Source organism: Arthrobacter sp. 131MFCol6.1 (assembly GCF_000374925.1).
Classification (GTDB): Bacteria; Actinomycetota; Actinomycetes; order Actinomycetales; family Micrococcaceae; genus Arthrobacter.
Map to the genome: position 1 here is coordinate 1 of NZ_KB895555.1, position 87,777 is coordinate 87,777.

Genomic DNA, 87,777 nt, shown 5'->3' on the forward strand with positions numbered 1-87,777 from the left:
GACAGCGGCCCGGACGGCCGCGGCGGGCCGTGCGGCTCGGGCGGCCGTGCGGCTCGCGTGACAGCGGCCCGGACGGCCGCGGCGGGCCATGCGGCGCGCACATCCACGCCAGAGTAATGGCCCCGCGGGGCAACCCCGGGCCCTTAGTCCTACGATCCTCAGCCCTACGAGCCCTCGGGCTTAAGAGTTCTCCCGGGATGTGATCCCGAAGCTCGGAGACTGCAGCTCGGTGAAGTTCCCGACGCTGGCGCGCACGGTGCACTGGGGCGTGATCTGCAGGGCCGTCACGGTGAGCCCCGCGCTGTCCACTGCGAGCGCCCCGCCGCAGCCGTCGGAGAACCGTACCCCCTTCTCACCGCCGCTCACCGCGGCGAGCATCTGCGAGGGCTTGCCCGATGCTGGACTGACATAGAGCGGATTCAGCTCGTCTGCGCCGCCGGCCCACACTGGCACCAGGGTGATCTTCAGCGGGCTGGGGGTCACGACGCGCGCTGGAGTACGCACCTCCACGCCCTTCAGGCGCTGGACGGGATAGGCCGTGCCCTTGACGGCAGGGTCCTGCGTCGCGGCCGTCGTCGCCTCGGACCCGGCCCGCAGCCAGGCATCGAGGGCCTGCTGGTCCGCGGGCGACACTGACACCTTGGCGGTGACCTGGACTGCCCCTCCCGCCGGGACCTCCAACCCCGAGACCTTCCAGCCACACTCGACGTCAAGGCCGGTGATCGAGGCCTGATTCCTGCTCACCGAAGCCCCGTCCCACGTGACCGCCGGGCACGCTTCCCCGTCGGCCAGGCCCGGGATCACCTCAAGGAATTCACCGGATAGCGGCGCCTTCTGCGCCGCGTACGACACAGTAAAGCGGATCTGACCGGAGGACGGCTCGTAGGAGGCCTCCCGCGAGATTGTCAGGCCGGTCGGAAGCGCCGCGTCCTGCAGTTGCTTGGACATCTGGCCGCCTTCCGCGGTGGGCCCCATTTGCGGACCTGCGGGGGCGAGGACAACGAACCCCAGGACCATCGCGACGACGAGCAGGGCCGCGGCACCGGCGAGCAGCAGCGCTTTGCGGGTGCGCCAGAACGGGGTGGCGACCTGTTCCTCCAGCCGGGCCTCGGCCCGGGGCCGCACTTCGCGACGCGGGATTGGACGGGCGATGGTGGCGCTGTCCGCCTCCCCGAGCTCGGGAGCCTTCCCGGCGTGGTCAACTGGCGAGCCTGACGCGAAGGCCGTGAGGTCCTCGTCCGTGAAGGCGCCCCGGACGACGGTGGCCGAGCGTTCGACGGCGTCGAAGTCCTCCGGGGCTTCGGTACGCGTGATGGGGCCGCTGCCGGCAAGGCGGGGTGCGAGACGCCGGAGCGTCGCCGCGGCCTCACTCGCCGTCGGGCGTTGCGCGGGGTCTTTGGACAGCAGCCCGTCGAGTACGTTCCAGACCACGTCATCCACGGGGATCCGTGGCGGACGCGAGGAAACATGGCGGTACGCGACGCTGAAGTCCGTCCCCGGCCCGGCGAAAGGAGTGCGTCCGGCGAGGAGCTCGTAGAGCAGGACGCCCGTTGAGTACACATCCCCCGGCGGGCCGGACCGGCCCTGGCTGATGAGCTCGGGAGGCATGTAGTGCGGGGTGCCGATGAGACCGGTCGTCTGGCGAATCTTCTCGCCCACGACGTCGGAGATGCCGAAGTCGGAGACCCGTACGTCGCCCGCGCCACACTCGGGCCAGGGGCGGGCGAGGAGCACATTGTCCGGCTTAATGTCGCGATGCGTCACGCCTCGCGAGTGCGCGAAAGCCAGTGCGTCGAACACTTCGGCGACGACATTGAACGCGTCCAGGGGACGCAGCGGGCCGGCCTCCTTCACCGCGTCACGCAGCGAACCGCCCTTGACGTAGTCCATGACGATGGCCAACCGCGCGCCCTCCACCACCATGTCGCGCACGGTGACGATGTGCGAGTCCTGCAGGCCAAGCAGGACGGATCGCTCGCGGACGAACCGCTCCACAAGCGAGGGATCGTCGGCGTGCTCCGGGCGCAGGACTTTGGCAGCAAACGTCCGGCCGTCGACCGAGGTGACGGTCCAGACCTCGCCGACGGCACCGGAGCCCACCCGTTCGCCGAAGCGGTAGGACGCTCCCAGAGCCTGACCCGTCTGTGCGAATTGCATACCGTACTCTCCAACGCTATCGATCTGATTCCTCAAGGCGCCCCGCCGTCCACTCGTTCCTCGTAAGCGCTCGTAGCCGGGCTCAGCCCTCAGCGCTCATCGACTGGATCAGTGCCAATTGCCCGCCGACGCCGATGTATCCACGCCCGGCGGTCAGCGCCACGGGCGCCCTGCGCGGGAGTGCGGCGCCCAGCAGTTCGCCGTCGTAATCCACATCCGGTTGCAGCAGCACGCCCAGGCGGGATTTGCGGAGCGTCTTGGTCCAGTGACTGTACAGCCCGCGGAGATCCGCGGACCGCCCGGCCGCGATGACGCACAGCCCCGGCTGCCCGGAGGTCACGGCCCCCGCGATGGATTGATCGGCGTCCTCGAAGCGCTCAGCGTCGTCGATCAGCAGGAACACCGGGCCGCGCTCGAGGCGCAGGGAGGCGAGCAGGGCCGGTACATCATCCGTGCCGACGGCCATGCGATCCAGATCGGCGAGGGCCAGGGGCGAGCGGCGATCGCAGATGCCCCACACCTGAGCCGGCCCGCGGGAGGTGGCCGCGCCGCGCAGGGCTGCGGCCAGGGCCAGCAGCAGCGTGGACTTGCCCGAACGGGCGGGCCCGGCGACGAGCGCGTGCTCGCCCTCGTAGATCTCCAGGAACGCCGGTGAGAGGTCCGCTTCCTGTATTCCCACCGGGATGAGCCAAGGTTCGGCCCCCAGCCGGGGTTCCACGCCTAGCTCCTGCATCGTGACGCTGGAGGGCAGACGCCTGATCGCGGGGGTCTTCGCGGCCGCCTGCGCCCAGCTTTGCCGCACGCGATCCACCGCAGCCTCGATACCGATGCCGGGGGTGGCCACATGCATCTGGAGCGAGGTGCGGGGATCCACGCAGCGCCCAGGAAGCGCCGCAGGGATTTCCTTGCCCCGGACACCGAGCGAGGAGTAGTCGTAGGCGTCCGCCAGCCGGAAGAGCCACTTCTGCAGCGTCACCTCGTTCATGGCCGAGGGCACAGCCTTGGCGCGTGTGGTGGAGACCGCGAAGGACAGTCCCAGCGCCGGGCCGTCCGCGTACGCCCGATACAGCAGAGCCAGCAGCTGCTGCCCTTCGAAGTCCTGGAACTCGTCCCGCAGCGAGGCCAGGCCGTCCAGCAGCACGACGGCGCGGCGGTGCCTGCCAGGGGCGGCGCGGCGTCTCTCGAGCTCGGTGTGCAGGTGCCGCAGGAAGCGGGCCTGCTGCTCCTTGGCGCCGGCCCCGGTTCCCACATACGCCACGGTGTGCGGCAGGCGTTCCAGGGCTTCGAGCTCACGGGAGCCCATGTCGAGAATCATCAGGTCCAGCTCGGCCGGATCGGCGTCCTTCGCCAGTGTCAGCGCGATGGAGGCCAGTGTGGTGCTCGTGCCGGAGCCGGCCACGCCCATGAGCATCAGGTTGCCCACGGACATGTCCCATCCCGCCGCGGACTGGCGCTGTAGCTCCGGCTCGTCCACGATGGCCACCTGGACGGTGGAACCTCGGACGGCGCCCACCATCGGCAGCAGCCGGGGTGCGGTGGGAGTGTCTGACGGTGCGGCGGGACGGCCGCCGTCCGGCTGGGGAAGATAACCCTCCAGCTCCACACGCTCGCCCAGGGCCTCCGGCCAGACCTGCCGCGGCTGGGCGTACCCTGCCTCGGCGTTGGCTTCGACAATGGCATCGATGAGGAGTTCGAGGTCGTTCTCGTCCACGGCCGCAGACCGTGGCGGCGCCGCCGCGGGCACAGGGACGCCGAACTGGCGGATCTCCCGCACGTCCACGGCGGGGCCGCCGCCAAGCTGCGCCCGTCCGGTCACGAGGGCTGTCTGCACGGGCGTGATGTCGTCCTGACCCAGTTTCACAAATGCGCGGCCCATCTGGGCCCGGCCGATCGCCGAGGCGGCGGGCACCCCGATGACGTTGTTGGAGTCGTCGCGGCTCTGCACCCGCAGGGCCACCCGGAGGTTGGTGTTCGCGAGGATGTCGTCGCTGACGACGCCCGCGGGGCGCTGCGTCGCGAGGATCATGTGCACACCCAGGGTGCGGCCCACTGCACCCACGCTGACGAGCGCCTTGAGCACGTCCGGGAAGTCCTTGGCCAGCATGGCGAACTCGTCGATCACGAGCAGCAGCCGGGGCATGGGCTCGGCCGGGTTCGTGGCCAGATAGGCGTTCAGGTTGTCGATGCCCTCGCCGGCCTCGGCGAAGACCCGCTGGCGGCGTTCCATCTCCGCCTCCAGGGCGCGGAGAGCCCGGTCGGCGAGCTGCTCGTCCAGATTGGAGATTGTGCCGATGGTGTGCGGAAGGCGTTCGCATGCCTTGAAGGCGGCTCCGCCTTTGAAGTCGACGAGGATAAAGTTCAGGCGGGTCGGATCGTTGCGTGCCGCGAGCCCGGCCACGAGCGAGCGGAGGAACTCGGATTTGCCGGAGCCGGTGGTGCCGCCCACCAGGCCGTGCGGGCCGTCCTTGACCAGGTCCAGGGTCAGGGTGCCGTTCTCCCCTGTGCCGATCGGCGTGGACACGCCGGTGGGAGCCTGCCACAGGCGACGGATCGTGGTCGAGTCCGGGCGGTCGTAGCCGAGGAGCCCGGGCAGCCGCACGAGCGGGGGCAGCGAGGCCCCGGGCACGCTCAGCTCCGGATCGTCGAAGTGCGCCACGCGCATCGCGCAGCGCAAGGCCTCCTCCTGGTCCAGGCCCGCCAGGATGACGTCCTCCACGCGGGTCAGGTCCTCCGGCTGGTCCACAGTGGCCGCGGCGTCTGCCCCGACCCTGATGATGGTGGTGCAGGTGGCCGGCAACTGCTCCTCCGAGGTCGCGATGACGATGCCCGCCACCCGTGAAGGGCGCTGCTGCGGGTTCACATGGACCCCTGGTACGGAGCGGCCCGTGCCGAGCAGCGCGCGTGCCGGCGCGTCCCTGCCCTCCGTGAGCACCTCGGAGTCCAGGACCACCAGCATCGCTGGTGTAGGCAGCTCCTGCACCGTGTCCTTGAGCGTGCGCAGCATGGCCAGGCTCGTCTCGCGGTGCGCGGACATCCACCGCTCGCCCGTGCTGCTGCCGGCCTGGCGCGTGTGCGGCAGCCACGAGGCCCACTCCCACTCGTCAGCTCGCCCGGCGTCGCAGAAGACGCCGATGGTCAGGTCGGCTGGACCGACGTGCACCGCGGCCTGGGCCAGGAGGGATCGCGCGAGCGCCAGGGTCCCCTCCCGCGGTCCGACGATACCCACGACGCCGGCGTCGGTCAGGTCCACGAGCACGGGCGCGGCCTGCAGGCGCGCAGCCGCGAGGGAGTCCTTCACCTTCTCATCCAGCCGCGATCCGGCTGTGCGGTCCACCTCGGGCTTCCAGGGGACGTCACCTGTGCCGGCGTGCAGGGCCAGGAAGTCGTCGGCGTCTGCGCGGCGCTGCCACAAGGACGTGGCGGGGAGTGCGGGGCGCCGGACCACGGTCGCGGGATCGGGGATCATCCGATGGCGTCGTGCGGTCTCCGTCGCTGCGGCTGCGCGGACCTGCTGCTCGAATCCCTGGAGCGCGCCGGCGAAACGCTCGTCCTCTTCCTTGAGGCCCCGGGCGTGACGGCGCTTTTGTTCGAACCACATGCCCACGGCCATGACCGGGCTGAGCATGGCGAACATCGCGAAGCGCATATCCCGCAGGATCAAGACCATCGCCGCCGCCATCACGAGGGGCGCGAGCACCGTGATGTAGCTGAACTTGCTGGCTGGCGGCACGTCCTTGCGGCTCGGCGGGACCAGGGGCTCGCCCGCCGGGGCCTGCCCGGGGCGGGGAGGCCGGTTGAAGGGCGCTGTCGCCGCCGGTGTGAGGTTGTGCAGGCTGCCGGGTGCCGGGGCGGGAGTCTCGTCCAGGGACCGGCGCAGGAGGAGCACCGTGCCGCCCGCCGTGATCGTGGCGGTTCCGGTGACCAGGACCCCGTCCTCTCCCACCGGCTCGCCATTGACGAGGGTGCCGTTCGTGGATCCGCCATCGAACACCCGCAGCCCGTCCTCCTCCCGGCGCAGGCGGCAGTGGTCCCACGAGGCGCTTTCGGTGGGAAGGCTCAGATCGGCGTGAGGGGACCGGCCGATGAGCATCTCTCGCCCTTGCGGAACGTCAACCACGCCGCCGGTGCGCTGGCCGCCGGCGAGCGTCACGCTCCAGCCGCGCACGCGCTGCGGAATCTGCCACGGCGCCCGCGAGATGCGGCTGCCCTCCAGGAAGATCAGTTCTGAGACGGGGGTGGAACCACGCACCTCGGCCTCGTTCACGAACACGGCCTCATCGGGTGCCAGGCGCGGGCCGCCAGCGGCCTCCACGAGGTCTGTCAGCGTCGTGGCGGGCGCGGCGTGAGCCACGTCGCACTCAAAGCGACGCTCGTCCAGGTCGATCAGCACACGCACCGGGCGCTCCTTCAGTGGTGGATGGTTCCCGCCCGCTCAGGGGCGAGCCGGGGGCGGGTGGTCAGGGGTTTGCCGGCGCCGGCACCCAGACGAGCCGCGGAGCGGCCTCGTCCGGCGGGCGCAGGCCAAGGTCCTGAGGGGAAGCGTAGACCGGGATTGCCTCCGCGGTCAGCGCCGCGGAGCGCGAGAAATCCAGCTCCGGCCCGGCGAGGCCGTCACCAGGGCCAAACGACATGGCGCGCAACGCCGCGCCGACTTTGGACGGCTCGCCGCTTCCAGCCGACGCGGCCGCCCGTACGAGGGCGACGACGGCGTCGTGGCTGCGTGCGTCCGCCGCCCATGCATCGGCGGAGAACGGGGCATCGCCCGTCAGGTTCTGGACCTTCGGGTCGCCGGACGCCAGGCGCACGGCGGACAGGAATGCGGACATCCCGCGCCCCTGGGCGTCCTGCTGGAGCGCCGTGGCATCGCCGCCGGCCGGGGCAACGCTGACCAGCTGCCCGGAGGCGGCGCCGTCGAGTTCGGCGAGCGTGGAGGCGAAGGCCGGGGCGGTGGCGCCGTCCGGTATGACGACGGGGACTGACACGTCGCGGGACTGTAGAGCCTGAACCAACCGGGCCAGCCGCTGCGGGGTGGCGGCCGAGACGACCACGGCGTCCGCGGGCTCGGCGACCCTCGTGGACCCGGCGCCTGCGGGGGCGTCTTCGGCAGGCGGGCGCAGCTGGGCGCCTGTTTGGATGGCGGCCTCCTGCGCCAGGCCCGTCACGTCGTCGAAGCCGTCGAGGTTCAGCGTCTGGGAGATCCCGACCGAGGCAGGGACCTCGCCGCCGTCCCCGACGAGCAGCACCCTGTTCTTGCCGTCCAGCGCGGTGCGAAGCCCGGCCGCAACGGATGCGCCCGATGGCCCCGTGGTCCAGGTAGCCTGCGCCGGGTCCGACGGTTCGGCATAAGGCAGAATCACCGGGAGGCCGAGCTCCTCGGCGGTCTTGGCCGCGGCCCGGGCCTGCGCCCCCGCGGTCGCCACGATGACACCCGACGCCCCCTGCTCGGCGAGCGCGCGGACGGCGGCGCGCGCGCCGTCCTCCGTGCCGCGGTCGTTTTGGGCCGAGAGGGCGACGGCGGCGCCGCCCTGGGCGAAGCGCTGTGCGGCGACGATTGCGCCCTGTGCTGCGCGGTTGTACTCGGAGCCGGGCTCGCCGGACTGGCCCAGCGTGAGGACGACGCCGATGGAGAAGTCCTTCGGCAGGCCCTCGGCTTTCAGCGCAACGGGAACCGTCGCGGCTACCGGATCGGGCCGTGAAGCCTCCTTGGGACGGCTCAGGGCCAGGGTCGTCAGGGCGATAGCAGCCGCGAGGACGACAGTGATGCCGGCGACGATCAGGGTCGTGAGCCTGGTGTGGGAGCTCATGCGGCGCCGCCGATCTTCAGTGTGTACAGGGTCTGCGACGTGGCGCCGGCCGGCACTTCGAGGTGGAACGGTGGCAGTTCGTCCACCGCGGTGAGTGAGGCCTTGAACTGTGCCTGGCGCAGCAGCAGCCCCGCCACGTCCCTGGAGCGGATGTTGGCATAGCCCTCAGCGTTCTGTGATGCCAGTGCCAGCTGATAGTCGGCGGTGTCGGCCTTGGCGGCGCTTGTGGCCATGGAGCCGAGCAGGCCGGATCCGTTCACCGAGCGGTCGCCCAGGTCGAGCATCACCTTGGTCAGGCTTGAGGACAGGAGGGCGCTGGCGCCCTCGACGTCGCGGGTTGAGCCGGACGTGCTGGAGGCGATGTTCGCGAGCGAGGACTGGGTGCTCTTGTCCAGGGACGCGGCCAGTGCGTCGCTCTGATCCAGCAGTTCATCCCGCTGCTTGTTCACCGTGCCCTCGGCGTCGTTCACCACCTCGTCCGACGTGGACTTCAAGCCGGAGATGGAGCGGTTGAACGCCGTGGTTACAGCTTCGGAGCCCGCGTCGCCGATCTCGGCAACCTGGCGCACTTGCTCGTCCACGGTCTTGTAGACCTCGGCGGCGGTCTCGGCCGAGACATCGCGGAGGGACTGCTTGATCTTGTCGCCGAGCCCGTCCTGTTGCTCCTTCAGCTTCGCGAGCGTCGAGCCGACCCGGCCGGAGGAGTCGATCGCCTCGCCGAGCGCGGCATCCAGGGCAAGAAGTTCGCGCTTGTTGCTGTTGATGTCTCCCGTGGCGGCGCCGTCGAGGGCCTTCGTGGCTTTGTTGATCGCGTCCAGCTTGGCGTCGATGTCGGCGATCGTCGTCCCCAAAGTGGTGAACGCCTGGCCGATCTCCTCGTCCGGGGCGGTGGTCTCGGTGGCCGCCAGGACCGCGTCCCAGGCGGCCGCCTGGGCCTCCAGCCGATCGTCCAGCGGGTCCTTGAACCCCAGCGGCGGGCGCAGGTCCTGCGCCGGGTTTCCGTTTTCATCCGTGGGCTCGCACGGTGCGGACGTCAAGTAGGAACGCAGCCGCTCCGCTTGCTCGGCGGACAATCGGCCCTCGCGGGGCAAGCCGCCGTCGGCCATCTTGCACAGCTCGTCGGCGAGCCGCTGGGTTTGCTGCGTCATTGATCCTTTCAGCAGCGAGCGGTCACCCACCTCGCCCCGGGCGTCCTGGGCAGTCTTCTTGATGTCGCCCAGCTTCTGCCGCAGCCCGTCGATGCTGCCGCGGACCGCAGCGGTCGCGTCCCGGGTCGCGGCGACGGAGGCCCGGGCGGACTTGATCGCCTCATCCACGTTTGCGAGGGCAGTCTTGTAGTCTTCGGTGGTCTCGGCGCCGTCGAGGACCGCAGCGAAATCGGCGCGCACCTTCTCCAGCGTGACGGCGGCGGCCTCCTGATCCTTGATCGCGCCCTCGACCATCTGCGGCTGCAGGTCCGCCACGAGCTCGTCGCCCTTCTTCACCAGGCCCAGCAAGGCACCGGTGACGGTCACGGCAGAGCCGTAGAGGGAGCATGTCATCGAGCCCTGCTCCGCACATTCCTCCGCGGTAGGGTCCTCGGGGCCCATGGTGGCCTTGATGGCGCCCGCCACGATATCCCGGCAGCCAGCGCTCACCTTCGCGTAGGCGTCGAGCTGCGAGGCCATGGTCTGGATGCTGGAGTAGACCGTGGCCGCCTTCCCCGATTTGGGCACCTCCGCGGTGCAGCCGTCGCCGTTGATGGGAGCCGTCGCGGGCACTGCCGAGGTGTCGCCCAGCATCGCGTCCACGGCGGCGACGGTCACCTTCAGCTGGGACGCAGTCGTCGACTGCGTTGACTTCGTCGCGGTCTCCAGGTCGGCGCCGAGAGTTTTCAGCTGTTCCTTCAGGTCCACCATGGTCGCGGCCAGGGCCTGGGAGTTATCGCGCAGCTCGCCCGCGGTCTTCGCACCCAGGGTCTGCGAGGTCACCTGCAGGTTCCGCCGAACCTCGGTGATGGTGGATCCGGCCTTGGTCAACACGGTGTTGACGTCCGAGACCAGCGAGATGGTGCGGCGTTGCAGCCCCATCTCGGAGCCCGTGCCGGAGGAGAACGCGCCGGCGAGCACGCCGTCCGAGCTGAGGTCGGTGTTGAGGCCCGGCTGGACCGCCACGTCGAAGGCAGGGACCTGAAAGTCCCTGACATCGGCAACGAGGCGCAGCGTGGTGCTCGCCCCGGAACGCGGCGGGGCCAGCACGGTGGCCCACTGCACCACGGTGGCACCGTCCTCGGTGCTGCTCAGGACGCCGTTGGTGCCGGTTCCGCCGTCCGCAGAGCCGGCCGTGACGTCGTCGGCCCGTACCCCGGTGAGCTTCGTTGAGGCGGCGATAGTCAGAGGGGCGCCCACCAGGGCGGTGTCGGAGCGGGTTTGGCCCGCGGCATCGTACTCGATGACCCGCGGCTTGACCGTGAGGTTCTCCAGTGTCAGGTCGATCTCGACCGGCCCGGTGTGGCCTTGAAGCTCGGTGAGGTCCGAGCCGGACTTCTCGCCGGCCCGGTACTGCAGGCTCACTCGCACCGGCAGTTCGCCCACCGCCTGCGCGGCGTCGTACTTCGTGTCCGCTGCGGAGGAGTCGCCGGCCGCGGACACGGAGATGGTGGTGCCTTCGATCGTCTCGACCCCGGCGGCCGGGGACATGCCCACGCGCACGCTCTGCAGGAGCTTGACCGGGTTGGACACCGACTCCGGCTCGGGGGCCGGGCCGCACGACGTCGTCGCGATCAGCCCCAGGGCCGCAAGGAAGGCGCCCAGCGCCCGGCCGGGCGCGATGCGGCGCCCGGGCCTGTGCTGGTGCGTGTTAGTCCGTCTGGGCATGATCGTCCCCTCTTCCGTTCATGGTGCCTTCAGCATGATACGGGGTTTGGCTCACGAATGGACTAATCGCGGGTTGCACGTGTCATGCGTGTGACCTGGGTTGTCATGTCCGGTCCCCCTAGTTTTTCTTTTTGTTGGATTTATTGGCTGGTGTTGGTAGCGTCGGCACCGTCCGGTCGCCGGCGGTGCTGTGTCCGGCGGAGAAGCGGTTGTCTCTTGGGAGGAATTTCTATGTCGCGTGTGTTGTCTACTGAGCAAGCCAAGGCTGCCATTGGGCAGGTGCAGTCGATCATTAACGGTGGTTTCACGGATCAGATCTCGGCGCTGGATGCGCAGGGAAGGGTTTTGTCGGATCCGAACGTTTGGGATGGTCCTTTGGCTGCGCAGTTCCGTGGTTCGACCTGGCCGGAGACGAAGGCTGCTCTGGATAAGGCCCGGGAGGAGCTGGAGCAGTTGCGGGGGCAGTTGCAGAAGATCTCGCAGGACATCTTCTCCGCCGGCGGCGGCGCCTGAGTCTGTATTTGCTTGCGTGAAGGCCGGGTGACCGCGCCGCTCTGGTGAGTGGTGCGGTCACCCGGCCGATGCACGGTTTGGTGGTTTGTCTTCTGTTCCGGTTCTTGTTCTGTGGGGGGCTTTGGTTGTGACCGAGTTCGTTGAGATGCCGCTGTTGCCGGCTTCGGATGCTTCTGATGGTGGGCGGTTCAGTTACGCCGTGGCCGGGTCGGTGAGGTCGGCGTTCGAGTCGGCGGCGTCAAGGCTTGAGGAGCAGTCGGGCTCGCGGGCATCGCACGTCGCCTCGGCGAAGGAAGACTTCAAGGGGCACTTCTCGGAGGTTTTCGAGGCCAACGCTGCCACGGCGAGGAATGACGCGAACGCGCTGGTGTCGGCGTTGCGGACGGTGGCCGGCTACGTAGGGCAAATGATCGACGCCGGGCATGAGGAGGACGCCCGGCGCGCGAGGAACAACGAGTGGGTCCGGCGGCATAATGACCGGAATCTGCTCGAGCAGGCCGGTGATTTTTTGTTCGGTGAGGAAGAACGGCCGGGCGGGGAACCGGGGACCGCTCCGACATTCGCCCCGGCCGATGCCAGGACGGGATCGCGGAATACCCCGGCGCCCGGCGGCGGGTACGGGGGCGGGACGTCCTCGGCGCGTCCGGCTCTTCTGCGGTCCTTCGCGGCGAACTCCCGCGGCCTGGATGACGGATTGTCGTCGGCTCCCGGCACCCTGGAAGATCACATTGCCTCGTTCGGGTCCAGTTGCTACTGGGGATCGCTTGATGCTTCAGGGGTGCTCGCTGCTTACCGGGAGTATTTGAGGGCAAACGAGAACGACGCGAAGTGGGCGGTAACGGTCGCGGACGCGTTTGCGGCCGCCGGGGGCGAGGGAAGCATCTCGACTCTCTCGGACGCGGCCGTGAATGAGGCGTTGGCAGCGGCAGGCGTGAGCGCGAACCGGTCCGGGCTGGTGATCGATCCGCCGACGGCGGCGGGCGCGATGCCTACCAGCGGGTATGCGAATGATCCCGTGAACACCGCGACGGGAAACTTCATCGAGCCAGAGTCGGATCTGGGGTTCGCCGGGGTTTCCTCGAATTTGTTCTTATCCCGGATGTACAACTCGCTGGCGTCGGGTTTGGAGATGCCCGGGGTGTTCGGTCCGGGGTGGGCCTCGGTTCTGGATCAGTACCTCGCGGTCTCGGATGAGGGCTGCCGGTGGGTGATGGCCGACGGCCGGGCGGTCGATTTCCCCCGCGAGGGGGCCGGCTGGGGTCGCGGCGTGGGCGAGAATTACTGGCTCACCCGCGAGCCCGCAACAGCAGCTGACTTGGCGGAGCTGGGCACCCTTCCGGAGGGCACGTCCGAGGCCCTGGTGGTCCGGGACAACCAGGGCGGTTGGTGGGCTTACAGCCTCGCCGGTGTGTGGCTCGGCGCCGGGTCCGGTCCCGGCCGGACGGTGTCCGCCGTCCGGGAAAGGCCGGTCGACGGCGCAGACGCCGGCAGTGCCGGACCGGTGACCCGGCTGGCGCATGTGCGGGGCCGGTTCCTCGACGTCGACTACGTGGACGGGCTCGTGGCCGTAGTGAGGGCCTCGGACGGGCGCCGGGTCGAGTACGCGTACGACGCCGCTGGCAGGCTGACGCGTGTCGCTACCGAACTGGGGGCGCGCACGTACCGGTGGAATGAGCAGGGCCTGATCGATGCCGTGGTCTCGGCCGCGGGTGTTCTCGAGGCGGAGAACACCTACGACGAACACGGCAGGGTGGTCCTGCAGGTCACGCAGCATGGGCGCCGGACCAGGTTTGCGTATCTGCCGGGCCGGGTCACGGTCGTTTCGGATGAGGACGGTACCCGGTCGAACTCGTGGATCGCCGATGCGAAGGGCCGCCTTGTCGGCGTGCTCGATTCCCACGACCAGCGGCAGTCCATGGCCTACGACGGCCACGGAAACCTGGTCTCCTTCACGGAGCGCGACGGGACCGTCACCGTGCACGCCTACGACGGGCGGGGCCGGAAGATCCGGACCGTTACCCCGGAAGGCGCGGACCTCACCTACGGCTGGGATGAGCAGGACCGCATCACCACCCTGGTGACGGAGTCCGGGTCTGTCGTCTCGTATGAGTATGCCGACGAGGTGTCGCGGGACCCCTCGGTGATCCTGGACCCGCTGGGCGGGCGCACCGAGCTGGAGTGGCGGAACGGGCAGCTGGCCCGGGTGGTGGACCCGGCCGGGGTGGCGGTCGACTTTGAGTACGACGAGTTCGGGGACCTGGTCGCGACCCGGAATGCTGTAGGGGACGTCGCTCGGATCGTCCGTGACCATGCAGGCCGCCCGGTTGCGGCGCTCAGCCCGTCCGGGGCGGAGACCCAGTTCAGCTATGACGCTGCGGGCGTTCTGGTGCGGCGTGAAGACCCGGACGGCGCGGTCTGGACCTTCGAGCACGACCACGCGGGGCGGACGACGGCGTTCGTCGCCCCGGACGGCGGGCGGACCGAACTCGAATACGCCGCCAACGGTGAACTGGTCCGGACAATCGATCCATTGGGCCGGGCCATTGAGCGGGTGTTCGATGAGCTGGGCAACGTCACCGGCGCGGTACTGCCCGACGGCGCCCGCTGGGGCTTTGTCCATGACACGCTTTCCCGGCTGGTCGGGATCACGGACCCCGCTGGTCACGATTGGGTGCGGGAGTACGACAAGATCGGCGCCCTGACCGCCGTCGTCGACCCCACCGGAGTCCGCACAGACGCGACCGCGGACCGCAAGGCCGGGACGGCGACCCTGACGGATGCGTTCGCGTCCTCAACGTTCAGCTTCGATGAGTACGGGCGCCCCACCCGGGTTGAGGCTGGGGACGGCTCCGCGGAGCTGGTCTCCTATGACGCCGCGGGCAATCCGGTGGAGCTCGTCGACGGCGAAGGCGGCCTGACGGTCCTGGGCCGGGACGTGGCCGGCAAGATCACCTCGATCACCTCCCCTACCGGCGCGGTCACCCGGTATGAATACGACGTGTGCGGGCGGCCCTGGAAAACCACGGACCCGCTTGGTGCAGTCACGGAACTGGCCTACGACGCGGACCAGCGGGTCACCGCCCGGACGCTGCCCACGGGTGAGGTGGAGACGTTCGGGTACGACCGTTGCGGGCGGCTCCTGTCCCGCCGCTCCCCCGGCCAGGGCGTGTCCCGGTACGGCTACGATAAGGCCGGGCGGCTGACCTTCTCCCAGGACCCCTGGTATGGCACCCGCCGGTTCAAATACAACACCGCCGGGGAGCTGACCGAGACCGTCAACGGCGTCGGCGGACGGACCCTGTTCGAGTACGATGTCCGCGGGCGCCTGGTCCGGATCACCGATCCCCTGGGCGGGGTGACCACCCGGACCTACACGGCCACGGACCAGGTTGATTCCGTTACCGACGCGCTTGGGCGAGTGACCACTGCCTCCTACGATCCCGCCGGGCGGCAACTGTCCCAGACCGATCCGGACGGGCACACCACCACCTGGACCTACGATTCGGCCGGCCGGGAATCCTCCACCTCGGTCGACGGAAAGCTGCTGGCCGCCGTCGAGCATGACTTGATCCGCCGCCGCGTGATCCTTACCGACTACACGGGCGCGGACGGCCTGGCGGTGGAGCACGAGCTGGCGTTTGACCGGCGCGGGCAGCTGACCTCCCGCACCCGTGGCAGCCGGGGAATGTCCTGGGAGTACGACGCCGACGGGAACCGCACCGGATTCACCGACGTGCACGGAACCACCACCACGTACGTCCGGGACGCCGCGGGCCGGGTGACCGCCGTCAGCAACCCCCGGCTCGGGGAAGCCGTGTTCACCCACGACGCCTCGGGCCGTATCACCTCCGCCACCGCCGGGGAACTGGTCCAGGAATGGGCCTACCGCTACGGGAACCTGTCCGAGCACAGCCGCACGGACCGCGCCGATCCTCTCTCGGCCGATGCCACACTGATCGGCCGGGACGGGGACGGCCGGATCACGGCCCTGACCCGCGCCGGTGCCGTGACCCGGTACGGCTACGACGGGGCCGGGCAGATGGTCTCTGCCGCCACTACCCGCTATGGAGACCCGGAGGCTTCCGCTCCGGCTGCGGTGCCGGCTTTGGTTTCGGAGTGGGTGTACGACGCCGGCGGGCGCCTCATCCGGGAATCCGCACCGGGCGGGTCCCGGACCTATGAGTACGACGCCGCGGGGCAGCTCCTTGCCGTCACGGACTCGGACGGGTCCCGGACGGAGTACGTCCATGACGGCCTGGGCCGCCGCACCCGGCTGATCCGCCCGGACGGGTCCTGGACCGAGTACGCGTGGGGTCAGAGCGGCCAGCTGAAGAGCGTTGCCGACCGCACTTCCGACGGCTTGGAAACCTCCCGGCATGAGCTGTGGGTGGATGCCCTGGGCGAGCTGGCTGCCATCGATGGGTCGGAGCTGTGGTGGGACACCGCCAACCCGATCCCCACCCTCGCCGGCATCGGCGGTGACCAGGTCCTTTCGTTGCCAGGTGGTGTCACCGGTATCGCGGACGCCTGGATAACGCCGGGCTGGCGCGCCGCCCGGCCCACCGACCAGACCGATCCCTGGGCCGTCATCGGCGCGCCGGCAGTCCCTGGCCCGGGTCCGGGTGGCACTGCCGGTGGTGGTGCCGCTGGTTTGGGTTCGGTGTCCGGGCTGGCCGGTGTGCTGCCCGCCGGGATCACTCTGACCGGCAACGGCGGCCTGGACATCGCTGGCCTGGAGTGGCTCGGGGCACGTGCGTACGACCCCGCTACACGTGGTTTCCTCTCCACCGATCCTCTCGCCCCCGTCCTCGGCGCAGGCTGGGACGGCAACCCCTATGCCTACGCCGGCAATAACCCCCTCAACACCACCGACCCCACCGGGCTGCGTCCGCTGACCGATGACGAGCTAAAGGCCTACGACAAATCGGCCGGGAGCCACTGGGAGTACATCGTTGCGGGACTCGCCGTGGCCGCTGGTGTTGCTGCATTATTCGTGCCGGGGCTCAACATCATCGCGGCAGGAGCTATCGCCGGGGCATTGAGCTCGGGTGGCCTCTCGGTCATTTCCCAGAAATCGCAGAAGGGTTCGGTCGACTGGTGGTCAGTCCTCGGCAACACCGCGATAGGCGCGGCTACCGGTGCTGCAGGTGGCGGCGCGGCCATGTGGACTAGGGGCGTCCTGGCGGGTGCGCCGGCCGGACAGGCTGCAGCAGCGCTCGGAGTAAGTGCTGGCGCCAATGGGGTCGTCGGTGCGGGTGCAAGCGCCGCGAGCTACCTTTATCAGAAAGGCGGGCGCATCAATAACGGCTGGGACTTTGCGGGCAAGATCGCTGGTGGTGGCTTCGCCGGTGCCGTAGGCGGCCTCGCGGGGCCGGCCGGTGGCAGCCTCGCCAGAGGGATGTCATTGTCGTCGACCGGCGTCGTTGCCAAGGCGGGAACGATGGCCCTCAGTGGCGTTGGTGCGGGAACAGGTTCGATGCTGGAGAACGTCGTCGCCGGGGATCCGATTGACCCAGCGAAGGCCGGGGCAACAGGCCTGTTTGGAGCGGGTGCTGCCGCGATACCTGTGGGGCGCATACCGGCGTTCAACCAGACAGGCATTAGCACACTAAGGCAGGTGCCGTACTTTGCGCCTCGGACTGTGAACGGCATGTTTAACTACAACCAGACGAATACCGTGGGACTGTGGGGAGGCGCCTTTGGAGGTGGCACTGTCGGCTTCGGTGGCGACCAACTCCAGAGCGCACTCGGATGGTGAGCAAAACAGGCCTAGAAAGGGTTGGTTGTTGTGGGAAGAAAAGCTGAGCATCCGGTAAGGAATGCTCTGATCCTTAGTGGCGTGTTATTGAGCGCAACGATCGCGGTGATCCTGGTAGGACCTCAGGACCACGTGTCACAGGAGGTCGTGGCACTACTCGCCGGCCTGGCCGTGGGTGTGTGGCTGCTGCGTTTCTCGCCGCCCTGGCGCTGGCTAGCCATGTTGGTTTTGGTGCTTTCCCTCGTTCTCTGTTTGGTGTTGGGCCCAGCCGGAATCGCGTGGTTCGGTGGGTTTATTTCGGGCACCCAGGCCGGACTGGCCTGGCAGCATGCCAGTAAGCGCGGTAAGTCAGCTAAGCAGGCCCGGGAAACCGCAAAAAAGGCGGAGTGGCTGGTTGATGGCCGGGGTCTTAGCACCGTCGCGGAGGCTCAGGAGGCGGCCGGTGTTGCGCTGCATTCCTTGGACGGAAAGTCACGTGGACGGCTGGTTGTTGAGTATCGGTCGGCGCGTTTTGAAGTCGCCGGTGGCGTTGGGCTGGGGATGGTCTGTCATCGGAACGCTGACGCCACCAACGAGGGTTCGTGGGCGGTGTTGGTGCGGTCTGCAGGTGTTGCGGATGAGTCAGTGGAGGTACCGATGGGTAATGCGACGGGTTTCATTCCTTCTCGGTTCATTCATGATCTGGATTCAATTGAAGCGGCATTGGCTGATTTCTTCAGAAACCCAAAGGCGTCGTCGTTCCGTCCGGAATGGGTGACTGGAAGCGAGGCTGAGGCAACACGCCTGACGACCCATTAGCTAACGAGCGGATATCTCCATCATGGAGATATCATCGAGCTGTGAAGGAAGCCCAACCGGTTGGTCCCGAGAACCCCACGGGAGCCTCGCGTCCTGGCGCCCCAGCCCCCACAAGCCCCAGCCCCAGCCCCAATTCTTGGAAAGCCTCGATCCTGGACTGGAGCGGCGCCCTCGCGGCGGCCGCACTGATAGTGGTTCCGCTCTGGATGCTGCTCAGCAACCCAGCCGTTCCCGGCGGCCACCCCGCCCTACCAACTCTCGTGGTGGCCGCCGCCGCGGGCGGACAACAAGGGGTGCCCTCGGTGCACTTACCAACGGCGTCGTCAGCGGGGCCTTGGGGTCCCAAGGCGGTCATCTCACCGGTTCTCTGACCAGTTCAGCGTCCAGCCGGAACTCCAGCTCTATCTTACGGAAGGGACTTCGTGTTCATTAGGGGAAATTCATATCTGCGTCTGGTCGGAGTTCCTGTTCGCAAGGGGCTGTTCGTTCGGGGAGACCACATGTACGAAGTGATGACAACTCCGGGTGCATCCCGCGTCGTACCAGCGCAGCAATTGGCAGAGGCTATCGGCTTGAACCCCCACGGCCCCTGGAACGACTTGCAGGAGTGTCAGCGGACTGCGGATCGCCTCTTCAGGGAGGGCAGGAACGAGGATTGGGTTGAGTACTCAACGGCAGTCGTCGTGCCGGGTGAGTCGCTGGGGAAGGCTGAGTGATGCTCCGAGGACAAAACGCCGGCCGCCGCACTCAACGCTGGTGATTTGCACGTAGCAAAATCTCCAGATCGACCTTGGCGACCAATTCTGAAGTAGGAAAAGCATATGACCAAGACTTTGCCGATTCACGTCAGGGCAACGAGACTAACCAGGAAGCGCCGATCCCTGATATTTGGCAAGACATCTTTTACCTACGACGTTCGGTTCCGTGATGGCGAAATTCAAATCAACGTGAATCCCAATGATGTACTGATCGGCACCCGTTTTCCAGCTGATTATCATTCGGTCGTGCGTGGCGCGGAGGCAGTGGCCGGTGATGGGGTCCCTGGCGAGTGGGTGGATTATCCGTATGGGCGGCCGCTTCGTGACTGAATATCGGTCGAGGATCGGTGACGCCTCGGACCGAAGGGTGCATACGCCTGGAGTCAACTCGCTGCGGCAGGTGGTTCGTGAAGGGCCGTGGCTACGTCACGGGAATTCGCCGTGGTGAGCGATGGTGCGAGCTCTGGCGCGGGGAAATGAAGATCCGCTAGGAGCGCTTACCGAGCAGGACCTGTTGTTGGGCAAGAGAGCCGTGGGTAGCGCACGTCGGGTTCCTGTGAATTCCGATTCCGGAGTGGTGGCGGACTCTGGTGCGACTTTTGCGGGACCTGGAACGGCATGGCCAGTTTCAACCAGACAAAGACCGCGGGCCTGTGCGGTGGCGCCTTTGGAGGTGGCACGGTCGGCTTCGGTGGCGACCTTCCGCAGAGCAGACTCGGATGGTGAGCAAAAAAAGCCCAGAAAGTGTGGTTGTTGTGGGAAGAAACGCTGAGCATCCGGTGAGGAATGCTCTGATCCCTAGCGGCGTGCTGTTGAGCGCCACGGTCGCGGTGATTCTGATAGGACCTCAAGACCACGTGCCACAGGAGGTCGTTGCATTACTCGCAGGTCTGGCCGTGGGTGTGTGGCTGCTGCGTTTCTCGCCGCCCTGGCGATGGCTTGCCATGCTGGTTTTAGTGCTGTCCCTCGTCCTCTGTTTGGTGTTGGGCCCAGCCGGAATCGCCTGGTTCGGTGGGTTTATTTCGGGCACTCAGGCAGGACTGGCCTGGCAGCATGCGAGGAAAGCACATGGAAAAGACGCTGCCGGTTCACGTTAGGGCAACTGGGGTCACCAGATACGTCATTCCCTGATATTTGCTGCAAGGGGCCTGTTTTAGGCCCGTGCGCGGATCGCCGTCCCTCTTGGTTTCGCAAATTTACGTGTGTATCGTTGACTATCGTTGTATATCGTTCACGGTCGTCCAGAGGAGAGCATGATGCGCAGTTCTTACCCGGCAGGCGGATTTCGCGGCAGCAATGTAGACAGCATGTGGCAGGCCGTAGAGGAGCTGCGTTCGAGGTTCGAGAAGCGCTCGGGTTCCCGGGCCGGGCGTGGCGAGGTGCGCTCGGCTGTGCTGGCACTGCTCGCTGAGCGGCCGATGCACGGCTATCAGATTATTCGTGAAATCGAGGAGCGCAGCGGCGGCACTTGGAAGCCCAGCGCTGGCTCCGTCTATCCAACCCTCCAGCTGCTGGCCGACGAGGGCCTTATCCGTGCTGAGGAATCCAACGGCCGCAAGATTTATTCCCTGACGGAAGCGGGCCGCGAGGAGATGGCGGGTGCCGGCATGTCAGCGCCCTGGGAATCGGCTGGTCCGGCGTCGGGCTCGGGGTTCGCGGCGCTGCCCAAGGCAGGCGTCGAGCTCGCGCAGGCCGCCGCCCAGGTGGGACGCACCGGAACGCCGGAGCAGGTACAGGAAGCCGTGGCGGTGCTCGATGACGCGCGCCGCCGGCTGTACGCGATTCTCGCCAAGGGCTGACGGGGGTGAGGTCGGTTCGCCGGGACCGGGCAGCTCCGGTACCCGGCGCCCGGGACTACCGGGCCCGTTACCGCCGCATCCTGCGCTTCGCCGCATGGCATCTCGCGGTTACCTGGTGGTTTGAGCTGCTCCTCCCCCGCGTCGGGCTGGTGAAGATTGCCGAGCGCACTAGGGCGAAGAGGATGCGGCGCTTCGCGCAGCGCTTCCATGCGCTGGCGGTGGACCTCGGCGGGCTCATGATCAAAGTCGGACAGTTCCTGTCCTCCAGGCTCGACGTCCTGCCGCCCGAGATCACCAAGGAACTCGAGGGGCTGCAGGACGAGGTGCCTCCGGTTTCGTTCTCCGCGATCCGCGCCCTGGCCGAAGCTGAGCTGGGCGCGCCGCTGGAGCAGTTGTTCGCCTCGGTCGAGGAGACACCGATCGCGGCAGCGTCCCTCGGGCAGGCGCACCGCGCGAGGCTTGGCCCGGGCGACGCCGCCGACACCGGGCTCGACCGCGTGGTGGTGAAGGTGCAGCGGCCGGGCATCGACGCCATTGTCGACGTCGATCTGGCGGCACTGCGCAAAGTGGGCGGATGGCTCAGCCGCGTGCGCCTGGTGTCCCATCGTGCCGACATGCCCGCCCTGGTCGAGGAGTTTGCGCAGACCAGTTTTGAGGAGATCGACTACCTGAATGAGGCCGCGAATTCTGGGCGGTTCGCTGCTGATTTCGCCGACGACAGCCGTGTGGAGGTGCCCGACGTCGTCTGGGAACGGAGCACCCGCCGCGTTCTCACCCTGGAAGACGTCACGGCGATCAAGATCACGGACTCGGAGGCACTGCTGGCGGCGGGCATCGATCCGGCCCAGGTTGCCCCTGTATTTGCCTCGGTCATGTTCGACCAGATTTTTGCGAACGGCTTTTTTCATGCCGATCCGCACCCGGGGAACATCTTTGTCACGCCGGTTACCGATTCATCCACGGGGCGCCCCTGGAAGCTGACCTTCATCGACTTCGGCATGATGGGCGAGGTTCCGGCGAGCACACGCAGCGGTCTGCGGAAGCTGCTCATCGCGGCCGCTTCGCGTGACGGCAAGGGATTGATGTCCGCGATCAGCGACGTGGGGGTATTGGTGCCCTCGGCCGACACGGTCGAGCTTGAGCGGGCGATGACACACCTCTTTGCCCGCTTTGGCGGGATGGGCTTCGCCGAGCTTCGCGAGGTTGACCCCCGGGAGTTCCGTGATTTTGCCGTGGAGTTCGGTGACGTGGTCCGTTCATTGCCGTTCCAGATGCCTGAGAACTTCCTGCTCATTATCCGGGCGATGTCACTGACGTCGGGGGTGTGCAGCTCGCTGGACGCCCGGTTCAATCTGTGGGACTCAGTCGAGCCCTACGCGGCGCAGCTGCTGCGCGACGAGCGCGGCAACATCGTGCAGGACGTTGCCCAGCAGGCGCTCGATGCCGCCGGGATGGCGCTGGGTCTGCCGAAACGCCTGGACGGGCTGCTAACCCGGCTTGAGGACGGTTCACTGTCGGTGGCAAATCCGCGCCTTGAGCGGCAGCTGGGACGGCTTGACCGCACGGCGCAGCGATCGGCATCGGCGCTGATCTTCGGCGCCTTGCTGGTTTCCGGCTCCGTGGTCCGCGCGGATGACATGGTGCTCAGCAATGTCCTGATGATCGCGTCGGCGCTTCCGCTGCTGCATGGGCTGTGGGTGGGGCGCAGCGGCCTCTAATTGAGCCGGCGACGGGGTTTTACCGCGCCCGGACACCACAGGGTTCCGCTGCCGGGGGGATATCATCAAGCCGTGAAGGAAGGCCCGCCTTTTCGTCCCGCGACCCCCACCGAACCCCCCGGCCCCGTCCCCACAGGGCCCAACCCCACTTCCTGGAAGTCCTCGATCCTGAACTGGGGCGGCGCTCTCGCGGCGGCCGCCCTGACAGTGGTCCCCCTCTGGATACTGCTCAGCAACCCGGCCGTCCTCGGCGGCCACCCTGCCCTGCCGGCTCTCCTGGCGGCCGCCGTCGCATTGGGGATCCTTTGGGCGCTGCTTCTGGTCAGACGCAGGTTGTTCGGCGGCAAACAGCAGCGTAGCGGTGATATTTCCACCTGGCAGTTGGTCCGCGGCATCGTAGCCAGGCTCACGGTCCTCGGTTTGGTGGCCGCGCTGATGTGGCTCAGCCCGTTCCCCCACCAACCCGACCGCGAGAAGACGGTCCCGGCCAATGGATCCACCGCGACGGCGCCAGCCGGGTCAAGGGCTGCAGAAGACGCCACTTCGATCACCCTTGCCCCGGCGGGTACAGCAACCACGGGTCTCGTCTTCTACCCCGGCGCCAGGGTAGACGCGCATGCCTATCAGGACCTGTTGCAGCCGCTCGCGGCCGCGGGTCACCTGGTCGTCATCCTGAAAGTACCCCTCGGCATCTCCCTGTTGGACACCAACCAGGCCCGCGCAGCCATGGACCGGCATCCCGAAGTCGCTTCCTGGGCCGTCGGTGGTCATTCGTTGGGCGGCGTGAGTGCATCATCCTTCGCGGCGTCGAATCATGACGTCGACGGGCTGCTGCTCTTTGCTTCGTACCCCGCAGAGACCATGACGGACGCGCAGGGCCTCTCGGTGCTCTCCATCTCCGGCTCAAACGACGGCCTGAGCACCCCGAACAAGATCGCGGCGTCGAGGTCCCTGCTCCCACCAACCACCACCTACGCAACGGTTGTGGGCGGCGTGCACGCGTTCTTCGGTGACTACGGTGAGCAGCCCGGGGACGGCGACGCGGGCATCAGCCGCAATGAGGCGCAGCAGCAGATCGTCGCCGAGTCGCTCCTCTTCATGGACCGGCTCAGGGCTTCGGGCTGACAGAAGAAGCAAAACCACGGCCCGTCCGAAGCCGCACGCAGTCACCCCACCCGCCAGGTGAGCGCCGCAACTGCTACCGGCCCGCGGCGTACCCCTGCGCGCCGCGCGGATTCGCGGCAGCTTGCAGGATCCCGGTCTCGGGATCCCGCACGACGGCGGACAGCCGCCCCAGCGCCCAGTCACCGGCCCGGGTGACCACATGCCCGCGCCGCTCCAGACCTTCGATGACGTCCGCCCCCAGCCGGTCCTCGACGACGGCGCCGCCGGGTTCCCAGGTGCGCGGCCAGAACGAGCCGGGCATCGACGTCGTATGGAACGTCGGGGCATCGATGGCCTGCTGCGGCGAGTACCCGCCCACGATGGTCCGCAGCAGGTACGGCAGCTGCCACTGGTCCTGCTGGTCGCCGCCGGGCGAACCCAGCGCGGCCACCGCGTAGCCGTCACGCAGCACGAGAGTGGGCGTCAGCGTGGTGCGCGGGCGTTTGCCGGGCGTCAGCGTGGACGGCGTGCCGGGCTCCAGCCAGGTCATCTGCAGCCGCGTCCCCAGGCAGAAACCCAGCTCCGGGATCGCCGGGGAGGATTGCAGCCAGCCGCCGGACGGAGTCGCGGAGACCATGTTGCCCCAGCGGTCCACGACGTCGATATGGCAGGTATCGCCGCGGGTCTCCCCCGACGGCGCCACGGTGGGCTCGCCGACGCCCAGTCCGACCGCCGAGGCCGCGGACGCATCCCCTGCGAGCGCCGGCGGCGTGTAATCGGTGCGCAGTGGTGGCCTGTACGGTTCCCGCCCGGGCACGGTGCCGGGCCGGAAATCGTGGGAGGCCCGTTCCGTGATCAGGGCCCGGCGGCCGGCGCAATAGTCCTCCGACAGCAGGTCATCGAGCGGCACGTCCGTGTCGCCGTAGTACGCCTCCCGGTCCGCGAGCGCGAGCTTCTGCGCCTCCAGGATGGTGTGCGCCCCCAGCTCGGTGGACGGATCAAGGAACCGGTCCTCGAAGCCGGACAGGATGGCCAGGGTCTGCAGCAGCGCCGGCCCCTGGCCCCAGGGCCCGGTCTTGGCGATCGTGTGGCCCCGGAACTCGACGGTGGCGGCGGCCTCATACCCGGCTTCGAATCCGGCCAGATCGTCCAGGGCGAGCACTCCGCGGTGATCCGTGCCCGAGGAATGCCGGTGCGGGGACTGAACCGAATCCACCATCGCGCGGGCCACGAACCCCTCCCGCCACTCGCGGCGGGCCGCATCAATTCCCGCCTCGCGGGTGGATGCCTTAACTCCGGCCTGCACGAGCCGTTCCAGGGTGCGGGCATAGGCCGGGTTCCACACCAGCTCACCCTCAACCGGGATTCGGCCGCCCGGCATCCACAGCTCAGCCGACGTGGGCCAATGCGCCTGGAACAGCGCGGACACGGCCGCGATGGTGGTTCCGACCCGGCCGAGCATCGGGTGCCCGTCCCGGGCGTAGCCAATCGCGAAGTCCAGCACCGCGTCCAGCTCCCACGTCCCGTGGTCACGGAGCAGCAGGAGCCAGGCGTCGACGGCGGCAGGCACCGCGGCGGCCAGGGCACCGGAGCCTGGAACGAGGTCCAGGCCTTCGGCCAGGTAGTGCTCGGCGGTGGCCCCGGCCGGCGCCGGGCCCTGCCCCATCAGGACTATGGGCTGCTCCGGCCGGTCCGCGGTGACGAAGATCCCGGTCATGTCTCCGCCGGGCCCGTTGAGGTGCGGTTCCACCACATGGAGCACGAACGCTCCCGCCACCGCGGCGTCGAAGGCGTTCCCGCCGCGCTCCAACACGGACTGGGCCGCCGCCGTCGCAAGCCAATGCGTGGACGCGCTCATCCCGAAGGTGCCCTGCAGCGTGGGGCGGGTGGTGAACGCTTCCGGGCGTGTGAACGGCACACCCACCGCGCTGGGACGACCACCGAACATTTCTCTCACCACGGTGTCAGCCAAACAGGGCCGCCACGCGGGTGAGGGTCTCATAGACGCCATAGGCGAGCGGCACGCCGACAAGCGCCCAGGCGATGACCAGCTTCCCGGTGGACGGTGTCACCGGTGTCTGTGCACTACTCATTTCAGCCCTCCAAGGCAGGTTCTTCGGACCGGACGCGGCCAGGACGTGGTTCGTGGAATCGTGCGTCCACCGGCGAGACCAGCAGGTTCGCCACGAAGCCGATCACCAGCAGCCCCACCATGGTCAGCAAGGCGGGCTGGTAGGACGCGGCGTTGAGCGCGCCGGGCCTGCCCTTCGCGTCCAGGAAAGCATTGACGATCAGCGGCCCGGCGACGCCCGCCGCGGACCAGGCCGTCAGGAGCCGGCCGTGGATGGCGCCGACCTGGAAGGTGCCGAAGAGGTCGCGCAGGTAGGCGGGGGCCGTCGCGAACCCGCCGCCGTAGAAGGAGATGATGACGAACGCGAGGGCCACGTAGAGGACGGTGGACGTCGAGCCGGCCAGCGCCAGCACGGTGTAGAGCAGCGCGCCGACGCCGAGGTAGACCATGTAGATGCGCTTGCGGCCGGTGACATCGGAGGTGGCGGACCAGGCAAAGCGGCCGGACATGTTGCCGATCGAGAGCAACCCCACGAAGCCGGCGGCCACCGCGGCGCTGGCCAGGGAGGTGCCGTCGGGCTGGCGGAAGAAGTCCTGGATCATGGGGGCGGCCTGTTCAAGGATGCCGATTCCCGCCGTGACATTGCAGAACAGGGCGATCCAGACGAGCCAGAACTGCCTGGTCTTGACCGCGTTCCGGGCCGAGACGTTCTCCGTGGTGACCAGCGAGGCGGCCTTGACCTTTGCGGGGTCGAAGCCCGCCGGTTGCCATCCCTCGGCCGGGACTTTGATCGTGAACGCGCCGAACATCATGTAGGCCAGATAGACCACGGCGAGGGTCAGGAAGAGCTTGCCCACCGACTCACCACTGGCCACCCAGCCCTTGGCCCCGGAGTTGGGATCGTACATCTTCAGCAGGGCCGTGGAGACCGGGCTGGCGATCAGGGCGCCACCGCCGAACCCCATGATCGCCATGCCGGTGGCCAGTCCGGGCCGGTCCGGGAACCATTTGATCAGGGTGGAGACCGGGGAGATGTAACCGATCCCCAGGCCAATGCCGCCGACGACGCCGTAGCCGAGGTAGACGAGCCAAAGCTGGTGGCTGAAGATGCCCAGGGAGCCGATCAGGAAGCCGCTCGCCCAGAACGCGGCGGAGGTGAACATCGCCTTGCGGGGCCCGTTCCTGTCCACCCAGGTGCCCATGATCGCGGCCGAGAGGCCCAGCATCACGATCGCGATGGAGAAGATCACGCCGATCTCGGTCAGGCTCGCGCCGAAGTGCTTCACCAACGCGGTCTTGTAGACGCTCGTCGCGTAGGCCTGGCCGATGCACAGGTGGACCGCGAGGGCTGCCGGGGGTACGAGCCACCGGTTAAATCCGGGTGGGGCGATGGTTCGTTCGCGGTCCAGCCAACCCATAAGTACTCCCCTGCTCGTCAACGACATCGGTGTCCAGCACATTGCGGAAACGGCCCCCTGCCAGGGCCTCTGACCGAGCTTCCGGCAGAGGGCCGTTGCCTCCGGCAATCATGGTGCAAATCGTCAGCAAACGTACTAGTTATGCGCCAAGCGGTAGGGAATCCGCGACCAACGGTAGGAGTGGTGCGGCAGCCGCGCCCCTGGGAGCGCTACTTGGCCAGGCCGGCCTTCCGGAGCGCCTCCGCCATCGCCGTGTTGACCGGCGACGGCGCGGGAGCCGGCTTCTGCGGTTGCCTGCCCGGCGTCCGCCGGTCGGGTGCCGGTTTCCCGGATGACTGCTTTCCGGCCGGCTGATTCGCCGGCTGTTTCGACGGCGCCTGCGACGCCGGCTGCCGCGGACGTTCCGGCCGCGAGTCCGCACGATCGCCCGCCGCACGATCGCCGGAGGCTGCCGGTTCGTCGCCGAGCCTGAGGGTGAGCGAGATGCGCTTCCGCTCCGGATCCGCCTCGAGCACCTTGACCCGGACCACCTGCCCGGATTTCACCACCTCGCGGGGGTCGGAGACGAAACGGTTCGCCAGGGCCGACACGTGCACGAGCCCGTCCTGGTGCACCCCGACGTCGACGAACGCGCCGAACGCCGCCACGTTGGTAACCGTTCCCTCCAGCACCATGCCGGGCCTGAGGTCGGAGATCTTCTCGATGCCTTCCGAGAACGCGGCCGCCGCGAAGGCCGGGCGCGGGTCACGGCCCGGCTTCTCGAGTTCGGCGATGATGTCCTGCACGGTGGGCAGGCCGAAGGAGCCGTCCACGAAGTCCTGCGGGTTCAGCGCCGCATAGCTTCCCGCGGCCGGCGCTTTGCCCGCGGCCGCCTTGATTTTCCGGGCCACCGGGTAGGCCTCCGGGTGCACGCTGGAGGCATCCAGCGGCTCCGCTCCCCCCGTGATCCGCAGGAAGCCGGCGCACTGCTCAAACGCCTTGGCGCCCAGCCGCGGGACCTTCTTCAGCTCGCTGCGCTTGGCGAAGGGCCCGTGCTCGTTCCGGTACGCCACAATGTTCTCGCTCAGCAGCGGCCCGACCCCGGCCACCCGGCTCAGCAGTGCGGGCGAGGCGGTGTTGACGTCCACGCCCACCGCGTTCACGCAGTCCTCCACCACCGCGTCCAGGCTGCGGTCCAGCTTCGCGGCCGTGACGTCGTGCTGGTACTGCCCGACGCCGATCGATTTCGGCTCGATTTTCACCAGCTCCGCGAGCGGATCCTGCAGCCGCCGGGCGATCGAGACGGCACCGCGCAGGGATACATCCATGCCGGGCAGCTCCGCCGCGGCGAGCGCCGACGCCGAATACACCGACGCCCCGGCCTCGGACACCACAATTTTCTGCGGCTTGTTTTCTGACCCGGAGGAGAGCTGCTTGAGCAGTTCGGCGGCGAGCTTGTCCGTCTCCCTCGAGGCGGTGCCGTTGCCGATCGCGACGAGTTCCACGCCGTGCTTCGTGGCGAGGCCCACGAGGGTCCGCAGCGCCTCGTCCCATTTTCGGGCCGGGGCGTGCGGGTAGACGGTGTCCGTCGCGACCACCTTGCCGGTGCCGTCCACCACGGCGACCTTGACGCCGGTGCGCAGTCCCGGGTCCAGGCCCAGGGTGGCGCGGTTCCCGGCCGGCGCGGCGAGCAGCACATCGCGCAGGTTCGCGGCGAACACGCGCACGGCCTCGTCCTCAGCGGCGGCGAACATCCGGCTGCGCAGATCTGCCGTCAGCCGCGCCAGGACCCGCGAGCGCCACGCCAGCTGAGCGGTCTGCAACAGCCAGGCATCGGCGGGCCGGCCGCGGTCGGCAACCCCAAGGAACCTGGCCACGGCGGCTTCGTAGCGGCCGCGCGCGGCGGTGAGGGCGGCGTCGTCGTTCGGATCAGCCTCGGCGAGATCCAGCTCCAGGGCTCCGTCCTTTTCTCCTCGCAGCAGCGCCAGGACACGGTGCGAAGGCATTCCGGCCGGCTGCTGGGAGAACTCGAAGTAGTCCTTGAATTTCTGGCCCTCGGCTTCTTTGCCTTTCTTCACCCGGGACACCATCCGGCCCTGGGTCCACAGCCGCTCCCGGAGCGTGGCGGCCAGGTCGGCATCCTGGGCGACGCGTTCCACCAGGATGGAGCGGGCGCCGGCGAGCGCTGCGGCCGGGTCACCGATCGAGTGTTCGGCGTTGAGGAATTTGGCGGCTTCGCGGTCCGGGTCCAGTTCCGGGCGCTTGAGCAGGGCGTCGGCGAGCGGTTCCAGGCCGGCTTCACGGGCGATCTGCGCCTTGGTGCGCCGCTTGGTTTTGAACGGGAGGTAGATGTCCTCCAGCCGCGATTTCGTGTCGGCGCCGACGACGGCGGCCTGCAGTTCCGGGGTCAGCGCACCCTGGGCGGCGATCGCCTCGAGGATAGTCCGGCGGCGGTCCTCGAGCTCGCGCAAATAGCGCAGCCGCTCCTCCAGCTCGCGGAGCTGGGTATCGTCCAGCGTCCCGGTGGCTTCCTTGCGGTAGCGGGCGATGAACGGCACAGTGGACCCGGCGTCGAGCAGCTCCACGGCGGCCCTGACCTGCCAGGGCTGCACGCCGAGCTCGCCGGCGATCTGGGCGGCGATGCCGGACTCCTGGGTCTCTGAGGTGCCTGCCTGCGGCATGCCGGTCTGTGGGGAGCCGGTCTTTGGGGACGGTCCGGAGGCGGGCGAGAGGGGTGAGGCGGGGCGCTGCGGGTGTTGGGTCACCCTGCCATTTTGCCTTACCTAGGTCAGCGGCCGGGCTCGCCCGGAGGAGGAAGGGGCTCCTGCACGTCCTGAACAACCTCGTTGCGGCGCAGGAACCACGGCTTGAACGGCGGATCAAAGCGGGCGAACCGTGGCCGCCCTACGGCCTTCAGCCCGGCTAGCTTCAGGGCCTCCTGGAGGCCGTCGTTTCGCCGTCGAAAGGCCGCCTCCGACCCGCTGCCCGAGAACCGAAGGGCGGCCGCCAGGGATCCTGGCAGGTCCCGGACTCTGACGTCGGGGTTCGCCGGGACCGGCGCCGTCTCCGCCGTCACCCCAGCGGGGAGCACAAAGGCAACGACGAAATCAGCGGGCTCTGCGCTTCCCGGCAGCGGGCCGCTTTGCAGTACCGGGGCGGTCATCGCCAGCTTTTGCGACGGCCCGGGTTCCTGGATCACCGGGGCCGTCATCGCCAGCTTCCGTTGCGCCGTGTTGCTGCCGCTGATGTAGTTGAAGAGGTGCCGGAAGGCGGCATTTCCGGCGCGGTCGAACGTCGCGTTGACCTCTATTTCCGCCACAGCGTACGGAGGATAGCGGCGCAGCTCGAAGTGCGCGTAGCGCTGGACCAGCTCATAGGGTTGCTGTTCGGTCATAGTCCTCAGACCCTACGCCGGTCCTACGACAGGAACCAGCGGTACCTAGCCTCTTTACAGGTGCCTGGTACCCGCCTCCTGGCTGGTGCTTGATTGTCAGGGGGCTTTGATAGCTTGAATAGCGGAGGTCAACAACAACGGGGGCACCAACAACGGGGGCACAGTGTTTTTTCTTGAACCTGAGGTACCGGGGTCATCACGGGACCTGGTCTACTCCGCGAGCGACCTCGTGGCGGCCGCGAGTTGCGAGTATCAGCTGCTGCGGAAACTCGACGAGAAGCTGGGCCGCTGCCCCAGGGCTACGTTCGAAGACGACGAGATGCTCAAGCATGCAGCGGTGTTGGGTGACCTCCACGAGCGCAAGGTCCTTAACGGTTTCGTTGCGGAGTTCGGTCCCTGGGATCCGGCCACCGGGCACGGCGTGTACGACGTCGCCACTGCCCCCACGATGGACCGCGCCACGCTGGCGGCCAAGCACGCCGAGTCCATCGGAGCGCTGCGCGCGGGGGCCGACGTCGTCTTCCAGGCCGCCTTCTTCGACGGCCAGTTCCACGGCCGCTCCGACTTCCTCGTGCGGCAGACCGACGGCAGCTATGCGGTGTTCGACACCAAACTGGCCCGCCACGCGAAGGTGACCGCCTTACTGCAACTGGCCGCCTACGGCGAGCAGCTGCTGAAGGCCGGAATCCCGGTGGATCCGGCGGTGACACTCGTTCTTGGCTCGACGGTGCAGCTGGCCGATGGCGGATTCGACTACGTGCGAAGCCACCACAAACTCTCCGAGATCCTGCCGGTTTTCCGTGAGCGGCGCGATCGTTTCCTCGCGCTGACCGCCGCGCACATCGCACAGCCGGGAACAGTGGGCTGGGGCGCGCCCGGGCTCACCGCCTGCGGACGCTGCGATTACTGCCAGGAGCAAGTCAAAGCCACCGACGATCTCCTCCTCGTGGCCCGGATGAACTCCGTGCAGCGCAAGAACCTCCACGAACGTGGGATTTGGACAGTCACTGACCTGGCGCAAGCGACCCTCGCCAAGCCTACCCCTGCGCTCGTGCGCCTGCAGGAACAGGCGCGGATGCAGAGCGGCGTTGGCCCTGCCGACGGAGCAGTGCGCTATCGCAAGGACGGCGAAGAGCACACCATCCGGTACGGCGTCCTGCCCGGGAACACCTTGGCCGAGCTGCCCCCACCGAGCCCAGGCGATATCTTCTTCGACTTCGAGGGCGATCCGCTGTGGCAGGATCGCGCCACGGGAGTGTGGGGGCTTGAGTACCTGTTCGGCGTGATCGAGGCGCCCACCGAGCCGGGCGGCGAAGGCGTGTTCAAACCGTTCTGGGCCCACAACCGGAAGGCGGAGAAGCAGGCGTTCCTCGATTTCCTTGACTATGTCGAGAAACGCCGTCGGGAGCACCCGGACATGCACGTCTACCACTACGCACCGTATGAAAAAACGGCGCTTCGAAAACTCTCGGTGATGCATGTTGCCGGGGAGGACATCGTGGACGAGTGGCTCCGCGAGGGACTTCTGGTGGACCTGTACCAAACGGTCCGGAACAGCATCAGGATCTCCGAGAACTCGTACAGCATCAAGAAGCTTGAGCCGCTCTACATGGGGACGAACCTTCGAACCGGCGACGTGAAGGACGCCGGAGCCTCCGTGATTGCCTACGCAAGGTACTGCGACGCGAGGGACAATGAGCGGCCCGACGAAGCGGCCACAATCCTCGCCGGGATCTCCGACTACAACCAATACGACTGCCTCTCCACCCTGGAGCTCCGGAACTGGCTGCTCGGGCTGGCCAAGGAACGCCGGCTGGAGCCAAACGCCGCCGAGGCGGGCCCCGCCGGGTCCGGGCCCGTCCGGACTGGCGCCGCGTCCGGCGCTGAGGGGGTCGCGGAGGACGGCCCCGACGGCGGCGGCTCGGCAGGAGCCGATGCCGTGTTTGACCCGGCTGAGCTGGCACTTCTGCAATTCGCTGAGCCGGGCAGCGGCTTGTCCGAGGACGACCGTAAGGCCGTCGCCATGCTGGCCGCGGCCGTGAGCTACCACCGCCGGGAGCGCAAGTCGTTCTGGTGGGCGCACTTCGACCGGTGCGAGCACGGTCCGGACACACACGAACGGGACCGGAACGTTTTCCTCGTCGAATCCGCGGAAATCCTCGACGACTGGCAACAGACGGGGACCAAGCTTCCGGAGCGGCGGGTCAAGCTGTCCGGCTCCGTGAGTCCCGGATCGGACCTCCGCGAGGGCAGCAAGTGGTTCCGCATGTATGAGCTTCCACTTCCCGCCGGGCTGGAGGGTACCGGCAAGAACGGAACCGGACGGAGCGGATGGTTCGGCACGGAGGTCCTGGAACTGGGGCATGAGGACGGCAAGGACACCGTCATCATCCGGGACCGGCTGCACCGGAAGATCCCGCCCCACAATGACGTCCCCATTGCGCTGACGGAAGACCAACCCCTCGCCACCAAGAGCCTCGAGCAAGCACTGGCAGCCCTCGCTGACACGGTGGTCGCCGGCATGGGGTCCGGATCCCTCCCCCGCCATCCTGCGCTTGACCTCGTCCGGCGTCAGCCGCCGAGGCTGGCCGCCGGAGCTTCGCTGCCGCAGCCTGGCGTCGGACCAGACCGCTTCATTGAAGCCATCACGGCGGCGGTGCTGGCCCTTGACCACTCCTACCTGGCAGTGCAGGGTCCGCCCGGGACGGGCAAGACCCATGTGGGGTCCCACGTCATCGCCCGGCTCGTGGCCCGCGGCTGGAAGGTCGGTGTCGTCGGCCAGTCCCACGCGGTGGTGGAGAACCTGCTGAAAACCGCTGTCACCAAGGCCGGGGTCGACCCGGCGCTGGTGGCCAAAGACGTGAAGCACGACGACGCCCTGCCGTGGGGCCGGCGCACCGGCAAGGACGTTGCGGAGCTGCTGGGTGCATCTGGAGGCGTCCTCGTCGGCGGCACGGCGTGGACGATGACCGGCGCCACCGTCCCGGCCGGCTCCCTGGATCTCCTGGTGATCGACGAGGCCGGCCAGTTCTCGCTGGCCAACACGCTCGCCGTGGCGCAGGCGAGCAGCCGGCTGCTTTTGCTCGGCGACCCGCAGCAGCTGCCGCAGGTCAGCCAGGGCAGGCACCCCGAGCCGGTCGACGAGTCGGCGCTGGGCTGGATTTCCGCAGGCCACGCCACGCTGCCGCCCGAGCTTGGCTACTTTTTGGCCGACTCATGGCGGATGAACTCCAAGCTGTGCCTGGCCGTCTCGGAATTGTCCTACGAAGGCCGGTTGCGTTCCGCCCCGTCCGCGGATCTGCGCCGTCTGGAGGGTGTGCCCGCGGGGATCGAGACGGTGATGGTGCCGCACAGCGGGAACACGACGTCGTCGGCCGAGGAGGCTGCCGAGGTCGTCGGGCAGGTGCGTCGCCATTTGGGCCTTTCCTGGCACACCGCAGACGGAGCCCGGCCATTGGAGGCATCCGACATTCTGGTGGTGGCCGCCTACAACGCCCAGGTCAACGTCATCCGCGATGCCCTGGACGCCGCGAATCTCTCCGGCGTGCGGGTGGGGACCGTGGATAAGTTCCAGGGTCAGGAAGCCGCGGTCGTGATTGTGTCCATGGCGTGTTCTGCGGTGGCCGAGGCCCCGCGGGGCATGGAGTTCCTGCTGTCGCGGAACCGGATCAATGTGGCGGTGTCCCGCGGCCAATGGCGTGCCGTGATCGTCCGCGCACCCGAACTGACCAACTACCTGCCCGCCCACCCGGAGGGCCTGGAGCAGCTCGGCGGCTTCATCGGCCTGTGCCAAAGGTCGGTGGTTTCCTGAGCTTCGCCCGCCACGCCAAGAGACATGCCCCTTCTTTGATTCCTTGCCGCGGACAGGAACGGTGATTCGATCGAAGATACCGTCAACTGACCAGTTGCCTGACCTGAGTGCACACCGTCCATGGGCGACCGCGAAGGGAATCGGACTAATGACAGGAAGCACCCCTTACGGTGATGATGGTCGTGGCTTGGCCTCACTGGCTGGAGTTCAATGGGGCTGGCACTTCGCTAGCCTGGGGGGAGATTTGCATGTTTAGGGTCGAAAAAACCGGGGACAATCTGGTGCCTCGAGTCGCAGATGCCGACGCCGGTGTATATCTCGAATGGTTAGTAACAGGAAGCCGCTACACCACCGAAGTTTTCGAGCTGCTAAGTGCGAGCGGCGGAATTCCTTTTACCACGTCGCGAGAATACGTCGTTGACCCTGAAACTGGATTCAAGTCCACACTGTTCAAATTTATCGCCTTTGGCAGTGCCCCTCGAGCTCAAAGTAGAGCCAAGCACTTGGTCAATCGCACATTCAGGGACGACAACGAACAGCAATATTGGATGAAGATTGCAGTGGAGGCGCTGCTGGTCTTTGGAACTGCTTTCAATGGCTTAGAAGCACCCTATAAGCGGTACACGCAGGTCGAATTGAATGGTCGAATCTACACGCTTGAGGATTTTGGATATGCGCTAGGCCAGAAATAAAGCGGTATAAGTCAAAAACAGGGTTGAGTCATGATTGCGAACTCTGCGGACACCTCAAGGAAGAGCTCCAACTTTGGAGGACCCGTTCATTCCCTCTTTGGGGATCATGTCCATTCTTGAATGCCATGAGTGGACACAATAGCTTTTTGCCCACCCTTCGTGGCCCCAGGGGGATATGTCCAGTGGTGACGGTCAGCGGCCATGGGACATGCCCATTCTTGGATTCCTGTAGTGGGCACCATGATCTCCTGCCCATCGCCCGCGGTCAGGACTGGACATGTCCCGCGGTGGCGGGGTCCGTCGCGGGGAGGCCTTCGGCCAGCAGGAGCGCTTCATCGAGCACGCGGCCGAAATTCACCGGATCGTGCGCGAACCGGCCCAGGAACAGGCCGGAGACGCCCTCAAGGGTTGGCAGCAGTCCGGGTTTGGCCGATCCGCCGTAGATGACCGGCAGCCCTGGCACGCCGGCGGTGGTGAGCTGGTCCCGGAGCCGCTGGACGACGCCGGACACGTATGCCGCGGCGGCGGGCTGGGCCGCGCCGATGGCCCAGACCGGTTCATACGCCACAACCAAATGCCCGGCGAGGTCCCAGTCGCCGTCGACGGCCGACTCGATCTGGCGGTACACAAAATCCGCCGCGGCCGCCGGCTGCCCGCCGTCGCGCTCCCCCACGCACAGCAGCGGGGTGAGCCCGGCCTCGGCCGCGGCCCGGACCTTGCGGGCCACCATGGCATCGTCCTCGTTGAAGTGCCGCCGGCGTTCGGCATGGCCGATCTCCACGAGCCGGACGCCGAGTTCCGCGAGCATGGACGGGGCCACCTCCCCGGTCCAGGGCCCGTCCGCCCAGCCGCAGTTCTGCGCGCCGAGCAGCAGCGGCGAACCCGCCAGGAGCCGGGCCGCCGCGGGCAGGACCGGGAAGGACGGAATGACAAACGGGACAACCCGCCCGGCCGCGAGGGCCGGGCGGGTGTCCACTTCGTGCTGCAGCCGCTCCAGCCAGTCCAGGCTGTCCCGGTAGCCGAGGTACATCTTGGTGCTGACCCCCACCAGGATGCGGGTGCTGGAGGTCTGGCTGCCGGGGCTCTGCTGCATGTGTTGGTGCTTTCTGCTGGATCCAGTGGATGGGCGCCGGACGTCGCGCTGGAAGAGAGGCCGGGGCCCTTACTGTTCCAGCAGCTCGTCGGCCTTGTTCTTGAAGCGGCGGGTCGCGAACATCATGGCCGCGGCCAGGAAAGGGAGCACGCCGAGGGCGTAGACGCCCATGGTCCCGGTCTCCGAGGCGGTGATCTGGTTGACCGAGGTGCGCAGGATCGGCGCGACGAAGCCGCCGAGGTTGCCGAGCGAGTTGATCAGGCCGATCCCCGCGGCCGCGGCGGTCCCGGTGAGGAACGCCGTCGGGTAGGACCACGCGATGGGGCCGATGGAGAGGAACGAGCACACGGCGAGGGTGATGAAGATGATGCCGAGCGCCGGAATGTGGTTGGCGCCGGCCCAGGCAGAGCCGAAGATGCAGAGTCCGGTGGAGATGAACAGCCCGGTGCCCCAGACCCGGCGGCGGATCACGGTGTTCGCGGCCTTGCCGATGAAGTAGCAGGCGAAGATGCCGAAGAACCACGGGATGGCTGCCATCAGGCCGACGGCGATGCCCACCTTCTGGCCGGTCAGCTGGGCCACCTGCTGCGGCAGGTAGAAGGTGACGCCGTAGACGGCGATCTGCAGGCAGAAGTAGATGATGGTGAAGTACCAGACCTTGCCGTTCTTCATGGCGGCCAGGACGCCGTGCGGGCCGGACTCTTCCTTGACGGTGTCTTCCAGGGCCATGACTTCCAGGAGCGCGTTCTTCTCGTCCTTGTTCAGGAACTTGGCGTCCTGCGGGCTGTTGATCAGGAAGAAGTAGGCGGCGATGCCGGCGATGACCGCCAGCATGCCTTCGACGAAGAACATGACCTGCCAGCCCTGGACGCCGGGGACCTGGTCCCCGATGTTGATCAGCCAGCCGGACAGCGGGGCGCCCAGCATCTGGGAGAACGGCTGGGCCAGGTAGAAGATGGCGAACATCTTGACGCGGACCTTGTTGGGGAACCACGCGGCCAGGAACATGATGACGCCGGGGAACAGCCCGGCCTCGGTGACACCCAGCAGGAACCGCAGGATGATGAAGGACGTCTCGCCCTGGACGAATGCGAAGCAGGCCGAGACGATGCCCCACGTGATGGCGATGCGGGCCAGCCACACCTTGGCCCCGAACTTGGTCAGGAGCAGGTTGCTCGGGATTTCGAACAGGGCGTAGCCGATGAAGAAGATCCCGGCGCCCAGCGCGTAGGCGCCGGCGGTGATGCCTTTGTCCACGCCCAGGGCAGCCTCGGCGAAGCCCACGTTGGTGCGGTCCAGGAAGGCGACCACATAGAGGATCACCAGCATGGGCATGAGCCGGCGGGAGGCCTTGGAGATGGCCGATTTAAGGACCGGCGTCTCCAGGAGGTCCCGGGTGGACGTTGTTGTTACGGACATAAAAACTCCTCGTCGAGCAATCAGCGGTGTAACTCAGTGGGGTGAATCAGTGGCGTGGAGAGCGGCCGGATCAGGCCAAAGCCAGCCAGAGCCAGCCACGCCGGATCCGGCCGGCCAAAGCAGGGCAGGCCGGATCCGGTCGGAGAAAGCTAGCGCGAAAAAACCATCATCAGGACGCCGGCCACGCAGGCCAGGATCCCGACGGCCAGGTAGATCTTCCGTCCCTTGCTCCAGGCTGCGAATCCGGAGGCGGGGGTTTGGCTGTGTTGTGCCACGAGGCTTCTTCCTTAGTGCATGTAGAGTCCGCCATCGACATTCAGCGTCTGGCCGGAGATGTAGCCGGCGTCCTCGCTGATGAGGAAGGCGATGGCTGCTGCGATGTCCCGGGTGGAGCCAACGCGGTTGACCACGAGGTCTTTGGTGAGTTCGTCCTTGCGTTCCTCGCTGAGGGTGCCGCCCATGATGTCGGTGTCGATGGGGCCGGGTGAGATGGCGTTGACCGTGATGTCGTATTCGCCCAGTTCACGGGCCGTGGCCCGGGTCAGGCCGATCACGCCGGCCTTCGCCACGGAGTAGGGCGTCTTGGAGAACGTGCCGCCGCCACGCTGCGCGGAGACCGAGGAGATGTTCACGATGCGCCCGATCCTGTTCTTCACCATGGATTCTGCGACGCGGCGGGTGGTGTAGTGGACGCCGTTGAGGTTGATGTTCAGCACCCGGTCCCATTCCGCGGCGTCGAGTTCCAGGTACGGCACCGGAGAGCTGACGCCGGCCACGTTGGCGAGCGCGACGATCTGCGGCAGTTCCGCCTCGATGGCGTCGATTGCCGCGCGGACCGAACCTTCGTCGGAAACATTGGCGCCGGCGCCGAAGGCCTTGACGCCGTGCTCGGCTGCCAGTTCCTTGGCCGCCGCCTTGCAGAGTGCGTCATCGAGGTCGATGATGCCGATGTTCCAGCCTTGGGCCGCGAGGTAGCTGGCGGTGGCGCGGCCGATGCCGCGCTCGGACACGGCGCCGGTGATGATGGCGGTGCGTTCTGTGGGGAAAGTGCTCATGGGTACTCCTTGATGACGACGGGACCGGGAATTAGCTGATGGGGGCGGGGCCGAGCTCGTCGATGAGCTTCTGCATGGCCACGTACGCCTTGTTCCGGTAGGCGATCAGTTCCGGCGTGCGCTCCGCCGGGACGTTCAGGAAGCCCGCACCGGTCTTGGTGCCCAGCTTTCCGGCCTCCACCAGGTCGGTGAGGATTTTCGGGGTGGCGAACCGTTCCGGGAAATCGGTCTGGAGCGACTTGTAGCAGAAGTTGTAGACGTCCAGTCCGGCCATGTCCGCGATCGCGAACGGCCCAAAGAACGGCAGCCGGAAGCCGAAGGTGGTGCGGACCAGGGTGTCGACGTCCTCCGCCGTCGCGATCTCCTGTTCCACCAGCTGGGCGGCCTCGTGGAACAGGGCGTACTGGAGCCGGTTGAGCACGAATCCGGTGACGTCCTTGACGACGGCGGTCTGCTTGTTGGCCGCGTGCACGAGGTCGCGGACGGCGCCGACTGTGGCGGCCGAGGTGCCGGCGTGGGGGATGATTTCCACACCGGGGATGAACGGGGACGGGTTGGAGAAGTGCACGCCCAGGAAGCGTTCCGGGTTGGTGACCGGCTCGGACAGGTCGGCGATGGAGATCGTGGACGTGTTGGACCCGATGATCGCGTCCGGGCGGGCGGCCGCGCTAATGCGGGCGAGGGTCTGGTGCTTGATCTCGATGACCTCGGGGACGGCTTCTTCGATGAAGTCGGCATCCGCCACGGCCTCCTCGATGTCCTTGGCGGCCCAGAGGTTTTCCTTCAGGATGGCGGTGGCGCCTTCCGGGAAGAGCCCGGCAGCCACGAATTCGTCAGATTCTGCGAGGAGCCGCTCGTAGTTCTTCTGGGCCACTTCCGCGGACACATCCGCGAGCGCCACCCGGGCGCCACCGAGCGCCAGGACCTGCGCGATTCCGCCGCCCATGTAGCCGGAGCCGACGACGGCGATCTTGCGGGCGGCGTTGATGGCGGCTGCGGTTGCTATTGATTCGGTCATGTTCAGACTGCCTTCGTGTATTCGGGTTCGTACGAGCAGATGGCGTCCACCTTGGCGGCGGAGGAGGAGTTTTCGTCGAAGCGGTGGCTCAGCCATTCGCCCACGAGCTTCTTGGCCAGTTCCAGCCCGATGACGCGCTGCCCCAGGGTGAGCACCTGGGCGTTGTTGCTCAGGACGGACCGTTCCACCGAGTAGCTGTCGTGGGCGGTGACGGCGCGGATGCCGGGGACCTTGTTGGCCGCGATCGCCACGCCCAGGCCGGTGCCGCAGATCAGCAGCGCCCGGTCGGCGTCGCCGTCGGCGATCTTGCGGGCCGCGTCGACGGCGACGTGCGGATAGGCGGTGGAGTCGTTGGCGCCGACTCCCACGTCCTGGACGGACGCCACGCGGGGGTCGGCTTCGAGGAGCGCCTTCAGCGCGTTCTTGTATTCGACGCCGGCCTCATCGTTGCCGATGACCACGCGCCAGCCTGTTGCTGTGCTCATGCTTGTGCTCCTTGTTCCGCCGGCTCGGGGTTGCCGGGCCGGGATGCTGTGTCTGCGGTGTCGGTGTGGGCGGATATCCGGGTCGCGATGAGCGCGAAGGACACCGCGCCGGGGTCTGGGTGGCCGAGGCTCTTCTCGGCGAGCGGGCGGGCCCGGCCTTTGAGCGGACGCAGCCCGGCGGTCCGCTCTGCGGCCGCTGTGGCGGCGGACGCCGCCGCGGCGAGGGAACCGGCCACCGGTGTGCCGGCGTCGAACGCGGTCAGGAACGCGTCCTGGAACGGCAGGAGGGCGTCCACCATGGTCTTGTCCCCCGGTTCGGCCTTGCCGAGTGCGGTGATGGCGTCCACGAAGGCCGTGACCGCCGCGGCCGCGTCCTCGCCGCTGTAGCTGTCCTGGTTGCCCAGGGCGTGTCCGGCGGCGATGATCGCCGAGCCCCAGAGCGCGCCTGAGGTGCCGCCGGCGCGTTCGCTCCAGGCCTCCCCCGCAGCGGTCAGGACCCGCGAGGGCGAGGCGCCGCCGTCGTCCGCGGCAGCCTGTTCGGCCGCGGTGACTGCCGCGTCCACGCCACGGCGCATGCCGATCCCGTGGTCGCCGTCGCCGGCGATGGCATCGAGCCGGCCCAGTTCTTCCTCATGCTCGACCACCACGTCCCGCACCCGGCCGAGCAAGTCGGCGGCCAGTTGGCCGAGGGCTGCCGCCGCAGCGGTGGGCCGTTCGACGTCGGCGGTCTCCTCGGCGTCCGGACCGGCGAGTTCGCGGCGGGCGCGGGGCGCCAGGTTTCCCTTGCGGAACGCCGGGGTGTCGGCCGGGGCGGCCCAGTACTGCTCGAGTTCCTCGTCCAGCCACAGCAGGGTCAGGGACAGTCCGGACATGTCCAGGCTGGTCACGAGCTCGCCGCATTCGGGTTCGACGACGGTGAGCCCGGCGGCGGTGAGGAGCTTTTCGATCTTGCCGAACAGCAGGAAGAGTTCGTCGTACTTGACCGTGCCGAGGCCGTTCACGATTGCGACCACGCGGGTGCCGGCGTCGTCCGGTTTATCGGCCAGAAGCCGGGTGACCAGGAGTTCGGCCAGTTCGGAGGCGGTGGGCATGGGGTGGTCGGAGATCCCCGGTTCGCCGTGGATGCCCAGGCCCAGGGACATGTGCCCCGCGGGGACCGAGAACAGCGGGGCCTCCGCGCCGGGCAGGGTGCAGCCGTCGAAGGCCACGCCGAGGGAGCGGGTGCGGTAGTTGGTCCGGATGGCCAGCCTTTCGACGTCGTCCAGGCTCAATCCCGCCTCTGCGGCGGCGCCGGCGATCTTGAAGACTGTCAGGTCCCCGGCGATGCCGCGGCGCTTCTCGATCTGGTCCAGCGGGGCGCTGGCGATGTCGTCGGTGACCAGGACGGTGCGGGTTTCGATGCCTTCGGCGTTGAGGCGCAGCTGGGCCTGGCCGAAGTGCAGGACGTCGCCGGCGTAGTTGCCGTAGCTCAGCAGCACGCCGCCGCCGGCGTTGGCCGCCTTGGCCACGCGGTAGACCTGGCCGGCCGCGGGCGAGGCGAACATGTTGCCGCAGGCCGAGGCGGTGGCCAGGCCGGGCCCGACGAGCCCGGCGAAGGCCGGGTAGTGCCCGGAGCCGCCGCCGACCACCAGGGCCACCTGCCCGGAGGGGACTTCGGTGGAGCGGACGACTCCGCCGTCGACTCGGGCCACGTAGCCGCGGTTGGCCGCAACGAAGCCGTCCAGTGCCTCATCCGCGAAATCAGCGGGATTGTCGAAGATCTGGGTCATGGTTCCTCATTGAATCCGTGTTGGAGAACTAATGCTGTGGGTAAAGAGCTGGGGTGAAACTGGGGTGGTGCGGCCGCCCCCAAATGGTTTGACGGCCGCACCACGCGCCGGTGCCGGCGCTCGTTCAGCGCCCGTTCAGACGCTGAGTTCAGATGCTGGCTTTTCAGATGCCCGGTCAGACGCTGGCGAGTGCCGTGGCTGCCGGCAGCTGCCGGCCCTGGGCCACCTGGCTGGTGCCGAGGGCATAACCGTCGGTCTTCGGCAGGACCTGGCGGCGGAGGTAGTCCTGGTTGCTGGCCGTGACGCTGAGGCCGTCGCCGCCGTAGTGCTCGGTGCAGAGGATGCCCTGAAAGCCGACGGAGAGTGCGGTCTTGAACGCCTCGCGGTAGTTGATGAGGCCGCTTTCCATCGGGGCCGGCATCGCGACGTAGGTGTCCCGGGCGACGTCCTCGTCGCGGATGTAGTTCTTCATGTGCCAGTAGTTGGAGTACGGGAGGGTCTTGGCGACCATTTCGCGCCAGTCCTCGATCGGGCGGTGCAGCCGGATGAGGTTGCCGATGTCCGGGTTGATGCCGACGTTGGCCAGGCCGATGTCCTGGACCAGCTGGACCGAGGAATCCGCGGTGCCCAGGTAGGTGTCCTCGTACATTTCGAGCGAGAGCAGGACGCCGACCTCGGCCGCGTGCTGGCCAAGTTCGCGCAGGCGGCTTACGGCCTTGCCCCAGGTTTCCTTATCCCCCACCGGGTCCTTGTACCCTTCGACGGTCCAGAACCAGAGCTGCTTCTGCTGCTCGGCGGTGATGGCCTGGTGCAGTCCGAACGAGACGACCTCGCAGCCCAGCTCGGCGGCGGCGTCGATGGTGCGGTGGCTGTACGCCAGGTTGGCTTCCCAGTTTCCTTCCTCGATGACACTGCGGCGGATGGCAGAGATGACGGGGATACCGATGCCGACGTTGTCCGCGGTCTGTTTGAACTCGGCAAGCCGGGCGGAGCTCAGGTCGCCGGGGCGGACCCAGCTGTCCGTGAGGTCGGCATTGGCGAAGCCGGCGTCCTTGACCTCGGTGAGGACCTCGGCCCAGGCGGAGGCGTCGGCGTCGTTGATGTGGTTGCCCTGCGCATCGGTTCCCGGGAACTGCAGGAGCGCTGCTGTGATGGGCCAGTTTTCGGCTGTATAGGCCATGGGGTTCACTCCTTCGTGGAATCCTGTTTCCTATAGGATTTACTATCTAAGGGGATGTTGTCAAGGTCACACCCCGGGTTACGCCCCTTTCGCGGCGAAGGCCGCGGTTGCGAAGACCTCCGGATTCAGGACGTTGTCTGGGCGCTCCCCCGCCGCGACCGCCAGGATCGAGGCAATGGCGCTGGCCGCGACGTCGCGTGTGAAGTCCTCGGTCCAGCACAGGGAATGAGGGGAAAGCACGACGTTGTCCAAGGTCAGGAGCTCGTCGTCGGGAAACAGGGGTTCCGGCTCAAAGACGTCGAGGCCGGCGCCGGCGATCCGGCCGTCCCGCAGGGCGTCCCGGAGGGCATCCGTGTCCACGAGTTTTCCGCGGCCGATATTGATCAGGTAGGCGCTTGGCTTCATTCGGGCCAACGCGGCGGCGCCGATCAGTTTTTCGGTCGCCGGTGTCAGCGCGGCGCAGAGCACAACGTAATCCGAGCGCTCCAGGAGCTCATTCAGGCCCAGCAGCTCGACGCCGAGTCCGGCGGCTTCCGCGTGGCGGCCGCTGCGGTTGTTGCCCACGACTTTCATCCCGAGCGGGGCCAGGAGGCGGGCGAGCTCAGCGCCCACGCTGCCGAAGCCCACGATGCCGACCGTCTGGCCCACGAGCGGCGCGCCGCGGTAGTGCTCGCGTTGCGCCCAGTCAGAGGTCCGGGTCAGCCTGTCCTTGGCCAGGAGCTTGTGCGAGAGCGCCAGGAGCAGCGTCAGTCCCGCCACTGCCAACGGCCGCCGGATGGCATCCGGGGTGTTGGTGACGACGATGCCGGCGCGGGTGCAGGCGTCCAAGTCGATGGTTTCGTAGCCTGCCCCGAACCGTGCAATCAGTCTCAGGTCCGGGGCGTGGTCCACGGTGCGTGAATCGAAGGCGATGTGTCCCAGTGACAGCACGGCATGGACCCCGGCGAGGTCGGCCAGCGGAACCGGATCCGTGTAACTGGGCAGGACGCTCCAGCTGATGCCGTGCTCGCTGAGCCGCTGCAGCCCCAAGTCCCCGTGAATGGAGTTTCCGTCCGGCCGCGCGGCGTCGGCCGTGACGGCCACCCTGAACGGCGAGCGGGCGGTTCCCGCAGTGGTGGTTCCCGCAGTGGCGGTTCGCGCAGTGGTGGTTCCCGCCGCCGGGGCGGCCGCCGTGGTGGCGGCCGCCGTCGTCGTCAATGCGTTTGTTGCTGTGCTCATGCGTCGGTTCGGCTTTCTGTCTGCGTTGCTGCGGTCTTGTCCTTGATGGGTTCGCGGACCAGCACTGTGTAGGCCACTGCGGCCAGGGCCGCGATGATGCCGCCGATCACGAACGACGGCGCGTAGGAACCGGTGGCATCGGCGATCACACCGGTCAGCAGCGGGGCAAAGGCGCCGCCGAAGTAGCCGCCGAAGTTCTGAATGGCACCGACGGAGGCAACCTGTGAGTTGTCCACGATGTCGCCGGGCATGGCCCAGGCGGCCGCCTGCATGGTGGCGACGAAGCCCAGCGCCACGGTCATGACGGCGATGGCGAGCGGGAGGGAATCCACGAACGGGATGAGGCAGATCAGGATGCCGGCGGCAATCGCTGCTACGGACATCACGTGGCGCTTGGCCAGCAGCGGATCACGGCCTGCCTTCTTCGAGTAGCGCGTCATGACCCAGCCGCCGGTGATGCCGAGGATGGCTGCGCCGAGGTACGGGACAGCCGCGAGCCAGCCGGAGCTGGCGATGCTGGCACCGCGTTCTTCCTGCAAGTAGAGCGGCAGGAAGACGATGAAGATGTTCCAGATCCAGATGACGCAGAAGAATCCGGCCATCATGCCCCAGATTTGGCGGTGCTTGAAGAGTCCGAGCCACGAAACCTTCTTGGCAGTCAGGAGCTGGGTGGTGCGCTGGCTTTCGATGTAGTCCAGTTCCTTCGCGCTGATGCGCTTGTGCTCTTCGGGAGCGCGGTAGTAGAGGAAAAAGGCCAGTGCCAGCACGAGGCCTGCGACGCCGAGGAAGAGGAAGATGGCCTGCCAGCCGAACGCGAGCATGATGGCGGTCAGGACGGGCGGCGCGATGGCGGGTCCCCACTTGGAACCGCTGTCCCAGATGGCGGTGGCCTGCCCGCGCTCGGCCCGCGGGAACCAGTCAGCGGTGAGCTTTGCCGACGCCGGCCCGTTGGGGGCTTCGGTGATGCCGAGCAGGAAGCGGAAGGTGATGAACTGCCACATCTTGGTGCCGACGGCCATCAGCGCGGTCGCGATGCTCCAGCCTGCGATCGCGAGGAAGTACATCCGTCGGGCGCCCAGCTTGTCCACGAGCCAGCCCGCGGGCAGCTGGGCAAAAGCGTAGGTCCAGGAGAACACGGTGCCCAGGAGGCCAATGTCCGTCCGGGTCATGCCGAACTCTTTGATCAGCTGCGGCGCGGCGATGGAGATCGCGCTGCGGTCCATGTAGTTGATGATGCCGGCGGCCAGCGCCCAGCCGAGGATCCACCACCGCAGATTCTTGATGGTGCGGCGTGTTGCGGATTCCTTGGGCCCTGCGGCCAAAGTTTCTGTTTGCACTCTTCACTCCCTTGTGACTCCCAATGCCGGCACCATAGCCGTCACAATCGAAGATCCTATGGGGTCTTCGATCAGCTGTGAAGAGGGTCACAAAAGATGGCACAGGAGCCGGTTGCGCTGTTCCGCGGTGTTGTTACGCGGTGTTGGGCCCGCGTGCGTCAGCCTGGGAGGAGACCTATTCCGCGGGAGCGTCGGCGATGGCGCGGCCGCGCACCTTTTGCACGTGCTCGGCCATAGCGGCTGCCGCCTTCTCAGGGTCGCCCGTCGCGAGGGCATCCAGGACCGCCTGATGCTCGGCGATCGCGTGGTCGGCGTCGGTGATGCCCACTCCCCCGAACAGGCGGAAGCGCTGAATCTGTCCGCCGAGGGCGGCGTAGGCGGCCACCATGAACTGGTTGCCCGTCTGCTCCGCGATCAGCCGGTGGAACCGTTCATCGGCCTCGAGGTAGCCGCGGAATTCGGCAAAGGACGGCCCGCGCGGGGCGTCCTTGAGATCGGCGACTGCCCGTTCCAGTTCGGCCAGGTGGCCGGGCGTCAGCCGGGCACACGCCAGTCGGGCGTTGACGGGCTCGATCGCGAGGCGGGCTTCCATGAGCTCGGCGAAGTCTTCCCGGGTGAACACCGGAGCAACCCGGTAGCCCTTGAGGGCCACGCGGCGCACCATCCCGGTATGTTCCAGCCTGGCGAGCGCCTCGCGCACGGGGGTGGGCGAGACGTCGAGTTCCCGGGCGGTCCCGTCGATGCTGACCGCGGTTCCGGGTTCCAGCCGGCCATCCATCAGCGACGCCAGGAGTTCTTCATAGACGTGGTCCGCGAGGACCTGCCGACTGACGGCGCGGCCGGCGGGGCGCCCCTCAGAGTGGCTGCCGGTGGAAGCGAATTGCATCTTCAAATCCTATAGGACCGGGCGTGGCGACATCCCCTCCGGGACATGCCCATTTGCCGCCCCCACCAATGGGCATGCCCCTCGCTGCGCGTCATGGGCCCACGGGGACATGCCCAATCCCGGCGCCAGCCGCGGGACATGTCCAGTGGCCAATTCGTCCAGGGAACCTGTCCGGTGGCCCCGCTATGCAGGACGGGACATGCCCACCCCCACACTCCGGCGCGGGACATGTCCAGCCTTAGGCCAAACCAGCGAGCGACATGCTCATTGTTAAGCGCGATCAGTGGGCAGAATGGCATTCTGCCCACTGATCATGGCTGCGGCCGAGCATGTCCAGTGGTCATGATGCGCTGCGAGGAACATGCTCTTTCGTGCACCTCATCGCGGCACATGTCCGGACCCGGGTGCGGCTGGACATGTCCCGTGGCCATGATGCGCTGCGAGGAACATGCTCTTTCGTGCACCTCATCGCGGCACATGTCCGGACCCGGGTGCGGCTGGACATGTCCCGTGGCCATGATGCGCTGCGAGGAACATGCTCTTTCGTGCACCTCATCGCGGCACATGTCCGGACCCGGGTGCGGCTGGACATGTCCAGTGGTCATGATGCGCTGCGAGGAACATGCTCTTTCGTGCACCTCACCGTTGAGCATGTTCCGTCTCGGACCTGCCCTGCGAGGGACATGCTCATTGTTAAATGCGATCAGTGGGCAGAATGGCATTCTGCCCACTGACCGTGACTGCGGCTGAGCATGTCCAGCCGAGCGGGCGCCGCGAAAGTCACCGCGCCCGCAGTTGGCCCTAGTTCTGGTAGGCCGGGTAGTCGGTGTAGCCCGTGGCGCCGTCGGCATAGAACGTGGACGCGTCGGGCTCGTTGACCGGCAGGCCTTCGCGCCAGCGGCGGGCGAGGTCCGGGTTCGCGATGGCCGGGCGTCCGACAACGACGGCGTCTGCGTGGCCGTCGGCAACCAGCGAGATGGCCTCATCCCGGGTGGTGATGACGCCGAATCCGGTATTGACGAGGAAGGCTCCGTTGAAGCGTGAACGCAGGTCCTGGACCAGTTCGCCGGTGGGGTCCTTGTGCAGGATGCTCAGGTAGGCCAGGTTCAGCGGCGCAATAGCATCCACCAGCAGGCGGTACGTCTCGCGGACGTCTGCGGCGTCCAGTTCGGTGACCCCCTGGACGTTGTGCTCCGGTGAGATCCGGATGCCGACGCGATCGGCGCCCACGGCCTCAACCACGGCCTTCACAACCTCGATCACGAAGCGCGCCCGGTTCTCCGGGGAGCCGCCGTAGAGGTCGTCACGCTGGTTCGATGACGGCGCCAGGAATTCGTGCAGCAGGTAACCGTTGGCGGAGTGCAGCTCCACGCCGTCGAACCCTGCCTCGATCGCGTTTAGCGATCCCTGGACAAATTCCTGGAGGATGCCGGGCAGTTCGTCGGTGGTCAGGGCGTGCGGCACGGGGTGCGCCTGCTTGCCCTTGGACGTGCGGGTCTCTGCCTCGACGGCGATGGCGCTCGGCGCAACCACTTGGTGGCCGCCGGTGATGTCCTCGTGCGAAACCCGGCCACCGTGCATGATCTGCGCGAAGATCCGGCCACCTTCGGCGTGAACGGCTTCCGTGACCTTCTTCCAGCCGGCAATCTGGTCCGGGGTGACGATGCCGGGCTGGCCCGGGTACGAGCGCCCGGCCGGGCTCGGGTAGGTGCCCTCGCTGACGATCAGGCCGAGCGAGGCGCGCTGGCGGTAGTGCTCGGCAACCAAGGGTCCCGGGATTCCTTCCTGGCCGGAACGGAGACGGGTCAGCGGCGCCATGACGAGCCGGTTGGGCAGTTCCAGCTCGCCGAGGGTCATCGGGGAAAACAGCATGCGCAGTTCCTTTCGCAGTGAATGGGTTCACTGGCGGCAACTGCGAGGCGTCTGCAACTATTCCCTGGTGAGACTCGGATCACTACGGGTGGACGATGATCTTCACCGCGGTGTCGTTGTGGTTGATCAGCGTGTCGAACCCCTTGTCCACCAAGTCGTCCAAGGCGATCCGCCCCGTGATGAAGGGTTTCAGGTCGACTTTTCCTTCCTGGACGAGCTTGATGGCGGCTTCGTGGTCGCCGCAGTAGGCGATGGTGCCGCGCAGGTCGATTTCCTTCAGCACGACTTTCTGCATGTCGACCGTGGCCGGGTGCCCCCAGATCGAGACGTTGACGACGACGCCGGCGGGCCTCACGACGTCGAGCATGGTGTCCAGCACCGCATTCACACCGGCACATTCAAACGCCGCATCGGCCCCCGCACCGTTGGTCAGTTCCAGCACGCGCGCCTTGACGTCGTCGGCACTCGGGTCGAGCACGTGATCCGCGACCCCGGAGGAAGCCGCCTTGTCTTTGCGGGCGGCCGACAGCTCGGTAACGATCGTGGTGACGCCGATGCCCTTGAGGACCGCGGCGGTGAGCAAGCCGATGGGTCCGGCACCCCCGACGACGGCGACGTCCCCGGCTTTGACGCCGCTCCGGCCGACGGCGTGATACGCCACCGCAAGGGGTTCGATCAGTGCGGCCTCGTCCAGGGGGATGTCGCCAACGGGGTGCACCCACCGGGTGTCGACGACGATCTTCTCGCTCAAGCCGCCACCGCCGCCCGCCAGGCCGATGAAGCCCAACTTGGTGCACAGGTTGTAGTGGCCGCTGAGGCAGGGACCGCATTCATTGCAGACGTAGTACGGCTCCACGACGACGTTATCTCCGACGGCCAGACCGCTGACGCCTTCCCCCAGTTCTTCGACGGTGCCGGAGAACTCGTGGCCGAGCGTGACCGGGGCGGCCTCGTGGGTGAGCCCGTGGGGGTGGCCCGGCGGCGGGGTGAAGATGGGTCCTTCCAGGAATTCATGGAGGTCGGTGCCGCAGATGCCGCACCAGGCCACGGCGATCTTCACCGTTCCCGGACGCAGCTCCGGCTCTTGAATGTCTTCGATCCGGAGATCCTCGCGGGCATGAAATCGTGCTGCTTTCATGGTGTTTCACCTTCGCAGTCCAGGGCCGTGGATGCGCCCGGTCAGGCGCATCCACGGAATAAAAGTTGGATTTTCACAGGGGGCCGTAGCCCCAGTCTGGTGGCCGTGCCTGAGATTGTCACGACCCGCGCAAGTCAGCGCGTGCGGTTAGCGTGCGTGGTGCGTGGGCTGCAGCTCGAAGACCGGCGTCGGCAGTCCTTCCATCCTTGCCTTGAGCTGCAGGGCAAGATAGTTCGAATAGTGCCGGCTCTGGTGCAGGTTGCCGCCATGGATCCACAGGTTCTCCACGTTGGTGGGCTTCCACATGTTGCGCAGTTCCCCCTCCCACGGCCCCGGATCCTTGGGCGTATCCGATCCGAACCCCCAGCACTTGCCGACGGCGTCCGCCACCTCGGGCGAGACCAGATCAGCCAGCCAGCCGTTCATCGACCCATAGCCGGTGGCGTAAATAATGACGTCGGCATCCAGCTCCGTTCCGTTGGCCATCACGACGGAGTTGCCGGTGATCTTGCTGACCTGGCCATTGGCCAGCTTGACCCGGCCGTCGATGATCAGCTGCGAAGCGCCGACGTCGATGTAGTAGCCGGAGCCGCGCCTCAGGTATTTCAGGAACAGGCCGGAGCCGTCAACGCCGAAGTCCAGGTCAAAGCCGGCAGCCTCGAGCTGGGAGTAGAAGTCCGCGTCCCGGCGGGCCATCTCCGCATAAACCGGGATCTGGGCTTCGGGCAGAATCCGGTACGGCAGCGAGGCGAACAGCAGGTCGGCTTTCTCCGTGGTGACGCCGTTGGCCAGGGCCTCTTCGGAGTACAGGCCGCCGAGGGCCAGGTCCATGAGGGATTCACTGCGGGCAATATGCGTCGAGGACCGCTGGACCATGGTGACATCGGCGCCGTGTTCCCAGAGGTCGGCGCAGATATCGTGGGCCGAGTTGTTGGAGCCGATGACCACGGCCTTCTTGCCGGTCCAGTCGCCGCCGCCCGGGTGCTTGGACGAGTGGTACTGCTCCCCCAGGAAGGACTCGGCGCCGTCGAACGTGGGGACGCTCGGGTACCCCGACACACCCAAGGCGAAGACGAGCTGCTTCGGGCGCAGGGTGACCGGTTCGCCGTCGCGCATCACCTCCACCACCCACTCCCGGGACGTTTCGTCGAAGCGGGCGCTGGTGCACTCGGTCTTGGACCAGTAGTTCAGTTCCATGATCCGGGTGTAGTTTTCCAGCCAGTCGCCGATCTTGTCCTTGGCAGCGAAAACGGGCCAGTCGTCGGGGAACTTCATGTAGGGCAGGTGGTCGTACCAGACCGGATCGTGCAGGTGGAGGGACTTGTAGCGGTTGCGCCAGGAGTCACCCGCGCGTTCGTTCTTTTCGATGATGATGGTGGGTACACCGAGCCGGCGCAGCCGCGCGCCCAGACCGATCCCGCCCTGGCCGCCGCCGATGATGACGGTGTAGGGCTGGTCTTCGTAGCCGAGCCGCGCCTCCTGCTCCTCCTTCAGTTCCAGCCAGGATTTGCGGCCCTTGGTGATCTCGTGGGCGACACCCTTGTCCCGGTTGGGACCCTTCCTTTCCTCAAAGCCCTTCAGTTCCTGCATGGTGGTGAGCAGGGTCCAGCATTTGCCATTCCGGAGGCGCAGATGGGCGTAGCCCCGGGCTTGGGCGGTCTCGAAGTTCACCCAGGCCTCGGCCTTGGCGGCGTCCCCGGTGGCGTCCTCGGCGAGGGTCCAGTTGCTGGGCTGCACCTCGTCCAGGGTCGCCTCGAGCATGCGCCGGATGTCCTCTTTGCCCTCCAGGGTCTTGAGGTTCCAGGTGAAGGAGACGAAGTCGCGCCAGTACGAATCGTCGTCGAAAAGTTCCAGTGCGGCGTCCGTGTTGTGGCTGCGCAGTGCCTCATCGAACTGCGCCAACCACGCCCCGACGACGCCGTTTGGTGTCTCAGGCATGATTCCTCTTTCCATTGCTGACAGTGGGTCGCTCCCGTTGCGTGCCGCGTAGACCACGCAGTGACCCGCATCACAAGTAAAAGTCGCAGGGGGTTACAATCGGGTTACACGGAGCTCTCAAGCTGTCGGCAGGCGCGCAGGTTGGCCGGCGGCGGCAGGGACCCAGCCGGGTGCGACGATTCGAGGGCGAGTTGAGAGAATGAGCATGCGGCAGGGCAACGGCTCCATCACGCATCCCTCGGACCTTAGGTTTTCCGCGCCGGCGGAGTATGCCCGAATCCTCCGGGCGGCGCACGAGACCACGATTTCGGGCACTCCGGATCCGCACCTCTCGCCATCGCTTATCAAGTCCTGGCAGCGTTCCCTGGCGCTAGGCATCAATCCGGACCAGCATCGGCCGCTGCACCGGCATGAGGTCTCCGAGGCCCGATCCCTCAGCGCCGGCCATCGGCTGGCTGCGGTGATGCCTGCGCTGTCACAGCTTCTGGCCGATGAGACCGTGACCGGGCGCCATCTGCTGATCGTGACCGACCACGAGGGCGAAGTGCTGTGGCGCGTCGGCAGCAAGCAGGCCTTGCGGCTCGCGGACTCGCTGGAGTTCGTGGAGGGCGCCGACTGGTCCGAGTCCGGGGTCGGCACCAACGCCATCAGCGAGGCCTTGGTGACCGGTGCGCCGGCGCAGCTCTTCTCGGCTGAGCACCTCGTGCGGACCCACCATGACTGGGCTTGCACCGCGTCCCCCATTCGAGACCCTCTGACCGGCGACGTCGTCGGCGTCCTGGACGTCTCCGGCCCGTTCGAATCGGTGACACCGGACAGCCTGCGGCTGGTGCGTTGCGGAGTGCGGCTCGCAGAGGAACTTCTGAAATCGGCCCCGTTTCCCGACGGCGGCGCCGGGCGCTCCGGGCAGCGGGCACCGGGCGGCGAGCGGACAGTGCGCGACGGCGGCGCCCGGTCGCAGCTCATGCTGCGGCTCTTGGGGGACGCGCCATCCGCGGCGGTCGACGGCGGCATCAGCCGCCCGCTGACACTGCGCCGCGCCGAGATCCTGGCCCTGCTGGCTTCGCGTGACCAGGGCTGGAGTGCCGAAGAATTGGCGTACGAGCTCCATGGCGATGCGGGCACCGGTGCGGCGATCCGGACCGAGATGCACCGGATCCGCGCCATTCTGGGCGATGTCCTGGAAGCGAACCCCTACCGGTTCTCGTCTACCGTCCACGTCGTGACGGACGCTTCCGTCGTGGCCGGTCATCTGCGGGACGGTCGGGTTGCCGAGGCGTTCGCGGCGTACCCGGCAAAACTGCTCACCCGTTCGGTCAATCTGGCGATCGGGTTCATGCGCGACGAGCTCAACACAGCCGTGGGAGCGTCCGTACGGTCAAGCGGTGATGCCCGGCTGATGCTGCAGTGGTGCACGAGCGACATGGGGTCCTTCGATACGGCGACTGCGGCTGCCGTGGCTGCGCTGATGGGGCCGGACGACCCGCGTTGCCAGCTCGTGAATGCCCGGATGGAACGGGTGGACCGGGAGCTGCGAGCCTAGCTACGGGCCAGGAGGCGGCGGGGCGACGCCGGGGCAGCCTTGGCCTTGGGGATTCTGCAGGCACGTGTCTGCGTAGTTTCTTGTGATCGTCCGCCAGACACTGACTGTCTGTGGCGGCGAGCTGAATTGTCCTTGGCCGGGGATGGGCAGCGGCGGGCCGCCATTCACGGAGTAGGTTCCCTGGAAGTGGGTGGTCAGAACCACCGGAAAGTCGCCGGTCTGGGTGTACACGTGACTCGTCAGGGTCTTCTCGCCCCAGCGGTCCTGCGGAAGCGGTCCACCGGCCGCCGTTTGCGGGCCGAGCGAGGTGCCGTCGCCATAGCTCCACGCGTACTGCACCGGCTTGGCGGTGACATGGACGGCCTGGGCCAGGATTGTGATGTCGAACTCCTGATCCGCGGCGCTGGCGAAGAAGTTGGTCTCGGCTCCCCGGAGTGTGTTGGGGCTGGGCTGGGCCGTGGACGTGCCCGCAGATATCGGAAGCCGCTGGAACTCCCGCTGGATCATTGCGGCAATTCTGGGCAGCAAGTCCGCCGGCCTGGGATCGAAGAGGCACGTTGGGCCGGAGTGAAATGACCATGTCGGGTTGGGCACGCCAGCCGGCGCTTTCAGCCAGACAACGGGAATGCCAGCCTTTCCGTCTGGGCCGTTCGAACAGTCCACAGCTGCGGCGAGACAGTCGGCGTCAAAGTCGCCGCCACCCAGGTGGCACTGGAGTTCGTATTTGTATTGGAAGGGGTCGGCAGATACAGATCCGGGCTTATTCCGGACAAACGTCTTCAAAGCACTGTCCCATGCCCATCCGTTGACGTTGAGACTGTCTGGATGCCAATCTCCGAAGATGTCTGGATCATCCGCACGCGCGGCGTTCACCCCAAAGACTGCGACCAAACCCGTCACGACCAATAGCATTTGCGCGATTCGCGACATCTTGGACAGTCGCATCCTTCACGCCACGATTCTGCCGACATCAACAAGGCTCCATGCGCCGTTTTTGAAGGCTACAAACAGCAGATTTCCGGTGTCATCAGGTTGCGGATCACGGCGAGCTATTGAGCCGTCCGCCCGCACATACGTCAATGGCGTCTGGTGGGCCTGAACCACAACTTGGTACGTGGCCTCAGCGCTCTTGGTGAATTCTGTACTTATGGAGGGCGTCGATATTTTTCCTCCCACGAGCCACCGCCCCTCCGAATGCCATGCTTGGATTACACTTTTGGCCTTTTCGCATGGTTCACATGCCGACGAGGTAACAGTCTCTAGAATCTTCAGCTCGCCTGATTCATACCCGTAGCTGAGAAGGCTGAACCAATAGCTGGCGAAGGCCATCGCACCTTCCTTCGTCTCCGCCTTCGCAGCTTCCGGCAACTCCGGCACTGGCACGTTCTGCGCCTTGCCGGTCGCGTCGGCGGGCTTGTAGCTGGCGGTAGGTGTGGGAGTTGCGCTCGGGGTGGGCGACCCGGCCGGGTTTTGCGAAGCAGCAGGTGGAGATCCAGGAGGCGGCGTTCCATCCCCGCTGCACGCTGTGACAGACATCAGGGAGATCGACAGCAAGGCGACCGCACAGGCTCGCCAGGGACCGGAAAGCCAAGTGCGCGATGTCATGGTCAGCTACTCCCCCGATAGAAAATCAAGACGATTGAAGCCAATTTGTGGCTTAAGGGTAACCGAGATCACATTTTGCTGGTCAAGATTATCCACAGGCATCATGTGGCCGCCCCGCATACCGGCAGACCCCGGCAGACCACCCCGGCAGTCCTTTGCCAGTCCTTTAGCCCCTAGCCATTTCGCTCGGGAGGAAAGAACAATGAACCCATGATGTTCGAACACGAAGACGGCAATCCGATTCTCAAACTGGACGACGATCAAGCCTGGGCATTGATTGAGGGCACCAAGCACGGCAGGCTCGTGGTCACGGTGGCCGGCGAACCCGACATCTTCCCCGTGAACTACGCGGTCGGCGGCCGGAAGTTGTTTCTCCGCACCGCACCGGGAAACAAGCTGGCCGAGCTCACCATCAATTCGAAGGTGCTCTTCGAAACGGACGGCATCCTGTCCGAGGAAGCATGGTCAGTAGTCCTGCGCGGCACTGCGCGCGTCCTCGACCAATCAGCCGATATCGCCGAGGCCGAGGCTCTCGGGCTGAAACCGTGGGTTCCAACGTTGAAGGACTTCTACGTGGAAATTACGCCGACGTCGGTCAGCGGCCGCCACTTCCAGTTCGGCGAACACCCGGAGCGCGAGATCTAGCGCCCGACGGCGACTACCCGCCCGCCGACGCCGGTCCACCCCAGACCCCCAGACGCCCGGCCCCGCCGGCCCGGCTAAGTGCCGGCCGGCGCCAGGACCTTGCACCCGCCTAGACTTAAATGATGGCGGACAAGCTGACTCCGGAGCGGCGCAGCTGGAACATGTCCCGGATCCGGGGCAAGAACACCAAGCCGGAAATGCTGGTCCGCAGGCTGCTGCACGCGAAGGGATACCGCTACCGCCTGCACGGCACCGCGGCCGGCGGCAAACTTCCGGGCAACCCCGATCTCGTCTTCGCCGGCCGCCACAAAGTCATCTTCGTCAACGGTTGCTTCTGGCATTTCCACGACTGCCGGGTGGGCCAGCACGCACCCCAGGCAAACGCCGAGTTCTGGGAAACCAAGCGCACGCGCACCCGGAACCGCGACGCCGCCCAGCGGCTTCAGCTCGAACGCGATGGCTGGGAAGTCCTCACCGTGTGGGAGTGCGAGCTGAAGGATCGATCGGCGTTGGAGCTCCGCCTCGATGCTTTCCTTCAAGGCCGTCTCCTGCAGGGCCCCTTCCGCCAAGGCCCGGCCCGGGACGGGACGAGCCCTCCTGAGGACCTTTGCTGAGCAGCAACGTCCCGCGTGTCGCGCGGCCCACCTCCGGCGCAGGTTGAACAGCCTCCGCTAATATTCGACTCCGGGGGCGATAGGCATTATTCGGTCAGTACCAACGCGTACTGCAAACACGGGAGAGCGCACGATGCCGCACTTGCTGATGTCCAACGACCAGCCCGAAACGACTGTTGCGCCAACAGATTCCAGTCGCACAGATTCCAGCCCCGCAGTTTCAGATCCCACGGTTCTGCCGTTCCGTCGCGTCGGCCACACGAGACTCCGCGGCTTCCGGCCCCGCCAGTTCCGCGGAGCGAACCCGGATCTGGAGCCGCTGCGCCGGCAGGCGGCCTCAATCATTGATGAGGTTCTGGCTGGTACCAACCCGGAAGAAGCTGAAGTGCGGGAGAAACTCCAGTGGCACGTCGCTAACAATCCCGGCCAGCCGGAAAAGGCGCTCCTGGAGCATTTGCGGACAGTGGCCGACCAGGAGGAATCCGCCTAGCCGGCGGACCTGTCGATACTGGCCTGCCGGAGCACTTCGCCCCAGGACTGCTGGGCAAGATCTGCCACGGCGGCCAGGATTTCCGACGGCGGCAGCGACAGATCCAGCGGGAACTCGACAATGTCGATGTCGGTATTGAGAATCCGGCGCAGCTTGATTTCCCCGGCTCCCGGATAAACGATCCACGCCGTCGGCACCCGCAAGGATGTGCAGTAGGCCAGCATCCGGTAGTGGTCGCCCGAGAGGGACGCGCCGACGTCGGCCGCGGCCTTGTACTTGGCGTCGTACACCATCACGGGCCGGCCGCCGAGGAAGTGGACGGCACCGGGCTGCACCACAATGCGGTCCGAGTCGCGGACGGCCTCGTTCAGCAGTGCGTTGTAACGCAACCGCATTTCTCCGGGGTAGGCGGCCATGGCTTCGCGCAGGGCCGTCCCCACGAAGTCCTCGAACACCTTTGCCATGTCCACCACGAACGACGCCGACTGCTGCTTGCCGTCGCCGGCCTCCGCCGAGGCGTTCCGCAGGATCAGTTCGGCGAGCCTGAGAGCGGCGTGGTAGCGGGTGTTCATCCGGCTGGGCCGCCACTGCGGCAGCGGCGCGCCGGACTGAAGGCGCGTCACGGCGTCGAGCTTTCCCTTGAGCTGGCGCAGGCGGCTCAGGACCTCCGGCCGCACCCGCGGCACCTGGGACATCCGTTCCAGCGCGGCGCGCAGAATCCGGTTCTCCGCGATGTCCTCGGTGAACTCGTCATAGGAGACTTCCAGCGGGACCAGCATGCCGGGACGGCGGGAAATCTGGTCCGACATCCGGATCCGGCCCTTGACGGTCCGGAGGGATTCTTCCACCATGAGGTACCCCTGCAGCACGCCGCGGCTCAGCGCCCGGTCCGCGAGCTGCGCCAGGGATTCGGCCAGGGCGCTCCAAAGGTCCGTATGCTCCACAGCGGCGACGGACTCGTCCCGGAACCCTTGGTCCCCCGCGTAGCCGAGCAGGAACAGCAAACGGCTCAGCCCGAGCCGACCCTTCGGCCGCACCTCCAGCTGCACAGCGGGGGTGCGCACCGACCCGACGGTGCCCACCGGTTCGATCCGGTACAGTCCCATGCCCATCGGCGAGGCCTTCGCCAGGCCGCTGGCGTTGACGTAGGCGGCAGTGTCCGGATCAAGCCGCTCCACGACGCCGACGGAGAGTTCGTCGAGGACAATGTGCCGGCAGTTCTCCGCGGCGCCGCCGCGCCCGGATGAACCGGGTCCGGATGAACCGCGCCCAACCGTCCCGCGGTCCGAGGCCTTGCGGTCCTGCGCATCGCGGTCAGCACTGCGGTCCGAGGCATTGCGGTCCTGCGCTACGGCGTCCCCGGCCAGCCTAGGCATGCGCCAGGCGGCCCAGGAGTTGTTCCAGTCCGAACCGTTCCTCCAGCTGGGCGCGGTTGAGCTGGCCGTGGTAGTGCTCCTCCAGCAGCGGCATGAGCTCGTACTTCCAGATTCTGCGCAGGCCCTTGGGCGTCTGCGCGGACTTCTTCATGAAGTAGGAGGGCCCGATCATGAGGTCGCGGTCCCACTCATCAATCGCGTCGTTCAAAGCGTCAAGCAGCAGGGCGGGCGTCGTGTCCAGGTCGCGGGCCTGGAGGAATCGCAGCAGCGAGCCCTTCACGGGTTCCGTCTTCGGGTGCAGCTCGATGAAGGAGAAGCGCCGCCGGATGGCCGCGTCCATCATCGCGATGGAACGGTCCGCGGTGTTCATGGTGCCGATGATGTACAGGTTGTCCGGCAGGGTGAAGGGCTCGTTGGGGCTGTACTGCAGGTAGATGCGGTCGTCGCGGTATTCGAGCAGGAAGTACAGCTCGCCGAACACCTTGGCGAGGTTGGCCCGGTTCATCTCGTCGATGATCAGGAAGTACGGTTTGCTCTCGTTTCCGGGCTTGGCCGCTTCCTCGGCGAGCCGGCGCAGCGGGCCCGCCACGAGCTTGAAGGACACCTGGCCCTCATCCGTCTTGTCCGGGCGGAAGCCTTCGAAAAAATCCTCATAGGCGTACGACGGGTGGAATTGGACCAGCTTGACCCGCTCGTCCGTGGTGTCGCCCGCGAGCTCGGCGGCGAGGTGTTTGGCGAGGTATGTCTTGCCCGTTCCCGGCGGACCGTAGAGCACCAGCTGCCGGTTCTCCTCGAGGAGTTCGGCGATTTCCTGCAACGGCTCCAGGTCCATGTGCAGGGACGCGGCGAACTCCGGCGTCAGCGACCGGAACCCGTCACAGACCGGTTCGACGGCGGCATCCGGCGCGGCGCCGTCGCCGTCCTCGGCTTCCGCTTCGGCCGGCAGCAGAGCCTCAAGCGCCTGGATCACGCGGGTGATGTCCACGATGTTGCCGGAAGTGGTCAGCTGGCGCTGCACGTGGCGGGGCAGCCCCGTAGCGTCATGTTCCTCATCGAACCAGCGGACCTTGCGGCGGAGCTGGCGGTTGTCTTTGGCATGCTCAGGTTCGCCGAGGACCACGCCGATCCGGACCTTGCCCGAGCTCTGGTAGAGCGCGAGGTCGCCCGGTTTCATGACGGTCAGGAAGGCGAAGACTGCGGTTTTGGTGTCCTCACGCTCCACATAGCCGAGGTGCTTGTAGTCCTCGTCAACCGCGTTCTGGACCAGCCCCGCGGTAACGCCGGGGTCCAGCAGGCGGAGATGTTCGACGTCGAGCGTCACCGCTTCCTCGTCCCGCCACTCCCCCAGCAGCTCGGCGTTGTCGTGGTGGGTGCGCAGGAGCCAGGCGCGACGGCCGGGGTCGCCGACCTTCCGCCACTGGCTCACCAGCTGGCGCGAGTACCAGTCGATCCGCTGCCCGGCCTGCTGGTCCAGGTGCAGGCGGATCCGGTGGATGTCCGCCGAAATGTCCTCGTCGCTGTCCCCCTTGGCCCCGCCCACCAAGGAAGCGAAAGCGTCGCGGATCTCCTGCCGTTCGACATCGGCCACCACGGGTTCGAAGTAGCTGGGCCAGACCAGGAACTCAATGCTGCGGCGGATGGCCGGCTGGTCATCCGGGGTCCCGGCGACCAGCCGGTGGAAGGCCAGCGGATCCTTGACCGCGGCCTGGACGACGTGGGCCGGCCGCTGTGCGACGTGCTGCACGAAGCGGCAAAGCCATTTCAGGTGGTCCCAGATGGTCCAGTTGAATTCCGCGGTGCGGTCCCGGATCACGCCGTGGTCCGTCATGCCCGCATAGAGCTCGTCGGGGAGCTCCAGCGCAGGCTCCAGCCACGACGCCGCCTCGGCGACGCGCGCCCGCTTGACCTTCAGCGACTTGACCTCGTGGGCCAGCGGCAAGGACTGGAGGAAGAGCAGCTCCACGGCCAGTTGCTTCGCCCCGCGGCTGGCGTCTTCCAGGTTCTGGCGCAGGTTGGTCATCATCGGCGCCTTGGGATCTGGAACGCCCCGTTCGAGGCGTTCCAGCAGCTCTGCGGCAGCCTGGACGGACCAAGTTTTGGTTCGGCCGTCCAGGGGGGACGCCTTGCCGAGCAACCCCGGGCCCAGCACAAACCACGCCGCGTCTTCAATCTCCTTGGAGATACCGAGGGCGCGGTGCAGGGCAGGCTTCTTGGTTGGGGTCATACGTTCAATTTACAGGCTTAAACTGAACGCGCCCATTTAACGCCGGCCCCTAAACTACCGGCCAGTAGATTATGGTCGGGCGGGCAGCAGACCCGATTTCGCGCCGGGCCCGCGCTTCACGCCGAAGGTGAAATACGTGGCCGGACCGATGAAATTCACTAGGGTGGCAAGCCGCCACATGGCCTTGCTGCCGCGAATCTGCGCAGCCGGGCGTCGGCTGATGTCCGTCTGGGCCGCGACCAGCAGCGAGAGTTGGACGATGGCAGCGGAGATGGTTCCGAACCGTGCCATCGGCGAGAGTTCGTTCCACTTCTTCTTGCGTGTGTGCTTCTTGTGCATGTTCTGGCCCATGTTCACAACGACCACGCCTCCTTATGCGTCGGGATTGTTCATTCTAGGAGCCGGGCCGAGCACCGGGGTAGAGGCTATTGGACCGGGTGGGCGCGGGTGTAGGGGGCCATCCGGTCCTTCTGCTCCGGCGTCAGCCGCAGCACCCGGCCGGTTGCCTCGTCCACGAAGGCAAGATGGCTCGTGGCCCGGACGCAGTCCTCCCGCGTGACGGGATCCTGCACCAGGTAGTGGATGTCGAAGCTGGCGCCCTTGACCGCCCCGATCCACAGTTGGACCACGGCGGGCACGTTCCGGTATTCAAGGGTCCTGACGTACCTGATCTTGTGCTCGACCACGAGTGCCAGCGTCCCTTCCGGAATTTCATTGAAGAGCGGCACCAAGGGTTCGGTTCCCGGCAGCCCGGGACCCCTGGGCGGGCCGAAGGCCGCGATCCGTGCTTCTTCGAGGATCCGGACAATCTGCACGTTGTTGATATGCCCGTAGGCATCCATGTCGCTCCAGCGCATCGGCACCTCCACCTCGAGGCGCCGAGGCTCCGTGGCTGTGATCTCCCCAGCGGGGCCGTCCCCAGCGGGGCCGTTCCCCGCGCGGCCATTCCCGGCGGCTGCGCCCTCCCCGGCGGGGCCTGCGGCGCTCAGCTGTGCACCGCCGTCGCGTCCTCCGCGGAATCCGCCAAGGAGGCGTCCGCGTCCTCGCCGGCGAACTGGGACATGTACAGCCGGTAGTACGCGCCCTGCAGGGCCAGCAGTTGGGCGTGCCGGCCCTGCTCGACGATCTGCCCGTCCTCCATGACAAGGATGGTGTCCGCGTCACGGATGGTGGAGAGGCGGTGGGCGATGACGAAGCTGGTGCGTTCCGTCCGCAGTGCCGCCATGGCCTTCTGGACCAGGGCTTCGGTACGGGTATCCACGGAACTCGTGGCCTCGTCCAGGATCAGCAACGACGGGTTCGCCACAAAGGCCCGGGCGATGGTGATCAGCTGCTTTTCGCCGGCACTGACGTTGTTGCCCTCTTCGTCGATCACCGTGTTGTAGCCGTCCGGCAGCGCCCGGACGAAGCGGTCCACGAACGTGGCCTTGGCCGCCGCCATGATCTGCTCTTCGGTGGCGTCCAGCTTGCCGTAGCGGATGTTCTCGTAGATGGTTCCGCCGAACAGCCAGGCGTCCTGCAGCACCATACCGACCTTGGCACGCAGCTCTGAACGGCTCAGCCGGGTGATGTCCACACCGTCCAGGGTGATGCTGCCGGCGTTGAGTTCGTAGAAGCGCATCACGAGGTTGACGAGGGTGGTCTTGCCCGCCCCGGTCGGTCCCACGATCGCGACCGTGTGACCGGGCTCGGCCGTGAAGGACAGGTCCTCGATCAGCGGCTTGTCCGGCGTGTAGCTGAAGGTGACGTGCTTGAACTCGACGTGTCCGTCGGTCTTGGCCGGGAGGTGCTCGGTGGCGGTCTCGGCGTCCTGTTCGTCGGCGTCGAGGAATTCAAAGACCCGCTCGGCGGAGGCGACACCGGACTGCAGCATGTTGGCCATGCCGGCCATCTGGCCCAGCGGCTGGGTGAATTCGCGCGAGTACTGGATGAACGCCGTGGCGTCGCCCAGGCTCATGCTGCCCGAGGCCACCCGCAGCCCACCGACGACGGCGATCCCCACATAGCTGAGGTAGGAGACAAACTGCATGACCGGCATGATCATGCCGGAAACGAACTGGGCCCCGAAGCTGGCCTTGTAGAGTTCCTCGTTGCGCTCGTCGAAGCGGGCCAGCATGTCCGCGTCGCGGCCGAACACGCGGACGAGGTCGTGGCCGGAGAACGATTCCTCGATCTGGCCGTTGAGCTCGCCGGTGTTCTTCCACTGAGCGGCGAAGAGCTTCTGGCTGCGGGCGCCAATGATGCCGGCGGCCACCCCGGAGAGCGGCAGGGCGACGAGCGCGATCAGGGCCAGCTGCCAGGACACGATGAACATCATGATCACGATCCCGATGACCGTCAGGGCCGAGTTCACGAGCTGGGCGAAGGCCTGCTGGAGCGCCTGCTGGATGTTGTCGACGTCGTTCGTGACGCGGGAGAGGATGTCGCCGCGCTGGCGGGTATCGAAGTAGTTCAGCGGCAGCTTGTTGAGTTTCTTCTCGGTGTCATCGCGCAGCGTGCGGACCACGCGCATGACCAGCACGTTCAGGACATAGCCCTGGAGCCACAGGAAGATGTTGGCGACGAAGTACATCACCAGCACCACGCTGATGAGGAACGCGAGCTTCTGGAAATCGATGCCCGCGCCCGGCACGACATCCATCTTCGAGAGCATGTCGGCGAAGTTGTCCTGGCCCTGGGAGCGCAGTCCTTCGATGAACTGCTCCTTGGTGGCCCCTGCCGGGAGCTGCTTGCCGACCACTCCGGCGAAGATCACGTCCATCGCCTGGCCCAGGATCCTCGGGGCAATGACGTTGAGGACGACGGCGACCGTCACCATGGCGAGCACGGCGATGATGCCGGCGCGCTCGGGCTTCAGCAGCCCCATGAGCCGTTTGGCCGAAGGCCAAAAGTGCTGGGCTTTCTTGGCCGGCACGGCGCCGAACATGCCGCCGTCGGCCTCGCCGGGAGTGTACTCCTCCTCGAGGAAGTCATCCTCGATCAGGTCGGTTGCGTCCGTCCCTGCTGCGGCCTGGTCGGCTCCGTTGGCCGAAGTGGTGGAGACTTTCTCGTTGGTGCTCATGCCACTGCCTCCGCGCTCAGCTGGGATTCGACGATTTCCTGGTAGGTGCTGGAGCTTTCCAACAGTTCCTCATGTGTTCCGCGGTCCACGATCCTGCCGTTGTCCAGCACGAGGATCTGGTCCGCATCGGCGATGGTGGAGACGCGCTGGCCGACGATGATCACCGTGGCATCGGCCGTCTTGGCCTTGAGCGCCCGGCGGAGCCTGGCATCGGTGGCGACGTCGAGGGCCGAGAACGAGTCGTCGAACAGGAAGACCTTGGGTTCGGTGACGAGGGCGCGGGCGATGCACAGCCGCTGCCGCTGGCCGCCGGAGACGTTGGTGCCGCCCTGGGCGATCCGCGCTGCGAGGCCGCCCTTCTTTTCGCGCACGAAGTCCGCGGCCTGGGCGACCGTCAGGGCCTCCCACAGGTCCGAGTCCGTGGCCTCGGGCTTGCCGAAGCGCAGGTTGTGCTCAATGGTTCCGGAGAACAGGTAGGGCCGTTGCGGCACCATGGCCACGCGCTGCGTGATCTCGGCCCGGTCCAACTGGGTGACGGGGACGCCGTCGAGCAGGACCTCGCCCGACTCGGCGTCGTAGAGCCGCGGGAGCAGGGCCAGCAGGCTGGATTTGCCGGCTCCCGTGGAGCCGATGATCGCCACCGTCTGTCCGGGCTCGGCCGTAAAGCTGATGTTACTGAGCACGGGCGCCTCGGCCCCGGGGTAAGCGAACGTCACGTTGCGGAATTCAACGCGGCCGGCCTTGGCCGCCGGCGTCACCGGCGTGAGCGCTTCATGGATGGAGGGTTCGACGTCGAGCACTTCACCGATCCGGTCGGCGCAGACCGAGGCGCGGGGAATCATCATGGCCATGAAGGTGCCCATCATGACGGCCATGAGGATCTGCAAGAGGTACTGGAGGAAGGCCGTCAGCGAACCGACCTGCATCTCGCCGGCGTCGACGCGCTGGCCACCGAACCAGAGCACGGCCGCCGTGGAGATGTGCAGGATCATGCCGATGGCGGGGAACATCAGCACAAACAGGGAACCGATTTTCAGCGAGACGTCGGTGAGGTCCTTGTTGGCCGCGCCGAAGCGCTCGGCCTCGTGGGGTTCGCGCACGAACGCCCGGACCACCCGGATGCCGATGATCTGCTCGCGGAGGACACCGTTGAGCCGGTCGATCTTCTCCTGCATGGAACGGAAGAGCGGCATCAGGCGGACCACAAGGTAGCCCACCACGACCACGAGCAGGGGCACGGACACCCAGACGAGCCAGGACAGGTTGAGGTCCTCGCGCAGGGCCATGAAGATCCCGCCGATGCACATGATGGGCGTGGCCACCATGAAGTTCAGCGCCATGAGCATGAGCATCTGGACCTGCTGCACATCGTTGGTGCCCCGGGTGATCAGGGTGGGGGCGCCGAAGACGTTGACGTCCCGCGCCGAGAAGCTGCTCACCTTGCGGAACACGCCGCGGCGCAGGTCCCGGCCGAACGCCATCGCAGCCTTCGAGCCGAAGTAGACGCCGGCGATCGCGGTGGCCACCTGGATCAGGGCGACGCCGAGCATGACGCCGCCGGTCCGCCAAATGTAGTCCGTGTCGCCGCGGGAGACGCCCTCGTCGATGATCTGGGCATTGAGGCTGGGCAGGTACAGAGCCGCGATGGTCGAGGCCAGCTGGAAGATGACCACAGCCGCGATGTATGGCAGATACGGCTTGGAATAGCGCCGCATGAGGGTAACGAGCATGCCCACGAGTCCTTTGGGAAGGCCGGACGATACGAAGACCGGAAATGAAGTGAGTTGAAAAGCTGATTGAAGACTATCCGTTGGGGCCGACAGCCTTAGCCACCCAACTCTACGAAATCCCCTGCCCGGGTGGAACACGGGACACTGAAGATCATCCAAACGGTGTAGTTTAGCGGCTGCCGCTGCCTCGCACGCAACCGTCTTGCCGCGCGAAGGGCCCCACTGCCGCCCCTGGGGGGCGGCCGCGGGGCCTCTGCGGTCCGGTGCCGCGAGCCGGCGCTACTGGGTGCGGTGCCGGCCGTGGGTGGCGATGTAGTCGGCAGCCGCGCGCTGCATCTTGCGCTGCTTGGCGAGCTGCCGGCGCAGTGCCGTGAGCTCCTCGGCAGCCCGGGCCTGTTCGGCGGCGATGGCACGCTGCTCGGCGGCCTGCTCGTGCACGGCGCGCAGCGCGTCCGCCAGCAGCAGCTGCTGCTCCGCGAGCAGCTGCTGGGTCTGGAGCATCACAGGTACGACGTCGGCGGCCTCGGGCCGGTCCTCGGCCACCAAGGTCCGGGTCCGCTGGCGGGCGCCGTCGGGGAAGCGGGATTCGGCGCGCTCCCGGCTGAGCACCTCGATGAATTCCCGGTCCAGGTCCACGATGCCGGTTCCGCCGGCGGACGGAGCTGCCACGGCGGCGTCGGTCCCGGTTTTGCCGGTGTTACGGGATTTCCCGGTGTTTCCGGTGTTACGGGTATTCCCGGTGTTTCCGGTGTTGCCGGTGTTGCCCGGCGTCGTGGCCGCGGCACCGGCCATAGCGAGATCCGGGGCGTCCCCTGCAAGTTCGGCGGGTTCCGGCCGAACGTCGACGGTGCGGCGCAGCGGGCGTTCCTTGATGAACAGGATGGCCACCAGCGCCACGAGGCCGACAACTGCAGAGATCAGGAAGACCTCGGCGATCGCGTCACCGTAGGCGGCCCGCATGATGTCGCGGATCGGTGCCGGCATGTCCTTGAGGTCCATGCTGGCCCCCGCGGATCCGGCCGGAACCTGGATCCCGGCGGACGCGAGCCCCTCCACGACGAGCTCCTTGACCCGGTTGCCCAGCACGGCGCCGAGGACCGAGACGCCGATCGCCCCGCCGACGGACCGGAAGAAGGCAACAGAGGCACTGGCCGTGCCGATGTCCTTGGCCTGGACGGTGTTCTGGACGGCGAGGACGAGGTTCTGCATCAGCAGGCCCAGGCCGACGCCGAGGATGGCGGTGTAGATACCGGTCAGCCACAGGTCAGTGGTGTGGTCCATGCTGCCGGCCAGGCCCAGGCCGCCGATCAGCAAGATGGCGCCGGCCACGAGGTACCGCTTCCACTTGCCGGTGCGGCTGATCAGCATGCCGGAGGCAACCGACCCGATCAGGTTGCCGGCGATCATGGGCAGCGTGAGCAGCCCGGCCTCGGTGGGGGTGGCGCCGCGTGCCACCTGGAAGTACTGGCCAAGGAAGGTCGAGGAGCCGAACATGCCCACGCCGACGGCCACCGAGGCGAGGATCGCGAGGGCGGTGGTCCGCTCCGAGATGATCTTGAGCGGGATGATCGGCTGGGCGACCCGGGATTCCACCAGCACCAGCAGGCCCAGGAGCAAGACGCCGCCGCCCACCATGGCCACCGTCTGCCACGACCACCAGTCGTAGTAGTCGGGGTTACCGGCGAAGGAGACCCAGATGAGCAGCAGGCTGACGCCGGAGGTCAACAGGATGGAGCCGAGCCAGTCGATCTTGGCGGGGCGCTTGACGTGCTGGATCTTCAGGGTGACCTGCAGCAGGATCAGCGCGACCACCGCGAGCGGGACGCAGACGAAGAAGGTCCAGCGCCACCCCAGCGGGCTGTCGACAATGAAGCCGCCGAGCAGCGGGCCGCCTGCCGTGCCCACGGCCATGACGCCGCCCATGTAACCGGAGTACTTTCCACGGTCACGCGGCGGGATCATGGAGCCGATGATGGCCTGGGCAAGGGCGGTGAGCCCGCCCATGGCGATGCCCTGGATGACACGGGCGGTCAGCAGCAGCGGGATGGTCTCGGACAGGCCGGCCATGACGGAGCCGGCCACGAAGATCACGATGCTCAGCTGGACGAGGACCTTCTTGTTGAAGAGGTCCGCGAGCTTGCCCCAGATCGGGGTGGTTGCCGCGTTGGCCAGGAGCGCGGCGGTGATCACCCAGGCGAAGTCCGTCTGGGTGCCCTTGAGCTCGGACATGATGGTGGGCAGCGCGTTGGCGACGATCGTGCTGCTCAGGATGGCGGTGAAGAACGCCGCCAGCAGCCCGGTGAGCGCCTCCATGATCTGGCGGTGGGTCATCGCCACAGGTTCTGCGGCGGTCTGGGATGCGCGGGATGCCCCCTGCGCAAGGTCGGACGGGGCCGGGGACGGCCCTGTGGCGGCGGCGTGGCTAGCCATATATCTACTCCTCAACAATTTCGGTCGTCTTCGTGGGTCCGGCCGTCGTTGCCCGGGCTGAGGTCCTGAGGGACTCAGCAAGTTTTTCGAGGGTGCGCGCCGTCAATTCGACGTCGTCCTGGCTCCAGTCCCGCAACAGGTCCTGGATGGTGGCCGTCCGCTGGTCCTCGATGACACGCAACTTTTCCGTGCCGGCGGCGGACAGGGCGATCAGCTGCGCGCGGCCGTCTTCCGGGTCCGGCCGGCGGACCACATAGCCGTGCTCTTCGAGGTCGGCGATGTGCCGACTGAGGACCGGGGCGCTGACGCCGAGCCGCTCCGCAAGATGCGTGGCCCGGGATTCGCCCTCCCCCACAAAGCGCAGAACGCCCTGCAGCGCCACTCCGGTGTCCTGCCCGCGCAGGCTGGCGGCGGCAACGCAGCGGACCGCGCGCTGGAGGTCGAAGATCTGGTACACGAGTTTGGCTGCAGCGTTGGATTCAACTGACATGATGGACACCCCTCTTTTGTTTGCCCAAGGCAACTATATACGAAATTGGTTACTTCGGGAAACTAACTCTCTCGTGGGAGGTGCCGCGCGGCTCCTAAAGGGCGCTTAAATGCCGAACGCGGACCGGCCGGGCCTGCCCCTCGCGTGAGGGGCAGACCCGGCCGGGTCCGCGCTGTGCAGTGCTGTTACTGAAGTGCTGTTACTGAAGTGCTGCCGTGTTGTTGAGGTCCCGGCTACGTGGCCAGGTGGGTGGGGCCGAACATGTGGAGCAGGGTTTCGACGACGACGACGTTGGGGCCGTCCGCGGCGAAGCCCGCCCTCAGGGCGTCCCCGACGCCCTCCGGGGCCACCCGGACGGCCGGGACGCCGAAGGACTCTGCCAGTTTGACGAAGTCGGGCCGGGCGAGCTCGGTGGCCGTGGCCTTGCCGAAGGCGCCCACCATGTATTCGCGCAGGATGCCGTAGCCGCCGTCGTCCACAATGAGCCAGGTGACCGGGACGTTGTGCTGCTTGGCGGTGGCGAGCTCGGAGATGGAGTACATCGCCGAGCCGTCGCCGGAGACGGCCAGCACTCTGGCGTGTCCGGCAGCTGCGCCGGCGGAAGTGCCGGTGGTTTCGAGCCCGACGGCGCCGCCGATCGCCGCGGGGAAGCCGAAGCCCAGCCCGCCGGCGCCCTGCGCGGAGTGGAACTGGCCCTCGCGCGCATCCCAGCAGCTCCAGCCCCAGTAGGCCGAGATGGTCATGTCCCAGAACGTCTGCATGGCCGCGGGAACGGCCTCACGGATGTCGGCCATGAACTTCAGTTCCTTGCCGAGGTCCTGGGACTCGAGGCGGGCCTTGACCTTGGCCAGGGTGTCCTTGACGAGCACCTCGGGAGCCGTGCCGTGCCAGTCGGCGCGTTCGCCGTGCGGTTCGGTCAGGGCGGCGTCGAGCGCGGCTAGGGCCTGGCCGGCGTCCGCCCGGATGCCCAGACCCGGACGGTTGGACTCCAGGACGCGGGGTTCGGCGTCGATCTGGATGATCCTGCCGCGCGGTTCAAAGGTGAAGTAGTTGGAGGTGACCTCGCCCAGGGAGGAGCCAATGACGATCAGCACGTCGGCGTCCTCGAGCACCTCCGTCATGTACTGGTCCTCGATCCAGGACTGCAGCGAGAGCTCATGGTTCCAGGGGAACGCGCCGTTGCCGCCCGGGGTGCAGATCACCGGCGCCCGCAGCTTCTCCGCAATCGAGAGCAGCGACATTTCGGCCCGGCCGCGGCGGGTGCCGCCGCCGGCGATGATGGCGGGACGTTCCGCCGTCGAGAGCCATTTCACGGCTTCGCGGACCAGTTCCACGCGGGGCGGGTTGTCGGCCGCTTCGGCGAGGGCGTCCTCCACGGGAGGCACCATGATGGGATCCAGCAGGACGTTCTGCGGGATTTCGAGCCACACGGGGCCCTGCGGCGAGGAGATCGCCTCGGTCCAGGCATCCTGGATGGCCGAGGGGATGCCGGAGGCGTGCTGGATCAGCCGCTGGGATTTGGTGACGTTCGCGGCCGAGGCCTTCTGGTCATCGAGCTGGTGCAGCATGCCCTTGCGCCGGGCGCCGAGGCCCTCGAGCGGGATCTGGCTGGCCACGACCACCATGGGAACGCCGGTGGCGTAGGCCTCCTGCAGCCCGGCCAGGGACGTCAGTGCGCCCGGACCGGTGGACAGGAACAGCACGCCGACCTCGCCTGTGGCGCGGGAGTAGCCGTCCGCGGCGAACGCCGAGTTGTTCTCGACCCGGGAGGAGACGAAGTGCAGGTTCCCGCGGCCCATCGCATCGAACAGGCCCAGGGCGTGCTGGCCCGGGATGCCGAAGACCGTCTTGGCGCCGAGCGCCTCAAGGGTCTCGACGACGAGGTCCCCGCCGTTGCGCACGCCGGTCATCGTGATGCCACCGGCGAAGCCACCGGGGAGCCGAAGCCGGCGGTGCGGCGGGATTCCTGGCCGAGGGCTTGGGCCGCGTAGCCGTTCGGGGCGCCGAAGCGGTCCCCTTCGACGGCGCGGTCCGCCATCAGCGTCACGAGTTCGTAGGCGACGTGGCTTGCCGCCACGCCGGTGATCTCGGCATGGTCGTACGCCGGGGCAACCTCGACGACGTCGGCACCGACGAGGTTCATGCCGCGGAACCCGCGGATGATTTCCAGCAGCTCGCGGCTCGTGATGCCGCCGGCTTCCGGCGTGCCGGTGCCCGGGGCGTGCGCGGGGTCAAGGACGTCGATGTCCACCGAAATATAGAGCGGGCGGTTGCCGATCCGGTCCCGGACCTTGGCGACCGTCTCCAGGACGCCCTGGTAGTAGACGTCGGCGGAGGTGACGATGCCGAAGCCGAAGCGGTGGTCGTCGTCGAGGTCCTTCTTGCCGTAGAGCGGGCCGCGGGTGCCGATGTGGCTGATGGCCTCGGTGTCCAGGATGCCTTCCTCGACGGCGCGGCGGAAGGGTGTGCCGTGGGTGTACTCGGCGCCGAAGTAGGTGTCCCAGGTGTCCAGGTGCGCGTCGAAGTGCAGCATGGCAATGGGCCCGCCGGCGCGCTCTGCGGCGGCGCGCAGCAGCGGCAGGGCGATGGTGTGGTCGCCGCCGAGGGTCACCAGCTTGCTGCCGGTCGCCGTCAGGTCCAGGGCATTCTGCTGGATGGTTTCGATGGCGTCGTTGATGTTGAAGGGGTTGACCGCCATGTCGCCGGCGTCGGCAACCTGGATGTTCTCGAAGGGGCTGACGTCCCACGCCGGGTTGTACGGGCGCAGCAGGCGGCTGGCCTCGCGGATGTGGTTGGCCCCGAAGCGGGCGCCGGGGCGGTAGGAGACGCCGGTGTCGAACGGCACGCCGACCACCGTGACGTCTGCCTTGGCCACCTGGTCCAGGCGCGGCAGGCGGGCATAGGTGGCAGCCCCGGCGTAGCGTGGGACGCGGGATGAATCGATGGGGCCAAGGTTGCCATTGGCCTCGATGCGCAGCTCTTCCAAAAGAAGCCTCTCCTTCGAGGATTGACCGACGGTTGTGACACCCATCATACACTCGAAGTTTCGTATTGCGCATCATTTGTTTACCAACGCTTTCACGCGATGGCCGAGGCGCCCCGCTCCCCTGTCCGGACGCGGACGGCGTCGCGTACCTCGATAATCCAGATCTTGCCGTCGCCGAAGCGGCCCGTGCGCCCGCCCTCTTCAACGGCCGCCATGACGGCGCCGAGGGCGTCCTCTTCGACCAGGACCTCCAGCCGCACTTTGGGCAGCAGGTCCGAGCTGTATTCGGCGCCCCGGTACACCTCGGTATGGCCCCGCTGCCGGCCGTAGCCGCTGGCCTGGCTCACGGTCAGGCCGTTGACCCCGGCCCGTTCCAGGGCCGCGCTGACGGCGGCGACCCGCTCCGGCCGAACAATGGCCGTGACGAGCTTCATGACGACACCCTGCCGCGGACGGCCTCCCCTTCGGCCCCGGCCTGGGTCCCGGACTGGGCTTCGGCCTGGGTCCCGGCGTGGGCGTGGGCCGCGGCACCATCAGTCCGGGCATGCGGGTCACCGGGGTGGAAGCTGCCGCCGACCATGAGGAGTTCGTACGCTGTTTCGGCGTGCTCCGTCACGTCAATGCCGGAGAGCTCGTCGGCCTCGGAAACGCGCATGCCGATGCTCTTGTGGATCGCGAAACCAATCAGCGTGGTCATGGCGGCGCTCCATGCCGTGACAATCAGGGCGGTAAGAATCTGTGGCCAGAACTGCGCCAGGCCACCGCCGTAGAAAAGTCCGCCGGCCGTCTTGGCGGACGGCAGTGCGAAGAATCCGAGGGCCAGGGTCCCCCACAGGCCGCCCACGAAGTGCACAGCCACGACGTCCAGGGAGTCGTCGAGCCCGATCTTGAACTTCAGCCCGACGGCGAGCGCGCAGACGGCTCCGGCGATTGTGCCGATCAGGATTGCCCCGACAGGGTCGACGAACCCACAGGCCGGGGTCACTGCCACGAGTCCCGCGACGGCACCCGAGGCCGCTCCGAGCGAGGTGGCATGCCCGTCGCGCAGCCGCTCCACGAGCAGCCAGCCCAGCAGGGCGGCGCAGGTGGCAAGCAGCGTGTTCATCCAGGCCAGGGCGGCCGTGGCGTCGGCAGCGAGTTCCGAGCCCGCATTGAACCCGAACCAGCCGAACCAGAGCAGCCCTGCGCCGAGCATGACGAAAGGCAGGTTGTGCGGGCGGATGTTGGGGTCTTTCATGAAGCCGAGCCGCTTGCCCAGAACCACCGCCAGCATGAGCCCGGCTATGCCGGCGTTCATGTGGACCACCGTGCCGCCGGCGAAGTCGAGGGCTGAGATCTTGCTGCCAATGATGCCGGTGGGCCCGAACAGGCCGCCGCCCCAGACCCAGTGCGCGATCGGCGCGTAGACGAGCGTGACCCAGAGGGCGGCAAAGAGCAGCCAGGGTCCAAACCTGACGCGCTCGGCCACCGCCCCACTGATCAGCGCGACAGTGATGATGGCGAACGTGGCCTGGAAGCCGACGAATATCATGTCCGGCAGTCCTGGCGCTTTGGTGCCGATGCTGGTGGTCAGCCCGCTCAGGCCGAAATTAGTGAAGGGATCCCCAACGAATCCGCCCAGCGCATCCGGGCCGAAGGCCAGTCCGTAGCCCCACAGGGCCCAGACGACGCCCACCACGCCCATGGCGCCGAAGCTCATCATCATGATGTTGAGGACGGACTTCATCCTGACGAGCCCGCCGTAGAAGAACGCAAGTCCGGGGGTCATCAGGAGGACCAGGGCGGAGGCCGTGAGCATCCACGCGGTCGATCCGGGGTCAAGGACCTGCGGATCTACTGCCATTCCTACTGCAAGCACAGAGAACTTCATAGCGGGAGCCTTCCTCGAGTGCCGGCGCTCCGAGGGCGCCGATTCGGCGAGACCATGTCACCTTGGGACTGTTGTACGTCCCCCCGCGGATGACGCTACCCACGGCGTGTTTCGGGAAGGCTTTCCGATTCTTGCCGGCACGTTACGCGGCGACTCTGGGCATTAATTTGCCGTTTCCGGCAGATTGCCGGAATGTGACGTACATCTCACCAAGGCCCTGGGGGTCAGTTGTACTTGAGAGTGAGCAGCAGGCGCTTGAGCTGGATGTACTGCTCCGTGGTCATCCAGGCCTTGGCGGCGTCGACGGAGGCAAACGCCGGGCTGCCGAAGAGCACCTTGGCTTCCGCCCCGCCGTTGGCGAAGCTGACATAGGCGGAGCCGGAGTCAGCGACCCCGGGCGCGAAGTCGCGTTCCTTGCGGACGCTCATGTGGAAATCGGACTGGTCAGCAATGGAATCGAACGCGAAGCCGAAGGCCAGCTGTTCACCGTCCACATCCTTTAGCCCCGGCACCGGAGCGGTGTCCAGCACGGTACGGGCCACCGGGCCGGAGGCGTTGCTGGCGCTGGTGCTGCTGATGATGGAAGCCAGTTCGTTGCCGGTGGCGTCGGCGATGACCGCCTGCACGCCCCGCAGCTTGGCGGCGTCCTCGGGCGAGCCCACCAACCGGATGGACCAGCCGCTCGGGTAGGAGAAGGAAAGGTGCCCGTCGGGGAAAGTGAAGGTTTTCACGCCGGCCACGGCACTGGCCGTCGGCGTGGCCGGGGCGGGGGTGCCGGAGGCGCTGGAGGTCGGCGCGGGCGTGGCCGAAGCGGCGGTGGACGCGGTTGTGGCGGCCGGGCCGGATTCCTGCTGCGCCGGGGCCGCAGTTTCACTGGCGGGGCCGCTTGCCGTTTCGCCGGCACGCTGGCCCGCTGCGGCGCAGGAGCTAAGGCCAAGGGCAACCGCGAGCGCGGCGGCCAGGGCCAGGGACAGAAAGACGTTGTTGCGGTTCATGGATCCCCCAGTTGATGACGCGAGCGGCTTGCGCCCGTCCTGTGGTGCCGGATTGCGCCGTGTGGATACGTTCATGGTGGTTATTGTTGCGGTCCTGACCTCAGCGGCTGGCGGCGGGTACCAGCACCCACAGCACCTCGACGGCGTCGTCGGTGGGATTGACCCAGGTGTGGGGTTCCCGGCCGGGGAACGTTACAGTGTCTCCGGTGCTGAGCTCGAATTCCTCATTCGTGAGGATCAGGCGGATGCTCCCCTTGACCACATGCAGGACATCGACATCGCAGTCCACAGCATAGAGTTCGGACTCGCCGCGCCCGCGCGGCTCGATCACGGCCTGGATGATCTGGACGCGGCGCTCGGACCGGGCGGTCAGCAGCCGCTCGACGATCCCCTCGCCGCCGAGGGAGATCCGAGGACCCTCATTCTGCTTCGTGAGGTGCGTTTCGGGGGCGGCAAAGAGGTCGCCAATGGAGATGGACAGAACCTGGCACAGCGTTACCAGGGAGGCAACCGAGGGCGAGGTCAGGTCCCGCTCGACCCGGCTGAGGAATCCCTTGGTGAGTCCGGTGGCGTCTGCGACCTGTTCAATGGTGAGCCGCTGGGACTGCCGGGCGGCGCGGATCCGCGAACCGATGGCAACGGGAACATTGCTCGGTTCAACTGGTAGTGCCTTCATTTAGGAACCTTTCACGGCCGGCCGCTTGGCCCCATTATTGGAGCAATCCTAGCGGGAGCGGGCCTTCGTGACGCGGAGGCGGCGGCACGACGCCCTGCGCCTTGACTGTTACCGGAGTCACAGCATACTCTTCTGGGCAACATGTGTTGCCTATAGGGCAAAACCGGAGGTTCCGACGGAAATCCTCCTCTACCCACGTCACGCAGCAGCAGCCTTGCCGACCATTCTGTTGAGGCCCGGCAAGCCCGCATCCGCTGCCAACCCGCTCCAAGGAGCCTCTAATGGACGCAACTTTCGTCAACATCGCAATCGTGGTGGTGTACCTGGCCGCCATGCTGGCGTTCGGGTGGTGGGGCAAGTCCCGCACCAAGAACAATAGCGACTTCCTCGTCGCCGGCCGCCGCCTCGGCCCGTTCCTCTACACCGGCACCATGGCCGCCGTCGTCCTGGGCGGCGCCTCGACCGTCGGCGGTGTGGGCCTCGGCTACAAGTTCGGCATCTCCGGCATGTGGCTCGTCGTCGCAATCGGCGCCGGCGTCCTGCTGCTGAGCCTGCTCTTCGCCAGCACCATCCAGAAGCTGAAGATCTACACCGTCTCCCAGATGCTGACCCTGCGCTACGGCAGCAACGCCACGCAGACCTCGGGCATCGTCATGCTCGCCTACACGCTGATGCTCTGCGCCACCTCCACGGGCGCCTACGCCACCATCTTCGTGGTGCTCTTCGGCTGGGACCGCGCCGTCGCGATCGCCGTCGGCGGGGCAATCGTGCTGGTGTACTCGACCATCGGCGGCATGTGGTCCATCACCCTGGCCGACCAGGTCCAGTTCGTCATCAAGACGGTCGGCATCTTCTTCCTGATGCTGCCGTTCACGCTCAACGCCGCCGGCGGCCTCGACGGGATCCGCAGCCGGGTGGACGCCACGTTCTTCCAGATCGACGGCATCGGCGCCCAGACGATCATCACGTACTTTGTGGTCTACACCCTCGGCCTGCTGATCGGCCAGGACATCTGGCAGCGTGTGTTCACCGCCAAGACGCCTGAAGTTGCGCGCTGGGGCGGCGCGACGGCCGGCATCTACTGCATCCTCTACGGCGCAGCCGGCGCCCTGATCGGCCTCGGCGCCCGCGTGGCCCTGCCGCAGATCGACGTCAAGGCCCTGGGCAAGGACGTTGTCTACGCCGAGGTCGCCACCCACCTGTTGCCCATCGGCATCGGCGGCCTCGTGCTGGCCGCCGCCGTCGCTGCCATGATGTCCACCGCCTCCGGTGCCCTGATCGCAGCCGCCACCGTGGCCCGCGCCGATGTGCTGCCGTTCGTTGCCGGCTGGTTCGGCAAGACAGTCAACACCGATGACACCGACAACCCGGAACACGACGTCAAGGCCAACCGCATGTGGGTCCTGGGCCTGGGCATCGTGGCAATCGTGATCGCCATCGTCACCAAGGACGTTGTCGCGGCCCTGACCATTGCCTACGACATCCTTGTCGGCGGCCTGCTGGTGGCCATCCTCGGCGGTCTGGTCTGGAAGCGCGGCACCGGCGTCGCCGCCGCGGCGTCCATGGCGGTCGGCTCGGTCATCACGCTCGGCACCATGATCATCCTGGAAGTCAACGCCGAGGTTCCGCTGGACGGCATCTACGCCAACGAGCCGATCTACTACGGCCTGGCGGCTTCCGCGGCCGTCTACATCGCGGTGTCGCTGCTGACCAAGCCGACGGATCCCGCGGTCATGCAGAACTGGCGCCGGCGTGTCGCCGGCGGCGCGGCCGAGGAAGAAAAGGCCCCGGCCCTCACGCACTAGGGCCCTCACGCACTAGGAACCTGACCCGTCAGGGTCCTGACCGCGAGTTACAGGTCGACGGCGGCGCTCCCCACGCGGGGGCGCCGCCGTCGGCCTTTGGGCTATTTATTCGGCTTTGGGCTATTTAACGGGCCGCGGGAGAATCACTCGTTTTCCTCAGTGGCAAGGAATTCTTCCCCCTCCAGGGGCACCACCGGCGTCTCGTCGCCCAGGAAGTCGTCCGCGTCCAGGGGAACGAGCCGATCGGCCTCTTCGAGAAGCTCCTCGTCCTCGGTCTCCGCGGCATCACTGACGGGCGCGTCCTCGGCGTAGTCGTAGGCGGGATCGGACTCGAGGGAGTCCCGGGCCGGCTGGATGGGATGTGATGCGGTGCTGTCCATGGTGCAACCTCCATGCGGCTTCGGCGGCGGCAGGGCCCCGGGGAGCCCGCCCTGGGTTTCATTCGAACACCGCGGACCCGGGCGGTCAAGGGCTCACAATTGCGGCCGGAAAGCGGCTGCGGGCGGCCCCGCCACGGCAGGGCAGTTACGGCCTCCCTAAACTTTCCGCTGAGGATGGCCAGCCGGAAAGACGCGGAAATACCGGGTACTCTGGAGTCGCAATGGGGCCGGACCATGCCCGACCAAACCCAGGAGTTTTTCGTGTCTCAGCACACCGAATCGGACCGCAACGATTCTTCGCAGCACCACCCGACACAGCCCTCCCAGGTCCCCGAGACGGACCCGCGCCCCGCCCCGCCGCACGCCTCCCCTGCCCCCGGCGAGACTCCCCGCACCGCACCTGCCGTCAGCGCACCCAGCCCGGAGCCCGGAACAGACGCGAGCGCAGCGCCCAGCACGGCCGCCGGTTCAGATCCGAGCGCAGCGCCCAGCGCAGGGGACATCAAGCGCTGGCGCCAGTACCTCGCCGATGAACGTGCCGAGGCGGCCGTCTACCGGGACCTGGCGCAGAACCGTGCCGGCGAGGAGCGCGCCATCCTGCTGGCGCTGGCCGAGGCCGAGGGACGCCATGAGGCGCACTGGCTCCAGTTGCTGGGCGATCATGCCGGCAAGGACCGGCATGCCTCACTCCGGAGCCGGTTGTTGGGCTTCCTGGCCCGGCATTTCGGCTCGGTCTTCGTCCTGGCCCTGGCCCAGCGGGCGGAGAGCCGCTCCCCGTACGCCACCGAATCGTTCGCCACCCCAGCCATGGTCGCCGACGAGCAGATCCATGAGGAAGTGGTCCGCGGGCTGGCCACCCGGGGCCGCAACCGGCTGGCCGGAACGTTCCGCGCCGCCGTCTTCGGCGCCAACGACGGCCTGGTCAGCAACCTGTCCCTCGTCATGGGCATGGCGGCCTCGGGCGTGGGAAGCCAGGTAGTGCTCCTCAGCGGCGTCGCCGGGCTGCTGGCGGGCGCATTATCCATGGGGGCCGGGGAGTTTATTTCCGTCCGGTCGCAGCGGGAGCTCCTCGCCGCGACCCGTCCCACCCAGATCACGTTGGCGGCGGCGCCGCTGCTCGATATCGAGCACAACGAACTCCTGCTCGTCTATCTGGCCCGCGGCATGTCCCGGGAGGCCGCCGAGCACCGCGTCGCGGAGCGGATGGGCCTGCTGGACTGTGACTGCGATCCCAGCCTGTCCCTGCGGCCGGAACTGCCCGAAAGCGAGGACCAGCACGAGGCGGTCGGCACCGCCTGGGGTGCGGCGGCGTCGAGCTTCTGCTTCTTCGCCTCCGGCGCGATCGTGCCCATCATTCCTTTCCTGCTGGGCATGACAGGGCTCGCCGCACTGGTGGTTTCCGCGGCCCTCGTCGGCGTGGCGCTGCTGCTCACCGGCGGCGTCGTGGGCCTGCTCTCGGGCACGTCGCCGGCCACCCGCGGCCTGCGCCAGCTGGCCATCGGCATGGGTGCCGCCGGCGTGACGTACCTGCTGGGCATGGCCTTTGGCGCCGTGGTTGGCTAGTGGACGGTCCTGAGTTTCGGGACCGCGGATCACGGCACAGCCGGCCAGCCACCGCGCTGCGGATCGTCAGGAACCTGGCCGCCGCCGCGGTGATCGCCGGCGGAGCCTTCCTCACCGCGGGACTTGTCTACGGCGATCCCCGGTTCACGGGCCTCTTCGAGGTCACCCGCGGAACGGGGAACACCGCGGGGCACAACGCAGAAAACAACGCAGGGCACAATTCAGGCAGTGACGTGCACGCACAGCCGCAGGCTGGCCAGGCTTCCGGCCAGCCTGCCGTGCCGGCCGGAGGAGACCGGACGGACACTCCCCCGCCCGGGCTCGAGGAGCAGGACCAGCCCCTCGGCCTGCCCCGGAAACCGGAGGCCGCCAGCACTTCGTACAAGTTCCTTGCAACGAACGACGACGGCACTCCGGTGGGTTACTCGCCGTGCCGTCCGCTGCACTACGTCATCAATGCCGCCCTGGCCCCGCAGGGTGCCGAGCGGCTTGTGGAGGACTCGATCCGGACGATCTCGGAGGCCACCGGGATCACGTTCATCAATGACGGCCCCACGTCCGAGGCGCCCTCGCCCACCCGGGCGCCCTACCAGAAGGACCGCTACGGGGACCGGTGGGCGCCGCTGCTAATCGCCTGGACCACACCGGAGCAGGCACCGCAGCTCAAAGGCCCGGTGATCGGCACGGGCGGGAGCACACACTTCAGTTTCGGCGACGGTCCCAAGAGCTTCGTCACCGGCAGCCTGGAACTGGATGCGCCGCAAATCGCGGATGACCTGGACCGCGCCGAGGGCGCAGCTTATGCCACGGCCGTAATCCTGCACGAGCTCGGCCATGTGATGGGCTTGGAACATGTCGATGACCCGGCCCAGCTGATGTACCCCGAGATCGGAGCCCCGGACGGGCTTGCCGACGGCGACCTGAACGGACTCTACGAGCTCGGCCACGCCCAGTGCCGCAAGGATCTCTGATCCGCTAGCGCTCCAGCGCCTCAAGGGCTTCTGCGACCGAATCGACCAGGAAGATCCGTCCCTCCATCCGGCGCCCTGACGCCAGGCTCTGTAAGAGGGGCCACGCCGGGAACCGCCGCAGCCAGTGTTCGTGCCCCACCAGGACCATGGGGGTGACGGTTTCCGGAGCGGCGTAGTAGTTCTCGCAGGCGTCCTGAAAGATCTCCTGGACGGTGCCGCCGGAACCCGGCAAGAAGACGATGCCGCCGTTGCACAGTTCAAGCAGGATGGCTTCCCGGATGGCGTTCGCGAAGTATTTGGCCACGTGGGTGGCGAAGAAGTTCGGTGGTTCATGACCGTAGAACCACGTGGGAATCCCCAGCGACGGCTTACCCTCCGGGTGGCGTTGGGCGACCGCCGCAGCAGCCCGCGCCCAGGCGGACACCGAGGGGCGGAAGGACGGCACCGCCGCGAGGTCTGCCAGGGCCCGCCGGAAGTCCGGCTCGGGGGCTTCGCTGAGGAAGGCGCCCAGGTTCGCGGCCTCCATGGCCCCGGGGCCGCCGCCCGTGGCTACCACCCGTCCGCTCCGGGCCAGCATCCGGCCCAGCAGTGCGGCTTCCTCAAATACGGCGGTGCCGCGGCGGGCAATATGCCCGCCCATGACCCCCACCATCGTGCGGCCGGCGCGGAGATAGGTGCCGGCCAACTCGTCGAGGGCCACGCCGATCGAATGGTCATGCAGGGCGGCGGCCAGAGTCGCATCGAGCCGGCGGCGCTGGCCCGTCCGGATGCTCCACTGGTACACCCGCGCGTCGAGCGTGTCCTCATAGGGCGACGCGGCGATCCCGGCATAAAGTTCCAGCGGCGTATACAACTGCCCGCGGTAGGGGTTGAACGGCACCGCCGTGAGCCGGGGAAAGATGAGGGCGCCCCGGCCGCGCAGCAAATCCTCCACACCCTGATCGAACCTGCAGCCCAGGAAGACCGCGCCCTGGGCCTCCAGCGCCTCCAACTGTGTCCGGCGGCCCCGCAGATCCAGGGACTGGACATGCCAGCCGTGCATGCTGCGCGCCCCCGCCGCGACCAGCCGGTCGAAACCGGCAACGCTCTCGACATCCAACGTGCGGGGGCTGGGGTAAAGGCTGCGGGCGGCGCTCATGGAGCCAGCCTAGACCGTCGCCAATCCCCCGTTGCCCTATCACTTTTGGTGGCCATTCCGGGATCTTGAGGCCCAAAAGTGATAGCGCAACGGGGGTGCGTGCAGATTAGGACACCTGGAGGCCGCCGTTGATGTCATAGGTGGCCGCGGTGATGTAACCGGCGTCCGGGCCGAGCAGGAAGGCGATCAGGGCCGCCACTTCCTCGCGGCTGCCGACCCGCCCCATCATGATGCCCTCCGACATCTGCGCCTTGCGTTCCTCGCTCAGGGTGCCGCCCATGATGTCGGTGTCGATGGGGCCGGGGGCGATCGCGTTGACCGTGACCCCGAACTCGCCCACCTCGCGGGCCAGGGCGCGGGTGAATCCGATGATCCCGGCCTTGGAGGCGCTGTAGGCGACCTTGGAGTAGGTGCCGCCGCCCCGCTGTGCCGAAATCGAGGAGATGCTCACGATCCGGCCGAGCTTGCGCTCGATCATGCCCTTGAGCACGCGCTGGGAGACGATGAAGGATCCGCGCATGTTGATGGCGAAGACCTTGTCCCATTCCTCGACCGTGGTGTCCATGAACGGCGTCGGGGAACTGATGCCGGCCAGGTTGGCCAGCGCGACGATCGGGGGCAGCGAGCCTTCGATCTCGGTGATGGCCCGGTCAACGGACGCGGCGTCGGAGACGTCCGCACCGACGCCGATGGCCTTGACCGCACGGTTGGAACCGATCTCGGCGGCAGCGGCGCTGGCGTCCTCGGCATTGATGTCCAGGATTGCGATGGACCAGCCCTCGCTGGCCAGGCGGTCGGCGGCGGCACGGCCGATGCCGCGGGCTGACGCGGCTCCGGTCAGGACCACAGTGCGTTCAGTGGGGAACGGGGTAATTGATGTCATGACGACGATTCCTTCAGGGGTTCGGATCAGGATACTTTGGCCGGGTCGACGGCGGCAGCCGCTGCGACCGCGGGGTCAAGGCCGGCGTCGCCTTCGGGGCGCCGGCGGGCGTAGAGGTAGGTGGCCACGGCGGTGAGGCACAGGCAGAGGGACAGGAACAGCAGCCCGCTCTGGTTGCTTCCGGTGGCGTCCTTGAGGAGGCCGACGGCGTACGGGGAGATGAAGCCGCCGAGGTTTCCGAGGGAGTTCACCAGGGCCAGTCCGGAAGCGGCAGCCGCACCGGTCAGTGCCGCGGAGGGCATCGAGAGGAACGGGGCGATGGCCCCGTAGATCCCCATGGCCGAGACCGTCAGGCCGATCATCGCGAGGAAGGGGTTGACCGGCAGCAGGTAGCCGGCGGCCAGGAGTCCGACGCCCGCGAGCACCATGCTGACCGAGGCGTGCCAGGCACGCTTGCCGGTCCGGTCCGCGCGCTTGCTCCAGAAGTAGACGAATACTGCGGCCACGGCATAGGGGATGAAGACGATGAAGCCGATCTCGGCCGTGGAGAACTTGCCGAGGGCCGCGACGATGGTGGGCATCCACAGGCCCAGGCCGTAGATTCCGCACACCAGTCCGAAGTAGAGGGCGGAGTAGACCAGGGTGCGCTTGTCCTTGAGCCCGGCCAGGAAGTTGTGCTTGCCCGACTGGGACTTGGCCGCCAGTTCGGCGTCCATGGTGGCCGTGAGCCAGTTGCGCTCGTCGGCCTCGAGCCATTTGGCGTCCCGCGGACGGTCCGTCATGAGGATGGGCGTCAGCAGGCCGAGGGCGATCGCCGGGATGCCTTCGATGATGTAGAGCCACTGCCAGCCCTGGAGGCCCATGACGCCGTCCATCTGCAGCAGGAGTCCGGATACCGGGGCGCCGAGCGCGTTGGATACAGGCTGGGCAAGGATGAAGATGCCCAGCACTGTGACGCGCTGCGCGGCGGGGAACCACAGCGTCAGGTAGAACAGGATCGCCGGGAAGAATCCGGCCTCGGCGGCACCGAGCAGGAACCGGATGATGTAGTAGGTGGTTTCACCGTTCACCAGGCACATGGCGGTGGCGAAGATGCCCCACGTGATCAGGATGCGGGCCAGCCATTTCCGGGCTCCGAACCGGTACATGCCCGCGTTGCTGGGAACCTCCAGGAGGGCGTAGCCAAGGAAGAAGATGCCGGCGCCCAGTCCGTAGGCAGCGGAGTTCAGGCCGATGTCCTCGCTCATGGTGAGTTTGGCGAATCCGACGTTGTTGCGGTCCAGGTAGGCAACGAAGTAGAGCAGGACAATCAGGGGCATGACGCGGCGGCGGACCTTGCGGAGCGTGCGGTCGCCCAGTTCGCCGAGTCCGAAGGACTTGGGGGCTAATGAAGTCATCATCGACCTTCTTACGTGTTTTCCTGCCCTGCGGCTGTGCCGGGTGAGGAAATCGGTGGATTGGGGTGGTCATCCTGCCCGCTTGGAAGCGCGTGCTGCAGGATACTTGTTGAGTCAGATGTCAGACATCTGATTCAGGAACTAGGCAAAATCTTAGGATGTGATTCGGATTACGTCAAGAGTCCGGAGGTGGACGTCAGGACTTGGCGCCCCGGACGTAGCGTTCGTAGTCCGCATTGGTCTGGTCCATGTGCTCATCCATCGCCTGCCGCGAGCGCTCGGCGTCGCCGCTCAGGATGCTGTCCAGGACCCGCTGGTGGTAATCGATGGCATGCTGCTGGATCACCTCGACGGCCGATGTTTCGCGTCGGGTCACGTACAGCAGTTGGCCCAACTGGGCGAAAAGGGCCCGCACAAAGGGGTTGCCGGACGCCTTCAGGACGGCGTCGTGGAAGCCAATGTCCGCCTCCACGAAGCGGTCCAGGTCGCCGGAGTCGTGGAAGCGCTTCATGTCCGCGATGCACTCGCGCATGCGCTCGGCCTGCTCCGGGGTATAGCGTTTGGCGGCGAGCGCGGCCGCCCCGGTCTCCACCATCCGGCGCATCTCAATCAGTCCCACCGAGACCTGGTCGGCCGCATTGCCATGCGAGGCCGCCTTGAAAATCGCGTCCAGGCCGGTCCAGTTGTCCGTGGGATTGACGAAGGTTCCCCGGCCGGCCTTCACATAGAGGATGTTTTGCGCGCGGAGCGCTTTGAGGGCCTCACGCACGGTGAGCCGGCTGACGCCGTAGGCCTTGGCGATGTCGGCCTCGGGCGGAATCGGGTTGTGGGGCTGGAGCTTGCCGTCAAGGATTTCGGTCAGCAGGCCGTCGACGAGATCGTCGACCAGTGTCCTGCGGCCCATCCCAGTTCCCACCTTCAGTCTCGTTTCGTGCTGCCATCCACATTACCCATGTCCGGGTGCGCAGCCATGTAGGCGTCGAGCTTGGCCAGCGTCTGTTCCAGATTGGCCGGATGGCGGCGCAGGTAGCCGGCCAGCCGGAGGAAGCTCTTGCCGCGGACCCGGCGCGCGTCCCATTGCTCGGTGACCAGCGTGCCCGCGGTGCCGTCCTTGCCCGTGGATGGTTCGAGCAGGTAGCGCCACACATGGCCGTAGAAGTGCCGCCACGCAATCCGGTGGCCTTCCTCGAATTCGCAGACCGTATTGAGGATCTTGTAGTTCACCCGCATGTTCATTTGCATGCCGAACCTGGCGCGGAGGTACAGCCGCCGTGGCCCGCGCGGCTGGGCGCCCTTCACCGTGTCCGAGCCGTCGATCACGCTGTGCAGGGCGGGCGTGGCGAGCACCTCGAAGATGGCCTCGGGGGCGGCGGCAATGTACCGGCTGCGGGACACGAGATAGCGGGGATTCATCTAGTAATCCTAGTCCGCGATCGTGTTGCAGAATGAGGCATGCAGACTTCCCGCAACCCCCTCCGCGGCCGGCCGCGCATCGGCGTTCCCGTCCGCCTCAGCAGTTCCGCCGATCCCGACCCGCGCGTGGCGGAAGCCAACGCATTGTTCGAGTACATCGTGGAGCTGCTGCGTGAGGGCGGCGGCGAACCGGTCCTGCTCGACGCTTTGGGGCCCGACGACGGCGGCCTCGCCGCGGCGCTGGCCTCCCTTGACGGCGTCGTTCTTCCCGGCGGCGGCGACCTCGACCCCGCCCTCTACGGCGAGCTGCGCGGCGACGTCTGCTACGACGTCAGCGCTGCCCAGGACGCGCTGGATCTCGCCGTGGCGCGTCTTGCGATCGACGCCGGGCTGCCTGTGTTCGGCATCTGCCGCGGGCATCAGCTGCTCAATGTGGTCTACGGCGGGACGCTCATCCAGGACATGGCGCCGGGGACGGTGGCGCACCGCGAGCCCGCGCCGGGGCGCGGGGCAGGACCGTGGGCCTGGCACGAGGTGGGGGTGCAGGCCGGCTCCAGGGTGGCCGCTCTCTACGGCGGCGGTTCGAGTGCCGTGAACGTGAAGATCGCCTCCGGCCACCATCAGGCCGTGGCCCGGGTGGCCGGAGGATTGCGGGTGACGGCCGTGGCCGAGGACGGGACTGTCGAGGCGCTCGAGGATCCGGAGCGCTGGGTGGCCTCGGTCCAGTGGCACCCCGAGGCCCTGGAACTCCCGGCCGGGGAGCGGCTCGCGCCGTTCCGGGCCTTCGTCGAGGTGTGCCGCACCCGGCCCTGACCGCTCAGGACCGGCAACCCCCGGGCCGTGGTCAGCTGGCGACGCTCGCCGTCACCTTGACCGGGGCACCGGTGGCCAGCGATTCCTGGGCGGCATCGGCAACCCGGGAGGCCGCGACGGCGTCTTCCGGAGTGCAGGGATTCTCCCGGCGGCCAAGGATCAGTTCGACGAACGCCTCCATCTCGGAGCGGTACGCCGTCTCGAACCGCTCGGCAAACGTCAGATGCGGCTTCCCCGCGGGGAACGTGATCTCGGCCTCGGCGGAGGCCAGCGCCGTCTTGTCGTCCAGGCCCACCATCAGGGAGCCGCGGGAGCCCTGGATTTCCAGCCGGACATCATGGCCCGCCCCGTTGTAGCGGGTGGCCGAAACCGTTCCCACGGTGCCGTCGTCGAACGTCACCAGCGCGAGGGCCGTGTCCACATCGCCGGCTTCACCGATCGCCGGATCCCCGTTGTTGGAGCCCTTGGCGTAAACCTCGACGATTTCGCGGCCTGTGAGCCAGCGCAGGATGTCGAAATCGTGGACCGAGCAGTCCCGGAAGAGCCCGCCGGAGCTGGCCAGGAACTCGACCGGGGGCGGCGTCATGTCGCACGTGACGGCACGCAGGGAATGGATCCAGCCCAGCTCGCCGGCCTGGTAGGCGCGGCGGGCTTCCAGATACCCGGCGTCGAACCGGCGCTGATGCCCGATCTGCACCACGCCGCTCCGGTCCCGGATGTAGTCGAGCACCGGCAGGGCGTCGGCCACGTTCAGGGCCACGGGCTTTTCGCAGAAGACCGGGATCCCGGCGTCCACGCCGGCCTTGATGAGCTCAGGGTGGGTCCCGGTTCCGGTGGCGATGACCAGGCCGTCCAGCCCCGAGGCCAGCAGCGCCTCGACCGAGGGCAGGAATTCGGCACCGAGACCGCTTGCCACCGTCCGGGCGTGCTCTTCGGCGACGTCGGTGAGACGGAGCCGGACACGGATCCCTTGCGGGTTCAGGACCTCGTTGAGGGCGGCGATGTTGTTGGCGTGCATGACCCCGATCCGCCCAACGCCGACGAGTCCAAGGATTACGTCTCTCATACTTCTACTCTCATGTTTGGTGCGGGCACGGTGAACGCCGCACGGAAGGCCTCCAGGGCCGCATAACTGTCGCCACTGGCCCACGCTTCCATGCCCACGGTTCCTTCGTAGCCTGCGTCCGCGAGCGCCCTGGCGACGGCCGCGTAGTTGATTTCCCCGGTTCCGGGTTCGCAGCGGCCCGGAACGTCCGCCACCTGGATCTCGCCGATGTATGGCAGGGCGGTCCGAACGAGCTCGACCAGGTTCCCCTCCCCCATTTGGGCGTGGTAGAGGTCCAGCATGAGCCTGGCGTTCGGGTGCCCCGCGGCCTGCACGAGCGCCAGGGTGTCCTTGGCCCGTGCCAGCGGGATGCCGGGGTGGTCCAGGATGGTGTTGAGGTTCTCGAGGCAGAACGTCACCCCGTACTTCTCACCGAGCTTCCCGAGCCGTTCCAGGGTCCGGGCGCCGGTGACCCACATGTGTCCACTGGAGCGGTAGACAGGCCGGGCCGCGTGACCGTCGATGAGTTCCGCCGGGTGGACCACCAGCCGGCTTACGCCGAGTTCCAGGGCGGTGGGGATCAGGGACTCGGCGGTCCGCACCACCTCGTCCGCCGTGTCCGGATCCACGAGGCTGCCGGAGCTGTAACCGGTCATGGAGGAGAACACCGCCCCGGTGGCCTTGAGCGCGCCGATGTCCTTGGGCCGCGAGTCCCAGAGTTCGACGTCGAAACCGGCCTCGTGGAGCCGGCGCACCCGCTCCGTGAACGGCAGGTCCGTAAAGACCATCTCAGCGCACACGGCGAGCCGCATCAGAGGACCACGCTCTCGTTGACGGCCACGGTGTTGACCGTTGCCGGGGTCCCCTGCTTGACGGACTCGATGCAGGCCAGCGCCATGGCCAGTGCGCGCCGGGCGTCACTGGCTCCCGGAGTGAGAGTGAAGGGCTTCGGCTCCGGCGCGGTACCGTCACGCCGGGCGCGCACGGCGTCGGCGAAGTCCACCAGCTCGTCCGTGTAGGCCTGCCGGAAGAGCTCGACGTTCAGCCGCGGGGTGTCGGCGGACATCCCCTCGGCGGTGAACCGGCGGGCGGCGGTTTCGGTGGCGCGGCCGGCCTGGACCATGCCCTTGGAGCCGAAGACCTCGCCGCGGATGTCGTAACCGTACAGTGCACTGAAGTTTGCCTCGGCGACGGCGATCGCGCCGTTGCTGTAGCGGATGGTCACGACGGCGGTGTCCAGGAACCCCTGGTCCCGCAGTCCCGGCTCCACAAGCGCGTCGGCAACCGCATAGACCTCCACAGGTTCGGCGCCTTCGTTGAACCAGTTCAGTGTGTCGAAGTCGTGGATCAGGGTTTCGAGGAAGATGGTCCACGCAGGGATCCTTGCGGCGTGGCCGATGCTCCCGGTGCCCGGGTCCCGGGTCAGCGAACGCAGCAGTTGCGGCTGCCCCACGATTCCGGCGGCAAGGTCCTTCTTGGCCGCTTGGAAGTCTGCGGCGTACCGGCGGTTGAAGCCGATCTGGAAGTGCACCCCGGCGGCGTCGACGGCCTCAAGGGCGGCGCCCAGCTCCTCGAGCCCCTGACCGGCGGGCTTCTCGCAGAAGACGTGCTTTCCGGCCGCTGCGGCCTGGCCAATCAGGGAGGAATGGAAACGCGCGGGGCTGGCGATGACGACGGCGTCAATCGCCGGGTCGGCCAGGAGGTCGGCGGCGTCCGCGGTCACCTTCGTGGTGCCCAGGGCGCCGGCCAGCGCCCCCGCGGATTCCAGGTTCGGATCCGCGATGGCGGCAAGGACGGCGCCGGGGACCCGGCGGGCAATGCTCTCGGCGTGGAAGGCGCCCATCCAGCCCGAGCCGATGAGTCCGATCCGCACCGGCAGGGCGGCGTCGGACGGGGTGCGGTTGAGGTAAGCCAAAGGCTTGTCCTTTCAGGAGTTGGGGCGGCCGTTACTGGTAGGTCGTGCCGGTGGTCTGGGCGACGTCGGCGACTTCGCCCTGGACTTCCTTGACGATGTCGCCGTGGCCGCCGAGTTGTTCGAGTTCGTGGGCGAGTTCGGCGAGTTCGGCGCCGCCGGCCATCTGGGCGGTGAGTTCGTCGAGGGTGATGTCTTTTTTGTCGTAGTAGCCGATTGATTTGCCGCGTTTGAGCAGCAGGAACCGGTCCCCGACGGGGAAGGCGTGGTGCGGGTTGTGGGTGATGAAGATGACCCCGAGGCCGCGGTCGCGGGCCTGCAGGATGTAGCGGAGCACCACGCCGGACTGCTTCACGCCCAGGGCCGCGGTGGGCTCGTCCAGGATCAGGACCTTCGCGCCGAAGTACACGGCCCGGGCGATCGCGACGCACTGGCGTTCACCGCCGGAGAGCTGGCCGATGGGCTGTTCGACGTCGCGCAGGTCGATGCCCATCGCGGCGAGTTCCTTGAGCGTGATGTCCTTCATCTTCTCGACGTCCATGCTCTTGAACGGCCCGAACCCGGAGGTCAGTTCCGAGCCGAGGAAGAAGTTCCGCCAGATCGGCATCAAAGGCACCACCGCGAGGTCCTGGTAGACGGTCGCGATCCCGACGTCCAGGGCGTCCCGGGGGGAGCTGAACTTCCG

General features: G+C 67.3%; 67 protein-coding genes. 17 read left to right on the plus strand and 50 right to left on the minus strand.

The annotated features are described in order from the left end of the window. Positions 1-180: 180 nt before the first annotated feature. From C566_RS0118575 to C566_RS0118590, 4 genes are all read right to left on the minus strand, one after another. The gene (locus C566_RS0118575) at positions 181-2,157 is read right to left on the minus strand and encodes a serine/threonine-protein kinase (protein ID WP_018775861.1); all 1,977 of its coding nucleotides are present in this window, start codon (positions 2,155-2,157) and stop codon (positions 181-183) included. A gap of 82 nt (positions 2,158-2,239) precedes the next feature. Next, positions 2,240-6,553, minus strand: a complete 4,314-nt coding sequence (locus C566_RS0118580) for an FtsK/SpoIIIE domain-containing protein (RefSeq protein WP_018775862.1) — start codon at positions 6,551-6,553, stop codon at positions 2,240-2,242. Between the two features lie 61 nt (positions 6,554-6,614). Then, on the minus strand, positions 6,615-7,961 hold the full coding sequence (locus tag C566_RS0118585) for a hypothetical protein (RefSeq protein ID WP_018775863.1): 1,347 nt from the start codon (positions 7,959-7,961) through the stop codon (positions 6,615-6,617). Next, positions 7,958-10,816, minus strand: a complete 2,859-nt coding sequence (locus C566_RS0118590) for a hypothetical protein (protein WP_018775864.1) — start codon at positions 10,814-10,816, stop codon at positions 7,958-7,960. The genes C566_RS0118585 and C566_RS0118590 overlap by 4 nt, the downstream gene beginning before the upstream one ends. Before the next feature lie 231 nt (positions 10,817-11,047). On the opposite strand from C566_RS0118590, the gene C566_RS0118595 reads away from it, so the two are divergent. The 8 genes from C566_RS0118595 (at position 11,048) to C566_RS21805 (ending at position 23,285) form a co-directional block, all read left to right on the plus strand. Then, positions 11,048-11,329, plus strand: a complete 282-nt coding sequence (locus C566_RS0118595) for a hypothetical protein (RefSeq protein ID WP_018775865.1) — start codon at positions 11,048-11,050, stop codon at positions 11,327-11,329. A gap of 127 nt (positions 11,330-11,456) precedes the next feature. Then, on the plus strand, positions 11,457-17,087 hold the full coding sequence (locus tag C566_RS21800) for a DUF6531 domain-containing protein (RefSeq protein WP_155846940.1): 5,631 nt from the start codon (positions 11,457-11,459) through the stop codon (positions 17,085-17,087). Between the two features lie 81 nt (positions 17,088-17,168). Continuing rightward, complete coding sequence (locus tag C566_RS0118615) at positions 17,169-17,885, plus strand: hypothetical protein (protein WP_018775869.1); 717 nt, start codon at positions 17,169-17,171, stop codon at positions 17,883-17,885. An 821-nt stretch (positions 17,886-18,706) separates the two neighbouring features. Beyond that, positions 18,707-18,973, plus strand: a complete 267-nt coding sequence (locus tag C566_RS22800; RefSeq protein ID WP_155846942.1) for a hypothetical protein — start codon at positions 18,707-18,709, stop codon at positions 18,971-18,973. Between the two features lie 392 nt (positions 18,974-19,365). Then, positions 19,366-19,740 carry a hypothetical protein gene (locus tag C566_RS22510; protein WP_196802407.1) on the plus strand — a complete coding sequence of 125 codons (375 nt, stop codon included), beginning with the start codon at positions 19,366-19,368 and terminating at the stop codon, positions 19,738-19,740. Between the two features lie 159 nt (positions 19,741-19,899). Next, positions 19,900-20,442 (plus strand): PadR family transcriptional regulator, encoded by a 543-nt coding sequence (locus C566_RS0118625; RefSeq protein ID WP_026266845.1) that lies wholly within the window; start codon positions 19,900-19,902, stop codon positions 20,440-20,442. A 5-nt stretch (positions 20,443-20,447) separates the two neighbouring features. Beyond that, the gene (locus C566_RS0118630) at positions 20,448-22,160 is read left to right on the plus strand and encodes an ABC1 kinase family protein (RefSeq protein WP_026266846.1); all 1,713 of its coding nucleotides are present in this window, start codon (positions 20,448-20,450) and stop codon (positions 22,158-22,160) included. A gap of 72 nt (positions 22,161-22,232) precedes the next feature. Then, positions 22,233-23,285, plus strand: coding sequence for an alpha/beta hydrolase (locus C566_RS21805; RefSeq protein ID WP_231386432.1), 1,053 nt, complete (start codon positions 22,233-22,235; stop codon positions 23,283-23,285). 73 nt (positions 23,286-23,358) lie between these two features. Here C566_RS21805 and C566_RS0118640 read toward each other — a convergent pair whose 3' ends face one another. The 5 genes from C566_RS0118640 to C566_RS0118660 form a co-directional block, all read right to left on the minus strand. Next, positions 23,359-25,122, minus strand: a complete 1,764-nt coding sequence (locus C566_RS0118640) for a gamma-glutamyltransferase (RefSeq protein WP_196802409.1) — start codon at positions 25,120-25,122, stop codon at positions 23,359-23,361. A gap of 106 nt (positions 25,123-25,228) precedes the next feature. Then, positions 25,229-25,357 (minus strand): MFS transporter small subunit, encoded by a 129-nt coding sequence (locus C566_RS23380; RefSeq protein ID WP_269210556.1) that lies wholly within the window; start codon positions 25,355-25,357, stop codon positions 25,229-25,231. A gap of 1 nt (position 25,358) precedes the next feature. Next, a complete protein-coding gene (locus C566_RS0118650) occupies positions 25,359-26,753 on the minus strand; it encodes an OFA family MFS transporter (RefSeq protein ID WP_018775876.1) in 1,395 nt (464 codons plus the stop codon). A 209-nt stretch (positions 26,754-26,962) separates the two neighbouring features. Further along, positions 26,963-29,413 (minus strand): Tex family protein, encoded by a 2,451-nt coding sequence (locus tag C566_RS0118655; protein ID WP_018775877.1) that lies wholly within the window; start codon positions 29,411-29,413, stop codon positions 26,963-26,965. Positions 29,414-29,520: 107 nt separating this feature from the next. Then, positions 29,521-30,126 carry an SOUL family heme-binding protein gene (locus C566_RS0118660; RefSeq protein WP_018775878.1) on the minus strand — a complete coding sequence of 202 codons (606 nt, stop codon included), beginning with the start codon at positions 30,124-30,126 and terminating at the stop codon, positions 29,521-29,523. A gap of 163 nt (positions 30,127-30,289) precedes the next feature. On the opposite strand from C566_RS0118660, the gene C566_RS0118665 reads away from it, so the two are divergent. Then, positions 30,290-33,937: a TM0106 family RecB-like putative nuclease gene (locus tag C566_RS0118665; protein WP_026266848.1), complete on the plus strand. Its 3,648-nt coding sequence runs from the start codon at positions 30,290-30,292 to the stop codon at positions 33,935-33,937. Positions 33,938-34,185: 248 nt separating this feature from the next. Then, on the plus strand, positions 34,186-34,629 hold the full coding sequence (locus C566_RS0118670; RefSeq protein WP_155846943.1) for a hypothetical protein: 444 nt from the start codon (positions 34,186-34,188) through the stop codon (positions 34,627-34,629). A 265-nt stretch (positions 34,630-34,894) separates the two neighbouring features. Here C566_RS0118670 and C566_RS0118675 read toward each other — a convergent pair whose 3' ends face one another. The 15 genes from C566_RS0118675 to C566_RS0118740 all read right to left on the minus strand — a co-directional run bounded on the left by C566_RS0118675 (position 34,895) and on the right by C566_RS0118740 (position 51,037). Beyond that, positions 34,895-35,722 carry a triose-phosphate isomerase family protein gene (locus C566_RS0118675; protein ID WP_018775881.1) on the minus strand — a complete coding sequence of 276 codons (828 nt, stop codon included), beginning with the start codon at positions 35,720-35,722 and terminating at the stop codon, positions 34,895-34,897. Between the two features lie 69 nt (positions 35,723-35,791). Beyond that, positions 35,792-37,141, minus strand: a complete 1,350-nt coding sequence (locus C566_RS0118680) for an MFS transporter (RefSeq protein ID WP_018775882.1) — start codon at positions 37,139-37,141, stop codon at positions 35,792-35,794. 149 nt (positions 37,142-37,290) lie between these two features. Further along, positions 37,291-37,416 carry a hypothetical protein gene (locus C566_RS23385; protein ID WP_018775883.1) on the minus strand — a complete coding sequence of 42 codons (126 nt, stop codon included), beginning with the start codon at positions 37,414-37,416 and terminating at the stop codon, positions 37,291-37,293. A gap of 12 nt (positions 37,417-37,428) precedes the next feature. Then, positions 37,429-38,196, minus strand: coding sequence for an SDR family NAD(P)-dependent oxidoreductase (locus tag C566_RS0118690; RefSeq protein ID WP_018775884.1), 768 nt, complete (start codon positions 38,194-38,196; stop codon positions 37,429-37,431). Positions 38,197-38,227: 31 nt separating this feature from the next. After that, the gene (locus C566_RS0118695; RefSeq protein ID WP_018775885.1) at positions 38,228-39,214 is read right to left on the minus strand and encodes a 3-hydroxyacyl-CoA dehydrogenase family protein; all 987 of its coding nucleotides are present in this window, start codon (positions 39,212-39,214) and stop codon (positions 38,228-38,230) included. 2 nt (positions 39,215-39,216) lie between these two features. Further along, entirely contained in the window at positions 39,217-39,699 is a 483-nt protein-coding gene (locus C566_RS0118700) for a ribose-5-phosphate isomerase (RefSeq protein WP_018775886.1), read from the minus strand. Next, complete coding sequence (dhaL, locus tag C566_RS0118705) at positions 39,696-41,468, minus strand: dihydroxyacetone kinase subunit DhaL (protein WP_018775887.1); 1,773 nt, start codon at positions 41,466-41,468, stop codon at positions 39,696-39,698. Before dhaL ends, C566_RS0118700 begins: the two co-directional genes overlap by 4 nt. 175 nt (positions 41,469-41,643) lie before the next feature. Beyond that, on the minus strand, positions 41,644-42,648 hold the full coding sequence (locus tag C566_RS0118710) for a sugar phosphate isomerase/epimerase family protein (RefSeq protein ID WP_018775888.1): 1,005 nt from the start codon (positions 42,646-42,648) through the stop codon (positions 41,644-41,646). Positions 42,649-42,726: 78 nt separating this feature from the next. Further along, a complete protein-coding gene (locus tag C566_RS21810; RefSeq protein ID WP_018775889.1) occupies positions 42,727-43,866 on the minus strand; it encodes a 2-hydroxyacid dehydrogenase in 1,140 nt (379 codons plus the stop codon). Beyond that, on the minus strand, positions 43,863-45,203 hold the full coding sequence (locus C566_RS0118720) for an MFS transporter (protein ID WP_196802408.1): 1,341 nt from the start codon (positions 45,201-45,203) through the stop codon (positions 43,863-43,865). Before C566_RS0118720 ends, C566_RS21810 begins: the two co-directional genes overlap by 4 nt. Positions 45,204-45,378: 175 nt before the next feature. Further along, positions 45,379-46,089, minus strand: coding sequence for a GntR family transcriptional regulator (locus C566_RS0118725; RefSeq protein WP_018775891.1), 711 nt, complete (start codon positions 46,087-46,089; stop codon positions 45,379-45,381). 311 nt (positions 46,090-46,400) lie between these two features. Then, the gene (locus C566_RS22805) at positions 46,401-46,694 is read right to left on the minus strand and encodes a hypothetical protein (RefSeq protein WP_155846944.1); all 294 of its coding nucleotides are present in this window, start codon (positions 46,692-46,694) and stop codon (positions 46,401-46,403) included. A 196-nt stretch (positions 46,695-46,890) separates the two neighbouring features. Continuing rightward, complete coding sequence (locus C566_RS0118730; RefSeq protein WP_018775892.1) at positions 46,891-47,961, minus strand: alkene reductase; 1,071 nt, start codon at positions 47,959-47,961, stop codon at positions 46,891-46,893. A gap of 82 nt (positions 47,962-48,043) precedes the next feature. Then, positions 48,044-49,099, minus strand: coding sequence for a 2,3-butanediol dehydrogenase (locus C566_RS0118735; RefSeq protein WP_018775893.1), 1,056 nt, complete (start codon positions 49,097-49,099; stop codon positions 48,044-48,046). A 147-nt stretch (positions 49,100-49,246) separates the two neighbouring features. Then, positions 49,247-51,037, minus strand: coding sequence for an NAD(P)/FAD-dependent oxidoreductase (locus tag C566_RS0118740; RefSeq protein ID WP_018775894.1), 1,791 nt, complete (start codon positions 51,035-51,037; stop codon positions 49,247-49,249). A 205-nt stretch (positions 51,038-51,242) separates the two neighbouring features. Between C566_RS0118740 and C566_RS0118745 the strand changes: the two genes are divergently transcribed. Continuing rightward, positions 51,243-52,580 (plus strand): GAF domain-containing protein, encoded by a 1,338-nt coding sequence (locus tag C566_RS0118745; protein WP_018775895.1) that lies wholly within the window; start codon positions 51,243-51,245, stop codon positions 52,578-52,580. Here C566_RS0118745 and C566_RS23260 read toward each other — a convergent pair whose 3' ends face one another. Then, positions 52,581-53,087 carry a PKD domain-containing protein gene (locus C566_RS23260; protein ID WP_018775896.1) on the minus strand — a complete coding sequence of 169 codons (507 nt, stop codon included), beginning with the start codon at positions 53,085-53,087 and terminating at the stop codon, positions 52,581-52,583. 441 nt (positions 53,088-53,528) lie between these two features. Next, positions 53,529-54,185: a DUF6318 family protein gene (locus tag C566_RS22815; protein WP_155846945.1), complete on the minus strand. Its 657-nt coding sequence runs from the start codon at positions 54,183-54,185 to the stop codon at positions 53,529-53,531. A gap of 210 nt (positions 54,186-54,395) precedes the next feature. Here C566_RS22815 and C566_RS0118755 point away from each other — a divergent pair, with 210 nt between their 5' ends. Together C566_RS0118755 and C566_RS0118760 are read left to right on the plus strand one after the other, a co-directional pair. Then, a complete protein-coding gene (locus C566_RS0118755) occupies positions 54,396-54,830 on the plus strand; it encodes a pyridoxamine 5'-phosphate oxidase family protein (protein WP_018775897.1) in 435 nt (144 codons plus the stop codon). 122 nt (positions 54,831-54,952) lie between these two features. Then, on the plus strand, positions 54,953-55,444 hold the full coding sequence (locus C566_RS0118760; protein WP_081627382.1) for a very short patch repair endonuclease: 492 nt from the start codon (positions 54,953-54,955) through the stop codon (positions 55,442-55,444). A gap of 486 nt (positions 55,445-55,930) precedes the next feature. On the opposite strand, the gene C566_RS0118770 is transcribed toward C566_RS0118760, so the two are convergent. The 14 genes from C566_RS0118770 to C566_RS0118835 form a co-directional block, all read right to left on the minus strand. After that, the gene (locus tag C566_RS0118770) at positions 55,931-57,310 is read right to left on the minus strand and encodes a 5-methylcytosine restriction system specificity protein McrC (protein ID WP_018775900.1); all 1,380 of its coding nucleotides are present in this window, start codon (positions 57,308-57,310) and stop codon (positions 55,931-55,933) included. Beyond that, complete coding sequence (locus C566_RS0118775; RefSeq protein WP_018775901.1) at positions 57,303-59,534, minus strand: McrB family protein; 2,232 nt, start codon at positions 59,532-59,534, stop codon at positions 57,303-57,305. Before C566_RS0118775 ends, C566_RS0118770 begins: the two co-directional genes overlap by 8 nt. Positions 59,535-59,603: 69 nt before the next feature. Next, positions 59,604-59,900, minus strand: coding sequence for a hypothetical protein (locus C566_RS0118780; RefSeq protein WP_018775902.1), 297 nt, complete (start codon positions 59,898-59,900; stop codon positions 59,604-59,606). 59 nt (positions 59,901-59,959) lie between these two features. Continuing rightward, entirely contained in the window at positions 59,960-60,391 is a 432-nt protein-coding gene (locus tag C566_RS0118785; RefSeq protein WP_018775903.1) for an acyl-CoA thioesterase, read from the minus strand. A 128-nt stretch (positions 60,392-60,519) separates the two neighbouring features. Then, a complete protein-coding gene (locus C566_RS0118790; RefSeq protein ID WP_018775904.1) occupies positions 60,520-62,595 on the minus strand; it encodes an ABC transporter transmembrane domain-containing protein in 2,076 nt (691 codons plus the stop codon). Then, a complete protein-coding gene (locus C566_RS0118795; protein ID WP_018775905.1) occupies positions 62,592-64,325 on the minus strand; it encodes an ABC transporter ATP-binding protein in 1,734 nt (577 codons plus the stop codon). Before C566_RS0118795 ends, C566_RS0118790 begins: the two co-directional genes overlap by 4 nt. A gap of 279 nt (positions 64,326-64,604) precedes the next feature. Then, a complete protein-coding gene (locus C566_RS0118800) occupies positions 64,605-66,656 on the minus strand; it encodes an MDR family MFS transporter (RefSeq protein WP_018775906.1) in 2,052 nt (683 codons plus the stop codon). A 103-nt stretch (positions 66,657-66,759) separates the two neighbouring features. Continuing rightward, on the minus strand, positions 66,760-67,245 hold the full coding sequence (locus tag C566_RS0118805; RefSeq protein WP_026266850.1) for a MarR family winged helix-turn-helix transcriptional regulator: 486 nt from the start codon (positions 67,243-67,245) through the stop codon (positions 66,760-66,762). A gap of 233 nt (positions 67,246-67,478) precedes the next feature. Continuing rightward, a complete protein-coding gene (locus C566_RS0118810) occupies positions 67,479-69,155 on the minus strand; it encodes a thiamine pyrophosphate-binding protein (protein ID WP_018775908.1) in 1,677 nt (558 codons plus the stop codon). Continuing rightward, entirely contained in the window at positions 69,152-70,231 is a 1,080-nt protein-coding gene (gene speB / locus C566_RS0118815; protein WP_018775909.1) for an agmatinase, read from the minus strand. Before speB ends, C566_RS0118810 begins: the two co-directional genes overlap by 4 nt. 92 nt (positions 70,232-70,323) lie before the next feature. Further along, a complete protein-coding gene (locus C566_RS0118820; protein WP_018775910.1) occupies positions 70,324-70,665 on the minus strand; it encodes a P-II family nitrogen regulator in 342 nt (113 codons plus the stop codon). After that, positions 70,662-72,101, minus strand: a complete 1,440-nt coding sequence (locus C566_RS0118825; RefSeq protein WP_018775911.1) for an ammonium transporter — start codon at positions 72,099-72,101, stop codon at positions 70,662-70,664. Before C566_RS0118825 ends, C566_RS0118820 begins: the two co-directional genes overlap by 4 nt. 224 nt (positions 72,102-72,325) lie before the next feature. Beyond that, positions 72,326-73,171, minus strand: a complete 846-nt coding sequence (locus tag C566_RS22820) for a hypothetical protein (RefSeq protein WP_155846946.1) — start codon at positions 73,169-73,171, stop codon at positions 72,326-72,328. A 25-nt stretch (positions 73,172-73,196) separates the two neighbouring features. Next, positions 73,197-73,772 carry a helix-turn-helix domain-containing protein gene (locus C566_RS0118835; RefSeq protein ID WP_018775913.1) on the minus strand — a complete coding sequence of 192 codons (576 nt, stop codon included), beginning with the start codon at positions 73,770-73,772 and terminating at the stop codon, positions 73,197-73,199. 281 nt (positions 73,773-74,053) lie between these two features. Here C566_RS0118835 and C566_RS0118840 point away from each other — a divergent pair, with 281 nt between their 5' ends. Then, on the plus strand, positions 74,054-75,577 hold the full coding sequence (locus tag C566_RS0118840; protein ID WP_018775914.1) for a sodium:solute symporter: 1,524 nt from the start codon (positions 74,054-74,056) through the stop codon (positions 75,575-75,577). A 143-nt stretch (positions 75,578-75,720) separates the two neighbouring features. On the opposite strand, the gene C566_RS0118845 is transcribed toward C566_RS0118840, so the two are convergent. Further along, positions 75,721-75,957 (minus strand): hypothetical protein, encoded by a 237-nt coding sequence (locus C566_RS0118845; protein WP_018775915.1) that lies wholly within the window; start codon positions 75,955-75,957, stop codon positions 75,721-75,723. A gap of 261 nt (positions 75,958-76,218) precedes the next feature. Here C566_RS0118845 and C566_RS0118850 point away from each other — a divergent pair, with 261 nt between their 5' ends. Both C566_RS0118850 and C566_RS0118855 read left to right on the plus strand, forming a co-directional pair. Further along, positions 76,219-77,520, plus strand: a complete 1,302-nt coding sequence (locus C566_RS0118850; RefSeq protein ID WP_231386436.1) for a VIT1/CCC1 transporter family protein — start codon at positions 76,219-76,221, stop codon at positions 77,518-77,520. Then, complete coding sequence (locus C566_RS0118855) at positions 77,520-78,491, plus strand: matrixin family metalloprotease (RefSeq protein WP_026266852.1); 972 nt, start codon at positions 77,520-77,522, stop codon at positions 78,489-78,491. The genes C566_RS0118850 and C566_RS0118855 overlap by 1 nt, the downstream gene beginning before the upstream one ends. A 4-nt stretch (positions 78,492-78,495) precedes the next feature. On the opposite strand, the gene C566_RS0118860 is transcribed toward C566_RS0118855, so the two are convergent. The 5 genes from C566_RS0118860 to C566_RS0118880 all read right to left on the minus strand — a co-directional run bounded on the left by C566_RS0118860 (position 78,496) and on the right by C566_RS0118880 (position 83,322). Further along, positions 78,496-79,629 carry an LOG family protein gene (locus C566_RS0118860; RefSeq protein WP_018775917.1) on the minus strand — a complete coding sequence of 378 codons (1,134 nt, stop codon included), beginning with the start codon at positions 79,627-79,629 and terminating at the stop codon, positions 78,496-78,498. A 106-nt stretch (positions 79,630-79,735) separates the two neighbouring features. Then, positions 79,736-80,512, minus strand: coding sequence for an SDR family NAD(P)-dependent oxidoreductase (locus C566_RS0118865; RefSeq protein WP_018775918.1), 777 nt, complete (start codon positions 80,510-80,512; stop codon positions 79,736-79,738). A gap of 26 nt (positions 80,513-80,538) precedes the next feature. Next, complete coding sequence (locus C566_RS0118870) at positions 80,539-81,912, minus strand: MFS transporter (RefSeq protein WP_018775919.1); 1,374 nt, start codon at positions 81,910-81,912, stop codon at positions 80,539-80,541. A gap of 193 nt (positions 81,913-82,105) precedes the next feature. Beyond that, positions 82,106-82,813, minus strand: coding sequence for a FadR/GntR family transcriptional regulator (locus C566_RS0118875; protein WP_018775920.1), 708 nt, complete (start codon positions 82,811-82,813; stop codon positions 82,106-82,108). Between the two features lie 14 nt (positions 82,814-82,827). Further along, complete coding sequence (locus C566_RS0118880; RefSeq protein WP_018775921.1) at positions 82,828-83,322, minus strand: SRPBCC family protein; 495 nt, start codon at positions 83,320-83,322, stop codon at positions 82,828-82,830. 39 nt (positions 83,323-83,361) lie between these two features. Between C566_RS0118880 and C566_RS0118885 the strand changes: the two genes are divergently transcribed. After that, positions 83,362-84,135, plus strand: coding sequence for a gamma-glutamyl-gamma-aminobutyrate hydrolase family protein (locus C566_RS0118885; RefSeq protein WP_018775922.1), 774 nt, complete (start codon positions 83,362-83,364; stop codon positions 84,133-84,135). Positions 84,136-84,166: 31 nt separating this feature from the next. Here C566_RS0118885 and C566_RS0118890 read toward each other — a convergent pair whose 3' ends face one another. From C566_RS0118890 to C566_RS0118905, 4 genes are all read right to left on the minus strand, one after another. Beyond that, on the minus strand, positions 84,167-85,201 hold the full coding sequence (locus C566_RS0118890; RefSeq protein WP_026266853.1) for a Gfo/Idh/MocA family oxidoreductase: 1,035 nt from the start codon (positions 85,199-85,201) through the stop codon (positions 84,167-84,169). Next, positions 85,198-85,992, minus strand: coding sequence for a TIM barrel protein (locus tag C566_RS0118895; RefSeq protein ID WP_018775924.1), 795 nt, complete (start codon positions 85,990-85,992; stop codon positions 85,198-85,200). Before C566_RS0118895 ends, C566_RS0118890 begins: the two co-directional genes overlap by 4 nt. Beyond that, complete coding sequence (locus C566_RS0118900) at positions 85,992-87,095, minus strand: Gfo/Idh/MocA family oxidoreductase (RefSeq protein ID WP_018775925.1); 1,104 nt, start codon at positions 87,093-87,095, stop codon at positions 85,992-85,994. Before C566_RS0118900 ends, C566_RS0118895 begins: the two co-directional genes overlap by 1 nt. Positions 87,096-87,126: 31 nt before the next feature. Then, positions 87,127-87,777, minus strand: a 651-nt coding sequence (locus tag C566_RS0118905) for an ATP-binding cassette domain-containing protein (RefSeq protein ID WP_018775926.1), incomplete at its 5' end; no start/stop codon positions are given.

Bases quoted from the DNA above. Each gene is read 5' to 3' on its own strand.
- C566_RS0118880 (WP_018775921.1), bottom strand. From the start codon at position 83,322: ATGAATCCCCGCTATCTCGTGTCCCGCAGCCGGTACATTGCCGCCGCC.
- C566_RS0118890 (WP_026266853.1), bottom strand. From the start codon at position 85,201: ATGAGAGACGTAATCCTTGGACTCGTCGGCGTTGGGCGGATCGGGGTC.
- C566_RS0118825 (WP_018775911.1), bottom strand. From the start codon at position 72,101: ATGAAGTTCTCTGTGCTTGCAGTAGGAATGGCAGTAGATCCGCAGGTC.
- C566_RS0118835 (WP_018775913.1), bottom strand. From the start codon at position 73,772: ATGAAGGCACTACCAGTTGAACCGAGCAATGTTCCCGTTGCCATCGGT.
- C566_RS0118650 (WP_018775876.1), bottom strand. From the start codon at position 26,753: ATGGGTTGGCTGGACCGCGAACGAACCATCGCCCCACCCGGATTTAAC.
- C566_RS0118590 (WP_018775864.1), bottom strand. From the start codon at position 10,816: ATGCCCAGACGGACTAACACGCACCAGCACAGGCCCGGGCGCCGCATC.
- C566_RS0118860 (WP_018775917.1), bottom strand. From the start codon at position 79,629: ATGAGCGCCGCCCGCAGCCTTTACCCCAGCCCCCGCACGTTGGATGTC.
- C566_RS0118865 (WP_018775918.1), bottom strand. From the start codon at position 80,512: ATGACATCAATTACCCCGTTCCCCACTGAACGCACTGTGGTCCTGACC.
- C566_RS0118740 (WP_018775894.1), bottom strand. From the start codon at position 51,037: ATGCCTGAGACACCAAACGGCGTCGTCGGGGCGTGGTTGGCGCAGTTC.
- C566_RS22800 (WP_155846942.1), top strand. From the start codon at position 18,707: ATGACCAAGACTTTGCCGATTCACGTCAGGGCAACGAGACTAACCAGG.
- C566_RS0118625 (WP_026266845.1), top strand. From the start codon at position 19,900: ATGCGCAGTTCTTACCCGGCAGGCGGATTTCGCGGCAGCAATGTAGAC.
- C566_RS0118675 (WP_018775881.1), bottom strand. From the start codon at position 35,722: ATGCAGCAGAGCCCCGGCAGCCAGACCTCCAGCACCCGCATCCTGGTG.
- C566_RS0118885 (WP_018775922.1), top strand. From the start codon at position 83,362: ATGCAGACTTCCCGCAACCCCCTCCGCGGCCGGCCGCGCATCGGCGTT.
- C566_RS0118660 (WP_018775878.1), bottom strand. From the start codon at position 30,126: ATGACCGAACAGCAACCCTATGAGCTGGTCCAGCGCTACGCGCACTTC.
- C566_RS0118755 (WP_018775897.1), top strand. From the start codon at position 54,396: ATGATGTTCGAACACGAAGACGGCAATCCGATTCTCAAACTGGACGAC.
- C566_RS0118810 (WP_018775908.1), bottom strand. From the start codon at position 69,155: ATGACCGGCGTGCGCAACGGCGGGGACCTCGTCGTCGAGACCCTTGAG.
- C566_RS0118595 (WP_018775865.1), top strand. From the start codon at position 11,048: ATGTCGCGTGTGTTGTCTACTGAGCAAGCCAAGGCTGCCATTGGGCAG.
- C566_RS0118870 (WP_018775919.1), bottom strand. From the start codon at position 81,912: ATGATGACTTCATTAGCCCCCAAGTCCTTCGGACTCGGCGAACTGGGC.
- C566_RS0118575 (WP_018775861.1), bottom strand. From the start codon at position 2,157: ATGCAATTCGCACAGACGGGTCAGGCTCTGGGAGCGTCCTACCGCTTC.
- C566_RS0118790 (WP_018775904.1), bottom strand. From the start codon at position 62,595: ATGAGCACCAACGAGAAAGTCTCCACCACTTCGGCCAACGGAGCCGAC.
- C566_RS0118700 (WP_018775886.1), bottom strand. From the start codon at position 39,699: ATGAGCACAGCAACAGGCTGGCGCGTGGTCATCGGCAACGATGAGGCC.
- dhaL (WP_018775887.1), bottom strand. From the start codon at position 41,468: ATGACCCAGATCTTCGACAATCCCGCTGATTTCGCGGATGAGGCACTG.
- C566_RS21810 (WP_018775889.1), bottom strand. From the start codon at position 43,866: ATGAGCACAGCAACAAACGCATTGACGACGACGGCGGCCGCCACCACG.
- C566_RS22820 (WP_155846946.1), bottom strand. From the start codon at position 73,171: ATGAACGTATCCACACGGCGCAATCCGGCACCACAGGACGGGCGCAAG.
- C566_RS0118805 (WP_026266850.1), bottom strand. From the start codon at position 67,245: ATGTCAGTTGAATCCAACGCTGCAGCCAAACTCGTGTACCAGATCTTC.
- C566_RS0118640 (WP_196802409.1), bottom strand. From the start codon at position 25,122: ATGAGCGCGTCCACGCATTGGCTTGCGACGGCGGCGGCCCAGTCCGTG.
- C566_RS22815 (WP_155846945.1), bottom strand. From the start codon at position 54,185: ATGACATCGCGCACTTGGCTTTCCGGTCCCTGGCGAGCCTGTGCGGTC.
- C566_RS0118840 (WP_018775914.1), top strand. From the start codon at position 74,054: ATGGACGCAACTTTCGTCAACATCGCAATCGTGGTGGTGTACCTGGCC.
- C566_RS0118845 (WP_018775915.1), bottom strand. From the start codon at position 75,957: ATGGACAGCACCGCATCACATCCCATCCAGCCGGCCCGGGACTCCCTC.
- C566_RS0118875 (WP_018775920.1), bottom strand. From the start codon at position 82,813: ATGGGCCGCAGGACACTGGTCGACGATCTCGTCGACGGCCTGCTGACC.
- C566_RS0118585 (WP_018775863.1), bottom strand. From the start codon at position 7,961: ATGAGCTCCCACACCAGGCTCACGACCCTGATCGTCGCCGGCATCACT.
- C566_RS0118795 (WP_018775905.1), bottom strand. From the start codon at position 64,325: ATGCTCGTTACCCTCATGCGGCGCTATTCCAAGCCGTATCTGCCATAC.
- C566_RS22805 (WP_155846944.1), bottom strand. From the start codon at position 46,694: ATGACCACTGGACATGTCCAGCCGCACCCGGGTCCGGACATGTGCCGC.
- C566_RS0118690 (WP_018775884.1), bottom strand. From the start codon at position 38,196: ATGAGCACTTTCCCCACAGAACGCACCGCCATCATCACCGGCGCCGTG.
- C566_RS0118655 (WP_018775877.1), bottom strand. From the start codon at position 29,413: ATGCCGCAGGCAGGCACCTCAGAGACCCAGGAGTCCGGCATCGCCGCC.
- C566_RS0118730 (WP_018775892.1), bottom strand. From the start codon at position 47,961: ATGCTGTTTTCCCCGATGACCCTCGGCGAGCTGGAACTGCCCAACCGG.
- C566_RS0118820 (WP_018775910.1), bottom strand. From the start codon at position 70,665: ATGAAGCTCGTCACGGCCATTGTTCGGCCGGAGCGGGTCGCCGCCGTC.
- C566_RS0118670 (WP_155846943.1), top strand. From the start codon at position 34,186: ATGTTTAGGGTCGAAAAAACCGGGGACAATCTGGTGCCTCGAGTCGCA.
- C566_RS23260 (WP_018775896.1), bottom strand. From the start codon at position 53,087: ATGATCCAGCGGGAGTTCCAGCGGCTTCCGATATCTGCGGGCACGTCC.
- C566_RS0118785 (WP_018775903.1), bottom strand. From the start codon at position 60,391: ATGCGCTGGAGCGACATGGATGCCTACGGGCATATCAACAACGTGCAG.
- C566_RS0118745 (WP_018775895.1), top strand. From the start codon at position 51,243: ATGCGGCAGGGCAACGGCTCCATCACGCATCCCTCGGACCTTAGGTTT.
- C566_RS0118735 (WP_018775893.1), bottom strand. From the start codon at position 49,099: ATGAAAGCAGCACGATTTCATGCCCGCGAGGATCTCCGGATCGAAGAC.
- C566_RS0118895 (WP_018775924.1), bottom strand. From the start codon at position 85,992: ATGCGGCTCGCCGTGTGCGCTGAGATGGTCTTTACGGACCTGCCGTTC.
- C566_RS0118710 (WP_018775888.1), bottom strand. From the start codon at position 42,648: ATGGCCTATACAGCCGAAAACTGGCCCATCACAGCAGCGCTCCTGCAG.
- C566_RS23380 (WP_269210556.1), bottom strand. From the start codon at position 25,357: ATGAGTAGTGCACAGACACCGGTGACACCGTCCACCGGGAAGCTGGTC.
- C566_RS0118695 (WP_018775885.1), bottom strand. From the start codon at position 39,214: ATGACCGAATCAATAGCAACCGCAGCCGCCATCAACGCCGCCCGCAAG.
- C566_RS0118775 (WP_018775901.1), bottom strand. From the start codon at position 59,534: ATGACCCCAACCAAGAAGCCTGCCCTGCACCGCGCCCTCGGTATCTCC.
- C566_RS0118725 (WP_018775891.1), bottom strand. From the start codon at position 46,089: ATGCAATTCGCTTCCACCGGCAGCCACTCTGAGGGGCGCCCCGCCGGC.
- C566_RS0118800 (WP_018775906.1), bottom strand. From the start codon at position 66,656: ATGACCCACCGCCAGATCATGGAGGCGCTCACCGGGCTGCTGGCGGCG.
- C566_RS0118770 (WP_018775900.1), bottom strand. From the start codon at position 57,310: ATGCCTAGGCTGGCCGGGGACGCCGTAGCGCAGGACCGCAATGCCTCG.
- C566_RS0118680 (WP_018775882.1), bottom strand. From the start codon at position 37,141: ATGTCCGTAACAACAACGTCCACCCGGGACCTCCTGGAGACGCCGGTC.
- C566_RS0118760 (WP_081627382.1), top strand. From the start codon at position 54,953: ATGGCGGACAAGCTGACTCCGGAGCGGCGCAGCTGGAACATGTCCCGG.